This is a genomic window from Cellulomonas cellasea (assembly GCF_006538745.1).
GTDB classification, from domain to species: domain Bacteria; phylum Actinomycetota; class Actinomycetes; order Actinomycetales; family Cellulomonadaceae; genus Cellulomonas_A; species Cellulomonas_A cellasea.
Genome location: NZ_BJLR01000009.1, coordinates 167064 through 282406, shown reverse-complemented (window position 1 = coordinate 282406; position 115343 = coordinate 167064). Strand labels below are relative to the sequence as shown.

Here is a 115343-nt window from a genome sequence, read left to right as displayed (position 1 = left end):
TCACCGCGACCGCGCGCGCCGGGAAGACCACCCCGTCGGACATGAGCGACGGGACGATCACGATCACGAACGTCGGGGTCTTCGGGATCGACACCGGCACCCCGATCCTCAACCCGGGCGAGGCGGCGATACTGGCGTTCGGTGCGATCCGCGAGCAGCCGTGGGTGCACAAGGGCAAGATCCGCGTCCGGCACGTCACGCAGCTCGCCCTGAGCTTCGACCACCGGCTCGTCGACGGCGGGCTCGGTGCGCGCGTGCTCTCGGACGTCGCGAAGGTGCTCGAGGACCCGGCGCAGGGGCTCGTGTGGGGATGAGCACGTGGACGGTCCGCCGGGTGACGCCGGCCGACGAGCAGGCGTGGCGCGCGCTGTACCGCGCGTACCGGGAGTTCTATGAGATGCCCGACGACGAGTCCGCGCTCGACACCGTGTGGTCCTGGGCGCTGGACCCGGCGCACGAGGTCGAGGCCTGGGTCGCCGCCGACACCGACGACCGGCTCGGCGGGCTCGCGCACGTGCGCCGGTTCGCCCGGCCGCTCGCCGCGTCCACCGGGCTCTACCTCGACGACCTCGTCACGCACCCGGACCGCCGGCGCGAGGGCGTCGGCACCGCGATCCTCGAGCACGTGCAGCGGTACGCCGCCGCGGAGGGGCTCACGGTCGTGCGCTGGATCACCGCCGCCGACAACGCACGGGCCCGCGCGCTGTACGACCAGCACGCGACGGCGACGCCGTGGGTCACGTACGACCTGGCGCCTGGCGTCGAAGCCTGAGCGGGGGCGCCCGGCGCCTGCGAGTGGGGGCACCCGGGCCCGCGAGGCGGCGGTGGCTCCGAGCGGGTCGCGCGTCGGAGGCCCGAGGGTCAGCCGGTCCGCCGGGCTGCGCGGCGGGTGTCTCACCGCGCGGCGAGCAGCACCCGCTCCGCGTCGGAGCCGGTCGGCACGGCGACCTCGACGCCCGGCCCGCCGAGCACGAGCGTGAGCGTCACCTGCGTGACGCCGCCGTACACCGGGTGCGGCGCCGCGCGGACGTCGCGGATCGCCGAGCGCGCGATCGTGAGCCGCGAGCGCGAGTGGTCCGGTGCCCGGCCGCGGGTCAGCCACGTGCGCCGCCCGAGGACCTCGAGCCACCGCTCGTCCTGCCCGACGACGGCGCCGTGCAGCGTCGCGGGCGACACCGCGTGCAGCACGTGCGCGACGGCGTCGGACGCCGCCGGGCGCACGCGCCGGCGCGGGTGCAGCGCGAGGAGCCGCAGGTCCGGCAGGCGCCGCGCGACCTCGCGGTAGGAGTGGACGAGCCCGACGTCGTCCAGGCCGAGGGCGGACGGGGCGAGCGGCGGGTCCGCCGGTCGTGCGGACATGCTCGACGCGGGGCTGTATGGCGAGGGTCGGGAGCCGGCCGCGGGCTTCGTGAGCGCGACCGGCGCGGCGCCCGCGCCGTCGGAGGTGCTGCCGTCGTGCCGGCTGCCTCCGTCGTGCGTGGTGCGGATCGCGTCGACCAGGCGCTGCACGCCCTCGGCCGCGGAGCCGTTGTAGCGCACGGTCAGCGCGCGGCCGTCCTGCGTGAGGAGGTCGAGCCGCGCGTCGAGCATGCTCGTGACGTCCCGCAGCGCGACGACGTCGCCCGGCCGTGACGACCAGGTCCGGTACCCGAGCGCCTGGTCGTACACCGACGCGGGCGGCTCGCCGGCGTCGGTCAGGGCGTCGAGGCGGGTCAGCACGGAGAGCTCGTCGTCGGCCAGCACGATCAGGTGGTCGTAGAGGTCCATGTCGGCGGTCGCGTCGCGCCGGGAGATGTTGCGCGGGACCTTGAGCACGAGGTGCACGGCGTCGAGGTCGAGCGGGTGCGCGCGGAACAGCCGGGGGACGTCCTGCGGGGAGCGGACCTCGTCGATCCAGGGACCGAACGCGTCGTACTCGGCGGTGCTGGTCATGGTCGCTCCGGCTGCGGGGTCGTCGGCGGGGTCCGGTCCTGCTGTGCGGTCACGACGGCGGCTTCTCGACGACGGTCTCCGCCGCCGTGGGGCCGCCGCACCCCCGGCCGTGCGGTTGCTCGAGGAGCCGGCGCTCGGGCGTCGGGACGGTGAGCTCCGTCGTCTCCGCCTCGGTGCGGACCGTGACCACGAGCTCGTCGGTGAGGAAGTCGACGTGACCGGACCAGCGCCCAGCCGACCCGCTGCCCTGCAGGTTGCACATGTCGGCGTCGTCGCCGACGCAGGCCACCTCGACCTCGGAGACCGGGCGGTCGGGCCACGACGTGCCGAGAGCGACGGTGAGGGTCGACGGGTAGCCGATCGCCGGGCAGGCGTCGGCGCCTGCGTCGCACGCGGCGACCAGCAGCAGGCCGGGGACCGCCGCCCACCGCAGCGCGCGCGTCACCCGGGGGCCGGCGATGCGGGCGGCCATGCGTCTCCTTGGGTGCTCGGGCGCGACGCCGGGCATCCGACGGCGGTACCTCGTCTCGCAGGATGCCACGCTCGACCCCTCCTCCCGCGCCTTCTCGCGACTGCACCCCCGTATCGGCATCGATGCCCGGACGAGGCCGCTGCGGCAGACTCCCCGCATGGACGCCGCGCTCGTGCCGCTCAGCAAGTTCGTCAGCCTCGTCCTCCGGCACGACCCCGCTCGTGCCGGGCTGCGGCTCGACGAGGCGGGTTGGGCGGACGTCGACGCGCTGCTCGCCGGGGCCGTCGCGGCGGGCGTGCCGCTGACGCGCGAGCGGCTCGACGCCGTCGTCGAGCAGAACGAGAAGCGGCGGTTCGCGTTCAGCGAGGACGGGACGCGGATCCGCGCGAGCCAGGGGCACAGCGTCGCCGTCGACCTCGGGCTCGTGCCGGTGCCCGCACCGGACGTGCTGTTCCACGGAACGGCGGAGCGCACGCTCGACGCGATCCTCGCGACCGGCCTGCAGCCGCGCGGGCGGCAGCACGTGCACCTGTCCGGGGACCGCGACACCGCGGTGGCCGTCGGGCGCCGGCACGGGCGGCCGGTGATCCTCCACGTCGACGCGCGGCGCATGCAGGACGACGGGCTCGCCCTCTACCGCTCGGCGAACGGCGTGTGGCTCGCCGACGCCGTGCCCGCGGCGTACCTGAGCCTCGCGGACGGGCACGCGCCGTCCTGATCGCGCCGCGTCGTCGTACGGGTTGCACCCCGCGCTTCCTCAGCGACAGCGCGCCGCGCCGCACACCGCGGTCCCGCGGCTCAGGCGCTCTTGCCGAGCTTCCAGTAGCCGCAGAACGTGACGTTGACCTTGGGGACGCCGCGCTCGCCGACGAGGTGCCGGCGCACGCCCGTGGCCAGCCCCGCCTCGCCGACCGCGAACGCGTACGGCACGCCCGACGGCCACGACAGCTCACGCACGTGCTCCAGGGCGCGGGCGCTGGGCCGGTCGCCGGGCGCACGCACGACCCAGTGCACCGCCATGCCGTCCGGGGCGTCGACCTCCTGCGCGTCGTCGGCGTCCGGGATCTCGACGAGCGCGTGCCCGACGGCGTCGCGCGGCATGTCCCGCAGGATCCCCGCGACCGCCGGCAGCCCGGTCTCGTCCGCGACGAGGAGCGTCCAGTCGGCCGGGACCGGCGCCCACCCGCAGCCCTGGTCGATGAGCGCGACCTCGTCGCCAGCGAACGTGCCCTGCGCCCACGGGCCCGCGACACCGTCGGTGCCGTGCACCACGAAGTCGATGTCGAGCTCGGGGAGCTCGGGGCGGAAGTCGCGGACGGTGTAGCTGCGGATCACCGGGCGGGTCGCGCGCGGCAGCGTCAGGTACCGGAGGTAGCCGCGGGTGTCGAGGCGCGAGGGCAGGTTGTCGAGGCGCGCATGGTCGTCGACGGGCACCGCGAGGCGGAACCACTGGTCGAACCCGCGGCGCTCGAAGCGGCGCAGGTCCTCCCCGCCGAGGGTCACGCGGATCAGGTGCGGGCTGATCCGCTGCGTGCGCTCGACGTGCGCGGTGACGAGGCCGCTCGGGGCGTGGGTGACGCTGATCGCGGGCACGGGGGTCTCCGGTCGGGGTGCGGGGCGAAGGGGGTCGACGACGGGACGAGTCGTCAGCGGGAGGCGCGTGCTGCCGCGGAGGCTACTGCGGCGTCGGCGGTGAGGAACGCGAGGCGGGCCCGCTTGTCCGGCAGGTCGATCTCGGGGCCGAGCTCGAAGCCCGAGCGCACCATGCGGGCGACGGCGCGCTCGTTGCGGACGTCGGGCTCGACGACGAGGCGCCGCGCGCCCGGCTGACCGAGCAGCAGCGCGACGAGGTACCCGACCAGGTGCGCCGTGAAGCCCGGCGCGGGGGCGCCGCCGCGCGAGCCGACGAGCAGGTGCAGGCCGACGTCGCCCGGCTGCACCGGGTAGCACTCGCCGACGGGGTCGTGGTGCGGGTCGTACGTCTGCAGCAGCGCGAGCGGCTCGTCGCCGAGGCGGACGACGAACGCGTGGTGAGTCTCGAGCGAGTCGACGTACGCGTACAGCTCGCCGAGCTCCTCGCGGCTCAGGTGCCCGAGGCGCCAGAACTCGGTGCCCGGCTGCGTGACCCACGCGTGGATCGTGTCGAGGTCCGCGGCGGGGTCGAGCACGGTCGTGCGCAGGAGGCCCAGGGGTTCGACGACGCGCTCGTCGACCGTCGCGCCGCGCGGGCCGGAGAGCAGGCGGACGTGCTCGGGGGCCGGTACGGGTGCGGGCGGGGGTGCGGTGGTCACACGAGCTCCTCGGGGGTCAGCCGGTCCCAGTCGGTCACGACCTCGACGGTCGCGGCCTGGGCCCACAGCGCGTTCTGGTCGGTGAAGTGCGGGCTGCGCGGGTCGCCGCTCGCGCCGAACGGCACGCCCCAGCGGCTGCGCTCGCGGTCGGCGAGGTCCCAGACCCAGCGCGCGACCGAGCCGCGCCACGCCCGGTCGGTGAGCGACGGCGTCGTGCCGGTGCAGCGCACGCAGTCCGCGTCGCCCGCGAGCGGCACGTCGGGCACGGGCGGGGCGGTGCAGCCGGGGACCTCGTCGAGCAGGTGCGACGCGAGCACGCGGTGACGGTCGCCCCAGGCGTCGTCGACGACCGTGCTCGCCGCGACCTCCTCGAGCGCCGTGCGGACCTCGTGCGCCGCGTCGATGCCGAGCGCGGCGTCGTCGAGCAGGTGGGGCAAGGCGTCGGCGACGCGGGCCGCGACCGAGAACCAGGGGTCGAGCGCCCCGCCGTGCGGGTGCGGGGCGTGCAGCGGCGCGAGCGCCGGGTGCGCGGCGAGCCGCCCGACGAGCGCCGCCCGCCACGCGGCGAACGTCGCGGCCGGCACGCTGCACGCGTCCATGTGCCGGTCCCACGCGAGGAGCCGGGCACGCACCTGCGCGGCGGCGGGGGTGAGGTCGTCGCTGCGCTCGACCCACGCGAGCGGGCCAGCGGCCCCGCCGAGCAGGGTGTCGGCGTGGATCGCGCTCATGTCCTCGGGGCCGAGGCGGTCCCCGCGACGCTCGTGCAGCAGCGCGCGGATGCGGTCCGCGCGGTGCGGGGGCGCGTAGGCGAGGCCCAGGTCGACCTCGGCGCGCCCGGGGCGCTCGTTGGCGTCGACGGCGGCGTCGGCCACCTCGACCGGCGGGAGCGGGCCCAGCCATGGGGCCGGACGTCCGGCGGCCGACCACGCGTCCTGCGGGAGGCGTCGCTCGGTGCGCGGGCGAGCGGGGACGCGCCCCACCGTGGCGCTCAGGACCGTGCCGTCGGAGTCGGCCGCGAGCACGCGGTTGACGGGGTCGACCCAGCCGCGGAGCGCCTCGACGACGTCGTGCGCCGTGCGGGCGCGCAGGAGCGGGAGGAGGCACGCGAAGCCGAGGTCGGCCGTCGCGCGCACCGGGAAGCGGACGCTGTGGACGACCACCTCGGGCGCGGTCTCTGCGTCCGTCGCCGCACTATCGCCCGCCGGACGCGTCGAGGCGTCCGTCGACCCCGTCGCCCCGTCCCTCGTCGCGGCCGGATCGAGCGGCTCCCCGGCGAGCACGACGCCCCGCACGGTCTCGACGACCTCCACCTCGACGTCCGCACCGCCGCGCACCGCGACGCGCTCGACGGTCCGCTCGGCGGGCTCCCAGCCGTCGGGCCCGAGCGCCTCGACGCCATCCCCCCGGAGCCGCATGCGCTCGCGGAACACCTCGACGCCGTGCGCCATCGCGTTGGTGATGCCCCACGCGGCGGTGCCGGTGTGCCCGAAGTGCTGGACGCCCGGGACACCGGGGAACGCGAGCCCGACGACGTCGAGCCCCGGGCACGCGAGCCGGACCTGCTGGTAGACGCCCGGCAGCTCGAGCAGGCGGTGCGGGTCGCCGGCCAGCAGCGGGCGGCCGCTCGCGGTCCGGGAGCCGTGCAGCGCCCACGCGTTGCTGCCCGACGTCGGGACGCCGCCGGCCTCGGTCGGGTCGTCGGGCGGGGTGCCGTCGCCCGAGCCCGGCAGCGCACCCGCGTCCGGCGCCTCTGCGGGGTCCGCCCCGCCCAGCACCGCGAGCCCGGCCGCCCCCAGGGTCCGCTCGACGTGCGCGTTCCACAGCACCCGCGGGAACGTCGAGAACAGCGCGTGCGCGACGAGCATCACGCCGAGCGGCGCCCACGCGGGCCACGGCTCGTGCGGCGTCGTCGACCCGAACCGCTCGTCGAGCGCCGCGAGCTCGACCGGGCGCGGCGCGGCGTCGAGCCCCGCGTTCACGCCCCGCACGTACGCGTCGACCCAGGCGCGCACGTCGTCGTCGAGCGCGTCGTACGCGCGCCGCGCGGTGTCGGCGAGCCGGGCCTGCCGCGCGAACCGGTCCCACGCCAGCCCGGCGGGGCCGATGCGTTCCGCCAGCCGGCCCTCGGCGCGCCACCGGTCGACCTCGATCTGCCAGCCGCGGTCGAGCGCGGTGACCCGGCCCTGCGCCTCGGCGAGCTCGAGGTGGTCGGCGGCGCGCACGTGCGGGACCCCCCACGCGTCGCGGAACAGCTCGGCGGTCATGACGCGGCGACCACCGCGTCGCGCGCGATCGGGTTCGCGAGCGTCCCGGCGTAGATGAGCGACCCCGACTGGTCGGTGAGGTCGACCATCTGCAGCGTGTTCCGGAGCTGGAGCCGGTTGAGGCACGAGTGCGCGAACCGCGGCGCACGCAGGTCGACGCCGCTCGTGAGCCCGGGGTGGTCGGCGGCGTGCCGGTCGACGCACTCGCCGACGAGCGCCCAGAACTCCCCCTCGGGCAGCACGCCGTCGGCGTCGAGGATCGCGGCGAGGTGCCGGAAGAACCCGTCGAACACGTCGGTGAAGATCGCGAGCGCCTTCTCCTCGTCGTCGACCACCGCACGCACGCGCGCCACGTCGTCGGGCAGCGGGCGGTCGCTGAGCACCGCGATCTCCTCGCCGATGTCCTTCATGAACGCGCCGGCGACCGCGTGGCCGTCGAGCACGAGGATGAGGTTCTCCCCGTGCGGCATGAACGCGAGGTCGTGCGCGCGCAGGCAGTGCACGAGCGGGCGCAGGTAGGCGTGCAGGTACCGGCGCACCCACTCGTGGGCGCCCAGGCCCGACGCGCCGACGAGCGCCGTGACGAACGCGTCCCCGGCGGCGTCGCGGTGCAGCAGCGACGCCATGGTCGCCAGGTGCTGACCCGGCTCGACGCGCGGGACCGGGCTCTCCCGCCACAGCGCCGCGAGCATCTTGCGGTGCGCGCTCGGCTTCTCCGTGCGGTGGTAGACGTCGCCGGTGTAGCCGATCGACACGTGCTCGCGCAGCACCCGGAACCCGGCCTCGACGAGCGTCGGGTCGCCCGCGACGAGCTCCGCGACCCAGTCGTTGATCGCCGGGGTCGCGCGCATGTACGCGGGGGACAGGCCGCGCAGGAACCCCATGTTCTGGATCGCGAGCGCGACCTTGACGTAGTCCCGGTCGGGGCGGGAGCGGTTGAGCAGCGTGCGGATCGACTGCTGCGCCTGGTACTCGTCGTCGCCCTCGCCGAGCAGCACGAGGTCGCGGCGCGCGACGTCGGCGGCGAACGTGATCGCGACCCGGTGCTCCCACTGCCACGGGTGCACGGGCAGGTACCGGTAGTCCGCCGCGTCGAGGCCGAGGGTGCGCAGGTGCGCCGCGAACCGGTCGAGCGCGGCGCCGCCGAGCTCCGCGCGGTAGAACGCGTCCTCGTCGACCTCGGCGCCGAGCGCGAGGTGGCTCGACCCGCGCCGCACCGCGAGCCACACGAGTCGCACGGGCGCCGCGGCCTCGGGCGAGTACGCCGCGTGCTCGCCCACCCCGAAGCCGATGCGCCCGTTGTTCGCGACGAAGCCCGGGTGCCCCTCGGTCATCGCGCGCTCGACGGTCGCGAGGTCCGCGCCGAGCAGCTCCGCCACCGCCGGGCCGCCGTGGTGGGCCTTGTACGCGGCGCTCGCGAGCGTCGAGGACAGCTCCTCGAGGTACACCGCGAGCAGCGCGTCGGGGATCCCGAGCAGCGGCTGCAGCTCGAGCACGAGGTCGAGCGCGTCGAGCGGCGCGGGCGTGCCGTCGACGTCCCGCGTGAGGGACGCCTCGTCGACCGCCCAGTGCTCGAGCGCGGTGCGGCGCGCGCGGAAGCGGTAGACGACGCGGCCGCCCTCGAGCGCGACGCGGTACGGCGCGGCCGGCGCGGGCCGCGTGGACGACGACGGACCGGCCGGGTGCGACTCCGGGGCGGCTCCCGGGTGCGCCGCGTCGGGCACCGGGGCGAGCAGCCGCTCGTGGGAGAACTCCGCGAGCGCCTTCGCGACCAGGTGGCGGTGCGCGACGGCCATCGTCTCCGGGCGCAGGTGCGCTGCGGGGTCGAGGCGCTGACCCGGCATCGGTGACGGTGCCGGTGCTGCGGACGGGCGCGCGGCCGTCGGGGCGTCCGGTGCGGGTACGGGCGTGGTCGTGTCCGTGAGGGTCATGCGGCGCTCCGTCCGAGAGGGCTGGCGTCGAAGTCGGCGCGCGTGCACACCGCGAGGTGCGCGCGCTTGCCGGGCAGCCCGAGCTCGCGCAGCACGCGGAAGCCGGCCGCGGCGTTCTTCGCGGCGATGCGGGTGTTGGCGACGTCGGGCTCGACAACGACGCGGGTCGCGCCGAGGCGCTCGAAGCAGAACCGCACGGTCGCGGCCATGACCGCCGACGTGAGCCCGTGCACCGGCGCGTCACCGGGCGGCGCGACGAGCAGGTGCATCCCGAGGTCGCCCGGCTCGATCTCGGGCACGTCGGTGAGCAGCAGGCACGCGGGGTCGTACGTCTCGACGAGGAACGTCGGCACGCCGTCGACGCTCCCGAGCCACGCGTTCTGGTACGGGTCGGCCGAGACGCCCGCAAGGTAGTCCCGCACGTCGTCGAGGGACAGGTCCGTCATCTGCCAGAAGGAGGACGCCGGGTGGGACAGCCACGCGTGCACGACGGCGGCGTCCGCCCGGGCGTCGACGCGGGCCAGGCTCAGGTGCCCGACAGGCGACGGGGGAGCGGTCCACGGTCCGCGGGCGAGGGCGGCACCGGCAGCCCCGGCAGGCGCCGTGGGTGCGGTGCTCGGCGCGGTCGGGTCCGTGCTCGTCGACCCGCCCGCCGTCGCGCGCGACGCGCTCGCCGGCGCGCTCACCGGGCGCCCGCCGCGTGCTCGACCCGGCGCGCGTCGCCCGGCACCCCGAACTCCTGGAACGCGATCCGCCGCTCGACCGGGTAGACCTCGCGCCCGGTGATCGACGCGAGGATCGAGGAGTTGCGCCAGGCCCCGAAGCCGAGGTCCGGCGCCGTGATGCCGTGCGTGTGCTCCTCGGCGTTCTGCACGAACACACGCCCGCGCCCGCCGTCGACCGAGTAGTCGCGCGCGACGGCGAACCTGCCGTCGGGGTCCCAGTCGAGCCGGTCGCGCACGCCGAGCACGAAGTCGGGGACCTGCGCGGCGTACCCGGTCGCGAGCACGAGCGCCGACGTCCGCCGCTCGTGCACCTCGCCGAGCTGCGCGTGCCGCAGGCGCAGCACGTGCTCGCCGGTGGCGTCGTCCCGCTCGGCGGCGAGCAGCTCGGTGTCGGTGAGCAGCGTCGTCGGCACCGGGCCGTAGAGGCTCAGCCGGTAGAGCGTGTCGTAGATCTCGTCGATCAGCGGGCCGCTGATGCCCTTGTACAGCGACCGCTGCTCGCGGCCGAGTGCCCGGCGCTGCTCGTGCGGGAGCCCGTGGAAGTGGTCGGTGTACTCCGGCGAGGTCATCTCGAGCGTGAGCTTGGTGTACTCCATCGGGAAGAACCGCGGGGAGCGCGTGACCCAGTCGAGCCGCGCGTCGCGCCCCGGGAGCGTGCCGAGCAGGTCCCGGTAGACCTCCGCCGCCGACTGCCCGCTGCCGATCACCGTGACCGACGGCGCGGCGGCGAGGCGCTCGCGGTGCGGGAGGTAGTCGGCGCTGTGCACGACGAGGCCGCCCGCGGAGTCGCCGGGCCGGCTCGACCCGCCGACCCCGAGGAGCCCGCGCAGCGCGGCCGGGACGACGGGCGAGGTGCCGGTGCCGAGCACGACGTGGCGCGCGCGGTAGGTCTCGACGGCACCGCCGGCTCCGTCGCGGCTGTCGTCACGGCCGGAGCTGCCCGTGCCGTCGTCGCCCGCCGCGACCGACCCGCCCTGGACCGCCCGCACCGCCCGGACCAGCCACAGGTCGGCGTCGTCGGGGTCGACCTCGAGCGCGACGACCCGACGCCCCCAGCGCAGCGAGTCGAGCTGCGCGGCGGCCCACCGGCAGTACGCGTCGTACTCGGCGCGCAGCGGGTAGAAGCTCTCGCGGATGTAGAACGCGTAGAGCCGGCCCGTGGTCTTGAGGTAGCTGAGGAACGAGTACGGCGAGGTCGGGTCCGCCATCGTCACGAGGTCCGCGAGGAACGGGACCTGGATCGTCGCGCCGTCGATCATCATCCCGGGGTGCCAGCGGAACTCGTCGGCCGCGTCGAGGAACACCGCGTCGAGGTCGAGCGGCGCGCTCAGGCACGCGAGGCCGAGGTTGAACGGCCCGATGCCGATGCCGACGACGTCGTGCACGCGCCCGGCGTCCGCCGCCGCGCTCACCACGCGAGCGCCCCGTCCAGGTCGCCGTCGAGCACGGCGTCGAGCTCGCGGTCCAGCCCCGTCGCGAGGTCGCGCCCCGCGTCGAGCGCCGCGGCGGCGTCGCGCACGGCCCCGAGCACGCGCAGGACGTCCTCGACGGTCGAGTCGGGGTTGAGCAGCGTGAGCTTGAGGCAGGGCCGGCCGTCGACGACGGTCTTGGCGACGATCGTGCGGCCCGAGTCGAACAGCGCGCGGCGCACGAGCGGGACGAGCGCGTCGGCCCGCGCGTCGGGCACACCGGGCGGCTGGTAGCGGAACAGGACGGTGCTGAGCTGCGACCGGCCGACGAGCCGCAGGTCCGGGTCCTGCTCGACGAGGTCGTGCGTGGCGGCGGCGAGGTCGACGACCGCGTCGAACATATCGCCGAGCCGGTCCGCGCCGAGCGCGCGCAGCGTGACCCAGAGCTTGAGCGCGTCGAACCGGCGGGTCGTCTGCAGCGACTTGTCGACCTGGTTGGGCTCGCCGCTGCCCTCGGGGTTGAGGTAGTCCGCGTACCAGGCGACCGGCGCGAGGTCCCGGGCGTGGCGCACGACGAGCGCGCTCGACGAGACCGGCTGGAAGAAGCTCTTGTGGAAGTCGACGGTCACGGACCGGGCCCGCTCGATGCCGTCGAGCAGGTGCCGCCGGGTCGGGGAGACGAGCAGCCCGCACCCGTAGGCGGCGTCGACGTGCAGCCAGACCCCGGCCGCGTCGCACGCGTCGGCGATCGGGCCGAGCGGGTCGATGCAGCCGCGGTCGGTGGTGCCGGCGGTCGCGACGACGCACATGGGCACCCGGCCGGCGGTGCGGGCGGCGTCGAGCGCCGCGGCGAGGACCTCGGGGCGCATCCGGCCGTGGCCGTCCGTCGCGACGCCGAGCACCGCGTCCTCGCCGAGGCCGAGCAGGCGCGCGGACTTCTGCACGCTGAAGTGGCTCGACCCGGTCGCGAGCACGACGAGCCGGTCGAGCGTCGCCCCGCTCGCGGCGAGCGCGTGGTCCCGCGCGATCAGCAGCGCCTGGAGGTTCGACTGCGTGCCGCCCGAGGTGAAGATGCCGTCGCCCGCAGTGAAGCCGATGCGCTCCGCGGTCCACGCGACGAGCCGGCGCTCCATGAGCGTGCCCGCGGTCGACTGGTCGTAGGTGTCGAGCGAGGCGTTCACCGCGGCGACGACGGCCTCGGCGGCGACGGCGGGCACGGCGACCGGGCAGTTGAGGTGCGCCGCGTAGTCGGGGTGGTGGAACCAGACGGCGTTGCGGACGAAGAGCGCGTCGACCTCCCGCAGCGCCTCCGCGGTCCCCCGGCCGGGCCCGTCGAGGTCGACGGCGTCGACGAGCGCGCCGAGCTCCTCACGGCTCGCCCCGGAGAACGGCCGGCGGGTCTCGCGGAAGCGGTCCGCGAGGCGGTCGACCGTCTCGCGCATCGTCGCGGCGTAGTGGTCGGCGGTCGCGGAGGACAGCAGCTCGTGCACGCAGGGGCTCCCGGTGGTAATGGACGGGCTGGTGAGGGCAGGCGGCAGCACGGACGGCCGCAGAGTTGGTGAGGCTCTCCTAAGTAAGGCTCGGCTAAGATAGCGCACGAACGGGTGACGTCAACTCGCGTCTCGTGGCCGCCGGCGGGCGGGGGTGAGGGCGCCCGACGACGGTGCGCACCGCGTCGCGTGCCCGTCGTCGGGCTTCGCGCACGGGGGTGCGGTGCGACACAGTCGACGCGGCTGGGCGCGTCGCCGCCCTCGGCGGAAGGTGCGCGAGAAAAGCCGCGGGAACCCCGTCCGAGCGCGATTCGGCGAGCCGGCGCGGAGCCGCCTCGCAGGCGCGCCGGCCCGCGCCCGACGAGGGCGGTGCCGGGCCGCGGAAACGCCGCATCCTATCCACCGGAAGGGCCCGCGGTCGACCCTAGATATCGCACGAGAAATGCCGCTACGTTCGGCGCGCGGCTTCGTCAGAAGGCGCATCGGGATCAACCGCAGGGGGTTGTGATGGATACTGCTGTGCCCTCGTCGAGAAAACCGCGCCGGGTATTGCCCCGGACGGTGGCGACCCTCGGACTGGCGCTGGCCCTCGGGTCCGCGACCATGACGTCCGCGAGCGCCGACTACTACAGCGGCGGGATGCCGAGCCGTTCCTGGAACGTCAGGGCGGTCGGGATCAACGACACCTGGGTCGGATTTCTCGACACCGGTCGGAGCCACTGGAACAACAGCGGTGCGGGCACGAGCCTCGGCCGCAGCACGTCGGCCGCGTCGACGTTCACGGCGGCCCGCTACGACCAGTCGTGGTTCGGCCTCTACTCGCCGTCCGGTATTCGTGGGATCAATCGCACGTTCGCGATCAAGGTGAATGCGAGGACCCTCTCGGAGCAGTCCGGCTCCAACATGACGGCGTGGAGCATCAGCACCACGACGCACGAGCTCGGGCACGGGCTGAGCCTCGCGGACAACCCGAACACGTCGGCGTCGTCGCTCATGAAGCACAGCCGCAACCGCACGACGGTCCAGCGGCCCCAGTCGTACGACGTGAGCGAAGTCGAGAGGATCTACTGATGCGCGCACGCAGCAGGCTCGCCGCGCTCGGGGCCGCCGCCGTCCTCGCCGGGTCCCTCCTCACGGGGTGCGGCTCCGCGGGGACGACGGCCCAGGAGCAGGAGGCCGCCGTGGTCCACTACGAGGCCGACTACCCGATGTACGCGTCGGCGGCCGAGGTCGTCGGGGCGTCCGACGTGATCGTCCGGGGGACGGTGCTGTCCTCGCGGGTCGAGGAGCTCTGGCCCGAGGTCTCGACCGAGGGCGACCCGGCCGCCAACCCGCAGGCGGGGCTCGGCGCGCAGGAGGCCGCCGCGGTCCAGCCCGTGGTCGTCACGGTCTCGACGCTCCAGGTCACTGAGGTCCTCAAGGGGACGGCGACCGTCGGCAGCACGATCGAGGTCAGCCAGCTCGGCGGCCAGCTCGCCGGGCGCCGGTACGTGGACGCCGGCACGACGCTGCTGTCGAAGGCGGCCGCGTCCGAGTACGTGCTCCTGCTCGCGGACCACGGGGCCGACGCGCCGCTCGACCTCGTGAACCCGGCGCAGGGTCTGTTCCGGGTGGCCGGTGGCACGACCCTCGAGTCCGTCGGCGGACCCGAGGCGAGCCTCGGGCTCGCGAGCGTCGAGGGCCTCAAGGCGGAGGTCGCGCAGCAGCAGTGACGCCGCAGCAGCACGGACGCGACGTCGTCGCACCCTCCGGGCCCTTCCCCGCACCGCCGCGGGGGAGGGCCCGGTCGCTGTGCCCGGCGGCGCGGCGTCGCATCAGAGCCGCAGTGCCGCAGTGCCGCAGTGCCGCAGCGCCGCAGCGCCAGAGCTCCGGCGCCGTCGCGTCAGAGGCCGAGCGCCGCGGTCGTCGCGGGGCTCAGCGTCACGTCGTTGCCCGGGGCCGCCACGAGGCGACCGCCGTCCTCGACCGCGTAGTACCCCTGCACCGAGCTGACGAGATAGCCCGTGCCGTCCTCCGCGACCGAGAGGAGCAGCACGTACTCGCGCCCCTCGACGAGACCGGTCGCGGTCTCGGGCCCGCTCCCGGGCGTCGTGTACGCGACCGTCACGGTGTCCCCGGTGGCCGCGTCCCCGCGCGCGACGTGCGTGACCGCGACGTCGGCGCGCGTCTGCGGGTAGCCCGCGTCCGTGTCCTGGCTCCCGGCACCGAGCGTGCCGCGCACGACCAGGTCGGCGCTCGCCTCGAGCTCGGCGGTCGTCGCGTAGAAGGGCTCGTCGGCCGACGAGGGCGGGGCTGCGCCACCGCCGAGCAGCGCGACGGCGGCCACCCCGACGAGCACGGCCGCGACCCCGGCGACGGCGACGAGCGCGAGCCGCGGCACCCGGCGCGGGCGACCCGCAGGGGCCCCCGCACCGCGACCGTCCGCCCGGGAGGGTGCGGCGCCGGGCTCGCCGACGAGCCCGGCGAGCTCGCCCTGCGCGCGTGCGCCCAGCACGTGCGGGTCCTGCTCGGGGATCGGGTTCGCGCGCATGATCGTTCTCCTCACGCTCATCGGGCACCTCCGGTCGGGTCGTGCGCGTCCTGGAACGCCCGGCGCGCCCGGTGCAGCCGCACCCACACGCTCGACGTCGAGCAGCCGAGCACCGCGGCGACCTCGGGGGTGCTGCACTCGTCCCAGTAGCGCAGCACCAGCACGTCGCGGTGGTGCGGGGCAAGCCCGGCCAGCGTCGTGAGCACCGCGTCCCGTACCGGGTCGTCGTCGCCGTCGACGCCGCGGGGCCCGGCGGTCACGGGGTCGAGCGCGAGCGCGACCCGCTGGCGCAGGCGCAGCGTGCGCGCGGTGCCGCGGTAGTGGTTGGCGAGCACGTGGCGCGCCGTGACGAACAGCCACGGGACCGACAGCTCGGTGCCCTCGACCGCGCGCGACCACGCGATCCGGAACACCTCCGCGGTCAGGTCCTCCGCCTCGCCGCGGTCAGCGGCGCGCCGCTCGACGAAGCGCAGCACGCGCCCGTACGACTCGGTGTACAGGTCGGTGAAGCGCACGCCGACCCCGGCGTCCGTCACCGCGCTCCCGGCTTCCACGTGAGGTACATGTCCGCGTCCCCCCGGTTCCTTGCGCCGCTCCGTCACGACCTTCGGTTCGGCACCTGTCGCCGCCGTCCGGACCGCCGACGTCGTCGCCCCTGCGGTCGTCGCGCGGACCGTCCCGTGGCGCACATCATGGCGTGGGGTGCGGCTCGCGCTGCGCATGTCGGCCCCTGCTGTGATCCTGTCGTGGCCGCGGAGCACCCCCGCGGAGTGCTCACAATGCCCGCGCGGTGCCGATGAGGCCGGGAGGAGTGCGCGTCGTGGAGGAGGTCAGGTGCGTCGGGTCGTCGCCGCGGTGAGGCGCGTGCTCGTCGTGCCCGAGCCCGACCTCGTGCACCGCAGCCGCACGTCGCTCGTCGTCTCCGTCGGCACGGGGCTCGGCGTGCTCGCGCTGCTCCTCACCCCGGTCGTGACCGTGCTCCCGTACGCCGAGGCCACGGTCGTGACGCTGCTCGCCGCCTCGGCGCTCAGCTTCACCGCGGCCGCCGTCGCGCGGCGCGGCCACCTGGGCATCGCGACCGTCATCCTCATCGTGCAGCTGCTGGCCGTGCTCGTCGTGCCGTCGGTCCACGGGCGCGACGGCAGCTACTCGCCCCTGTTCATGGCGGTGTTCGTGACGATCGCCGGGGCGCTCGTGCGCGCGCGCTGGGTCCCGGTCGTGCTCGTCGCCGCGATCGTCGAGGGGGTCGTGCTCGCGCGGGCGCTCGACTGGCGGCTCACGGCCATCACGCCCGACCAGCTCGCGGTGTACTGCGTCGCCATCGCGTGCGTCACCGCGCTCACGGCCGTCGTGCAGCGCGCGGCGATGGACTCGGCGCTGACGTCCGCCGTCGACCAGAAGGTCCGCGCCGAGGAGCTCGCGCGGCACCTCGCGGACGTCAACAAGGACCTCGAGTCGCGCGTCTCGGCGCGCACCGAGGAGCTCGAGGCCGCACTGAGCCGCTCGCACGAGCTCGCCGCCCAGCTCCGGGTGCTGTCCCGCCGCGACCCGCTGACCGGGCTGAACAACCGGCGCGCGCTCGACGAGGCGATGCTGCACCTCGCGGCGACGCCCGAGCCGGCCGGGCTCGCGGTCGCGGTGCTCGACATCGACGACTTCAAGGGCGTCAACGACCGGTTCGGCCACCCCGTCGGCGACCTCGTGCTGCGCGAGGTGGCCCGCACGCTGCAGACCCTCAGCCGGTCCGACGACGTGGTCGCGCGCGTCGGCGGGGAGGAGTTCGTCGTCGCGATGCCGTCCACCTCGGCGGAGGACGCGCTCGCGCTGTGCGAGCGGATCCGCGCCGGGGCCGCCGCGCTCGACGTGGGCAGCCGCGCGCCCGGGCTCGCGGTCACCGTGAGCATCGGCGTGACGCACGTGGACCGGCCCACCGACCCCGAGGAGCTCGTGCGCGTCGCGGACCGGCTGCTCTACCTCGCGAAGGTGAGCGGCAAGAACCGCGTCGTCGCGGACGGCGAGCAGGTCCGGGCGGCCGCGCGGACCTGACGGCCCGGCGCGCACGCACGCGTCAGTGACCGTCGCCCGGCCCGTGATCCTCCGTGCGCGACGCGTCGCTGCCCGACGCGGGCAGCCCGGCCGCAGCCGCGCCCGTCGGCTCGGCGGCACCCGCCGCAGCGGCCGTCGCCGACGCCTCGGCCGCCGCCTTGTCCGCCGCGGCCTCGTCCTCGAGCCGGCCCTGGATGCCCGAGACGTTGCGCAGCGGCAGCTCGGGCAGCAGCACCGTGAGGACGACGCCGAGCACCATGACGGCGGCCGCGATGAGCAGCACGGAGCTGATCGACTCGGCGAAGCCGTCGAGGAACGGGCGGGCGAGCCGTGGGTCGAGCGCATTGATGAAGGACGAGTCGTCGAGCGAGGGCATCGCGCCGCCGCCGCCCTGCGCCATCTCGAGGACCGGGGCGTTCGCCGGGTCCGCGACGACCGCGGGGTCGGCGAGCGCCGCCTGGAAGTCGTCCGTGCCGGCGAGGCGCGCGAACGCGTCGCGGATGTTGTCGCCGACCGTGGTGAACAGGATCGACAGGAACACCGCGGTCCCGAGCGTCCCGCCGACCTGCCGGAAGAACAGCGACGAGGACGTCGCGACGCCCATGTCCTGGACCGGGACGGCGTTCTGCACGGCGAGCACGAGCGGCTGCATCGTGAAGCCGAGCCCGAGGCCGAAGACGATCGAGTCGGCGAAGACCTCGACGAGGGCGGTGTCGGGGGTCAGGCGCGAGAACATCAGGGCGCCGAGGCCCATGAGCACCGTGCCGATGACGGGGAACCACTTGTAGCGGCCGGTCCGCGACGTGAGCTGCCCGGTGATGATCGAGCCGGCCATGATCCCGAACGTGAAGGGGATGAGCGTGAGCCCGGCCTCCGTCGGCGTCATGCCCTTGGCGATCTGCAGGTAGAGCGGCAGCGTCGCGAGCCCGCCGAACATCCCGAGCCCGATGACGACGTTCGCGCCGGCCCCGACCGAGAACGTCTTGTTGCGGAACAGGTGCAGCGGCAGCAGGGCGTCCTTCTTGGCGACGACCTCCGCGACCACGAACAGCCCGAGGCCGACGAGCCCGACGGCGTAGCAGAGCAGCGCGCGCGGCGACGTCCAGCCCCACTCGCGGCCCTGCTCGGCGACGAGCAGCAGCGGCACGAGCCCGACGACGAGCATGAGCGCACCGGGCCAGTCGATCCGGTGCTGGACGCGGCGCACGGGCGGCAGGTGCAGGACGCGTGCGACGACCGCGATCGCGAGCGCGCCGAGCGGGACGTTCACGAGGAAGATCCAGCGCCAGCCGTCGAGCCCGAGGATCGAGTCGGCCCCGGCGAAGAACCCGCCGATGACGGGCCCGATGACCGAGGACGTGCCCCACACGGCGAGGAAGTACGCCTGGTAGCGGGCGCGCTCGCGCGGCGGGACGAGGTCCCCGAGGATGGTGATCGCGAGCGCCATGAGGCCGCCCGCGCCGAGACCCTGGACGCCGCGGTACACCGCGAGCTGGTACATCGAGTCGGCCGTCCCGCACAGCAGCGAGCCGACGACGAACAGGCTGATCGCGAGCAGGTAGAACGGCTTGCGCCCGTAGATGTCGGAGAGCTTGCCGTAGAGCGGCGTCGCAATCGTCGAGGTCATCAGGTAGGCCGTCGTGACCCACGCCTGGAGCGACAGCCCCTGGAGGTCGTCGCCAATCGTGCGGATCGACGTCGCGACGATCGTCTGGTCGAGGGCGCCGAGGAACATGCCGAGCATGAGGCCCGCGAGGATCGTGACGATCTCGCGGTGCGACGGGCCGGCCGTGGAGGCACCCGACGTCGGCGCGCCGGTCGCGGGCGCACCCGGCGTCGGCGGGCCGGACGTGGCGGTGGGCGGCGCGACGCGGGGCGCAGGGGTCGTGGACAACGCGGGCCTCTCGGTGGAGCGGAGGTGGGTGTCCCGGACGGTCGGCCCAGGAGGGTGCGTGGCAGGTGCCCGTGGTGTCGGCGGAGCAGCCCTCGACGCAACTAGTTGCTTCACGACACTATTCCCGACCGCCGACATCGGCCTCCGGGAGGGTGCTGGCTCCCGGTCCCCGCTGTCCAGGCGGAGCCCGGGCGCCGGAGCGGCGCACCTCACGTCCCCCGGGGCTCGCGGGCGCGCCGCCGCGGGCGATGATGGAGGGGTGACCGCGACACGCACCCCGGCGACCGTGCGCCCCGCCGCCGACGCCGCGGCGGGCGGGCGCGGCGCTGCGGTGCGGCTCGGCGGGCTCGCGCTCGCCGGTGTCGTGGCGGTGGTGCTCGGCGTGTGGTTCTCGCGGGCCGCGCTGCCGACGGTCCTGGCAGACCCGGGTGCGCTCGTCCGCTGGGGCCTGCCCGTCACCACGACGCTCACCGAGCTCGCGGGCTCGCTGACCCTGGGTGCGCTGGTCCTCGCGGTCGGCGTGCTCCCGCTCCGCTCCCGCGCCGCCGGCGACGCCCGTGCACCCCGGGCCGGCCGACCCGAGGGCCCCCCACCCGGTCCCGACGACGCGCCCGACGGGTCGCCGGCGGACAGGTCGCGCACAGCCCCCACCGCCTACGCACGGAACCTCACGCTCGCCGCCGTCGCCGCCGGCACGTGGACCGTCCTGTCGGTGCTCGGCCTCGTGCTCCGCTACGCGAGCGTGTCGGGCCGCCCGCTCGGCTCGTCGACGTTCGGCGACGAGCTCGGCGTCTACGTCACGCAGGTCGACCTCGGCCGCACCCAGCTCGGCATCGTCGTCGTCGCGGCGGTCGTCACCGCGCTCGCCCTCGTCGTGCAGACCCCCACGGGAGCCGCCTGGTGCGCCGGGCTCACGGTCGTCGCGCTGTGGCAGCAGGCCCAGGGCGGCCACGCCGCGGGCGCCACGAGCCACGAGCTCGCGACGAGCTCGATGTTCCTGCACCTCGTCGGCGCGGCCGTGTGGATCGGGGCGCTCGCCGCGCTCGCGGTGCTGGCCGGCCGGCTCGGGGACGACCTGCGCCCGAGCGTCGAGCGCTACTCCACCGTCGCCGGCTGGTGCTTCGTCCTCGTCGCCGTCTCCGGCCTGGTGAACGCCCTCATCCGGCTCGGTGGCCTCGACGGGCTCGGCACCCGGTACGGCGTGCTCGTGCTGGTCAAGGCCGCGCTGTTCGTCGTCCTCGGGCTGCTCGGCGCCGCGCACCGCCGGGCCGCGCTGCCCCGGCTCGCCGCCGACCGCCCCGGCCCCGGCGCGGGCTGGCTGTTCTGGCGCGTCGTCGCCGTCGAGATCGCCGTCATGGGTGCCGTCTCGGGAGTCGCCGTCGCGCTGTCGTCGACGGCGCCGCCGGTGCCGCAGGAGCCGCCGACGAGCCCGACACCCGCCGAGATCGTCACGGGCCACGCGCTGCCGCCCGAGCCGACGCCGCTGCGGTGGTTCACCGAGTGGCGCTGGGACCTGCTGTTCGCGGTCGCCGCCGTCGCCGGGATCGTCGTCTACGTGCGGTGGGTCCGGCGCCTGCACCGGCGCGGCGACACGTGGCCGTGGCAGCGCACGGCCCTGTGGATCAGCGGGATGGTCGTGTTCTTCTGGACCACGTCCGGCGGCCCCGCGATGTACGGGCACGTGCTGTTCAGCGCGCACATGGTCCAGCACATGGTGCTCGCGATGGTCGTCCCGCTGCTGCTCACGCTCGCGGCGCCCGTCACCCTCGCGCTCCGCGCCGTCCCCGGCCGCCCGACGACGCTGCGCGGCGACCTCTCCCGCGGCCCGCGCGAGTGGCTGCTCACGCTCGTGCACAGCCGGTTCGGGACGTTCCTGGCGCACCCGCTCGTCGCCGCGGTGAACTTCGCCGGGTCGATGGTGCTCTTCTACTACTCCGGCATCTTCGAGTGGGCGCTGCGCAACCCCGTCGGCCACGTGGCGATGGTCGTGCACTTCTCGCTCGCCGGGTACCTCTTTGCGAACGCGCTCGTCGGGATCGACCCCGGGCCGAGCCGGCCGCCGTACACGCAGCGCATCCTGCTGCTGTTCGCGACCATGGCGTTCCACGCGTTCTTCGGGGTCGCGCTCATGAGCGGCGAGGCGCTCCTCGTGGCCGACTGGTTCGGGCTGCTCGGGCGCGAGTGGGGGCCGACGGCGCTCGCCGACCAGCAGCGCGGCGGCGGCATCGCCTGGGGCATCGGCGAGCTCCCGACCCTCGTGCTCGCGATCGCCGTCATCGTCGCGTGGTCCCGCTCGGAGGAGCGGGTCGCGAAGCGCCGGGACCGCGTCGTCGACCGCGACGGCGACACCGAGATGGACGAGTACAACGCCATGCTCACGCGCCTCGCGGACCGGGACTCCCCGGGTCGCTGAGCGCCGGGCCGACGCCCGCGACGCCCGCGACGACCGCCGACCGGCGTCCGCCGTCTGCGAGGACGGCGACGTCGTCGACCCACTGCTCGACCGAGCCCACCCCGCGGGGGAGCGCGAGGACGTCCGGATCGTGGACCTCCGCGAGGAGCGCGCCCGGAACCTCGGGGTCGACGCACCGGTACGGCCGGTCGAAGAACGCGCGCGTCGCGTGGGCGGGCGACGGCAGTCCCGCCCCGCGCTGCACGTCGAGAAGGACGGCCAGGGCCTCGCAGAGCGCCTGTTCCCGGGCTCGCCAGTCGTCCGCGGCCAGTGCGGCGTTCAGCGCGGCCCACGCCGCCGACGCCCGCGGGAGGCCGCGGAACACCGAGCCGGTCCACTTGGGGTACGGCGCCCAGCGGCGCTCGAGCAGGAACCCGAGGTGCAGCGCGGACCGGACGAGGCGACCGGCGACAACGCGTGAGCCGAGGTCGTCCCCGCGCTCGGCGCACCGGCCGACGAACGGCAGCTCCTGGTCGATGCGCTGCCAGTCGCACGCGACGACGTGGCGCCACACGTCGTCGGGGTACCACGCGAGGCGGGTGCGCACCGCGTCGAGGCGACCGGCGGTGTCGACGAAGACCGGTCCGGCGGTGACCTCGAGCACCGCCTGACCGGTCAGCGTGAGCCAGTCGTGCACGTCCCAGGCCCGCGTCACGTCGACGCTCAGCCGCGCACCGGCGAAGTCGTCCGGATCGGCGACCTCGACCCGGTGCCGGACGCGGGCGTCCCAGCTCGTCGCGAACCGCGTCGGCCGGCCCCGGAACGTGTCGGGCAGGTCCGCCTCCAGCCCGTCCCGCACGGCGTCGACGTGCTCGCGCGGCACGAGCAGCGTCAGGCGCAGGCCCCAGTCGTGGTCCCGCGACATCGCGTCGTCGAGCCCGAGCACGTCGGAGCCGCCGCCCAGCCGGCCGGCGGCGAGCGGCAGGCCCGGTCGGTGGCGCTGGACCAGCGGCTCGACGACCGCGTCCCAGTACGAGCGGGCCAGGTCGAGCGCGTCGGTGTGCACCGGCCCATGCTGGCGCACCGCCGCCGCACGGGCCTCGCCAGGCACCGGGCGCAGGGCACGCCGCCCCGGTTGCCGACACCGAGCGGCGCCCGGGTGGTAGACCACTGTGGGTGACCACCGACACCACCTCCGGCGGCCCCGCGCCCGACGCGACACCCGCGCCCGACGCCCGGCCCGCACCCGCCACCCCGTTCCACGACCTCGACGCCTACGTCGCGCTCCCGCGCGTCTCGGGCCTCGCCCTCTCGCGCGACGGCTCCCGCCTCGTGACGTCGGTCGCGACGCTCGACCCGAAGAGGACCGCGTACCTGACCGCCCTGTGGGAGGTCGACCCGGAGGGCCGCGAGCCCGCGCGGCGGCTGACGCGCAGCGCCAAGGGCGAGTCCGGCGCGGCGTTCACGCCGTCCGGCGACCTGCTGTTCACGAGCGCGCGCCCCGACCCGGACCCGCAGGAGGGGGCGGACGACGAGCCGGCGCCCGCGCTGTGGCTGCTGCCCGCGCGCGGCGGCGAGGCGCGGGTCGTCGCGGCGCGGGGTGCCGGGCTCGGCGGGATCAAGGTCGCCGCCGAGGCGTCGGTCGTGCTCGTCGCGTCGGACGTCCTGCCGCGTGCGGTCGACGGCGCGGAGGACGACCGGCTGCGCAAGGCGCGCAAGGAGAAGAAGGTCGCGGCGATCCTGCACTCGACCTACCCGGTCCGGTACTGGGACCACGACCTCGGCCCGGCGACCCCGCACCTGTTCGCCGCGACGCTGCCCGCGGCGGCGACGAGCGACGTGGGCGCCGACGACGTCTCGGGCCTCGAGCACCTGCACGCGGGCGTGCCCGACGAGCGCCCCGAGCTGCGCGACCTCACGCCGGGTGCCGCGGCGGCGCTCGTCGAGCAGGGGTACGCGCTCACGCCCGACGGCCGCACGGTCGTCACCGGCTGGTCGGTGCCGCAGGCCCGCGGGGCGGTCCACAGCCGGCTCGTCGCGATCGACGTCGCGACGGGCGAGCGGCGGGTCCTCGTGGACGACGACGCCGCCGACCTGGGCTCCCCGGTCGTCTCGCCCGACGGGCGCTGGGTCGCCTACGAGCGCGAGACGATCTCGACGCCGCACCGCGCGCCCGCCGTGTCGCTCCAGGTGGTGGCGCTCGACGGCTCGGGGGAGCCGCGCACGCTCGCCGCGGACTGGGACCGCTGGCCGCACGGTGCGACGTGGCTCCCGGACTCGACCGGCCTGCTCGTGGTGGCCGACGACGACGGGCGTGCGCCGGTCTTCCACGTCGACGTCGCGTCCGGCGCGGTCACGCGCGTGACGAGCGACGACGCCGCGTTCACGGACCTCCAGGTGAGCCCCGACGGCGCGACGCTCTACGCGCTGCGGGCGTCCTACCTCGCCCCGGCGCACCCGGTGCGGGTCGACCTCGCCGCGGCGCTCGCGTCGGGCAGCCCCGTCGCGGCGACCGCGCTGCGCAGCCCGGCGGCGACCCCCGCCCTGCCCGGGACGCTCGAGGACGTCGAGGCCACCGCGGCCGACGGCGTGCGCGTCCGGTCGTGGCTCGCGCTGCCCGAGGGCGCGTCGGCCGAGAACCCCGCGCCGCTGCTGCTGTGGATCCACGGCGGCCCGCTCGGCTCGTGGAACGCGTGGTCGTGGCGCTGGAACCCGTGGCTGCTCGTCGCGCAGGGGTACGCCGTCCTGCTGCCCGACCCGGCGCTGTCCACCGGGTACGGCCAGGACTTCGTGCAGCGCGGCTGGGGCTCGTGGGGCGCGGCGCCCTACACCGACCTCATGGCGGCGACCGACGCGGCCGAGGCCCGGCCCGACGTCGACGAGACGCGCACCGCGGCGATGGGCGGCTCGTTCGGCGGCTACATGGCCAACTGGGTCGCGGGGCACACCGACCGGTTCCGGGCGGTCGTCACGCACGCGAGCCTGTGGGCGCTCGACCAGTTCGGCCCGACGACCGACGCGGCGTACTACTGGGCGCGCGAGATGACCGACGAGATGGCGCTCGAGAACTCCCCGCACCGCTTCGTCGAGCAGATCGTCACCCCGATGCTCGTGGTCCACGGCGACAAGGACTACCGGGTGCCGATCGGCGAGGGGCTGCGGCTCTGGTACGAGCTCGTCGCGCACTCGGGCCTGGCCGCGGACGAGGACGGCGTGACGCCGCACCGGTTCCTGTACTACCCCGACGAGAACCACTGGATCCTCACGCCGCAGCACGCCGTCGTCTGGTACCAGGTCGTCGAGGCGTTCCTCGCGCAGCACGTCCTCGGGCTGACCGAGGACGACGCGCCCGCGCTGCCGGAGCTGCTGGGCTGACGCGTGCGGCGACCGCGGGGGCGTGCTCAGCTGCGCGCGAGCACGCCCCCGCGGTGCCGCAGCGCCGTCCCGAGCGCGAGCCCCGCGAGCACGCCGAGCGAGATCGCGACCATCGTGGTCGCGGCCGTGACGACCGTCGTGAGCGCGCGCGTGTCGTCGCCGAGGACCGACGTGACGCCGACGAGCCCGAGCGCCCCGGGCACGAGGAGCCAGAAGCCGGGCAGGAACCCGACGAGCGTCGGCGGCCCCGTCGGGCGGGTCGAGGCGTACATCGCGACGAGCGTCATGAGCAGCGCGCCGACGAACGCGGAGAACACGCCGCCGAAGACCAGCCCGCCGACCACCTGACCGGCATAGGCGACGGTGAGCACGAGCAGGATCCAGGGCAGCGCCGAGCGCCGCGCGCTGTGGTGCAGCACGACGCCGACCCCGTAGACCGCGACCCCCAGCCACGGCCCCGCCCAGCCCAGCGGGTGGTACGGCGCAGACCCGACGTCGGACGCCGGGACCCCCACGAGCGCCGCGGCCGTCGTCACGCCGAGCGCGAGCAGCACGAGCTGCATCCCGCCCGCGGCGAGCCGGGCCGAGCCGGCGACCATCTGCCGCGTCGCGAGGTCGATCGCGGCGGTCGTGAGCAGCGCGCCGGGCAGGAAGCTCACGAGCGGTGCGACGAGCGGCGCGAGCATCCCCACGTCGGCCCCGGTGCGGGAGAGCAGGAACACCGCGACGGACACCACGAACGCGCAGCCCAGCACGAGCAGCGCCTGGTAGGCCCCCGCGACGCGCGTGCCCGCCACGAGCGCCCCGGCGATCACGGTCCCGAGCGCGGCCGCGGCGAGGACGTCGACCAGGCTCCCGCCGAGGATCATCGCGAGGCCGGCCGACACCCCCATGTACCCGAGCACCCGCAGCGGCCCGCTGTAGAGGGGCGGAGCGTCCACGGCGGCGCGCACGCGCGCCGTCCCTTCGGCGGGCGTGAGGCCGCCCCGCTCGGCGAGCTCGGCGACCTCGAGCACGTCCTGGACCTGGTGCAGCCGCAGCTGCCGCACGCCCGTGGACGACGCCGCGGTCTGCGGGTGCGCCCCGCCGGGCAGGGACACGAGCAGCGCCGTGGGCAGCGCGACGATCTCGACGTCCGCCGCGTCGTTGACCGCCGCGACCCGCTCGAGGGTCTGCGTGACCTGGGCCACCGGGACGCTCGAGTCGATCATCGCCTCGCCCAGGACCATGAGGAAGCGCACCGTCTCGGCACGACGGCCGGCGTCGTCCGCCGCGACGTGCGTGGGGACCGGGGCGACCACCGGGGTCGGGTCGGCCGCCGCGAGCGCGTCCCCGGGCGGCGCGACCGCGGGCCGGCGGCGCCTGCCGAGGATCGCGAGCGTGATCGCCGCGAGCACGACGACGAGCACGAGGACGGCGGTCACGAGGGCACCCGTCGGGATGGTGGACGCCGCGACCGCGGGCTGGTCCGTCCAGACGGGGGCGATGGACGTCGGCACGGGCACCGGGGCCTCGGCGGGCGCCTCGGTCGGGGTCGCGGTGGGCGTCGGCGACGGCACGGGGTCCGCGGGCACGGTCGTCGCGGGCCCGGTCGGGGAGGCGGACGCCGTCGGCTCCGGGGCCGGTGCCGTGGCGCCCTCGTCGGGCGTCGCGGTCGGCTCGGGGGACGGCTCGGCGGTCTGCGTGACGTCGCCGGTCGAGGGGCGCGTGGACGGTTCCGGGGTGGTGGCCGGCTCGACGGGCCCGGCAGCGGTCCCGACGGTCGTGACGCCCGGGAGGTCGGTCGGTGACGCGGTCATCGTCGCCTCTCACCGGCGTGTCGTCGGCCCGCAGCCGTGCCGAGGTGTCGTGCGGCTGCCGTGCGCATCCGCGGCTGGGAACCTAGCACCGCGTGGGCCGTCCCCCAGATGGACGACGGCCGTCCGGGTGACGGCAGGGCGGTAGCCTGCGACCCGACCGCCGCCGGTGCGGCGTGCACGCCGCCGTGCACGCACCCGCTCGGGGGTCGTGCGGCGCCACAGGTGTGCCTCAGGGGGATTCGTGCTGTCCACATCCGGCCCGTTCACGGGTCGGCAGGATCGGCGCGCACCGAGGGTGCCGCAAATGAGAGGTTACTCACTTTTGCGCGTTCTGTCACATCCGCCGGCTCGGCGTGGCACGACCCGCCCGTCCTGACAGAGGTCTCGATGCCCGTCCGTCGCCCACCCTCCACCCCCGCGCTCGCCGTCGCGCTCGCGAGCGCAGCCCTGCTCCTGTCCGCCTGCACGGCCGACGAGCCGTCCGCCAGCACCGCCGCCGTGTCCGCGCGGCCCGAGGTCGTGACCGCCGACGTCCCGATGCGGACGGTCCTGGACGACGTCGCGCGCGGCGTCACGCTCCCCGCAGAGCCGCAGCGCGTCATGGTCCTCAACGAGGAGCTGCTCGACGCGACCCTCATGCTCGGGGTCGAGCCCGTCGGCATCAGCCTCGGCCGCGACCAGCCGACCGCGGCGGCGTACCTCCAGGACCGCAAGCCCGACCTGACGTACCTCGTGAACGCGGGCCTGCCCGACGCCCCGGACGTCGGCGCCGTGCTCACCGCCGAGCCCGACCTCGTCCTCGCCGGGGACGCGACGACACCCGAGGTGCTCGCCGGCCTCGAGGCCATCGCCCCGACGTACGTGGCGCGCGTCGACGGCACCGAGTGGACCGCGACGCTCCACAGCGTCGCGGAGGCCCTGGGCCGCGAGGACCGCGCCGCGACGTGGCTCGGCGGCTACGACTGGCGGACGCAGCAGGTGCGGCAGCAGATCGCCGACGCCGGCAACGCGGGCCGGTCGGTGGCGCTCGTGCTGTGGACCGCGGAGGGGCCCGTGGTGCTCGACGAGACGTCGTTCGCGGCGCGCGTCGCGGCGTCGGTCGGGCTGACGCCCACCGGGCGGACCGGTGGCGCGCCGGGGCCCGTGGTCCCGGTGTCGGCGATCCCGGCGTCCGACCGGCTGTTCGTGTTCGTGCGCGACGCGCTCGGGGTCGACGGCGACGCGCTCGAGGCCGCGATGGCGTCGGCCGAGGTGCGCGCGCTGCCCGCCGTCGCGGCAGGGAACGTCGCCGTGGTCGACGGCTCCGCGTGGGCGACCCGGGGTGGCCCCGCCGCCGCGCACCTGGTCCTCGACGACCTCCTCGCGGCGTTCGGCGCGTGACCGCGCCACGCACGGGTGACGCCGTCTCACCCGTTCTCGCCGCGCGCGGGGGGCCGGTCCGCGCCATAGTCAGGGTCAAGACCCGGGCGGACCAGCCCGGTGCGACCGGAGGAGTGACCATGGGAATCGGTGGTGGCATCACCCTGATCGTGCTCGGCGCGATCCTCGCTTTCGCCGTCCAGGACAGCATCTCGGGGATCGACCTGACCATGATCGGGTACATCTGCCTCGGTGCGGGCATCCTCGCGCTCATCCTCACGCTCGCCCTGAACGCGCAGCGTCAGAAGACGACGAACCACACGGTCGTCGAGCGTCACGACGGCACCGCCCCGCCGCCGCCCACCTACTGAGCGGCAGACGGGCGGACCGCACCGCCTGACGAGCCGGCCCGCGCGGGGAAGCGCGAGGAGCCCGGCCCACGTACGACCACGACGGCGCGCGTCCCACCTCGACGGGTGGGACGCGCGCCGTCGTCGTGCACGCCGTGCGCCGTCGGGCTGCGGGCCCGTGGCGTGCGCCGTCGTCGTGCAAGCCTGGCCCCCGCCGCGACACTCCCAAGGTATGAGGACCTCCCCGCGACGCGCGGCACCCGCCGCCGGTCTCGCCGCGCTCGTCGGCGTCGTGACGGGGCGCGCGGGGTCGGTCGCGAGCAGCAGCGCTCCGGCCGACGTGCCGGCCGACGCCGCCACCTACCGCTGCCTCGACCTCGCCTTCCCCGCCGCCGCGCTCGCCGCGGGCCGCACCGCCGACACCCTCGACGTCGGGCGCCCGGCCCTGGAGGGGGACGAGGTGCCGGCGGTCGACGCCGCCGGCACGGTGCGCGACGTCGGGCTCGTGCCGACCCGGGACCTCACGACGCCGTAGGGCGGGGCCGCAGCGGCGCGCGCTGAAGCGCTGCGCGCCCGGACTCGCGCCGGTACGCCGTGCCGGAGCAACGTTTCACCCGGTCCGCGAGCCCTCCGTGTCCGGATTGCGTTGACATGTCCGTTCCCCTCCCACGAAACTTCAGTCACCGGTGAGAGCGCTCTCTCACCGGCCTGACGACGTCGACGCGCTTCCCGACGACACCCGCCCCCTGCTGCCCGCAGGGACGGGTACGCCGGAACGGGGTGGAGCGCCTCGCGCACGGCGCCCACGCGTCGTCGCGCCTCCGACCGCCACCACACGACCAGCCGCACGCCGACGGCCGACACGACCGACCGGCGCCGCGCATCCCGCACCTCCCGGACCGACCGACCCTCCCGCTCCCGCCCTGCGCGCCGCGGCGAGGGCCTCGGACGTGCCCCACCACCGGAACCGGCGCCACACGCCGGCCACCCGCCCGCTCCGACGAAACGGATCCACCCGGATGCACCAGAGCCAGGCGCCGCAGCCCACCGCCGGACTGCCGCCTCAGCACCACCGACCGCGCACCGCCCTCGCGACCCTGACCGGACTCGTCCTCGCGCTCGCCGCGGCGGCCCCGGCTGCGGCGGGGACGGACGCCGCCGCGCCACCGCCGAGCACGGTCGTCGGGACCTACGAGATCCGCCAGGTCGACCCGCTCGTGGACCCGGCCGACCGGCCGGCACCCGGCGCACGCGCCGCGACCCCGCACGCCGCGCACGCCGCGGCGCTGCCCGAGGACGCGACCCAGGAGTTCGTGCGCCTGGCCGACGGCGACCGCGTGCGCGTCGAGGCCGACCCGGCGCTGCTCGACGACGTCGTCCCCGGCCAGCGCGTCGCGGTCACCGGGACCGTGACGGCGGCGCCGCCGGACGCGACGGAGGACTCGCCGACGATCGACGCCACCGCCGTGCGGGAGCTGACCGCCGCCGCTGCGCCGCTCATGTCGGAGGAGGACACCGTGGCCGTCGTCCTGCTGCGCCTCGGGGACGCGGGGCCCGCGCCGATGTCCGTCGACGAGGTCCGCGACCTCGTCTTCACCGGCCCCGGCTCCGTCGCGAGCTTCTTCCGCGAGAGCTCGTGGGGCCAGCTCGAGCTGCGCGGGCGCGACCGGACCGACGGCGACGTCTACGACTACCTGACCGTTCCCGCCGACACCCCGTGCGCCGCGGAGGAGCAGGCCGGGTTCGCCGCCGCGCAGGCCGCCGGCCTCGACCTGACCGGGTACGACCGCGTCGCGTTCCTGCTCGACTCCGCGGACCGCGCCTGCTGGTTCGGCGGCTGGGCGTACATCGGCGGCCAGGTGTCGGTGAACCTGATCACCGGCCCCGACGCCACGCGCGCCGTCCTCCAGCACGAGCTCGGGCACAACCTCGGCCTCGGGCACGCGTCCGCGCTCGAGTGCACCACTCCGGCCGGCCTCGCGAGCGCGATCGAGGAGGACGGCGGCTCGTGCTGGGTCGAGGAGTACGGGGACCCGTACGACACGATGGGCAACGCCTTCAACCAGATGGAGTTCTCGGCCCACCACAAGGCCTGGCTCGGCTGGATCCCCGCGGCGAACGTGACGACCGTGACCGCGTCGGGCACGTACACGCTCGCACCGTCCGAGGTGCAGACCGACCAGCCGCAGCTCCTGCGCATCCCGCTCGCGTCGGGCCTGTCCTACGACGTCGACGTCCGGCGCCCGCACGGGCTCTGGGACGCGAAGGTCGCGGACTACCCGGCGCTCATGGACGGGGTGACGATCCGCCGCGGCGACAGCTGGGGAGCCTCGCTCCTCGACACGACGCCCGGCGGCGAGGTCGACGACGCACCGCTGCGCACCGGCCAGACGTTCACCGACCGCGCGTCGGGCGTCCGGATCCGCACCGAGCAGTCCGGGCCCGAGGGGGCGGTCGTGCACGTCGAGCTGGGCGCGCGGACGCAGACCCCGCACCTGATCGGCACCCACAACGCCTGGACGTCGGCGCCGATGACCGAGGTCCCCGGCGCACCCGGCACCTGGACCGCGCAGGCGCAGTTCGGCGAGGAGCCGGACAGGCGCTTCCGGATCCTGGTCCTGCCGGACGGCGGGGTCTACGGCGACGCCGAGCCGGACGGCGTCGCCGACGCGGGCGGGGCGGACATCCAGGTGCCCGGGGCCGGCACGTACACGGTGACGTTCGACCTCGCGTCGCTCCGGTACACCGTGGTCCGGGACGGGGGCGGCGGTGGTGGTGGCTTCGTCAGCACGTACCCCGCGATGACGCTCCGGGGGATCAGCACCGGGTGGGCAGCGGTCCCGATGGAGCTCGTCGCCGACCACACGTGGCGGGTCACCACCGCGTTCGGCGCGCACCCGGTGGAGGACTTCCTCTTCGACGTGGACGGCACCGGGGCGACCGTCTTCGGCGACGCCGGGAACGACGGTGTCGCCGAGCCGGGGGCGCCGAACGCCCTGATGACGCAGGGCCCCGCGCTCTACCAGGTGACGTTCCGGGACGACACGCTGGCCTACGGCGTGGTCCGGGAGTGGTGAGGCGGTCGCGCTGACCGCTCGGGCGCCCGGGGAGCCGCTCGTCGGCTCCCCGGTGCGCCGGCCCTGGGTGGAGGACGGCGCACCGGCTGACCCCCTCGTCCGCTTCGGAGACCCCTGGCCCCTTCCGACGGCGCGTGGGTGACACCGCCTTGAAAGCCTCTCGTAGGGTCTGACCATGCCGGTTCTCGTCCGAGACGGACTGCGCCTGGCCTACGAGATCACAGGCGGTGGTGCGCCCCTCCTGCTACCCCTGTGCAACTTCCGGTGGACAGACGCCGTCGTCGAGCGGCTCGCTCGCTCCTTCACCGTCGTCATCGCGTCACCGCGCGGCTTCGCCGGCAGCGACAGGCTCAGCCTCGCGCGCGCGAGCGGCGGCTCGGTGGCGGCACGCCTTGACAACGTCCTGCCTGGGCGGGACGCCGCGCTGCGGCCCGGCGGCCCGGCGCCGCGGTGAGCGCGCGGCTGCCGTGGTCAGACATCGAGCCTGTGCTCGCCGCGCCCGCGCAGTGGTCGGCGCGGGTCGATCACACGGGTGGTGGAATCCCGTTCGTCGGGGACGGCGGCCCCGGCGTGTGAGGCGCGCCGTGCCGGCCCTGGTCCGGGACAGAGCCGAGGCGCGCATGTACTCGAACGATCGGTCAGTGCGCCCCGGGGAGAGCCTCCCCGAACCGACTCCGCGGGCGACGTGACCATCGAAGGTCCGACCCTGGCGGCCCATGCCCTGCGGGCGGGGCTCGTGGACGGGGTGCACCGGGTCGTGGTGCCCGTCCTCGTCGGGGGCGGGACCCCGCTGTATCCCGCCGGAGTGCACCTGGACCTCGAGCTCGTCGACGAGCGGCGCTTCGACCGCGGGTTCGTGCTGCTCCGCTGCACCGCGCGCCGAGCCGACGGCGCTGCTCCGTCATCGCCCGCGCCCGACGTGTGCCTCCGGCGACCGGAGGGCACGGGACCCTACGACGGGTGCGTCCCACCAGCGGGCGCAGGGTGCAGGCCGGTGAGGAGCAGGTCGAGTGCTTGGTCGAGCTCGACGGCGCCGTCGTAGCCGGCGAGCAGGTCAGGGGCGACGCTGCGGAGCCGGGGGAACTCCCGGGGCGGGAGCCGGTGCAGCCCCAGGCGCAGGAGCGCGTCGGTCTCCTCGGGATCGACGACGACCTCCTGCAGCTCGTTCAGGACGTGACCGTAGAGCAGGCCGAAGAACGTGCGGTAGACGTGCAGCGCGCGGGCAGGGGCGAAGCCGGCCGAGATCAGCAGGTCGAGGACCTGTTCGAGCGGGCGCAGGGTGCCGGGCGGTCGGAGGCCGAGCGGTGTGGCCAGCGGCCGGGTCGCGAGCAGCGGCACGACGTTCGGGTGGGCCAGGGCCAGGGCGCGGAAGTCGTGCGCGGCACGGCGCAGCGGCTCGCGCCAGTCCGCCCCGCTGGTCGCGATCACGAGCTGTCCCATCACGAGCTCGGCGATGCCGTCGAGCAGCGCGGCGCGGTTGGCGGCGTACCGGTACAGGGCCATCGGGTCCCGGTCGAGCTCCTGCCCCAGGCGGCGCATCGTGAGCGCGTCCACGCCCTCGGTGTCGACGACGTGGAGCGCGGCGCTCATGACCCGTTCCGTGGTCAACCGCGACCTCCGGGGGCGAGCACTGCCGACGACGCCGGCGGGAACCGGGCCGTCTGCTGCGGTCCCGCCCTCGGCGCTGTCGGGGCGTGCAGCCCGTGCGGCGCGCGTCGACACCGGGGCATCACTCCTCTATCGCTCCCTGCAATCTACGAGTAAAGTCTACAACGTAGACATGCGAGTGGGCGACCCCCACGCCCGGTACCCGGGCGCGGCTCGTAGGTACCAGGGCCAACCGCAGGAGACGCTCATGTCGACCCGAGCCGCATCACCCCTCATCCCGGTCACGCACCCGTCCTCGCCCGCCCCGACGGTGTTCCAGGAGCAGATCGTCACCCGGCGCAGCGTGCGCCAGATCCTGGCGGTCGCCCGCCTGGTGATCGGCTTCACGTTCCTGTGGGCGTTCGTCGACAAGCTGTTCGGTCTCGGGTTCGCCACACCGGTCGAGCGTGCCTGGGTCAACGGCGGCACACCGGCGCAGGGCTTCATCGGCGGGATCGAGGGCCCGTTCGCGGGCGTGTTCGCCGTGTTCGCCAACCCGTTCGGTGACGCGCTGTTCATGGCGGGTCTGCTCGGGATCGGCATCGCCGTGATGGCCGGCGCCGGCCTGCGGATCGCGGCGGTCACCGGGACGCTGCTGATGGCGTTCATGTACCTGGCCGAGCTGCCCGCCGCCCTCGGCGGCACCAACCCGATCGTGGACTCGCACTGGCACGAGGCCCTGCTCCTGATCATCGCCGCGGCCACGCTGTCCGGGGACACCTGGGGCGTCGGGCGGACCTGGGGCCGCATCGTCGGCAACAGCTGGCTCCGCTGACCGCGCAGCGGTCCGCCCGTCCACCCCGACGGTCGAGGGTGATCCCGCGTGCGGACGATGCGGGGCCGGCGGGGCCCGACCGGGCGTCCTCGTCCCGAGGTGCGCACGCCGGGCGGATCCCCCTCCAGCCCACGCTGCATCACGCCCGACCTCCCGCCGTGGATCCGGTGCGGCGCGTCCACCGGGTGGACCGCCCTGTCGGGGGACCTTGGACTCTCGTCCCGGCGGGCGGCGGGCGGTTCGATGGTCCTGCACGGACGAATCGATGATGTGGAGGACCGGTGCGAGCAGCTCCTCACGGTCCCCACGAGCGGGCGGCGGTTCGGCGGCTGCCTGGCGACCCGGTCGTCCCGATAACACTGCGCATCGACCGGGTTGCTGCGCTGCTCAACGCGGAGCTCGCGGACGACCCCGTCTACGACGGCGTGGAGCTGCAGTGGTTCGACGACGAGGCGCACGGGACCGGCATGCTGGCGTTCTTGTCCAGGCGCGAGGACCGGACGGTCGACTACTACCTCCAGCCTGGTCTGCGGCTCGACCCTCGCGGCTATGAGATCGGTGGCGGCACGCGGTCGTGGAGCGTGACGAAGTTCGCGGCTGCGCGCCTGGCAGTCGCCGAGGACGGCGTCGACGCCGAGGTCCGCTTCACCGACGTCGACGGCCGCCTCATCGAGCTCCGAGTCGACGACCGCGACGGGGCGCTCCGGCACCGCGCCCGCCTCCTGGCGCCGGTCAGCGCGGGGATCGTGCGGCCGACGTCGCTCCTGCTGGTCTGGATGAACGCCTTCGACCTCGTGCGTGCCACCGCGACACCGCCCTGTGTCCGGATAGACGGACGGACCGCCGAGATCGGGCGGCTCCCCGGCGCGCGGCTGCACCGCCGGCACCTGATCAAGTACGCGGCGTCGGTCGTGGTGGTCGAGCTCAACCCCGACGGTGACGAGCAGTCGGCAGTCGACGGTTCGATCGGGGTCTCCACCGGCGTCTCGATCGGCACCGGCGGAGCGGTCACGGCCGTACGCGGCGACCACCGCGCCGAGGTCACGCTGGTGCCCTGCGTGGACCTCCGCACGATGGCCGACGGGGCCTGTGCCGAGGGTCGCTGGCGCGTGACGGTCGACGGCGCCCGCATCACGGGCGGCAGATGGGCCGCAGCCCGGACCCGCGACGAGGTCTGCGTCGAGCTGGACGACCTCGAGCGCTGGCAGCCCGGCCGACTGCCCTGGCTCCTCCGACTCGTGACGGCCGTGGTGCCGGTGTTCCGCCGGTGGCCGACGACCTACACCTGGCGCGGGACCGCCCTGCTGGGGGCCGCGCCGTCGGTCAGCGGCTGCTGGCGCCGCACCGGCGGGCACGACGGGGACTCCTACAGACGCGCGACCGGCTCCTGAGCGGGCACCGGGGGAGCCACCGAACCGGTCCGCGTGCGGAGCAGAGGAAGGGAACGACTGTCGTGCCACGCACGCGAAAGATCCTCACGGCGATCCTGGTGTTCAACGCGTTGTCAGCGATCGGAGGCGGCACAGCCCTGGTGACGGGGACGCTGCCCGTCCCGGTCGCGTTGCTTCACAACACCCCGTTCGACTCCTACGTCGTCCCGGGCCTGTTCCTGGGCGTCGTCATCGGCGGAAGCTCAGCGATCGGGGCCGTGGCCGCCCGCAGGCAGGGCCCGAGGATGCACCCGCTCAGCGCCGGAGCCGGATTCATCATGATCGGTTGGATCGTGGGCGAGGCGATCCTGATCGAAGGCTTCAGCGTGCTCCAAGGCATCTACCTGCTCACAGGGGTCCTGGTCGTCGCCGCCTCGGCAACGCTCCACCACCGAGCCGTGATCGCTCAGAGCGAGGGTCGAGCGCGCGGCGCCGGTGCGCGTCGGCCGGTGAAGCGGAGCCCCCCGGGAGATGCTGGTCGGTGACCTCGACACCCGACCGACGGCAGTGAGGCGAACGGGGGTCAGGCGTCCGGTGACCAGCGGCCGCGGTGGACGACGTCCTCGACGCCGCGGCGCGGACGGCGGGCCGCGGAGCCGGGCAGGTGCTCGACGGGCGCGGGGTGGCCCACCGTGATCGCCCCGACCGGCTCGAGGTGCCCGGGGACCCCGAACGCCTCGCGGTACGCCGCGGTGCGCTCGGCGGGGATGCCGAAGAAGCACGCGCCGAGCCCCTCGTCGACCGCGGTCTGCAGCACCAGGAGGGCCGCCATGCCCGCGTCGACGTACCAGTACGGGACGGCCCACGGGACGCCGCCGGCCGTGGGGTCCGCCGCCGCGGCGCGGAGCGCGTCCACCGGGAGCGCGTCGACCGCCCCGTCCCGGCGCTTGTCCGGCTGGGCGTAGCGCGCCCGGTACGCCGCGGGGTCCGCGTGCGGCACCACGACGACCGGCGCGACCCGCATGGACCGCAGCCACCGGCTCGCCGGCCCCGCGGGCGCGGTGACGTCCCAGAAGCGCGCGACGTCGACCGGGGTGTCGAGCACCAGGAAGCCCCAGCCCTGGCTGAACCCGGCGCTGGGCGCCCGCGCGGCGTTCGCGAGCATCCGGTCGACCGTCGCGCGCTCGACGGGGGCGTCCGTGTAGGTCCGCACCATGCGCCGGCGCCGCACGACGTCCTGGAAGTCCATGCCCCCGATCATCGCGTGCGCGGCGGGGGAGCGCCGGGGCCCGCCGTAGCGCCGGCGCACGGCGGCGCCCGCGCACGGCAGAGCCCCCACCGGAGTGCGCCGGTGGGGGCTCTGCCGCTGCGGTGGCGGCGCGGTGCCGCCGGGTGCGGCCGTCGGTCGGCCGCGGTCAGGTCAGCTCAGCGTGCAGCTCGCGCCGTTGAGCGTGACCGCGCTCGGGGTCTTCGGGGCTCCCGAGCCGTTGAACCCGAACTGCACCGACCCCTTCGCGGGGAGGGTGGTGTTCCACGAGGCGCCCTTCGCGCTCACGGTGGCGCCGGTCTGGGTCGCCGTGCTGCTCCAGGCCTGCGTGACCTTCTCGCCGTTCGTGAACGTCCAGCGCAGCTCCCACGCGGGGATCGCGGCGCCGTCGTTGCGGACGGTCACCTGCCCGGTGAAGCCGCTGTTCCACGCGTTCGAGGTGTCGAACTTCACCGAGCAGCCGCCCGGCGCGGTGGTGGGCGTCGCGGTCGCGGTGGGCGTCGCCGTCGGCGTCGGGGTGGCGGTCGGCGTGACCGTCGGGGTCGGCGTCGGGGTGGGGGTCGGCGTGGGCGTCGGGGTCGGCGTCGGGTTGACCGTGCCGCCCTGGAAGATCACGTCCGCGCAGTTGTAGAACGCCTCGGGGCTGTCCGAGCGCGTCCAGACCGAGTAGATGATGTGGCGGCCGCTCTTGTTGGGCAGCGTCGCGTCCCAGTAGTACTCGGCGCCCTGCGGGCCGCCCTCGCGCAGCGGCGGGTTCGTGACCTCGTTGAACGGCGCCGGCTCGAGGTCGCTCCACTTGAGCGGGCTGTTGGGGTTCCAGCCGTCCTTCGTCACGTACTGCGACCACGTGCCGGGGTGCCGGGCCCACGCGTTGTACTGCATCGTGATCCTCGACCCGGCCTGCAGGGTCGTCGTCGGCCAGTCGGTGCGGGCCGCGCGGGCGCCGCTGAAGGTCGCGAGCGGGCCGCACAAGTTGCCGTCGGGCACGACGCTGCGGTGCTGCCCCGCGGCGTTGCTCAGCAGGTTCCCGAACCAGTTGTAGAACGGGTAGTTGCCGTTCTCGGCGAGCAGGTTCTGGCACGCGGGGTTCGTCGGGTTCAGGCCGCCTCCGGCACCGTTCTCGACACCGTTGACGTAGCAGGCGTACGTGCGCGTCGCCGGGTACGTGAGCCCGCCGTGGGCGGCGGCCGGCGACGCCGGGAGCCCGACGAGCAGCGCGGCTCCGACCGCGGCGGCGGAGGCGACCGCGAGGCGTCGCAACGTGTGTCTTCCGAGGGACATGACTCTCCTTGTGCGGGACGGCGGCGCCGGGTCGGGCGCCGTGGGGGGCGCGCGGGCCGGCGGCCGGTCGGGGCGGACGCGGCGACGGTGCGGCGTCGGCGGGCCGGACGCGCGGCACGCGCGCGAGGGGGTGCCGGTGAGGGTCGGGCTGCTGAGAGGCGTGCGTGGCGGGCGGGCGGGGGCGTGCGTGGTGAGGGGACCAGGCTCGGCGGGGCCGTCGGGGGCGTCAACGCACCTAAACGGTTCGTCGACGCGGGCGGCGGGGCGCTGCGGACGTGGCTCGTCGGGTGCGCGTCGGTGGCGGCGGGCACACTGGGAACACGTCGCGAACTGCGGGACTGCCCGAACGTGCAGCCGGGGTCGCGCGTCGGGCGGCGTCCTGCAGGGGGACCGCCGCCGGAAGGGGGCACACCATCATGGACAGGGACGAGGCGCGCGAGATCAAGTCGCAGCTCGCGGACTACGTGCACGAGCTCGTGCAGCGCGAGGTGCACGCCTCCGGCGTCGCGACGGACACCGTCCCGGCGCTCGGGCTCGGGCTGGCCCCGGTCGGCGAGGGTCGCTACGCGGTGGCCGTGCGCTACCGGCTCGGGTCGCCGCGCGTGCGGGCCATCGCGCGCCGCGTCGCCGAGCAGATCGGGCCGGTCGGCGCGGACGTGCGCCGGACCGGTCGCATCCGCCCGCTCGCCCAGCCGGTCGCCGCATCCGGCGGCTCGACGGACGGTGTCGCGTCGCCCGACGGGCTGGCCCCGCTCCGCACCGGCCCCCGGCCGCCCGTGATCACCGCGCTCGCCGCGGGCGAGACGGCGCGCGTGCGTCCGCTGCGCCCCGGCGTCTCGATCGCGCACGTCGACGTCTCGGCCGGGACGCTGGGAGCGTTCGTGCGGGTCGACGGCGTCCTCCACGCACTGTCGAACTACCACGTGCTCGCCGGCTCGCCCTCGGCCGAGGTGGGCGACGTCGTCGTGCAGCCCGGCCCCGCCGACGGCGGGCGTGCGCCGCGCGACCGCGTCGGCACCCTCGCGGCGACCGTCCCGCTCGCACCCGGGCGCACCGCGACGGTCGACGCCGCGCTCGCGCTGCTCGACGAGCAGGACGTCGACCTCGACTATCCCGTGGGCCGCGTCACCCGAACGGCTGTCGCCCTCGGCGGTGAGGACGTCGTCAAGATCGGGCGAACGACGGCCGTCACGACCGGTCGCGTCACGGCGATCGAGCTCGACGACATCGTCGTCGGCTACGGCGAGGACCTCGGTGACCTGCGATTCGACGACCAGATCGAGGTCGAGTCCACGGGCCCCGGGCCGTTCTCCCGCGGTGGGGACTCGGGCTCCCTCGTCTGCACACGTGACGGGATCGCTCTGGGTCTGCTCTTTGCGGGGAGCGAGACGGGGGGCGACAATGGCACCGGGCTGACGTACCTCAACCCGATCGACACCGTCCTCGCCGCACTCGGGGCCGAGCTCGCGCAGTAGTCCCCCCGCGCCGCTCGCCCCCGGCCCCCTCCCTGGCGGGGCGGTCACGCGAGAGGCGGTATCCCCGGTGACGGATCTCGAGCACGCGCGCGCAGCGAAGGACCGGCTACGACAGACGCTCGCGGGGCGTGACGGGATCACCGGGATCGGGATCTCGCGGGGAGCGGACGGCTACGGCGTGCAGGTGAACGTGGCCCAGGCCGCGCACCGTGCCGCGGTGCCGGACCACGTCGACGGCGTGGGCGTCCGCGTGCGCGTCACCGGACCCGTGCACCCGCAGCCGGCGCGCGGCAGCCGCCACACGGGCTGAAGCGAGATGGCTGACTCGGCGTAGAAGCCCGTCCTCGGCACGGGCGCCGTCAAGCGCAGGCCCTGTGGATGCGCAATTCAGTCAGTCAGTCTTGCGGGACAGAGCGACCCAGGGTGGGCGCCCGTTCGCTAGCACCTTCCCCGTGCCCGGCTCCTGGCAAGAGCTGCCGCTGGTCAGGGTGGCGCACCGTCGTCGAGCGCCGGCGCCCTCCGACGCTGAGGGCACGTGTTCGGCCAATGGGCAGGAGATGTGGAACCGGAGCGCGCGTCCACCAGGGCTGGGGGTGGCTCATGAACTGGAACCCTCCACTGATCGTGGGCTTATCTCGTTAGGATGAAGACACGCACCCCGGAGCGGCGCGCCTCCCAGCGTTGCGGCGACGTGTGCGCGATGGTGTCCCGACACGAAAGAGGAGGCGCATGTGGCTTCGACGTTGACAGGTCTGTCCGTTGACCAGATCCGCAAGCAGGCCTCTGATATCGCAGTGGCGGTTCTCGAAAATTACTGGGACGAAGCGGCGTTCCCTGTCGATCCCGTGCAAATTGCACGGCGCATCGGCGTTGAGGTGTTCTCGGCCGAGCTCGGCAATGAAGTATCCGGGTTGCTCCTTGGGAACGAGGAAGGCGCCGCGATATACATCGACCAGGATCAGCCGCCGAATCGCTACCGATTCACCGTGGCGCACGAGCTCGGTCATTACGTTGAGCGCGGCTCTCGCCTGGACGCGGAGATTGCGTACATCGACCGAAGGTCCGACGATAATCGCGGTGACCCAGACGAAATTTACGCGAATCAGTTCGCCGGTGAATTGTTGATGCCGAAAGCAGTGCTTGAGGAGTTGGCGTCCCAGAACTTCAATGACGTCCAGATCGCAAGCTACATGGGCGTATCCCTGAGCGCCCTTCAGTACCGCAAACAACTCCTGAGTCTTTAGGTGGGAGAAGCCATGCCTGGTTTGCCGCATCGCCGATTCAGTCCTGATGCCTGACGGCGCCGAGGTGTCGGCGCCGTCAGGCAACCCCGGAGTTAATCAGGCAAGAGAGATTCTTGGCCGTGCGGGCGACACCATTAAGCCGGTCGACCGTGTTCCGAGCGCAGTGGGAGACGTCGCGTTCGAGGAGTCGGGAAGTTCCCAGTTTCTTGTTTCATTCCTGTCAAGGTCGATCTTCTTTGACTACTTTTGCCTCGTTGCAGATCGGCAGTTTCGTGGCCGCAGCCTGGAGCCAAAGGTGAGGAAGTTGCGCGAGTCTAGTCCGCGCTTCTTCAAAATCTGTATTGTAGCGGACTTGATGCTTAAAGTGCTAGTAGGGGGAGTTCTGTTGTGCGCAGCCGCAGCCGTGCTGTATAAGACGGTTATGCCTCTTCCCCTGCCGCCTTGGAAAGCGTGACTTGATGCTAGCGCTATGGCTTTGGTGAACGAGCGCGCGCTTTTTTTGACATCTTCATGTGGACAGCGTCTTCGGCGAGATGTCGCCGTTCACAGTTATGCATATTAGGCCGGTCTGACAGCACCACGCGGTCTGCTCGATGTCTAGCGCCGGGTGGACCGACGTTCGTGCCCGACGCCGCGCTTCCCCGCCCCCGCCCGTCAGGGGGCGGACGGCGGCCCGTCCGGTGCACCACCGGACGGACCGCTGCCCCTGCCCGGTCACGCGCCCGTGGGGCCGTGACCCCGTGGTGCCGGGCCGGACGGGGGGAACCGGCTCGGTCCACGAGCCCGGGCGTCGCAGTCGGGGTGCGGAGGGGCAGCCCGCCGGCGCGACCTTCCCAGGCTCGCGGCGGCCCGTCGGGCCGGTCAACGCGCCGAATCGATTCGCGGACGGGTTCCGCGGACCGCCACGGCGTCAGGTTCACTAGGACCATGACGCAGAGCACCACCCGACTTCCCCGAGTCCGCGCCTCGGAGCTCACCGGCCGCGGCTGGCTCAACACGGGGGGTCGCGACGTCACGCTCGCGGAGCTCCGCGGCAAGATCGTGATCCTCGACTTCTGGACGTTCTGCTGCATCAACTGCCTGCACGTCCTCGACGAGCTGCGCGCGCTCGAGGAGCAGCACCGCGACGTGCTGGTGATCGTCGGCGTGCACTCCCCGAAGTTCGTGCACGAGGCGGACCCGGTCGCGCTGGCGGCGGCGGTCGAGCGCTACGAGGTGCACCACCCCGTTCTGGACGACCCGGATCTCACCACGTGGTCGGCGTACACGGCGCGCGCGTGGCCGACGCTCGTCGTCATCGACCCCGAGGGCTACATCGTCGCGCAGATGGCCGGCGAGGGGCACCAGCACAACGTCGAGGTGCTCGTCCGCGACCTCGTCGCCGAGCACGAGGCCAAGGGGACGCTGCACCGGGGGAGCGGCCCGTACGTCCCGCCCGAGCCGACGTCGGGCACGCTGCGCTTCCCCGCGAAGGCCCTGACGCTCCCGGGCGGGAACCTGCTCGTGGCCGACGCGGGCCACCACGGGCTCGCCGAGCTCGCGCCGGACGGCGAGACGCTCGTGCGCCGCATCGGCTCGGGGGAGCGCGGGCTGGTCGACGGCGGGCCCGACGAGGCCCGGTTCAGCGAGCCCAACGGCCTGTGCCTGGTGCCCGACGAGCTGCGCGACCGCGTCGGCTACGACGTGCTCGTCGCCGACACCGTCAACCACGCGCTGCGCGGGGTGCGGCTCGCGGACGGCCGGGTCACGACGGTGGCCGGGACCGGTGACCAGTACATGGTCGGCGCGGTCGACAACGTGCTCGACGCCGCCGCCGCCGCTGACGCCGCCGACGCCGCCGACGCTGCCGACGCCGCCCTCGCCGCCGGTGGCTCCGACGCCCGCGTCGACGGGGCCGCCGGTGCGCTGCCCGACGCGCGGCGCCACAAGCTGTCCTCCCCGTGGGACGTCGCCTGGTACGCGCCGCTGGGTGCGTTCGTCGTCGCGATGGCCGGCAACCACACGCTGTGGACGTTCGACGCGGAGCGCGGCTCGGTCGAGCACGTCGCCGGGACGATGAACGAGGGTTTGCTCGACGGCCCGCTGCCCGACGCGTGGTTCGCGCAGCCGTCGGGCCTCGCGGTGGGCCCCGACGGGCGGCTGTGGCTCGCCGACGCCGAGACGTCCGCGCTGCGCTGGGTCGAGCCGGGCGCCGGCGACGCCGAGGGCAGCGACGACGCCGAGGGCGCCGGCGGCGCTGACGGGACCGACGGCGTCCGCGGTGCTGCGCCGACCGTGCACAGCGCGATCGGCGCGGGGCTGTTCGACTTCGGGCACCGCGACGGCGCCGCCGACCAGGCGCTGCTGCAGCACCCGCTCGGCGCGGCCGTGCTGCCCGACGGCTCGGTCGCCGTCGCGGACACCTACAACGGCGCGGTCCGCCGGTACGTGCCGCCGGCGTCCGGCGCGGCGGAGGGCACGGTCGGCGAGGTCACGACGCTCGCGACCGGGCTCGCGGAGCCGAGCGGGATCGTCGTGCTCGGCCCCGAGGACGGCGGCGCGGGGCTCTCGCTGCTCGTCGTCGAGTCCGCGGCGCACCGCCTCACGCGGGTCGCGCTGCCGGCGGCGCTCGCGGGCGAGATCCTCGACTCGGGGGCGCACCGCACGCAGCGCCCGGTGACCGAGCTCGCGGCGGGCGAGGTCCGGCTCGACGTCGTGTTCACGCCCGCGGCCGGGCAGAAGTACGACGACCGCTACGGCCCGTCGACGCGGCTCAAGGTCGCCTCGACGCCGCCCGAGCTGCTGCTCGACGGGGCCGGCGACGACGTCCCGCTCGAGCGCGTCCTGCGGCTCAACCCCGAGGTCACCGAGGGCGTGCTGCACGTGACCGCGCACGCGGCGAGCTGCGACGCCGACCCGGCGATCGAGTACCCCGCGTGCCACCTCAACGCGCAGGACTGGGGCGTCCCGGTCCGGCTCGTCGAGGGCGGCCCGGCGACGCTGACGCTCCCGCTGCACGGCTGACCGGGCGCCCGCGCCGCTGACCACCCGGGCGGTCGGCTTTCGGCACCCGGAGCGTCGGCACGCGGAGCAGTCGGTTCGGGCTGCGTGGAGCAGTCGCCGCACGCTGCGGGGAGGGCTCGGCGCACGGCGCGTGGGGCGGTCGGCTCACGCTGCGTGGAGCAGTCGCCTCACGCCGCCCGAGGCCACCGGCTCACGCTGCGTGGAGCAGTCGCCTCACGCCGCCCGGAGCCGCCGGCTCACGACGCGGCCGCGCACTGGCCCGACCGTGTCCCCGCCACCGAGACGCGGTCGAGCCCGGTGATGCCCCGGGGGCCGGTGTTGCCCTCGCACACGAGGTCGCCCCGGATGTCGAGGTCGCCGAGGTCGAGGCTGTGCGGGTTGCTCAGCAGCAGGGCCGAGCCGGCGACGTACGTGCGACAGGCGATCTGGTCCAGGACGCCGAGGCGGGCGTAGTTCCGCTGCTCGGTCACGGTCAGGTCACCGGCGATCGAGGCCCCGCACAGGATGACCTCCCAGGTCCCGGCCAGGAGGACCTGGTCCCCGAACTCCGACCAGTGGACCACCACGCGGCCGCCCCGTGCGGAGAACGCACCGCTGACCATGCTGGACACGATCCTCGCCGTGGCCGTCGTCTCGTAGCGGCCCGCGACCGTGGACCACCGGAGGGACACGGAGGCCCCGTCGCCGAGCACGTCGTCGGCGACGTGGCTCGACTTGAGGTCGACGTTGGTACCGGGCGCCGTGAGGACCACCGAGCCGAGCACGGTGGTCTCCTCCAGCGCCGTGTCGCCGGCCGCGCGCACGTCCCCGAGGAGCGTGGAGCTGTGCGTGTCGAACGTCGCGCCCTCCAGCACCTCGACGTCGCCGACGACGGTCGTGAAGACCAGGTAGCACCACGGGATGTCCGCGACGAGGTCGCCCTCGATCCGCTGGTAGTAGACGTAGCCCGGTCTGCCCTCGGTGACGAAGTCGCTGCACAGGAACGTCGTCTGCGCAGCGGCCGGGACGGCCGCGAGCGGCACCAGGCCGAGGACCACGGCCGCGACGACGGCGAGCCTGGCCACGCCCCGCCGGCGCGCGTGCGAATGACGACGTCCAGCCATGACGACCCCCCCGAGTCCTGCGGCGCTGCCGCCCTGCCAGTGTCGGTCGTCGGGCCGTGCCGCGCGCGTCGAGGCGCCGGCGCGCGCGGGGTCGGGGTCGGGGCCGGCAGCAGACCCGGCAGCGGCGTCCGGCTCCCGACGCCCGCGCCACGACGGGCGGGGAGCCGGGCGCCGGACGCCGCGGTGCTGGAGTACTGGAGTGCTGCGTTGCTGGGGTGCTGCGGCGCCGGGGCGCTGGGTCAGGCGTCGCAGCCGATCTGCTGCGTGCCGAACGCGACGTCGTCGAGCCACAGGTCGAACTCCGCGGGCGTCGTCCCGCCCTGGTAGAGCTGCCAGCCGACCCTGACCTCGCCGAAGTCCGGGAAGACGAACGGCACGTCGGCGCCGCCCGCGGTCTCGGTGTCGACCGTGAGCTCCTCCTGCAGGTCGCCGTCGATCCAGACCTGCACGCGGTTGTCCGACGCGTCGAGCTGCCACTCGACGCACTGCCAGCGGTCGGCCACGGACGGCGACGACTCCTGCCAGCTCGTCCAGTCGCCGGTCGGCCCGCCGTCGGACCCGACGCCCCAGAACACACCGGGGACGGTCGGCGCGTACTGCCCGCCGATCGGCCGCACGACCCCGGCACCCTCGCCGGACGCCTCGACGAGCGTGTAGTGCGCCCAGTCGGGCGCGGTGGGGAACTCCTCGACCTTGACCCGGATGCGCCCGTAGAAGCTGTTCTCGGGCGGGTCGACAGGGATGACCATGAACGCCCGGCCGTTGTCGGCGGTGTGCACGCGCAGGGCTCGTGCGTGCCGGCCGTGCCGCCCGGGCCGCTCGGTCCGCACCTTCTCGACGGTCAGCGTGCCGGCCCGCGTGTCGATGCCCCAGCGCATGCTGGCCGCGCCGCCGAGGGGCAGCCGCTCGAAGTCCTCGCAGAACAGCAGGCTCTCGTCGGCGCACACGGTCCGCTGGCCGCCGCGCCCGGGGCGGTCGGTCTCGTCGGTGCCGCCGCCGGCGCTGGCCCCGGACGCCCCGAGGGTCAGCGCCGAGGCGGCGAGGGCCGCTGCGGCGGCCACGGCGACGGCGGCCCGTCCGCGTCCTGGGCCGGTGCCCGCTCCCTGCTCGTCCGTCGCTGCCGTCTGCTGTCGGGTCGGCTTCCTCATCGATGCTCCCCTGCTCGCGCGAAACCCTGGCTGGTGGTTACGCCCGGCGGCGTCGGTGGACGACCCCGGGCCCGCGCAGCGTAGGGAGGCCCCGGTGCGCTCCGGAACGCGGCGCGGGGACCCGGCGGGTACTTGTTCGATTAAGCAGGTCGGGGGACGGGCCCGCCCGGCGCCGGCGGCCACCCGCGAGGCCCGTCAGCTCCAGCGGCCGAGGTGGTCGACCAGCGCCGCGACGGTGGCGTCGTCGGTCGTGCCGCGCTCGATGGTGGCCCGGTAGTACAGCGGCCCGACGGCGAGCGCGGCTGCGTCGCGGGGAGCGGCGTGCAGCTCGACCTCCCCGCGTGCCTGGGCCGCCTCGAGCGCCTCGGTCAGCCGTGCGGTGAGGAGGTCGGCGAAGCCGGCGCGGCGTGCGTCCATGTGCTCCTCCCACAGCGCGGCGTTGGCCAGCGTGGTGGCGACGACGCGCACGTCGTGGAGGTCGAGCTGCCGGGCGAGGGCGGTCAGCTCGCGGACCAGCCAGTCGCGGGTCGGCGTGCCCGGCGCGTCGAAGAACGGCATCGGCACGGTGGCCATCGCCTCGGCCAGCAGCTGGTCGGTGCGCGGCCAGTGCCGGTAGACCGTCGCGCGGGCGATCCCCGCGTGCTCGGCGACCCGGGCATGGGTGATCGCGCCGGGCCCGTGGGCCAGCAGCAGCGCGCGGGCGGCGCCGCCGATCGCCTCCCGGCTGCGCAGGAAGCGTGGGTCGTCTCGGGGGGTCTCCATGCGACGGAGTCTATGAGACAAGTTGACTCAGAGGCGACTCGGTGTCACCCTTCCCCTATGAGACAACATGTCACACAGAAGCAGGTCGCGGTGCTCGGGGCGACCGGAGCGACCGGGCGTCTCGTGGTGTCGACCGCGCTCCGCCGCGGTCACCACGTCACCGCCCTCGTGCGCCGGACGGGGTCGCTCGAGCCCGCACCCGGGCTGCGCGAGGTCGGGTGGACGGACCTGGGCGACGCGGAGACCCTGTCGTCGGCCCTGGCGGGAACCGACGCCGTCGTCAGCGCCCTGGGCGGGGCGGCGTCGGGCCCGACCTCGGTGTGCACCGACGCGATGGCGGTCACCGTCCCCGCGATGCAGCACGCCGGGGTCTCCCGGCTCGTCGTCCTCAGCGCCCACGGGGTCGCCGAGAGCCGCGACCGGTCGCTGTACTCGCGCGCCGTGTGGGCCGGCGTCGCCGAGAGGCTGCGCGACAAGGAGGCCATGGAGACCCTCGTGACCGCCTCCGGCCTGCGCTGGACGATCGTCCGCCCCCCGAAGCTCACGCACGCCCGCGCCACCGGGCGCTACCGGGTCGCCCCGGACCTCCCGGTGCGCCTGTGGACGTCCGTCGGCCGCGCCGACCTCGCGGAGTTCGTCGTCCGCGAGGTCGAGGACCCCCGCCACGTGCACGCCTTCCCGCGGGTCGCCCGGTGAGCGCCCGACGCCCCGCCGGCACCGGACCCGTGCCCGCGTACCCCCGCGAGCCGCTCGTCGGCGTGGACCTCGAGGGGAGGGTCGCGGTCGTCACGGGCGCCGGCGGCGGGATGGGACGCGTCATCGCTGCGGAGCTGGTCCGCGCCGGCGCGCACGTGGTGACCGTCGCCCGGGACGCCCGCCGCACCGAGAGCCTGCTGCGCGAGACCGTCGCGGGGACCGTCGGGCAGGGTGGCCGGGGCGGGTTCGAGGTCGTCGAGGCCGACCTGTCGCTGCGTGCGGGCGTGCTCGGCGCCGCGGCCGCGATCGCCCGACGCCACGAGCGCGTGCACGTCCTGGTCAACAACGCCGGCGCGCACGTCCCGGACCGGCGGCTGACCGCCGACGGCATCGAGATGCACGTCGCGGTGGACTATCTCGCCGCTTTCGGGCTCACCCACCTCCTGCGGGACGCCCTCGTCCGGGGAGCGGGACGGGTCGTCCACGTCGCCTCCGACACCGTCAACGACACCCGCAAGGTCAAGCTGCTCGGGCGCGCCCGCCCGGCCGCCCTCGACCCCGCGCACCTCGACGACCTCGCCGCCCTGAACCCGGCGAGCGGCTTCGTCCCCTTCGAGGCCTATGCGCGGGCCAAGCTCCTCACCGTGACCAGCGGGTACCACGCGGCGCGCACCCTGCGGCCCCACGGGGTCACCGTGAGCTCCGCGCACCCCGGCATCGTGGGCACCGCCCTCGTCGACGGCCTCGTCCCCGCGGCGCTGCGGCCCCTGCGCGGGCTCGTCCGGCGGGCGGTGCTGACGCCGCGCGAGGGGGCGTCGACCGCGCTGCGGCTGGCCACGGACCCGGCGCTCGCGGGGGTCACCGGCCGCTACTACGTCCGCGGGGAAGAGGCGACGACCCCCGCCGTCTCGCACGACGCCGCGGTCCAGCAGCGGCTGCACGACGTGAGCAGCCGGTGGTTCGCGGGCTAGCGCGCCCCGTGCACCGCGACGTCGACGAGGGCCTGGAGCGCGTCGGCGATGGCCTCGTCGGTCGGGCCGTCGGCGCTGGTCTCGACCTCGACCGACCACGGCGAGTGCTCGACGTTCACGCTGCGCACGTTCGTCGAGTCCGCCGAGGGCGTGCCGCCGCGCGCGATCGCCGCGGGGACGCCGTCGCCCGCGTCGCGCAGGACGGTCCACGTCGCGCCGCCCAGCGCGCTCGTGGCGGCGGCGGCGAGCGCGCACAGCCGCGTGACCGCGCCGGTCTGCGCGCCGACGATCGCCGCGACGCCCGCGGTGATGAGCCGGTCGACCGTCACGGCGTTCTCCGCGAGCTCGCGGCGTTTCGCCAGGGCCGCCCGGGCCCGGCTGCGCTTCGCCTGGTACTGCGCGGCGTCGGCCCGGCGGAACAGCGTGCGGGGCTGCTCGACGCGCCCGCCCGCGCTCGACGCGATGCCCCACGAGATCGCCGCGCCGTGCGCGAGGGGGAAGCCCTTGACGGTCGCGGAGATGACCTGGCTGACCTGCGAGCGGGGGATGCCGGCGGTGACGACGCAGAACTCGTCGCCGCCGAGCCGCGCCGCGGTCGAGCGGGGGAGCTGGTCCTGTACACGGCGCAGGACGTCCCCGACCGAGCGGAGCAGGTCGTCGCCGGCGTCGTGCCCGAGCTCGTCATTGACGCGCTTGAGGCCGTCGACGTCGCACATGACGATGCACGTCTCGAGCCCGGTCTGGAGCGCCTGGTCGGCGGCGTGGTCCGCGACGCGGCGGTTGCCGAGCCCGGTGAGCGGGTCGTCGGCGATGAGGTGGCGGACCTGGTCCTCGAGGTCGACGCGCGCGACGGCACCGGCGGCGAGCGCGCACAGCACCTCGGCGGCGGCGAGGTCGTCGACGCCGAACAGCTCGCCGCTCGTGTCGCGGCTCGCGTAGACCTGCCCCCACACCTGGCCGTTGACGACGACCGGGCTGGCCAGCGCGCTGATCCGGTCGAGCTCGCGCAGGCTGGCGACCTCGACGGGGTCGCCCGTGAGCTCGACGTCGTCGACGTCGTCGCGCACGTGCGCGACCCAGCTGCGGCGGTCCCGGATGAGCCCGCGCAGCGCGGGGCGCTCCTCGGCGCGGAACGCGGTGCGGGCCAGCACGGACTCGCGGTCGTCGGGCTCCAGCGCCTCGACGGCGAGCACCGTGCAGGTCTCCTGCTCGATGCGGCAGAACGCGGCGGAGCGGGCGTCGAGCAGCGACCGGGCCATCGCGGCGGCGACCTCGGCGACCTCGGCGAGGGTCTGGCAGCGCTCGAGCCGGTGCGCGGCGAGCCCCAGGCCGCGCACCCCGGTGGTCGCGGGTGCGGCGGGGGCTCCGGCGGCTCGTCCTCGTGCAGGCGTCACGTCGCCATCATCCGGCACGCGGACCCGTCCGCAAGGCCGCGCGAGCCGTTCGGGTGAAAGATCCCGGTCCGGCGTCCAGGTTCGAGGGCGGGCCGGACGGCGGGTCGGGACAGCGCGCGGCGGCGTGCCCGCGCACCGGGGTCCTGCGGACGGGTCGTCGCAGGTCAGCGGCGGTCGAGCAGGTAGATCCGCGGGTGGTGGCCCTTGGCGAACACGCGCACCGCGGCCCGCTCCTGCCACAGGCCCGACGCGACGCGCAGGCACCGCTCCATGACCGTGATCTCGTGCGTGAGGACGACGAGCCGCCCGCCCGGTGCGCACACCGCGTGCGCGGCCTCAAGCAGCCGGGCGTGCACCGCGGCGCTCGTCGCGTGCGACCCGTGCGTCGTGCCCCACGGCGGGTCGACGAGCACGAGGTCGAACGGTCCGGCGTCGCGCCACGTCCCGCCCGGCTCGAGGACGTCCGCGACGTCGAGGCGCACCCGCTCGGTGAGCCCGGCGGCGGCGACGTTCTCGCGGGTCGCGTCGACCGCCTCCGCGGACATGTCGACGCCGACCGCGACGGCCGCCGGCCCGGCGAGCAGGCGCTCGACGAGCAGCGTGCCCGAGCCGCACATGAGGTTCGCGACACGGTCGCCCGCGCGGACGCCGGCGAGGCGGGCGATCGCCGCCGCGATGGTCGCGTTGACGGCACCGGGGTAGTCGGCGACGCGCCACGTGCGCGCGGACAGCGGCGGGCCGCCGAGCCGGACGAGCACGTCCCACCCGGCGTCACCACCCCCGGCACCTGCCCGGTCGACGCCTCCGGCACCACCCGTGCGGTCCGCGCCTCGCGCGCCACCGGTGCCGCCCGCGCGGGACCCGGGTGTGCGGCGGAACCGCACGAGGATCTCGCCGTCGTCGGCGTGGTGGTCCATGCGGCTGGCCTCGGAGAGCAGCGTCGCGAGGCGCTGGAACACGCTCGACTCGCGCCCGGCCGCCTCGAACCGGAAGGTGCGGCGGGCGCCGAGCCGGGCGGACGCGTCGAGCGCGGCGGCGATCCGCGGCAGGTGCTCCCCGCTCGTGAGCGACTTCGGCCGCGGCACGTCGAACGTGAGGACCGCGAACACCGCGACCGCGGTGCGGAGCCCGAGCAGGCGCGGGTCGTCGAGCGGGCCGCGGTGCGCGAACGTGAGGGTGTCGTCGCGCCCCGGCACGGGGACCGGCGGGCTCGCCGGCGCGAGCAGCTCGGTGACCTCGGCCGCGACGACGTCCGCGAGGCCGGGCAGGAACGTGACCTCGACGCGGTGCGTGGCCGGCGTGCGGGCGGGTGCGGGGCGGCGGTCGGGGCGCCGGTCGCCGCGCTGCGGGGTCGTCGCGCGGGCGTCACGACCGCGGGGCGGGCGGCTCCTGCGTGGCTGGGGCTCGGGGCGGTCGGCGCGGGCCGGACGCGGGCGCGGGGACACTCAGGCGTGGACGGGCAGGCGGGCGCCGACGGCGCGCAGCACGAACGTCACGGTCGCCTCGACGGCGTGGTCGCGCTCGGGCCCGTCGTCGGGCACCCCCCGGCTCGACAGGCACGCGTTGACGAGGGGGACGGTCGTGTCGACGTCCTGGAGCGGGAACGCGCCCGACTCGATGCCCTGGCTGAGGATGCGGCGCAGGATCTGCTCGACGAGGTGCACGTGCTCACGGACCCGCTGCTGGGTCGCGCGCGAGAGCACCGAGCGCAGGTCCGGCCCGGGGGCCAGGTGGTAGACGCGTTTGAGCTGCGCCTGCGCGCGCACGTACGTGCGGAGCTGCTCGACGGGGTCCTCGACGTCCCGCAGCGAGCGCTCGAGCGTCGCGACGTACTGCTCGGTCTCGTGCGTGATGAACCCGACGAGCAGGGACTCCTTGTCGGGGAAGTGGTTGTAGACGGCGGTCCGCCCGATGCCGGCGGCCGACGCGATGTCGGCGAGCGTGATCGCGTCGAACCCGCGGTCCGCCATGAGGCTCGAGAGCGCGGCGAACAGCTTCTGGCGGGTCTGCGCGCGGTGCTCGTGGAGGGAGCCTCCGATGATCTTCGGCATGCTGACATCCTCCCACGATCTGTCAGTTCGCGACTCCACTACCCGGCTTGGGTGCTCGCACCTAGACTCAGCCGCATCTGCTCGACGGCGCGGTCGGGAGGTCACCGCATGCACGGCAACGGGCCGGCGTGGCCGGCGGGCTCCGACCCGGCGGCGCTCACCGCGAGCCTGCGCACCGCGCACGAGACGTTCGTGACGACCGGGACGCTGCCGCGAGGCATCCGCACCGTCGTCGCCGACTCGTGGGTACGCAGCGCGCGCAGCGGCGTCGACCCCGAGTCCCCGGCCCCGACCGTCGACCTGACCGACGCCGAGCTCGTCGCCTACCGCCGCAACCACCCGCTCGGCGCCGCGCTCCCGATCGTCCGCCGCCTGCTCGTCGAGGGCGGCGTGGGCGAGGGCATCGTCGCGGCGCTGACCGACGAGAACGGCCGGCTGCTGTGGGTCGACGGGGACCCCGCGGTGCGCCGCCAGCTCGACGGAGTGGGGTTCGTCGAGGGCGCGTCGTGGGGCGAGGAGCAGACCGGCACCAACGCCCCCGGCACCGCGCTCGCGACCCGCACCCCCGTCCAGGTCTTCGCCGCCGAGCACTTCACGCGGTCGGTGCACCCGTGGAGCTGCACGGCGGCTCCGGTCCGCGACCCGAGCACCGGACGCGTGCTCGGCGTGCTCGACGTGACCGGGCGCGACCACCTCGCCTCGCCGCTCGTGCTGCGTCTCGTCACCGCGACCGTCATGGCCGTCGAGCTCGAGATCGCCGCGGCCCGTGCCGCCGAGGGCGCGCCGCCCCGACGGTTCCGCGAGCGCGGCTCGACGAGCGTGCGGCCGCCCGAGCTCGCCCGCCTCGACGTGCTCGGCACCGCGGGCGGCGTGCTGCGGCTCGGCGTCGAGGCGGCGGCGCTCGGGGTCGACGGCGCGGGCGACGGCGTGGGCGCCGGCGGGGTGCGGCTCGACGCGGCGGGTGACTGGGTCGCGGTGCGCGGGCACCGCGCGGCCGACGGCGGGCACCAGCTGAGCCTGCGGCACGCCGAGATGCTCCTGCTGCTCGCGACGCACCCGCGGGGGCTGTCGGTCGACGAGCTCGCGGTCCTGCTGCACCCCGGCGACCTCAGCGACGTGACCGTCCGCGCCGAGGTCTCGCGCCTGCGCCGCGTCGTCGGGCCGCTGCTCGGGCCGTCGCGGCCCTACCGGCTCGCCGCGCCGGTGACGACCGACGTGCACGACGTGCGGCGCGCGCTGGCCCGCGGCGACCTGCTCGGCGCGCTCGCGCAGTACGCCGGGCCGGTGCTGCCGCGGTCGGTGGCGCCGGGCGTCGAGCAGCTGCGCGACGAGCTCTGCGCAGAGCTACGGTCGGCGGTCCTCGCGAGCGCCGACGCCGTCGCGGTCGAGCGCTGGGTCGCGACCGACGAGGGCACCGAGGACTGGCACGCCTGGCAGCACCTCATGTCGCTGTGCACCACGGGGTCGCCGCCGTGGGTGCGTGCGCGCGGGCGGCTCGAGCGGCTGGGCCGGTCGTTCGGGTCGGGCCTGCGCCGTCCGGGGCGCTGACCGACCCACCGGGGACGCGGGTCGGGACCCACCCACCCACAGGTCCGGAACTGACCCACCCACAGTGTGGACGGCTGCAACGCCCCTGCAACGTCGGGCTCCCTACGGTGAGCGCACTCCCGGAAGGGGTCGCAGCGCGGGAGGGGCGCGGTGCGGACCAGCCCGGGAGGCCAGACCTGGCACGGGGGACCGAGCAGGGGGTCGTGCGCCGGGGTGGAGCCATGGGGGGCTCCGCCCCGGCGGACGACGGGCCGGTCCCGGGCAGCGTCGCCCGACCGCCCCGGCGTCCCGCCCGGGCAGGGCAGAGATCCGGCCAACGAGCGAGCACCGCGCGCCGACGCGGTGGAACCGGGAGCGGACGCGCGCGCCGCATCGCCAGGTGTCGCTAGGTTGCGTCGCATGACGACACCCATCGAGCCCGACACCAAGGACTGGACCTGGGTCCTCGAGCGCCCCTGCCCGGAGTGCGGCTTCCTCGCCGCCGACGTGGAGCCCGCCGGGATCCCCGCGGCGCTGCGCGCGTCCGTCCCCCGCTGGACCGACGCCCTCGCCCGGCCGGACGCCCGCGAGCGCCCCGAGCCGTCGACGTGGTCGGTCGTGGAGTACGCGGCGCACACGCGCGACGTCCACCGCATCTTCGGGGAGCGGCTGCGGCTGATCCTCGAGGAGGACGACCCGCTGTTCGCGAACTGGGACCAGGACGCCACGGCGGTCGAGGAGCGGTACGACCTCCAGGACCCGGCGGTCGTCGCCGTCGAGCTCGCGCAGGCGGCGGAGGAGGCGGCGGCGCGGTTCGCGGCGGTCCCGGACGACGCCTGGGAGCGCCCCGGCCGGCGCTCGAACGGCTCGAGGTTCACGGCCCGGACCCTCGGCGAGTACTACCTGCACGACGTCGTCCACCACCTGCACGACGTGCACGCCTGACCGACGGCACGGACCCGCGGCGTCGCACCGGGCGAGGTGCGGCGCCGCGTGTCCGTTTCTCCCCACAGGCTGTATCCACACCCGTGTGCACAGGACACGAGTTGTGCCTCACCCTGTGGACCTTCCTGTGGACAGAGCCTGTGGACAGACGGTGCGCTGCAAGCGAGCGGGTGCCCCGTCGGTGCCGACCCGGTGAGACCTCCGTGAGAACCGCGGCGCGTCCGCCCGGACCCGCCGGACCTCTCACGTGGGGGAAACATCACCGCAGCATTCACCCGCTACGGTCCGCCGCCATGAGCCCGCTGCCGCTCGCTGTGGACGGCCACCACGTTCTCGCGGTCCCCGACACCACCGACCTGCTGACCCTCGCCTCGGCGTGGTTCGCGCAGGCGGACTGGCTCACCGCCCCGGTCACGGCGTCGCAGGCCCGCTCCCGGGCGCGCCCGATGTCCGGCGCCCGCTTCCGCGGCATGGTCGCCGACCCCGAGCCGCAGCCGGGCGAGCTCCGGCTCACGTGGGAGGTGTCCGCCCGGGGCCCGTACCCGCTCCCGCCCGACGCGGCGCACGCCCTGGGGCTGCCCGCGCGGAGCTACGACCTGTACGCGGTCGTGCCGCACGAGGACCCGTCCCGGCCGGTCGCCGACCCCGGGGTGCTCGCGTGGATGAGCGCGGCGGCGCGGCGCTCCGCGGGCGCGATCCTGCCGGCCGACCGGGCGCAGATCGTCGTTCCCGACCCCCGATCGAGCGTGGACCTGACCCTGTGGTCGGCAGTCGCGCTCGCCCCCGAGGCCGCGGTCCCGCTCGTGCGGCCCCTGCTCAGCGGCGCCCGGGTGGCCGTGGCGACCGGGCTGCCCGCGCAGCACGGCGAGCCCGGTGGGCCGGGTGACCGGGGCGGTCCGGCGGCGCCCGCCCCGTACGAGCTCGTGGCGACCTACCCCTACGACGGCGAGGTCCGACTGCGCTTCTCCCGGTCGAGCGAGGTCCCGGTCGTGCTGACCGCGCTCGACTGGCGCGAGTACGGTCCGTTCGCCTACCGGGTCGCGTGGCTGCCGCCCGAGGACGCCGAGTACCGCACCGACTCCGTGACGCCGCTGCACGCGATCGCGCGCGGGCGGATCGCCCCGTACGTGGCCCGCGCGGTCTCGGCGCTCGCGCGTGCGGCGGGCGGAGCGGTGGTCGACAGCGACGGGTACCTGGTCGACGACGCGGAGCTCACGGCACGGGCGGCGAGCACGTCGCGCTGAGGTCCACCGCCGTCCACAGATGTTGTCCACAGGGCTGTGCTCCGCGCGTGATCGCGCTCCTCAGCCTGTGGACAGAACTGTGGACCGGAACCCCGCACGATTTGCCCCTTGAGGGTGCGGTGCCCGATCCGATACGGCCCGCGCGGCACGTCGGGCACCCCGCCGAGGGCCCGCCGACACGGTGCCCCGGGGTCAGGGGAGCGGAGCCGAGCCGGCCGGGACGAGGTCGACCGACACCGTGAGCCGTGAGCCCGAGCCCTCGGTGAAGATGACCCCGCGCAGGGGCGGCACGTCGGCGTAGTCGCGCCCCCAGCCGAGCACCACGTAGCGGTCGTCGATGAACTTGTCGTTGGTCGGGTCGACCTCGACCCAACCCGCCCCCGGGACCCACGCGGACACCCAGGCGTGCGACGCGTCCGCCCCGCGGAGCTTCTCCCGGCCGGGTGGCGGCATCGTCTCGAGGTAGCCGCTCGCGTACCGCGCGGGCAGCCCGTGCAGGCGCAGCGCGGCGACCATGAGGTGCGCGAAGTCCTGGCACACGCCCGTGCGCTGCGCGAGCAGCTGGGTCTGCGTCGTGCCGACCGTCGTCGAGCCGGAGCGGTACGTCAGCTCGGTGCGGATGCGGTGCGCGAGGTCGGCGAGGATCTCGGCGATGCCCCGACCGGGCGTGAAGGACGGCGCCGCCCACTCCCGGACGTCCTCGGTCAGCGCGACGTGCCGGGACGGCAGCAGCGCCTCGCGGAGCGCGACGATCCCGATGCCGTCGGTCGCCGCGGCACTCGGGTCGCCCGGGCCGTCGGGCCCCTCCGGCTCCGTCGGGAGCTCGGCGACGTCGTCGTGCACCACGCCGTCCCACTCCGCCTCGTCGGGCGCGGCGGTGGGTTCGAGGCCGCGCCCGCTCCGCACCGCCGCGGCGACGTCCTCCCACGCGACGACGGGCAGGCCGGTGACGGTCGCGGCCTCGCGCGCGACGGTCACCGTGGAGCGCGACGTCACCACGAGCCGGCGGTGCTCGTCCGTGACCGCGAAGTACGTGGACCGGTTGCCGAAGTAGTCGACGTGCGCGGCCGTGTCGGCGGGCGCCGGCTGGATGTCGAGCGTCGAGGTGTGGCACCGCTGGTCGGGCAGGTCCCGCGGCGTGAGGACGGTGCGGCCGTACGACGTCGTGACGGGGTGGTCGTACGCGTACGTCGTGCGGTGCACGAGGTCGTAGGTGCGCCCGGTCGCGGGCGTCGTCGCGGCGGTCGTCGTCACGCGGGCCCCCGGTCGTCGTCGGCGACGGCGTCGGCCCCGCGGGTGCCGTCCTCCGCCGCGGCGGCCGCCGACGGGTCCGTCCCGGGCGCGTCGTCGGCGTCGGGCGCGTGCGTGTTCTCGGCACCCCACGCGTCGTCGAGCGACCGGCTCGGTGCGGGGTGGACGAAGTGCACGCGCGCGATCTCGTCGCCGACCGCGCGCAGCCGCCAGCGCATCGAGTCGAGCACCTCGGCGAGCCGGTCGCGGCGGCCGTCCTCGGTGACCGCCGCCGCGACCGTCGCGGTGTCGAGCTCGGTGAGCAGGTCGGCGACGTCCTGCAGCAGGCGGTCGCGGGTCTCGGGCGAGCGCACGTGACCGGCCGGGCCCACGGGTACAGGAACGCCCGCGAGGTCCTCGCGCAGCCGGTCGAGCTGGTAGCCGAGCGAGCGGGGGTTGGTGCGGTCGAGCAGCAGCAGGTCGAGCACGGTCGCGACGGTCGCCCCGGCCTGGTTGCGGCGGCGGTAGGTGATGACCGACTCGTGCTCGATGAGCAGCGACTCGAGCACGAGGGAGTCGACGTCCTCGGAGCGCTGGGTCGTGAGCGTCGCGGCGAGCGTGTCGACGAGGAACTGCGCGCGCTCGAGCCGCCGGCCGCCGTCGAGGAAGCGCCAGCCGAGGTCCCGCACCATGCTCTCGGCGCCGATCCCGGCCACGGCGAGGAGCGCCTCGAGCATCCGGTCGAGCACCGCGCGCATCCCGACCGTCTCGGCGGGACCGGTGCGCGGGGACACCTGCCGGGCGGCGTCGAGCCGGTCGCGGGCCGCGACGAGCCGGCGCTCGTCGGCCAGGGCCCGGTCCAGGCTCGCGAGCGGGAGCCACGTGTCGTTCGAGAGCTGGTCGCGGACCGCGGCGGAGGCCTCCGCGAGGCGGCGCACCGAGCTCGCGACCGACCCGGGGCGCGCCCGGTCCAGCAGGAGCGCGCGCAGGTCGGTCCCGGTGCCCTCGGTGCGCCACGACGCGGGCTCGTCCGCGCCGACGGCCGCGAGCAGCGCCGCGAGGGCACGGCCGCCCGCCGAGCGCGGGCTGCGGTGGTAGTCGTCCCAGCGGTCGACGACCGCGCGCAGCACCCGCACCTTGTCGCCCGCGCGCTCGGCGTAGCGGCCCATCCAGAACATGTTCTCGGCGGTCCGCGGCGAGATGCCGGTCAGGACGCGCTGCGCGGGCTGCTCCGCGTGCAGCCACGGGTCGCGCACGGCGTCCGGCTCGGACGACAGGACCCACACGTCCTTGGCGTACGCGCGTGGCCCGGCGTCGGGCGCGGCGTCGCTCCCGGCGGGGCGCTCGTCGGCGTCGTCGAGGAACACGCGGGCGAGCCCGCCGCTCATGACCTGGTACGACCCGCGTCGCGCGACGGCGAACGTGCGCAGCACCGCGGCGGTCGGCGCGGGCGGGTGGCCCGGCCGCCGAACCGCCTCCGCGGCTGTCCCGGCACCCGCGCCCGCCCCGGCACCCGCGCCCGCCGTCGCGACCGGCTCCTGACCAACCCACGACAGCGGGTCGGCCGCGATCCGCGCCGCGAGCTCCGCGCGCTCGGCCGCGCTGAGCGTCCAGCCGTGCACCGTCCCCGAGCGCAGCCCGCGGTACGTCGGCGCGAGCACGAGCTCGTCGAGGTGCGCGAGGACGTGCCGCAGCGCGACCGGGTCCCCGCACCAGAACGTCTCGGGCGACCGCAGCGCGAGGTCGGTGCCGAGCACCGTGCGCGCGAGCCGCGGCAGGTACGCGTGCAGCGCCCGGTTCTCGAGCACCGAGCTGCCGAGCGGGTTCACGACGCTCACGGTGCCCGCCCGCAGCGCGCGCACGAGCCCGGGGACCCCGAGGCGCGAGTCGGACCGCAGCTCGAGCGGGTCGCAGAAGTCGGCGTCGACCCGGCGCAGGACGACGTCGACCGGCTCGAGCTCGTCGAGCCCGCGCATCCACACCCGCCCCTCGCGCACGACGAGGTCGCTGCCCTCGACGAGCGGGAGGCCGAGCATCGAGGACAGGTACGCCTGGTCGAACGCCGTCTCGCTCTGCGGCCCCGCGGTGAGCAGCACGATCCGGGGCGACTCCGTGCCCGGCGGCGCGACCTGCGCGAGCGCGAGCCGCAGCGCGTGGAAGAACGGGCCGATGCGCTGGATGGACGCCTGGCGGTACACGCCCGCGAGCACCTGCGCGACGACGCGGCGGTCCTCCATCGCGTAGCCGGCACCCGACGGCGCCTGCGTCCGGTCGGCGACGACGGTCCACGCCCCCGACGCGTCGCGCGTCACGTCGGTCGCGGTGAGCACGAGCTCGTGCGCCCCCGGCAGCCGCAGCCCGTGCACCGCGCGCAGGTAGCCGGGGTGCGCGAGGACGAGCTCGGGCGGCAGCAGCGCGTCGCCGAGCAGGCGGCGCGGGCCGTAGACGTCCTGCAGGACGGCGTCGAGGAGCTCGGTGCGCTGCACGAGCGCGCGCTCGAGGACCGACCACTCGTGCTCGTCGACGATCACCGGCACCGGGTCGAGCCGCCAGCTGTGCGGCTCGGGCTCGGCCACCCCGGCCGTCGGTGCGCCGTCCGCCGTCACGGGCGGCGTGCCGCCGTACGTCACGCCGTGGTCGGCGAGCAGCCGGTCCGTCGCGTCGCGGTACCGGGCGAGGTCCGCCTCGGTCGGGGCGTCCGCGGTGTCGGGGAGCCAGGACCAGTCGGGGCGGCGGTCGGCTCCGGCCTCGTCGGGCGACGCGGGCGCGGGGGCGTCCGGTGCGGGCGCGCGCACGGACGACAGCAGGTCGGTCATGCTCTGCTGCCTCCCGGTGCGTCGGCGCCCGCCTCGACGGTCGAAGGGCTACCCCATCATGTCCCGCGCCCGCGGCGCACGGTGGTCCGGCCCCGGGCGGGCCCGGCCACCGGGGTGAGGGGGTCGGCAGCGCGGGCGAGCGGGCCGGCGGCCGACGTCGTCGTGCGCTCCCGGGACGGCCGTCGCATCCTGGGACGACGCGGCGAACCGGCGTCGCGTGGTCGCGAGGAGGCCCCGGTGCCGAAGACGCTGAAGAACGCCGCCGTCGCCGCGTCGAGCAGCTGGACCGACCCGGACGGCGTGCGGCTGCCCGCCGGGGAGGTCCACGCGTGGGAGCGCGGGACCAACCAGACCGTCTGCGGGCTGCCGCTGCACCGCTCCGCGCTCGGGCGGTTCTCGCACGTCACGTGGGCGGACGTGCAGCCCGCGACCGGGCGCGACGCCGACGAGGTGGCGCGCGTGTGCCCGCGGTGCGCGGCCGGCATGGGCGCGCGGCGCGACGAGCGCCCGTGGACCCGCACGAACCCGCGGCCGTGAGCGCCGCGCGCGGGACCGAGCGTCCCGGTGCCCAGCAGTGGGTCCCGCCCGTCGACGCGTGCCGTCCCTGGCTCGCGGAGCTCGCCGCGGTCCGGCCGGAGGTCGCGTGGCGGACCTGCGGGTCGCGGCGGTCGCGGGGGAGCCGCTGATCGGGGCGGTCAGCGACCGATGCCGACGGCGTAGCCGACGAGCATCACGACGACGAGCGCCGCGAACCCCAGGATCACGCCGTAGACGAGCTTCTGGCTGCGGCCCGACGGCAGGCCGGGCTCCTGGTGCGAGACGCCGGACGTGCTCGCCTCGCCGGGCGGGGTGTCGCCGGGGTTCACACCGCCGCCGGGTTCGAGGCCGGGCGTGTTCTCGGGGTCCGGGTCGGTCGGCATGGCTGTCATCCGTCCACGCTAACCGCGGGGTGGAGGGCCGCAACCGGGGGCCGGTGCGGCGGGGCGTGCCCGGTCCCGGTGCCGCGCCGCCGAGCTCGCCGCGCCGCCCGGGCTGCGCTCAGTCCTCCAGGAACATCGCCGCGAGCCGCGGGTAGCGAATGCGCATCTCGGCCTCGTCGTCGAAGTCCCAGAACGGCTCGGCGGCGGGCTCGTCGTCCGCGTCGTCGTCCCCGTCCTCGTCCGCCTCCTCGTCCTCGGGGAACTCCTCGCCTGTGAGCTCCTCGTAGGCGTCCCACGCGGCGGCGAGCATGTCCTCGCACTCGGCCTCGGTGTCCTCGTCGACCACGTCCGCCAGCGAGTCCGGGTCCTGCGCCGCGCGCTCGAAGACCTCGCGGCCCTGCGCGACGAGCCAGCCGAGGAAGTAGTCGAACCCGTCGTCCGAGCACCCGCCGCCGATCAGGTACGCCGCGCCCCACAGCCGGGGGCCGTGCACGGTCGCGACGAGCTCGTCGTACGCGGCGTCCGCCGCGCGCGCCGCCTCGACGCCGCGCTCGACGAGCACCGCACGCAGGGAGTCCGCGACGTCGTCGGCGTCGGGCGCCGCGTCCGGGCCCTTCCGCGTGCGGGTGCGTGCCTCGTCGACGAGCTGCCAGTACGCCTCGGTGTCCATGCGCCGCATCGTGGCAGGTCCCGCCGACACCCGCGCGCACGACCGGCACGACGCGCCCGCCCCCGCGCGACCCGCGCGACGCCCCTCGTCCCCACGACCGCGCCGGACCGCCCGGCCGGTTGCCCCGCCCCGGGCCGGGTGCGAGCGTGGACGCACCCACGACACCCAGGAGGACGCGTGATCGCACGCACGGTGGACGCCGTCGTCATCGGGGCCGGGCCCAACGGGCTCGTCGCCGCGAACGCCCTGGTCGACGCGGGGTGGGACGTGCTCGTGCTCGAGGCGCAGGACTCCGTCGGCGGCGCGGTGCGGACCGCGGAGGTCACGGCGCCCGGGTTCCGGACCGACCTGTTCAGCGCCTTCTACCCGCTCGCGGCGGGCTCGCCGCTCATCCGCGGCCTGCACCTCGAGGACCACGGGCTGCGCTGGGTCAAGGCGCCCGACGTGCTCGCGCACGCGCTGGACGACGGCCGCGCGGCGGTGCTCCGCCACGGCGCGCAGGACACCGCGGCGGGCCTCGAGGAGTTCGCGCCCGGGGACGGCGACGCCTGGCTGCGGATGGTCGAGTCCTGGCGCACGATCCGGGACCCGCTGCTCGACGCGCTGTTCACGCCGTTCCCGCCGGTGGTCTCGGTCGCACGGCTGCTGCGCCGGGTCGGGGTGGCCGGGGGCATCGACCTCGCCCGGCTCGCGGTGCTGCCCGTGCGGCGGCTCGGGTCCGAGCACTTCCGCGGCGAGGGCGGGCGTCTGCTGCTGACCGGCAACGCGATGCACTCCGACGTGCCGCCGGACGCCGCGGGGAGCGGGGTGTTCGGGTACCTGCTCGCGATGCTCGGCCAGGACGTCGGCTTCCCCGTGCCCGAGGGCGGTGCGGGGGCGCTCGCGGACGCGCTCGCGGCGCGGGTCGTCGCGGGCGGCGGCCACATCGAGACCGGTGAGCGGGTCGCGAGCATCGACGTGTCGGGCGGCCGCGCCGTCGGGGTCCGCACGCAGGACGGCTCGGTGGTCCGCGCCCGGCACGCCGTCGTCGCGGACGTCACCGCACCGGCGCTGTACCGGGACCTCGTCGGGCTGCAGCACCTGCCCCCACGCATGCGGCGCGACCTCGACCGCTTCCAGTGGGACCACCCGACGTTCAAGGTCAACTGGGCCGTCGACCGCCCGATCCCGTGGACCGCGCCCGGTGCGCACGGCGCCGGCACGGTGCACCTCGGGGTCGACTCCGACGGGTTCGTCGACATGGCTGCGGACCTGTCGACCGGGCGCATCCCGGAGCGGCCGTTCCTGCTGTTCGGGCAGATGACCACGTCGGACCCGACGCGCTCCCCGGCCGGCACCGAGTCCGCGTGGGCGTACACGCACGTGCCGCACGGCGTGCGGTGGACGCCCGACGAGGTCGCCGCGGAGGTCGAGCGCGTCGAGGCCGCCGTCGAGCGGGTCGCGCCCGGGTTCCGGGACGCGGTGCTCGCCCGGCACGTGCAGTCCCCGGCCGACCTGGAGGCCGCGAACGAGAACCTCGTCGGCGGCGCGGTCAACGGCGGGACGTCGGCCGTGCACCAGCAGCTCTTCTTCCGCCCGACCCCCGGGCTCGGGCGCCCCGAGACGCCCGTCGACGGGCTCTTCCTCGCGAGCGCCTCGGCGCACCCCGGCGGCGGCGTGCACGGTGCGCCGGGCTGGAACGCGGCGCGTGCGGCGCTCGGGGCGGCGAGCCGGACCGGGAAGGTGCGGCGGCTGCTGACGCGCACGGTGTGGGCGCGCGTGCTGCACGAGCGTTGACGGCCGGGCCGCCCGTGCGCCGGGCCCGCACGCCGACCGGGAGCGAGCGAGCGGCGGTGGGTGAGCCGGGTCAGGCGGTTCCGGGGCCGCGCACGAACCGCCGCTCCCGCACGTCGGGCCCCGCCTTGCTGTGTCCGTCGGGCGTGAAGCCGTGCTTGCCGTAGAAGGCCTGTGCGCGCGGGTTGGGGTCCGCGACCCACACGGCCGCCGCCTCGTGCGCGTGCAGGACGGTGTTCAGAAGGGCGGCTCCTGCGCCTGAGCCGTGATGAGCGGCATCGACGTAGAGCAGGAACAGCTGCCAGCCCCAGGTGGCGTCCGGGTCCTGGCTCGGGCCGGACATCGCGATGCCGATCACGGCACCGTCGACCTCCGCCACGGCGACCCGGTTGCTGCTGTGGCGCTCGTCGGTGAGGACGCCGGTCCAGAAGCGTTCGCGCGCGGGGAGGAGCTCCGGGTCGTCCAGGACGGAGTCCGACATCAGGCCACGGTAGGTCTGACGCCAGGAGTCGACGTGCACGCGAGCCATGTGCGGGGTGTCCGCGACCACGGCACGTCGGACGGCAACCTCAGGCGTCATCCGGTGAGCGTAGAGGGGCGACGACGCGCCTCGACGCGTCGGGTCGCGCCGGTCACGCCCCGGGCGTCCCGCACCCGCTCACCCGAGCGGTCCTGCCGCGACCGGGTCGGCGCCCACGACACTCGGGGCGTGCCCCGCACCCCCCAGCCGGCCGACCCCGGAGCGGGGGAGCCGGCTCCGTCGTCGGCCACCCTCGTCGTGGCTCCCGCGCGTCGGCGCATGCGCACCGGCTGGCGCCTCTTCTCCGGCGGGCTCGGCGCGACGTGGCTCCTGCTCGTGGCGTCCGCGGTGTCCAGCGCGGTCGTGCACCGCGACGAGCCCGGGCTCGCGCGCGTCGGGGAGTACGCGTTCCTGTACTTCTGGGGTCCGGCGTTCGCGTACCTCATGGCAGCGGCGGTCGGCGCGTACGTGATCGGCGGGCGCTTCCCGTGGGTGCGGCGCGCGCTGGCGATCCTGGTCCTCGTGGTGCTGCTGGCGCTCGCGGCGCTGGCGCTCGTCGACGCCGTCGCGGGCTGAGCCGGGCAGGTCGGCGGGCCGGCACACGTGGCCCGGCTCGGTGCGGACCGGCGCGGACCTGCGTCCGGTCACCGCCGACCACGTCCCGTCAGCGCCGGGCGAGCACCTGCCGGACGCCCACAGCCCCCGCAGCGACGGCGACGAGCCCGACCCCGCGCAGCCAGTGCCGGCCCCACTTCCCGGTGACGGCCTCGCCGTCGGGCAGCGGCGCGAAGACGTTGCCGGCGTGCGGCTCACGGGACCGGGTCGACAGCCCCAGGCGGGACATCCCCGGCCCGACGAGCACGTCGTACACCGCGGGCAGGAGCCGGAACCCGGCGGTCCACGTCGCGTTCGCGAGCCCGACCGAGCGCTCGCGCGCGGGCTTGTCGAGCGTCTTCACGATGGCCCGGGCGAGGGTCTCGGGGCGGTCCACGGGCGGCGGCGGACGCCCCTCGCGGCTCACGTAGTTCGCGGCCTGCGCGTAGATCGGGGTGTCGACGCCGCCGGGGCTGACGAGCGAGACCTCGACCCCCGGGAGCTCGCGCGCCTCGACCTGCAGCGTGCGCGCGAGCCCGTGCACCGCCCACTTGCTCGTGACGTACGGGCTCATCCACGGCGTCGCGATCTTGCCGAGCAGCGAGCCGACGAGCAGCAGGTGGCCGCCGCCCGCCTCGCGGAAGAGCTGCAGCGCGACCCGCGCGACGTTGGCCGTGCCGGTGAGGTTCACCGCGATGACCTGGTCGAACACCTCCGCGGGGATCTCCTCGAAGCGCCCGTACCCGACGACGGCGGGCGCGTGCACGACGGCGTCGACCCGCCCGTAGCGTGCGACCGCGCGCTCGAAGAGGGTCTCCACGGACGCGCGAACGCTCACGTCGGTGGGGACGACGAGCACCGGGGACCCGCCGGCGTCGGCCTCGTGGGGGCGCTTGCGGGAGCCCGGCGCGGCGGCGAGGCACTCGCGCTCGACCTCCGCGAGCGCGTCGGCGGACCGCGACGCGAGCACCAGGGTGTCCCCGCGCCGGGCGAGCGCCTGCGCGGTCGCCCGGCCGATGCCGCTCGACGCGCCGATGACGACGACGACCCTGCTGCTGTCGGTGCCTCGTGCCATGCGTGCGCCTCCGGGCGTGGGGGAGCCGCGCGGGGGTGCGCGGCGCGGACGTGCGGTGGTGGTGTGCGGGACGCGTGCCCGGTGCCGAGCCACCCGTCGCCTCGATGCTCGCACCGGGTCCGGTGGGCCGCGACCGGGGACCGCCGCGGACGTGGCGTCCGGCGTCCGCCGTCCGACCCCGCCGTCCGGCGTCAGGACGGTGCGTCGCCCCGCGACGGCCGGAGGAGCTGGCCGAGCCGCTGCGTCACCGAGACCACGGGCACGGGTGCCGGCGGCGGGAGGTCCGGCAGACGGCCCGCGTCGAGCCAGTCCGCGAGCAGCCCGTCGACGCGGGCCACGAGCGCGTCGCCTCCCGACCGCCGGGCGTGCTCGGCGGCGGCGGCGCGGAAGTCGTCGGTGCTCGCGCTGCCGCCGGCGTGCCGGGCGGTCCAGCCGCGGACGAGGCCCCAGAACGCGGCGTCGCCCAGCACGAGCCGCAGCGCGTGCAGCGTGAGGGCCCCGCGCTTGTAGACGCGGTCGTCGAAGATCGTCGCGGGCCCGGGGTCGGCCAGCACGAGGTCCTGGGGGAGCGCCGCGAGCCGGGCGTGGTGGCGGCGCGCGAGGGTGTCCGCGGTGGGGCCGCCGGACTCGTGCGACCACAGCCACTCGGCGTAGCAGGCGAAGCCCTCGTTGAGCCAGATGTGCCGCCACCCGGCGACGGACACCGCGTTCCCGAACCACTGGTGCGCGAGCTCGTGCGGCACGAGGCGCCGGCCCTCGTCGCCGGCCGCCGGGTCGCCGCCGAGGCCGCCGAGGTGGTTCGAGCCGAACACCGACATGCCCTGCGCCTCGACGGGGATCTCGAGCGCGTCGTCGGTCACCACGAGCGTGTACGTCGCGAACGGGTAGGGCCCGAAGAGCCGGGTGAACAGCCGCATGATGTCGCCGTGGTGCGCGAGCCGGGTCCGCGCGGCGGCCGCGAGGCGGGGCGGGACGAGGGCCTGCTGCGGCACGGGGTCGGAGGCGAGCTCCACGACCGAGTACCGACCGATCTGCACGGTCGCGAGGTAGGGCGACGTCGGGCGGCTCTCCTCGAACACCCAGGTCGTCGCCCCGGACCGCCCCGTGCGCCGCACGAGGGTGCCGTGCGCGTGCGGGCGGTACGGGTTCTCGACCGTCACGGACGTGCGGTAGGTGGCCTTGTCGTCGGGCCGGTCGTTGCACGGGAACCACGACGGCGCGCCGGTGGGCTGGCTCGCGACGAGCACGCCGTCCTCGAGCTCCTCCCAGCCGACCTCGCCCCACGGGCTGCGCACGGGCCGCGGCGTCCCGGCGTACCGGACCAGCACGTCGAGCTGCGTGCCCGCCGGGACCTCCGCGACGAGGCGCACGACGAGCCGGCCGGCGCGGTGCCGGTGCCGGGCGGGCGGGGCACCCGCGACGGTGACCTGCTGGACGACGAGCGGCCCGAGGTCGAGCGCGAGCTCGTGCAGTGGCTCGATCGCGCGGACCCGCAGCCGGGCCACCCCAGCGAGCCGGTTGGTGCGCACCCGGTAGTCGAGCTCCAGGTCGTAGTGCTCGACGTTGAACGCGCGCGAGCCGTGCCCGTAGGCGTACGGGTCGCCGGCGGTCGGGGACGGCTCCCTCACGAGGCCCCGACGGGCGCGCGCCACGGCCCGATCGGGTTGCCGACCCAGCGCGAGCCGGCCGGGACGGTCTCGCCGCGCAGCACGAGCGACGCGGGGCCGACGGTCGCGCCCGCGTCGAGCAGCGCCGCGGGCAGGACGACGCCGTGCGGGCCGAGCGTCGCGCCGTCGCGCAACGTCACGGTGTCGAGGCTCATGACCCGGTCGTGGAAGAGGTGGGTCTGAACGACGCAGCCGGGGCCGACGCTCGCGCCGTCGCCGAGCCGGACCAGGTCGGCCTCGGGCAGCCAGTAGGTCTCGCACCAGACGCCGCGCCCGATGCGCGCGCCCATGCTCCTCAGCCACCACACCAGCGCGACACTACCGGTGACGGGGTTGGCGAGCAGCGGCGCGGCGACGACCTCCGTGAAGGTGTCCGCGAGCTCGCCGCGCCACACCGGTGCGCTCCACAGCGGGTGCTCGGCGTCGCGGAACCGCCCGGCGAGCGCCCACTTCGCTGCGACCGCGACGGCGGCCCCGAGCACCCCGACGGCGAGCAGCACGAGGCCGCCCGACGCCGCGGCGAGCACCCAGCCCCCGGCCACGGCGAGCGCCTGGAACGCGAGCCCGGCGCCGACCCACAGCAGCCCGAGGACGAGCAGCGGGACGACGCGGCACGCCTCGACCGCGCCCCGCGCCCGGCGCAGCGCCGGGGTGGACGTGTAGGTGCGCTCGCCGTCGTCGACCGCGGCCGCGCGGGCGAGCAGCACCGGCGGGCTGCCGAGGTAGCTCGACCCGGCGCGCGTGCGGCTCGGCGTCGCCGAGAGGACCGCGACGAGCCCGTTCTTGGGCACGGTGCGGCCGGGCGCCGTCATGCCGGAGTTGCCGAGGAACGCGCGCCGGCCGACCTTCGCGGTCGCGACGCGCAGCCAGCCGCCGCCGAGCTCGTAGGGCGCGACCATCGTGTCGTCCGCGAGGAAGGCGCCGTCCTTGACCTGCATCATCGACGGCAGCCCGACGACCGTGGAGATCTCGGTCTCGCGGCCCACGCGGGCGCCGAGCAGCCGCAGCCACGCCGGGGTGAGCAGCGACGAGTAGAGCGGGAACAGCGCCGTGCGGGCCGCGTCCATGAGCCGGGAGACGGCCCACGCGCGCACCCCGGCGCCGGACCGGACGGGGTGGCAGCCCTCGCGCAGCCCGTGGGCCAGCAGGCGGACGCCGAGGAGCACCAGGAGGGCGTAGGTCAGGTAGGCGAGCGGGACGGCGACGAGCGTCCACGCGAGCGCGGGGCCGACGGCGGCCGCGAGCGACGGCGTCGGGGCCAGCGCGGTGCCGAGGACCGCGAGCGCGGGCAGCGCGGCGAGCGACGGCAGCGCGCTGACGGCCGCCCCCGTGACGCCGAAGACCGCGGTCCAGCCGGTGCGCGACGCCGGGGGCCGGGTCGTCGGCCACGGGTGGCGGGCCTCGTGCTGGCGGACCGCGGGCGAGCCGGACCAGAACTCGTCGGACCCCGTCGTGCCGTGCACCGCGGAGCCCGCGGCGACGTCGGTCCCGCCGCGGACGCGGGAGCCGGGGAGCAGGACGCTGCGCGCCCCGACCGTTGCGCCGGGTCCGACGCGGATGCGCCCGACGTGCAGCACGTCGCCGTCGACCCAGTGGCCGGACAGGTCGACCTCGGGCTCGATCGCGCAGCCGTGGCCGAGGCTCAGGAAGCCCGTGACCGGCGGCACGGAGTGCAGGTCGACGTCGCGGCCGACCTCCGCGCCGAGCGCGCGGGCGTAGAGCGAGATCCAGGGGGCGCTCGCGGGCGTCACGGCGCCGAAGCCGTCGACGAGCCGCTCGGCCGCCCACAGCCGCAGGTGCACGTGACCGCCGCGCGGGTAGGAGCCCGGGCGCACGCCCGCGAGCAGCAGCCGCGCGCCGAGCGCGCACACCCCGAGCCGCCCGAGCGGGCTCACCGTGAGCAGCCAGCCCGCGGCGAGCCACCACCACGGCACCGCGAGCGCCCACGCGACGCCCCACACCGTGTGCAGCACCGTCCCGACCGCGGCGACGACCGTGAGCCAGCGGAGCGCGACGAGCCCCCGCAGCGGCAGCAGCGCGAGGAGCTGGACCACCTGGCTCGCGACGGGCACGGGGGCGACGGCGCGCGTCCGGGCGGGGGCCGCGGCGCCCGACGCCCCGGCGCCGTCGTCGTCCGACGGCCAGGTCGCGGCGAGGTGCTCCGCGAGCCCGCCGACGCTCGGGTGGTCGTAGACCTCCGCGACGGTGATCTCCGGGTAGCGCGCGCGCAGCGCGGACACGAGCTGCGCCGCGGTGAGCGAGCTGCCGCCGTGGGCGAAGAAGTCGTCGTCCTCGTGCTGCGGGCGCACGCCGACCACGGCGGCCCACTGCTCGCCGACCCACCCCGCGAGGCCCTCGAGCGGCGCGGCGTCGTCGTCCCCGGCGTCCGCGAGCGGCCAGGGCAGCGCGTCGCGGTCGACCTTGCCGGACGTGCGCGTGGGGATGTGCTCGACGACCGCGAGCAGCGGGACCATCGAGCCCGGCAGCGTCTCGCGCAGGCGGCGCAGCAGGTCGTGCAGGTCGAGCCGCTCGCCGTCGCGGGGCGCGAGGTAGCCGACGAGCACGGTGCCGCCCGCCGTCGAGCGCCGGACGGCCGCCGCGGCGCCCGCGACGCCGGGCAGCGCCTGCAGCGCGGTGTCGACCTCGGCGAGCTCGATGCGGTGGCCGTTGACCTTGACCTGGTCGTCGGCCCGCCCCACGAACAGCAGCCCCTCGGGGTCCGCGACGACGAGGTCGCCGGTCCGGTAGGCCCGGTCCCAGCCGAGGCCCTCGTGCGGGCCGAACCGCACCGCGTCGAGCTCCGGGTCGAGGTACCGCGCGACGCCGACGCCGCCGATGAGCAGCTCCCCGGTGCCGCCCTCCGGCACCTCGCGCCCCTCGGCGTCGACGACGGCGAGGTCCCAGCCGTCGAGCGGCAGCCCGATCCGCACCGGCTCGTCGGGCAGCAGCAGCGCGGCGCACGCCACGACCGTCGCCTCCGTCGGGCCGTACGTGTTCCACAGCTCCCGGCCGGGCGCCCACAGCCGCGTCGCGAGCTCGGGCGGCACGGCCTCGCCGCCGAAGATCAGCAGGCGCACCGCCGCGAGCGCGTCGACCGGCCACAGCCCCGCGAGCGTCGGCACGGTCGAGACCACCGTGATGTCCCGGTCGACGAGCCACGGACCGAGCTCGCTGCCGGTCCGCACGAGCGCACGCGGCGCGGGCACGAGCGTCGCCCCGTGCCGCCACGCGAGCCACATCTCCTCGCACGACGCGTCGAACGCGACCGACAGGCCCGCGAGCACCCGGTCGCCCGGGCCGATCGGCGCGTCCCGCAGGAACAGCCGGGCCTCCGCGTCGACGAACGCCGCCGCGCTCCGGTGGCTCACCGCGACGCCCTTGGGCCGGCCCGTCGAGCCGGACGTGAAGATGACCCACGCGCCGTCGTCGAGCGTCGGCACCTCCGCGTGCCGGGCCCCCACGCGCGGCGCCGGGGTGCCGTCGGCCCGCAGCGGCTCGGCGCCGTCGCCGAGCACCGCGACGACGCCCGCGTCCGTGAACACGCGGTGCGCGCGCTCGTCGGGGTCGTCCGCGTCGACCGGGACGTACGCCGCCCCGGCGTGCAGCACCGCGAGCACCGACACGTACAGCCCGACCGTGCCCGACGCCGCGCGCACGCCCACCCGGTCGCCGCGCCGGACCCCGACGGCGGCGAGCCGGGCCGCCCGCACCTCGACGGCCCGCGCGAGCGCCCGGTACGTCAGCACCTCGTCGCCGTCGTCGATCGCGGGGGCGTCGGGGAAGCGCGAGACGGTGCTCGCGAAGACGTCGACGAGGGTCCGGGGCGTCGGGGTGCGGTCACCGGCCCGGAGGGTGCGCGCGGCCGAGGACAGCGGGGTGCTCACGACGGGGACGGCTCCTGCCTCGCGGTCGACGGGGTCGTGCGGCGTGCGCGGGCCGCGACCGTGACGGCCCACCGGCGCCCGACCGTAACGAGCGCCGGTGAACGGGACCCGACGGGACGGCGAACGCGGGGTGCCGCACGCCTCGGGAGGAGCGAGACCTGCGCCACTCCCGAGGCTAGGGTCACCGCGCGTGAACCGCGTGCCGTGGCGAGCAACCTCCGGGCCGTGACGGGTCGGCGGTGACGGGCAGGGCGGTCCCCGCGGAGGGCGCCCCCGCGGGCCTTCACCGGCGGGAGGGCGGACGGTAGGGTCGCGGACCAGCGTCGCGTGCCGGTGGCGGTCTGCGTCAGGCATGGAGGCGCCGACCGTGAAGGACGACCCCCCATCACCGAGATCGTGCACGACCCCCCCGACCGGGCCCGCCCGAGCCCCGCGCCCGCGCCTCGACCGAGTCCGAGCCCACGACCGAGCCCCAGCCCGCGACCGAGTCCCCGCCCCGACCCCCGCCGTGACGCAGCCCCGGACCCGGCGACGCACGCGGGAACCCGCGTCCGCGCGTGGGCCGACGAGATGCGCCAGGTGCACGCGCGCCTGCGCGCGGCCCTCGACCTCGCGCGCGACCAGCTCGAGGACGCCGACGCCCCCGGCGCCCCAAACGCGCCCGCGACCGACCCGCTGCTCTACTGCTGGGGCTTCTGCGCCGCGCTGAGCGGTCACCACCGCAGCGAGGACACCGCGCTCTTCCCGCGCCTGACCGAGCAGCACCCCGAGCTCGCGCCCGTCGTCGCGCAGCTCGTCCAGGACCACCACATGATCGAGCACCCTGCTCGGCGCGCTCTCGGAGGCGATCCGCCTCGGCGCGAGCACCGAGGAGAAGCTGCGGCACCTCGACGGCGTCGAGGCAGTGATGACGACGCACTTCCGCTACGAGGAGCGCCGCCTGCTCGACGTGCTCGACGGGGTGCTCGACGACGCGGTCACGCCGAGCGAGGTGTTCGGGCCTCTGGTCTGAGCGGTCCAGCGCGCGCAGCTGTCGCGGTCGGCGCCGTGAGGTGCGCCCTCAGGCGCGGCGCCGGCACCGGTCGCCGCCGCCGCCGTGACGTGACGCCCACCGCAGCCCGCACCCGGCCGAGCGGGGTGTCTCGGGACCGGCTCGCGGTACCTCCCCTTCGGGCGGGACGCCGTCGCGCACGCACCGATCCGCTGACGCGCGCGGCAGCCGGTGCCGATCATGGTCCGACCGCGACGGCGCGGGAACCTGCGGAGGAGGCGGTCGGCATGGAGCTCTCGGACCGGGCACGAGCGGCAGGCGACGCGATCGAGCCCGTCACCTCGTTCTTCCTGTCGCTGCGCGCGATGGACGGCCGGCCGGACGTCGTCGACCTCACGTTCGGGGACCCGCACGAGATGCCGCTGCCGGCGCTCGTCGACGCGATCCGGGCGAATCTCGAACCGCGCAGCGAGGACTGGTTCGCCTACAAGACGAGCCTCGCACCGGCCCAGGATGCGGTCGCCGCGGGGCTGCGCGCCGAGCTCGGGCTCGACTTCGCCGCGGCCGACATCACGATGACGCAGGGCGCGTTCGGCGCGATCGCGCTGGCGTTCCGGCTCGTCGCCGACGTGGGCGACGAGGTCGTCGTCCCCGAGCCCGGCTGGTTCTACGCCCCGATGCTGCGCGCGGCGGACATGGTCCCCGTGCGGGCGTCCCTCGCCGAGGGCACCTTCGACCTCGACGTCGAGGCCGTCGCGCGGGCGATCACCCCGCGCACGCGGATCGTCGTCGTGAACTCCCCGGCGAACCCGACCGGCCGGGTCTACGGGCGCCAGCGCCTCGCGGAGCTGGCGATGGTCCTCGACGAGGCGTCGGCGCGCCACGGCCGGCGGATCTGGCTGCTGTCCGACGAGCCCTACCGGCGCATCCGGTTCGACGGCGTCGGCTTCACGAGCCCCGCCGAGCTCTACCCGTGGACGCTCGTCGACTACTCCTACGGCAAGGTCCTGCTCGCGCCGGGCCAGCGCCTCGGCTACCTCGCGCTGTCCCCGCTGATCCCGGCCGCGGTGCGCGACGAGCTGCGCGACGCGATCCTGCCGCTGCAGCTCGCGCTCGGCTGGGGGTTCCCCGACGCGCTCATGCAGTACGCGGTGCCTGCGCTGGAGACGGTGTCGATCGACGTCGCCGCGCTGCAGGGCCGGCGCGACCGGGCGGTCGGGGTGCTGCGGGACGCCGGGTACGTGCTCACCGTCCCCGAGGGGACGTTCTACCTCTGGGGCGAGGCGCCCGGAGGGGACGCGGTCGCGTTCACCGCCGCGCTCGCCGAACGCGGCGTCCACGTCCTGCCGGGCACGGTGTTCGGTCGGCCGCAGCACTTCCGGATCAGCCTCACGGCGACGTCGGACATGCTCGAGCGTGCGCTGCCGGTGCTGCGGGAGGTCGGCGCCCGGGTCGGCTGAGCCGCTGCGCTGCGCTGCGCTGCATCGCGCCGCACCGCGCCCTGCCCGACCGCGGTCAGTCCCGGAGCTCCGGGAAGCACCAGTCCGCCATGTGCCGCAGCGACGCCCCCGTGCCGAACGGGGTGCTCGTCGGGGCGGGCCGGTCGTCGGGCGGTGCGGGGACGTCGCGCGCGAGCCGCCGCACGCGCGGGGTCGTCGAGAGCTGCGACGTGAGCTGCTGCCACCGGCCGTCGGGCCGCCCGCGAAACCCCCGCCCGGCGACCACATCGGCACCGGGCCGGGCGTCGAACACCCCGTCGAGGTACTCGACGCGCCCGTACCGGCGCCCGCCGTGCTCCTCGACGCCGTGGCAGTACGCGAGCACCCAGGCGTCCTCGCGGCAGCCGACTGCGTACACGTCGCCCGCCGCCGGGTCGCCGCGCAGGTGCGGGGCGAGCGGCTCGGCGCGGGCGGTGCGCGGCGCCCGGACCGACGGTGACGCGGGAGGGGCTCCTGCGGGCCGGGTCGACGAGACCGGGAGATGCCCGAACAGCCGCTCGACGACGGCCGCGTCGACGCCGTGCTCCGCGGTCCAGAACCCGAGCGGCGCGGACACCTCGACCCGGACCGACGGACGGCGGTCGCGCTCGCGGGCCGTCGTGAACCGGGTCAGCAGCCCCGGGTGCTCGGGGGTCTGCAGCACGCCGAGCAGTGCGAGGTCCTCCAGGAGCGACGTGACCGCGTGCTGCGGTCGCCCCGGCAGGAGCCGTTCCCGGTGCACGGCCTTCGCCGCCGCGCCGGGCCGTGTCCCCGGCGGCAGCTCCCGCAGGGTGCGGAACACCTCGTGCAGGGTCCACACGTCGTGCGGGGTCGGACGGGGCCACGGGGCGGGCGCGTCCCGCAGCGCGAGCACGTACCCCACGACGTCGCCGGGCAGCGGCGAGCCGCTCGTCCGACGGCTGCGCCACGCGTCGGTGGTGTCGACCGTGACTGTGGGGTCGACGAAGCAGACGTCGCACGTCCGGTCGGCGCGGCCGTCGTGCGCGTGCCCGGGGAGCGTCGAGCCGAGCACCGTCGCGGGCAGCAGCGCCCGCCAGCGCACCGGCGCCGAGCCCAGGCTCGCCACGAAGGCGTCGGCCGCCGCGTGCTCGTCGACCGCGCGGGCACGGGTCCGCAGCTCGGTGACCGCCTCGTCGTGCGTGAGCGTGACGCACGCGTTCGGGGCCAGGCCGCGCGCCGCGAGGGCGGCGAGGTCGCCTGCGTCGGCCGTGGTCGGGATGCGCACCTCGTGCCGGCCCTGCCGGTAGACGCGGTTCTCGGGCGCGTACAGCCGGGTCAGCAGGGCGAGGGCCCGGTCGTCGTCCACCGCACGAGGCTAGGCGAGAGGTGTACCCGCAGGGTCTCCCTCCGCCGCACGGCCCGACCTAGCCTGACCGCATGGACAACCGATCCGAGGTCCGCGAGTTCCTCGTCTCGCGGCGCGCGAAGGTGACGCCGGAGCAGGCCGGGATCGTGGGCGGCGGGAACCGGCGGGTCGCCGGGCTGCGGCGCACGGAGGTCGCGGCGCTGGCCGGTGTGAGCGTCGAGTACTACGCGAAGCTCGAGCGCGGCGCGATCGCCGGTGCGTCGGCGTCGGTGCTCGACGCGGTCGCCCGCGCGCTCCAGCTCGACGACACCGAGCGCGCCCACCTGCTCGACCTCGCCCGGACCGCCGACGGGATCCCGACGTCGGGACGGCCGCGACGGCGCCCCACGAAGCAGGCCGGCACGCGCACGAGCCTGCAGTGGGCGCTCGACGCGATCACCGACGGCGTGGCGTTCGTCCGCAACCCCCGGCAGGACCTGCTGGCGACGAACGCCCTCGGGCGAGCCTTCTACTCCCCGGTGATCGGGGACGGCGGGCGCACCCCCAACCTCGCGCGGTTCCAGTTCCTCGACCCCGCGTCGCGCGACTTCTACCCGGACTGGGACCTGTTCGCGCAGATGTGCGTCGGCGTCATGCGCTCCGAGGCGGGGCGCGACCCGCACGACCGCGGCCTGCAGGACCTCGTCGGCGAGCTGTCGACCCGCAGCGAGACGTTCCGCCGGCTGTGGGCGGCGCACGACGTGCGGACGCACGGCGCGGGCACCAAGCACTTCACGCACCCGGTGGTGGGCGAGCTCGTGCTCGCCTACGAGGAGCTCGCGATCACCGCGGAGCCCGGGCACGTGATGCTCGTCTACACGGCCGAGCCGGGGTCCGCCTCGGCGGAGCGCCTGCGCCTGCTGGCCTCGTGGGGGCGCACCGAGCAGCTCGCGAGCCTCGGGCTCGACGCGCGCCAGGACACCTGAGCCGCCGACCACGCCGCGGCGTCGACCACGGACGCGTGCGCCGCGTCGCGCGCCGCGGCGTCGGTCCGCGAACGGTGCCCTCGCAGTACACCCCACGGCAGGGACTCCCGCCGGGCCGGTCGCCGGGATGTCATGAAGACTCGTCCCGAACCCCACCCGAACCGAAGGACACACCCATGCGCGTGCACGCCTACGCCGCCCCGGCCGCCTCCGAGCCGCTCGAGCCCACGACGATCGAGCGCCGGGCCGTCGGACCGAACGACGTCCTCATCGAGGTCGCGTACGCCGGCATCTGCCACTCCGACATCCACACCGTCCGCGGCGACTGGGGCCCGCAGCAGTACCCGCTCGTCCCCGGCCACGAGATCGTCGGGACCGTCGCCGAGGTCGGCGCCGACGTGACGCGCCACCGGGTCGGCGACCGCGTCGGCGTCGGCTGCATGGTCAACTCGTGCGGCGCGTGCGTGAACTGCCGCAAGGGCGAGGAGCAGTACTGCGTCGAGGGCATGGTCGGCACGTACGGTGCGACCGACCGCGACGGCACCGTGACCCAGGGCGGGTACTCGACGCACGTCGTCGTCGACGCGGACTACGTGCTGAGCGTGCCCGAGGGCATCGACCTCGCCGCCGCCGCGCCGCTCCTGTGCGCGGGCATCACGACGTACTCGCCGCTGCGGCACTGGGGTGCCGGCCCGGGCACGAAGGTCGCGGTCGTCGGCCTCGGCGGGCTCGGGCACATGGCCGTCAAGCTCGCGCACGCCATGGGCGCCGAGGTCACCGTGCTGTCCCAGTCGCTGAAGAAGCAGGAGGACGGCCTGCGCCTCGGTGCCGACCGCTACTACGCGACGAGCGACGCGGCGACGTTCGAGGACCTCGCCGGCGAGTTCGACCTCATCGTCAACACCGTCAGCGCGCGCATCGACGTCAACGCCTACCTCGGGCTGCTCGCGGTCGACGGGACCCTCGTCAACGTCGGCGCCCCCGCCGAGCCGATGAGCGTCAACGTGTTCTCGCTCCTGGCGAACCGGCGCTCGTACGCCGGGTCGATGATCGGCGGCATCCGCCAGACGCAGGAGATGCTCGACTTCTGCGCCGAGCACGGCCTGGGCGCGGACATCGAGCTCATCTCGGCCGACCAGATCAACGAGGCGTACGAGCGGGTCCTCGCGTCGGACGTGCGCTACCGCTTCGTGATCGACACCGCGACGCTGGCCTGACCGGGGCCGTGGCCGACGCTGCGACGCCGGCCTGACCGGGCGTCATCGCCCGCGCCGCGCGATGAGCGCGACGAGCTCCCGGCTGCAGCCCAGCACCGCGGCGATCGTGGTGTAGGTCCACCGCTCGGGGTCCTCGGCGCGGAGCTGGAGGATCAGCCGGTCGCGCTCGGCGCGGTGGCGCGCGGCGACCTCGTCGGCCTCGGCGGCCTTGCGGTGCAGCTCGCGCGCACGGCTCGCCCGCGCGTCCGAGGCGCCCGCTGCCCGGGCGTGCCGAGGGGCGGCACCGTCACCGGTGCCGCCCCTGGCCGCCCTGGCGGGCGGGTGCGGTCCCTCAGAGCCCACGCGCGAACTCCGTGATGAGCGAGGGCACCGCGCCGTCGAACCCGACGACGTCGAGCATCCCCGGGTCGCTCGGGTCCGCGATCGAGAACCCGGTCGCCGTCATCCCGACGACGACGAGCCTCGCCGGGATGCCCGACGCGCGCCGGTACTCGGCGAGCGCCTGGTGCGGGTGCACCTTTCCCGCCCACGTCTCGTTGTCCGTGTAGACGACGAACGTGTCGACCTCGAGCCCCTGCTCGCGCGCCCAGACCATCGGCAGCGCGCAGTCGGTGCCCGACATCGGCATCGCGTCGACCACGCGCAGGGCGTCGTCGAGGCGCTGCCGCGGCGAGATCGCGAGCGGGCGCAGCGCGGAGTCGTGCCAGTCCCGGCGACCCCACGACGCGTCCGACCCGTCCGCCGTCGTGAACCCGACCGCCGTGGCGGACGGCTCCGTCGCGAGCTGCACGAGCGCGAGCGCCGCCGAGGCCTCCCGGGCGGTGACCGGCATGCCCGAGATCGGCACGCCCATCGACCCGGACACGTCGACCGCGAGGAGCGTCCGCGTGCCCGACGGCTCGACCGCACCGAAGGCGCGGTAGAACGCGGTGTCGAGCGCGTCGACGACCGCCTGCGTCGGCGTCCACTCCCCGCCGCCGCGCGCCGAGCGCCCGGACGCGTACGTCCGCTGCGCGACGAGCACGTTGACGGGGTGCACCCGCGACTTCCGCAGCCGGTCGGGGTCGACGAGCTGCGCGACGACCTCGCCGGTGCGCCCGCCGAGGTCCGGCAGCATCCCGAGCCGGGTCAGCCGCGGGAGCTGACGCATGAGCGCCGTCTGGGGCACGCCCACGTCGAGCAGCGCGTCCCACACCGCCGTCTCGCCGAGCGCGGCGTCGGGCAGCATCTCCCACGAGAGCCGGTGCCGGCGGACCAGCGCGGCCCACGCGGCGGCGTCCGTGGCCGACTGCGCCGCGACGAACCCCTCGACCAGCGCGGGCGTCGCCTCGCCGACCGTGCCCCGCACGACCCACTCGAACGTCGCCCGCAGCTCCGGCGTGACCGCCTGCGGGTGCGCCAGGCGCAGCAGGTCGCGGTGCGACCAGCCCTCGCGCTGCCGGTACTTGACGAGCTGGTAGGCCAGGGCGTCGACGTCCTTCGCCGTGTACCAGGACCCCACCGCGCGCCGCAGACTCCGGCCCCACCCGCGGAACGTCTCGACGTAGCCCGCGAACAGGAACAGGTGCGTGCCCGTGCGCGCGACCTGCGGCAGCGCCGCGAGCGCGAGCTGGGCCGACTCCGGCACCGACGCCGCGTACGCGAGCGCGAACAGCGCCGCGTTCTGCTTCGGGGCCGCGCCGCGCGTCGACACGTCGACGATCGTCCGCACGAGCGTCTCCGGGTCGTCGTGCGCCATCCGGCCGACGACCTCGGCGTTCTCGCGGGCGAGCTCGCGCGGGGCGGCGTAGTACGAGCCGCCGTCGACGCCGAGCGTCAGGAAGCGGCGCAGGCGTGCGGCGTCGTCGAGCACGAAGGTGTGGCCGCCGGCGCTGTTGGGCACCTGGCGGGGGTCGGCGCGCTCGCTCTGCGGCGTGCGCCGCAGGCCGAGCGTGCGCAGGACGTCCATGGGTGGTTCCTCTTCTCGGTGGCCGACGGCGGTGGCGGGCGTGGTGTGCGGGCCGGGTCTGACCCGGCGTGCCGGGGTCATCCGTGAGAGGGATAACCGACCCGCTCCGGCCCGCCACCGTCGTCGTGGTGGGTGAGCGGACGTGGGGGTGGTCCCCGGGACGGCGGCTCGCGCCGCCGGGCAGGTGCCCCGAGGGGCCGGGAGTCGAACCCGTACTGCCGTCTACCAGGTGACCGAGGACCGTTCGGCCCGCTCGTCGGGAGGTTCGGGTGGGCGTGTGATGACGCCGGAGTCCTGCTCTGCCGATTGAGCTACGCCACCGCGAGGGGTGGCGACGGGACTCGAACCCGCAACCTGGCCATTTCGAGTGGTAACCGACTGTCGCCGGCCCACCCGAACCTTCCCGTGTTCTGTTGTCGTGCATGACGGTAGGGGTCTACACAGCACGTGACCAGCGAATATCCGTCGGCCTCGTGGTGCGCTCCCGACGGGAGAGGCCGAGGCGGCCCGCCGGAACGGGAGGCGCGGGGTGTGAAGCTGGTGGCCCGGGCGGGCGTGGTGGTGGTCGCCGGAGTCCGGTGCTCTGCCACTGAGCCACGACGCCGCAGCGTCGGAGGGACTCGAACCCTCGACCTCCGGAACCAGGTAACCGACGGCCGTCGGCCCGCCCGGGCCGGGGACCAGTGTCACGAGGTGGGCCGGGCCGTTCAAGGGATTTGCGCCAGCCCGCCAGCCCGCCGTGCCCGTCCCGCCCCGCCCGCCCGGTGACGATCCCGACTGCGCCCGACGAGGACGACGCACCGACGTATCCCCGCGCCCTCGTCGCGCTCTGCTCGAGGAGAGGTCTCCGGGGAGGTCCCATCGTGCGAACGCACCGTGCCGAAGCGCCACGAGAACCCGTCGACGACCGTCCGCCCACGCGCGGGGCCCGTCGACAGCCCCCCGCTGCACCGGAGCATGCGCACCTCACGCGGGAGTCGGTGCTCGCCGTCCAGCAGGTCGCTGGGAACGGCGCCGCCCTCCGGCTGCTGGGCGCGCGGACGCCCGCGGCCCCGTCCGCCGTCCAGCGGGCCCCGTCGACGGCGACCACGACCGCGCCCGTCGTCCAGCGCGCCCCGTACGGCCTCGACCGGCCGACGAGCCAGGGCCCGTACGTCGACGTCGCTTACCGGCTCTGGACGTCGAACAAGCGCATGACCCTCAAGGCGTTCGCCGACGCGCTGCTGACGGCGATCGAGGCCGGGCTTCCGGCGCCGAAGATCCCGTACTTCGAGTGGACCTTCGTCACCGGCGCCGGTGCGCACGGCGTGTTCGACTCGCGGAGCTGGAAGATCAAGGTCAACACCTCGAAGTTCAGCACGCGCACGCCGGCCCCGACGCTGCTCGGCCAGCTGACGGTGGACGAGGTCACCGAGGTCGTCGGCACGATCTACCACGAGGCGCGTCACGCCGACCAGGACGTGCTGATCATCCGCGACCTGCTCGCTCAGAAGAAGAAGGTCTCGGCGATCGTCGCGGCGACGAAGATGCCCCGGCGCGTCGTCGCGGCGGTCGCGAAGGCCCGGTACCCGAGCGTGCCGGACGCGGACCAGACGGCGCACGCCCGGCGCATGTACGACGTCATGTACGGGACCCACAAGCAGTTCCTGACGTTCCTCGTCGACCACTCCGACGCGATCGACGTCCTCGGCAAGGTCGCCGAGAAGAAGGCTCCTCTGCGTACCCTCGCGCCCCACGTCGCGACCCTCGCGAGGTGGCAGTCCAGGGACGTGAAACCGCACATCGCCCGGATCACGCGCCTGGCCGCACCGACGGCCGTCGAGACCGCGCTGCGCACGCGGCTCGAGCGGCTGGACGGCGCGCTCACGGCGTTCACGGCCGTGTGGAAGACGGCCTCGGGTGCGAAGAAGCCCTCGACGGCAGTCGTGGAGGCCGTCCGGGAGAAGGCCACCGCTGCGATGGCCGTCATCGGTGAGACGTACCTCGAGCTCGAGGGCGAGGGCGACGCGTTCCGGGTCGAGGAGGACGTGAAGGACGCGTTCGACCGGAAGCTGAACCCGTAGCTCCGGGCCTGGTGCTGCCGACGCCTACGCTCGGCGGCGTGCAGCCGCTCACCACCCATCGCTCCGGCGACCGCACCACTCCGCCGTCGTGCTCGTGCACGGGCTGACGGAGGCCGGGGCCTCGTGGCCCGACCTGGTGCAGCACGGGGGTGCCCACTGGGACACTGGCTCGACCCGGCAGCGCACGACAGCGTCCAGACCCTATGCCTGCTCGTTCAGGGCGCGGTCAGGTCACGACCTGCAGGGCGGCTCCGGCGCGTTCGTCGACGAGCGCCGCTACCTTCTCGACGTCGATGCCGTCGGCCGTGCACGCAGGCAGGGCGTCACGCACCCGTGTCGCGACCGATGCGATCGTCTCTGCGATCACCTCCTCGCTCAGCCTCCAGGTGCCGGCCTCGTCGCGCAGGTGCGTCGCGGTCAGGTACCGCAGGCGCCCTTGTCCGTCGAGGTTGTGCCCGAAGTTCTGGAAGACCGGGTTCAGCAGGAAGACCGGCGCGACGTCGTACAGCGGCGACATGGAGTACGTCGCGGCCCGGCTGATCGACAGGGAGTAGTTCTTGGAGTGAGCGTCCCCGTTGCCGACGAGGAGGTTGAACGCCACCTGGGCGAGCAGGTCCCGTGCAAGCTCGTCGGGCTCGACCGCTTCCGCGCCGGCTGCTCGCGCGATGCTTGCCAAGCGCTGCTCGGAAGTCGTCGTCTCGTACTTGTCGCGCACTGAGACCCCCAGCGCCTGCGTGAAGTCCTCCTGGTGGGTGCGCTCGCCCTCGTGCCGGTCGAACCGCTCGACGATCAACGCGAGGCGCCCGTCGAAGTCGGCGAGCTCGGCGCGCGCGGCGGGCAGGGCGGCCGTCCGAGCGAGCCGCAGCGCCCACTCCTCCCACCGGACGAGGTCGGGCACGGCGATGTCCGAGGTCGGCTCAGGCTTGATGATGTGGGTGGACACAGCCCCGTCCGCCGGCCACGCCCAGCCGGTCGCCGTCCGGGTGAGGAGCACCTTGGCCTGGATGCCACCGAGGGAGGCGCTGACGACCTGTCCGGGTGGGGGATCCAGTGTGGGGAGCTGGGCGACGACCCGGTTGACCTCGTCCTCGCTGAGCTCGATCAGGCGCCCGGGACCCGGCGGTTCGGGGTCCACCGTGAACTGGATCGCACCGGCGCACTCGCGACCGATGTGGGTGAGCAGCCCGAAGGTGTCTCCGGGGCGCAGCCGGTGCTCGCGCTCGAGGGCGCCTCGCGCGCTTCCCTCAGGCAGGAGGTTGTCGAGGAACCGCTCGAGCTGGTCACCCTGGACGCGCTTGTCCGTCAGAGGCAGTGACAGGCTCAGTGGTCGCGCGCCGGCGCCGTAGGTGTCGAGGATCTCGGCGGAGTACCGCATGCGCAGCCGTCCGTTGCGGAGCTTGGCGAGCTCGGCGAGCGACTGTCCGCGCAGCCAGACGTGCAGGGTGGAGGTCACGCGGGTACCACGGTGACCAGGGAGCCACGGGGGACCACGACGAGCTCGTACCCACATGCGGTGAGCGCGTCGATGACGGTGTCGGTGGCGATCGGCTGCCCGCGTTCCATCCGCGAGATGGTCGGGCGGGAGGAGCCGATCAGCTCAGCGAGGTCGGTCTGGCTCTTCCCGCTGGCGGCCCGTACCGCTTGGACGGCGTCCGCGAGGGCTCGGGTGGTGCGTGCGCGGTAGTACCGGCGGCGCATCGTTTCTGAGTCATCTCGGGCGTCGATCATGAATGCATCGTATCCGATTCATCGCGCCATCGGTGTGGGATGACTCAGATGTGATTCAGCACTCGCTCGACAGCGCCGTCCACGCGCGGGAGCCCTGCTGGTAGCCGAACCGGCGCGATGCCGAGGTCGGCGGCCGACTCCGGATTCCTGTGCGACCGTCGCCGATCGGTACCCGCAGGCGCGGTGTGAGTGGCCTGGAGGGGGAGCGCTTGTCGTACTGACTGCGGTGATACTGGGAGCGGGTGACGAGAATCGAACTCGCGCTATCAGCTTGGGAAGCTGAAGTTCTACCACTGAACTACACCCGCACTGCGCCGGATGGCTCCTCCGAGGAGGTCCCTGCGCCAGCGCGCGCACCATCATACCGACGCAGCCCGTTCCGTCGAATCCCCGGTCCGGCCCGCGCGCGGCACCCGTCGGTCAGACCCGCCCGACCGACACCGTGAACGTCCCGGACCGCGACTCGCCCGGCTCGAGGACGAAGACCCCGGTGCCCTCGACCCCGGCGTCGTGCAGCGCGAAGCCGTCGTTGACGTTCGTCACGGGCTCGACCGCGAAGTGCGTGCGCCGCCGCGGCAGGTACACGACGAGGTGGGAGTAGACGTCGTCCAGGTCGAGCCGGACGTCGACGCCGTGGTCGGGGTACGTCCAGCGCACGGGCTCGCCCGGACGCAGCCCGGTCAGGACGTCGTCGACGAACGCGGTGCCGAGCGGGCGCGGCTCCCGGTAGTCGGCGCGGGCCCGCACGGCCCCGGCGGACGTGACCGCCATCGCCGACTCGAGCGCGTAGCCGCGATCGGCGGGCACGTGCAGCACGGCGTCGGAGCCGGGGAGCGTGCCCGACGACGCTCCCGGCGAGGACGACGGCGTGGAGGCGGGCGCATCGCCCTCGTCGGCGGCGTCACCGGTGACCGCCGAGGGCGCCGTGAACGCGGCGGACGTGAGGCGGCGCTGGAAGTACGGGTGGTGCCGAAGCCCGCGGGGAACGGCTCGGTGTCGACGTTCTCGACCGTCGTCGTGACGCGCAGGTCCGCGCCGTCGAGCTCGTAGACGAGGCGCGACCGGAACTGCCACGGGAAGTTGACGCCGACGAGCCCGCGGGTGTCGAGCTCGAGCTCGACGCGCGCAGCGGTCCGGTCGACGACGCGCCACGTGTAGTACGCGACGGCCCCGTGCATCGCGGTGCCGTCGGCGGCGTTGTGCGCGAGCGTCCAGGTGCGGCCGCGGAAGCGCAGGACGCCGTCGCGGATGCGGTTCGACCAGGGCACGAGCGGGAAGCTCGCGCACTTCTCGGGCGCGCCGTACACCGTGGGGCGCGTCGGGCGCAGCAGGTCGAGCCACTCGCCGTCGACGAGCACCCGCCCGAAGGCCAGCGAGCCGCCGGTGGCGGGCAGGACGCCGAGCTCCCACGAGCCGGAGCGCAGCGTCACGACGCGCGGGTCGACCGGCACGTCCGCCGGGTCGGGCGCCGTCAGCGCGGTCAGCAGCTCCGGGACGGACGCCGCCGCCGGCGGTGCCGCGCCCGGCGTGCGCGTGCTGGTCTCGGTGGTCACGTCGGCCCCCCGGCTCGTCGTCGGCGACGGGACGGTCCCCGTCGTCGTCCCTCCCCGTGCCCCCGCCCGGGACCGGTCCGTGGTGACGCTCATCCGAGCACCACGTCGACGACCGACCCGTCCTGCAGCAGGCACTCGGGCGCCACGTCGCCCTCGACCGGCGTCCCGTCGACCGTGAGGCGGGCGACGCCGCTGCACACGTGGTCCGGGTTCGTGACGCGCACGGTGACGTCGCGCCCGCGGAACCGGCGCCGCACCTCGAAGCCGTCCCACGCGGACGGGATCGACGGGTCGACGCGCAGCCCGGCGACGGTCGGCCGGACGCCGAGCAGGTGCTGCGTCACGGCCACGTACGTCCAGCTCGCGGTGCCGGTGAGCCACGGGTTGCGGGACTGCCCGAAGCGCGGCGACGCGGGGCCGTGCGTGAACTGGCTGTAGACGTACGGCTCGACCTGGCGCGTCTCGGCGTCGTCCTCGTACCGGGCCGGCAGGTACGCGCGGTAGTACTCGTACGCCCGGTCGCCGCGGCCGAGCATCGCCTCGGCGACGACGGCCCAGGAGTTCGCGTGGCAGAAGATGCCGCCGTTCTCCTTGTGCCCGGGCGGGAAGACGAGCAGCGACAGGCCGATGCCCTCGATGGGCTTGGTGTGCGGCGGGTCGCACAGCGCGATCCCGTGCTCGGACGCGAGGTGCTCGTGCACCGAGTCCATCGCCTGGCGCGCCCGCCCCGGGTTGGCGACGCCCGAGATGACGGCCCAGACGTTCGGCTCGAGGTAGATCCGGCCCTCGTCGGCGGTCGCGGTGCCCAGCGGCGCCCCGACTGCGGAGATCCCGCGGATGTACCAGTCGCCGTCCCAGGCCTTCTCGGCGTCCTCGAGCAGGAGCGCGAGCTGCTCGGCGCACCACGCGACGACCTCGGTGCGCTCGAGCAGCGAGGCGAGCTCGCCTACCTGGCGCAGGCCGTTGGCCAGCAGGAACGTCGAGAACATCGACTCGCCCTCGGTGCCGAACTGGATGCAGTCGTTCCAGTCGGCGTCGAGGCCCTGGACCAGCCCGTGCGCGCCGCGGTGCTCGAGCGAGAACCGCAGGGCCTGCACGAGGTGGCCGAGCACGGTGTCCTCGCCGGCGTCGGCGTAGGGGAGCACCGTGTCGAGGTAGGTCGCGTCGCCGGTCTCGTCGACGAGCGCCGCGACCGAGAGCGGGAGCCACAGGGCGTCGTCGCTGCGGTAGTCCTCGAGCGCCGGCGTCGGCTCCTTGCCGGGGGTGTGCGTGAGCGGCTTGATCAGCGGGAGCGCGCCGCCCTCGGCCGTCTGGCCGGTGAGCAGCAGGTCGAGGCGCTCGCGGGCGGCCTCGGGGATCGAGTGGACGACCGAGAGGATGTCCTGCGCGGTGTCGCGGTAGCCGAGGCCGTCGCGCCCGCCGGTCTCGATGAGCGACACCCCGCGCGACCAGTTGAACGTCATGTGCGTCTGGTAGGCGTGCCAGACGTTGACCATCGAGTCCAGCTGCGGGTCGGGCGTGCTGACCTGCAGCGGCGCGAGGTGCCCGGCCCACTCCGAGCGGATCGCGGCGAGCTCGGTGGCGATCCGCTCGGGCGTCGCGAACTCTGCCACCGAGTCGCGCCCGGGCCGCACCGTCACCGTGCCGTCGCCCCACTCGGCGTCGGGCGAGCCGACGCCGAGGGTGTAGACGACGTGGCGGGTCTCGCCCGGCGCGAGCTCGACGCGCACGTGCAGCGAGGCGCACGCGTTGTCCCCGACCGTCTCGCTGCCCGAGCACGTGCCCCGCTCGACCGCGACCGGGTCCCGCGGCGTCCGGTACGGGCCCAGGAACAGGTCGCGGTCGGTGTCGAACGACACGACGTCCGCGCCCGTGACCGTGAACCAGCACTCGCTGAACACGTCGCGCGTCGAGTTCAGGCGGTGGATGAAGCCGTCGGAGTACGACGCGCGCACGACGTACTGGCTGTACTGGAGGTTCAGCAGGTCCTGCTGGTGGCTCCACTCGTTCGCCAGCTCGGCGTACGAGAACAGCGAGATCGTGCGCGGCGTTGTCCCCGTGTTCGTCACCTCGACGGACCAGTGCTCGAACGCCTGGCCCTGCGGGACGAACGTCGTCATCTCGGTGTGGATGTCGCGGTGGTCGGACTCGAACACCGAGTACCCGAGCCCGTGCCGCACGCGGGCGACGTACGGCTCGGGCCCCTCGAGCGGCGTGCCGACCGGCTGCCACGACGCCGACCAGAAGGCCCCGTCGGCGTCGTCGCGCAGGTACACGAAGCGGCCCGGCTCGTCCTGCGGCACGCCGTTGAAGCGCATCCGCAGGAGCCGGCCCGTCCCTCCCGACCGGAAGAACGAGAAGCCGCCCGCGTTCTGCGTGACGATGCCCCCGTAGAGCCGCGACCCCAGGTAGTTGCTCCAGGACCGCGGCGTGTCGGGGCGCGTGAGGACGTACTCGCACGCGTCGTCGTCGAAGTAGCCGTACCGCATCGTCGCAGTGTCCTCCAGAAGCACCGTCGAGCGACCCCGGGGGGTCAGACGGTGACCTCGACCCGGACGGTGGACCCGGCCGGGGCGTAGGGGACGGTGTTGCCCTCGACGGGCGTGCCGTCCACGACGAGCGTGCCGCGGGCGCCGGGCGTGCCGGAGTTCGTCACGTGGATCTCGTACGTCGCGCCGCGCGCCGAGCGGGTCACGGTGAACTCCGGGACGTCGGGCCCGATCTGCGGGTCGACGACGAGCCCGTCGTAGCCGGGGCGGACCCCGAGCAGGTACTGGCTCACCGCCACGAAGTTCCACGCGGCGGTGCCGGTGAGCCACGAGTTCTTGGCCTCACCGTGGCGGACGGCCTCCTTGCCCGCGATCATCTGCGCGTACACGTACGGCTCGAGCTTGTGCACGTCGGAGATGTCCTCGCGGTACGCCGGCGTGATCCGCTTGTAGTAGTCGAACGCCTGCGCGCCGCGACCCACGACCGTCTCGCCGATGATGACCCACGGGTTGTTGTGGCAGAAGATGCCACCGTTCTCCTTGTACCCGGGCGGGTACGTGGAGACCTCGCCCAGCTCGATCTGGTAGCTCGTGTACGCGGGGTGCTGCAGGACCATGCCGTGGTCGGTCGCGAGGTGCTCGTTGACCGCGTCGAGCGCCTTGATCGCCGGGCTGCCCTTGGCCTCGGGCGTGGTGGGGTCCGTGCCCTCGACGCCGATGCCCGCCATGACGGCGAAGCCCTGCGGCTCGATCCAGATCTTGCCCTCGGGCTTGGAGTCCGTGCCGATCTTGTTGCCGTAGAAGTCGTACGCGCGCAGGAACCACTCGCCGTCCCAGCCGTGGGACAGGACCGCGGCCCGCATCTCCTCGACCGCGGCACGCGCCTCGGCGGCGACGTCGGTCAGGCCGCGGCGCTCGGCGAGCTCGGCGTACTCGGCGCCGTAGAGGACGAACTGGGCGGCGATGAACACGGACTCCGCGACGCCGCCGGCCTGGTTCTCCGTCGTCTGGAACGACTCGCCCGGCTCGGTAGAGAAGCAGTTGAGGTTGAGGCAGTCGTTCCAGTCGGCGCGCCCGATGAGCGGCAGGCCGTGCGGGCCGCGGTTGTCGACCGTGAACCGGAACGAGCGCGTCAGGTGCTCGAACAGCGACTCGGCGAGCGACTCGTCGTTGTCGAACGGGACCTGCTCGTCGAGGATCGAGAAGTCGCCCGACTCCTTGATGTACGCGGCCACGCCGGCGATGAGCCACAGCGGGTCGTCGTTGAAGCCCGAGCCGATGTCGTTGTTCCCGCGCTTCGTGAGCGGCTGGTACTGGTGGTACGCCGACCCGTCGGGGAACTGCGTCGCGGCGATGTCGAGGATGCGCTCGCGGGCGCGCTCGGGGATGAGGTGCACGAACCCGAGGAGGTCCTGGTTGGAGTCGCGGAAGCCCATCCCGCGGCCGATCCCGGTCTCGAAGTACGACGCCGAGCGCGACATGTTGAACGTGACCATGCACTGGTACTGGTTCCACACGTTGACCATGCGGTCGAGCTTCTCGTCGGGGCTGGACACCGAGTAGCCGGACAGCAGCGTCGTCCAGTGCGCGCGGAGCGCCTCGAACGCGGCGTCCGTCTGCTCCTCGGTCGCGAACCGGGCGAGCAGCTCGTGCGCGCCCGTCTTGTTGACGACCTGCAGGTCGTCGTCGGCCCACTTCTCGTCCTGCGGGTTCTCGAGGTACCCGAGCACGAACGTGTAGGACGTCGAGGCGCCCGGCTCGAGCGTGACCTCGAGCGAGTGCGAGCCGATCGGGTACCAGCCCGAGGCCACCGAGTTCTCGGACTTCCCGGCGAACGGCACGGCCGCCTCGCCGAGCCCGTTGTAGGCGCCGACGAAGGTGTCGCGGTCGGTGTCGAAGCCCGTGGCCCGCGCGTTGACGCCGTACACGGCGTAGTGGTCGCGGCGCTCGCGGTACTCGGTCTTGTGGTAGATCGCGGTGCCCGTCGGGCCGTCGGCCTCGACCTCGACCTCGCCGATCGACAGGTTGCGCTGGTAGTTCGTCTGGTCGTCCTGGGCGTTCCACAGGCAGAACTCGACGAACGAGAACAGCGAGACGGTCTTGGCGGCGCCCGAGGTGTTGGTCAGCGTGACCTTCTGGACCTCGGCGTTCTCGCCCAGGGGCACGAAGAACAGCGTCTTGACCGACAGGCCGTTGCGCTCACCCGTGATGGTCGAGTAGCCCAGGCCGTGGCGGGCCTCGAAGTGGTCGAGCTCGGCCTTGACCGGCATCCACGACGGGGTCCACACGTCGCCGCCGTCGTTGACGTAGAAGTAGCGGCCGCCGGCGTCCGTGGGGATGTTGTTGTAGCGGTAGCGCGTGAGGCGCCGCATCTTGGCGTCGCGGTAGAACGAGTACCCGCCCGACTGGTGCGACAGGAGCGAGAAGAACTGCTCCGACCCGAGGTAGTTGATCCACGGGTAGGGCGTGTGCGGGGTCGTGATGACGTACTCACGGGACTCGTCGTCGAAGTGGCCGTAACGCATGCAGGCGCCTCTCGGGTGCTGGGTGTGTCACGCCGTCCCCGGGTGCTCGCCGCGGCTTCGCGGTGGTCGGTCGGGACCGGTGGGACGTCGGTGCGAGAGCGCTCCCATGCGACCTCACGGGAGGAAGCATAGCCGCAGCCCCTGCGCGGGGGAACGGCCGGGTGAGCGCGTTCCCGGGTGACGTCGCGGTGGCCTCCCGCGGGCTGCTGGACGCGCGTCCGGGCGATCACCGGTGCGGGGGGCCGCCGGACGGTGGTCGGTCCCGGCACGGGGCCTCGCGCGACCGTTACCGTGACCCCGTGCTGCTCTCCGATCGTGACATCCGCGCCGAGCTCGAGTCGGGCCGGGTCGTGCTCGACCCGTACGAGCCCGCGATGATCCAGCCGTCGAGCATCGACGTGCGGCTCGACCGGTTCTTCCGGCTCTTCGACAACCACAAGTACCCGTTCATCGACCCCGCGGCCGACCAGCCGGACCTCACGCGCCTCGTCGAGGTCGAGGGGTCCGAGCCGTTCGTGCTGCACCCCGGCGAGTTCGTGCTCGGCTCGACGTACGAGGCCGTGACGCTGCCCGACGACGTCGCGGCCCGCCTCGAGGGCAAGTCCTCGCTCGGCCGCCTCGGCCTGCTCACGCACTCGACCGCCGGGTTCATCGACCCCGGGTTCTCGGGGCACGTCACGCTCGAGCTCTCGAACGTCGCGACCCTGCCGATCCTGCTGTGGCCCGGCATGAAGATCGGTCAGCTGTGCTTCTTCCGGCTGTCCTCGGCGTCGGAGTTCCCGTACGGTTCCGAGCGCTACGGCTCCCGGTACCAGGGGCAGCGCGGCCCGACGGCGTCGCGGTCCTGGCAGAGCTTCCACCGCACGGACGTCTGACGTGGCCGGCGTGGACCCGGCGCTCCCGCGCCTGCCGCTCGACGACCCCGGGCTGCGGACCCGGCACCTGCTCGCCCTGCCCGCGGGCATCGGGCCCGACGAGGTCGAGGTCCTCGCGGTGTCCCGGTTCCCGGCCGCGCGGTGGGAGACCCGGCCGGGCGTCCTGCAGCAGCGTGCTCCGGGGGCCCGCGGCGCGCGGGGGACCGGGCCGACACCTGGCGTGCTGCGCGTCTCGCGGCTCTCGACCCTCACCGGCCCCTACGCGGTCCAGCCCGGCGAGGCGCTGAGCCTCGGGCTGCCCGCGGCGACCGCCGTGGTCTACGACGCCGCGTGCCCGCGCGAGCGCGGCGAGCGCCCGTACCCCGGCGGCGACCGCGAGGGGCTCAAGCGCGCGTTCCCGGACGCGGTGCCGGTCCGCGAGGAGGAGCGCGTGCTGCTCTGGCTCGTGGCCGTCGCCCGGCGTCTCGGCGGCGCGGTCCGCACCGGGGAGCGCGGCACGGTGCTCACGCCCGACATCGACGCCGCGATCGACCTGACCGTCTACACGCGCGGGTGGCTCGAGCCCGACGAGACCCTCGCCGTCGTCCAGCAGGTCCTGCCCCGGGCGCGGCTCGCGATGGACGGCGTGCCGTGGACCGGGCCCGCGCCCGACGCCGGGCGCCACGCACGCCCCGGGCTCGCGGCGCTCGGCGTCCCCGAGCGGGGTGGTGCCGGGCTGCGCGACGCGCTCGAGCGCCACGGCATCGAGGACGAGGACCTGCGCCGCCGCCTGCACGCCGAGGCCGAGGCCTACGACCGCGCGATGCTCGCCGAGCCCCCGCCGCAGACCGGGTACGGCGCGCTCGTCGACCTCGGCGTCGACGGGCTGCTCGCGATCGAGGTGCACGGCGAGGAGGTCCTGCCGCCCCTGCTGCGCGAGCTGCCGTGGGCGAAGGCCGGCGCCGTGGCCTACCGCGTGCGGTGGGAGCCGACCGACATCGAGGAGCTCGAGCTCGAGCGGCCGTCGTTCGAGCACCGCGTCGCGCGCGGGCGGGCGATGCCGCAGGTCCAGGCCGTCGCGCGGGCGCTGCACGCGGCCGTCGGCGGGGAGATCGCGGACGCCGCCGACTTCCTGGTGAACCCCGCGGACCTCTGACGCGCGGATAAACGGTTGTCGCCCGGGACGTGCGGGCGCGACGTTGGACAGGTGACTCCCGACACCGGCGCCGGCGTGCGCACCCGGACGAGCACCGCGCAGGACGACGACAGGGCGAGCGTCCCCGGGCAGGACGGCGATGCGTTCGGCCCCGGGCAGGGCGACGGGACGGCCGCCCCCGGGCAGGACGACGCGGCGACCGTCCATGGGCCGGACCGGCGGCTCGTCGACGTGGACGTCGTGCGGCGGCTCGTCGCCCGGCAGCTCCCGCAGTGGGCCGACCTGCCCGTGCGGCCCGTCGAGACCGGCGGCTGGGACAACCAGACCTTCCGGCTCGGGGACCGCATGACCGTGCGGCTGCCCACCGCCGCGGAGTACGCGCGCGCCGTCGACAAGGAGCACCGGTGGCTCCCGGTGCTCGCGCCGCAGCTCCCGCTGCCGATTCCCGTGCCGCTGGCGAAGGGCGAGCCCGGCGAGGGGTTCCGCTTCCCGTGGTCGGTGTACGGGTGGATCGAGGGGGAGCGCGCCGGCCTCGACACCGTGGGCGACCTCACCGCGTTCGCCGAGGACCTGGCCAACTTCCTGGTCGCGCTGCGCGGGGCCGACGCCGCGGGTGGGCCGGCGCCCGGGCTGCACAACTGGTTCCGCGGCGGCCCGCTCCTGACGTACGACGAGCAGACCCGGCAGATGATCGAGGTGCTGGGCGACCGCGTCCCGGGCGACCTCGCGACGCAGGTGTGGGAGACGGCGCTGCGCGCGACGTGGGACGGCCCGCCGGTGTGGTTCCACGGGGACGTCGCGGTCGGCAACCTGCTCGTGCGCGACGGGGCGCTCTCGGCCGTCATCGGCTTCGGCACGTGCGGCGTCGGGGACCCCGCGTGCGACCTGGCGATCGCGTGGACGCTGTTCACCGGCGAGAGCCGCGACGCGTACCGGGAGCGGCTCGGCGTCGACCCCGGCACCTGGGCCCGTGGGCGCGGGTGGGCGCTGTGGAAGGCGCTGCTCGTGTACGCGGACGAGCTCGAGACCGACGCCGCCGCGGCGGCGCTGACCCGTGCGGTGATCGAGGAGATCCTCACGGAGTACACGGCGTCCCGCTGAGCGTCGACCGCGGGCGCACGTGTCGGACCGGCGTGCCACGGTAGGGCGCACGTCGATGAGCGGAGCGCGCCGTGCAGTGTGCCGTGAGCATCCCCAACTTCGGCGTCGGGCTGTCCGCGCTCGCCGTCGGCGACCTCGCGGCGAGCGCCGAGGCCGCCGGGTGGGACGGGTTCTTCCTCTGGGACCACCTGTTCGCGTTCCCGCCCGGGCCCGTCGACGTCGTGGACCCGTGGATCGCGCTCGCGGTCGCGGCGACCCGGACGAGCCGCATCCGGCTCGGCACGGCGGTGACCCCGTTGCCGCGGCGCCGGCCCGTCAAGGTCGCGCGCGAGGTCACGACCCTGGACCACCTGGCGTCGGGCCGGTTCACGCTCGGAGTGGGCACCGGGGCGATGCCGTTCGAGTGGGACCACTGCGGCGAGGAGCCCGACGCGGTCGTGCGCGGCGACATGCTCGACGAGCACCTCGAGCTGCTGACCCGGCTGTGGACGGGCGAGGTCGTGCGGCACGAGGGCGCGCACTACCGGGTCGCCGGCGACGACTGGGGCGGGCTGGCGCACCCGCCGCCGGTGCAGCGCCCGCGCGTCCCGGTGTGGGTCGGCGGCACGTGGCCGGGCGGGCGGCCGTTCCGGCGCGCGGCCCGGTGGGACGGGGTCCTGCCGATGCGGGTCGACGCGGGGTGGACCGTGACCGACACCGCGGACGTGACCGCGTTCGTCGCCCGGCACCGGGTCGTCGACGCGCCGTTCGACGTGGCGGTGCCCGGCGAGACCGACCCTGGCGACCCGGCGGCGGGCGACGAGGTCCGGGCGCACGCCGCGGCGGGTGCGACGTGGTGGGTCGAGGCCGTGCACCCGTGGCGGTTCGGGTATCGGGACGGCGGCGCGTGGCCTGCGCGGGAGATGGCGGCGCGGGTCGCGGCCGGTCCACCCGTCCGCCGGTGAGCGTGCGCGACGACGGTGCCCGTCCGGCCTCTCGTCGTCGGGCACCGCGCGAGGTAGCGTGCGGAGAACAGGTCCCGCGCACCGACCGGTCCCCCCTCGGCCGGGCGCGCATCGCCGGCCCCGTGCAGCCCCGAGCCGCACGGGGCCGGTGCTCTGTCGGGGAGAAGCCGGCGCGCCCCCCTCGCCCGACGGCGACGCCCGCGCCCACGTCCGCTGGACATCGACGTCCGCCAGGCGCGCGCACGTACCGCGGCGCCCCGCGCTGCCCCTCCGGGCAGCCCCCGGGTACAGGTCAGGACCTGGCCGCTGCTCTCCCTAGCACGAACCATGACGACCGACGAGAGCATCCGCCCGTTCCGCATCGACGTGCCGCAGGCCGATCTGGACGACCTGCACGAGCGCCTCGCGCGCACCCGCTGGCCCCACGAGCTGCCCGACGTCGGGTGGACGTACGGCGTCCCGACCGACTACGTCCGCGAGCTCGCCGAGCACTGGCGCACCGGGTACGACTGGCGCAAGCAGGAGGCCCGGCTCAACGCGTACCCGCAGCACGTGACGGACGTCGACGGGCAGCCCGTGCACTTCCTGCACGTGCGCTCGCCCGAGCCCGACGCGCTGCCGCTCGTCCTCGTGCACGGCTGGCCCGGCTCGGTCGTCGAGTTCCTCGACGTCATCGGGCCGCTCAGCGACCCGCGCGCGCACGGCGGCGACCCCACCGACGCGTTCCACCTCGTGATCCCGTCGCTGCCCGGGTTCGCGTTCTCGGGGCCGACGCCCGCCGCGGGGAAGGGCTCGACGGACCGGTACGCCGAGGTGGTCGCGGAGCTCATGCGCCGGCTCGGGTACGACCGGTACGGCACGCAGGGCGGCGACGTCGGGTCGGTCGTCGGCCCGCAGGTCGGACGCATCGCCACCGAGCACGTCGTCGGCGTGCACGTGAACGCGCTCATGACGCTGCCCGGGTGGGACGTCGACAGCAGCGGCTGGTCCGAGGGCGACCAGGCGCGGCTCGCGGGGCTCGGCGGGTGGGAGGCCCACGGCGGGTACGCCGCGATCCAGAGCACCCGGCCGCAGACCCTCGCGCCGGCGCTGACGGACTCGCCCGCGGGCCTGCTCGCGTGGCTCGTCGACGTGTTCGCGACCTACACCAACCCCGGCATCGAGCGGCCCGACGACGCCGTCGACCGCGACGCGCTACTCACCGACGTGAGCGTGTACTGGTTCACCGGGACGATCGGCTCGTCCGCGCGGCTGTACCGCGAGTCGGAGAGCTGGGGCGCCGAGCTGACGAGCTCCGGGGTGCCGACCGCGGTCGCGCTGTTCCCGGGCGACCTCACGCTGCGCCCGATCGCCGAGCAGCAGAACCACGTCGTGCGGTGGACGGAGCTGGACCGCGGCGGGCACTTCGCGGCGATGGAGGCGCCGGACCTGCTGGTCGACGACGTCCGGGCGTTCTTCCGGGACCTGCGCCCGGGCTCCTGAGCGGCGGCACCGCCCCGGCGTCAGGTCGCCGAGCGGACCACGCACCACTCGTTGCCCTCGGGGTCCAGCAGCACCTGGAAGGACCCGGCGACGTCGTGGTGCACGTCGCCCTGGCGCGTGGCGCCGAGCGCCTCGGCCTGGGCGGTCGCCGCCTCGATGTCGTCGACCAGCACGTCGAGGTGCAGGCGGTTCTTGACCGTCTTGCCCTCGGGGACCCGCTGGAACGCGAGGTCCGGCGAGCCGGGGGAGCGCAGGGTGTGCCAGTCCTCGTCGCGCACCCGGTGCTCTCCGCCGAGCACCTCGGCCCAGAACCGTGCGAGCGGCCCGGGGTCCGCACAGTCGATGACGACCTCGTCGACGCGTCCGATCATCCGGCGAGCGTAGCGGCGCGCGTCGGTGCTGCGGTCCGGCGGCGGCGATCCGGCGGCGGCGGTGCGGCGGGTGCGGTCAGCTGTCGGCCGGTGCGTCCCAGTCCGTCAGCGCGACCGCCGCCGCGAGCAGCGCCGCGGAGCCGAGCCAGAGCGCCCGCGCCCGCGGCTCCTTCGCGATGCCGGTCAGCAGCGGCAGCGCGAGGTACAGCGGGTCGGCGGCGAGGTCGATCGCGCGGTGCGTGCGGAACGACAGCAGCCGGCGCACCGCGATCGGGCTGTCGGTGACGGCGTTGACCGCGACGGTGACGGCGCCGAACGCGCCGAAGAAGACCCGGGCACGGGTGCTGAGCCCGAGCAGGTGCGGGGCGGTGAGGAGGGTCGCGCCGAGCGTGTGGTCGAGCGCGACGTGGGCGGTGCGGCGGATCGGCTTCGTCATCCTCCCGAGGCTAGGCACCGGCCGGTCGACGCTCCACCGCAGCGGTGTCGGACGTCCGTCCAGGTTCTGCCGCGGCCGAAGGCGATTGCCGTGGTGGTGGTGACCGATAGGGAGGCGGAGGCCGTCCCGCTCGGGGCGGTCCGTATCGGAAGGCGCTCGTATGTCTGCACGCTTGTCTGCTCCCCGAGCCCGGCGACTCGTCGCTGCGGGCGTCGTCGCGACCGTCCTGACCGCAGGGAGCGTCGGCGCGGCCGTCGCTGCGCCCGTCGACGGTCCGGTCGAGTCAGGCGTCGAGGCGCCCGCGGCTCCCGACGCGCCGGCCGAGGAGACGCCCGTCACGGACAGCCCCGTCGCGGAGGTGCCGAGCGAGGAGGCCCCCACGGACCAGGCTCCCGCGGACGAGGCACCCGTCGTGGACGCCCCGGTGGACGAGCCCGTCGTGGACGCCCCGGTGGACGAGCCCGTCGTGGACGCCCCCACGGAGGAGCCCGTCGTCGAGGCGCCCGTGGACGAGGTCCCCGTCGAGGAGGCGCCCGCGGACGTCGAGGTCGTCGCACCGACCGCCGTCGACGCGACCGTCGAGCTGACCGCCGGCGAGACCGTCGAGGTCGACCTCGACGACCACGTGCTCCCGGGCACCGGCGCGATCGAGTCCATCGACGCGTGGGGCTGGCCCCTCGAGCTCGAGGCCGACTACGACGAGACCACGCACGTCCTGACGATGTCGCCCTGGCAGGGCGGCACGCACACCGTCGAGTTCCAGGCCTCCGCGCTGACGCCCGGCGCGAACGGCCAGGACGAGCGTTCCGGCATCGGCACGCTCACGGTCGTCGTCGCCGACGCCGTGGACCCCGTCATCTCGTGGCTCGAGACGCCGGCCGCGTCGACCACCTCGACGACCGCGCGGTTCTCCGTCGCGGTCGACCCGGGCGAGTTCGTGCTCGGGTACGTCGTCGACCTGCACCCCGAGGCCCAGTCGGCGTCGCCTGTCATGGTCGAGGGCAGCACGTTCGAGGTCACCGGCCTGTCGGTGGGTCGCCACACGATCCGCGTCGTCGTCGAGCGCGGTGCCGGCTGGAGTGCCCTGGACTACGCCTGGGACGTCGTCGCGACCGGCGCCCCGGCCGCCCCTGCCGCCCCGCCGGCCGCCGCCCCCGCCGCACCGGTCCTGTCCCCGGACGCCATCCCGGCCTCCGTCGTCCGCGCCGGCCTGCGTCGCGGTGCGGTCGGCGAGTCGGTCGCGATCATCCAGCGCGTCGTCGGCGTCGAGGCGGACGGCCGCTTCGGTGCCGCGACCCGCGCCGCGGTGATCGCGTTCCAGCGTGCCCACGGCCTCGTGCCCGACGGCATCGTCGGCCCGCTCACGTGGGCCGCGATCGTCGACGTCGCCAACGGCGGGACGGGTTCCGCCCCGGCGGCTGCGACGTCGATCCCGGCGGCGCAGATCGCCCGTGGCATCTCGCGCGGTGCGGTCGGCTCCTCCGTCTCCGTGATCCAGCGGATCGTCGGCGCGAACCCGGACGGGCGCTTCGGTCCCCGCACGCAGGCCGCGGTCCGCGCGTGGCAGAAGGCGCACGGCCTGGTCGCCGACGGCATCGTCGGGCGCCTGACCTGGGCGGCGATGGTCGCCCGCTGACCTCGTCAGCACCCCCCGCAGCACCCGCTGCCCGTCGTACCCGCAGCCGCTCCCGCCGTCACCGGCGGGGGCGGCTGCGTGCGTCGCGGCGCCCGGCACCCCGCAAAAATGCTGCGGCCGCGAACCGCCGGCGCCGCTACCGTCGCCGCGTGCGCCAGCTCCCCGACACCTTCGCCCCCGACGCCGTCGTGCGCGTCGACGCGCTGCTCGACGCCATGGTCGCGCGGCACGGTGTGGCGATCCCGCTCGCGGTCGAGAGCGGGAGCCGCGCGTGGGGCTTCCCGTCGCCCGACAGCGACTACGACTGCCGGTTCGTCTACGTCCGCAGCGACGAGGACTACCTGAGCCCGTGGGACGTCCGCGACGTGCTGGAGTCCGCGCCCGACGGCGTGCTCGACGTCAACGGGTGGGACCTGCGCAAGGCCGTCCAGCTGCTCGTGCGCGGGAACGCGACCGTGCCCGAGTGGGCGGGGTCCCCGCTCGTCTACCGCGGCGACGAGGCGTTCCGGACGGACCTGCTGGCGCTGTGCGACCGGGTCGCGGACCGGGCGCGCGTCGCGACGCACTACGCGCACCTCGGGCAGACGCAGTGGGCGCGGTTCCTGACCGACGACGGGCGCATCCCGCTCAAGAAGCTGTTCTACGCGCTGCGGCCCGCGCTCGCGGTGCTGTGGCTGCGCGAGCACCCGGCGTCCGCCGTACCGCCGATGCGCCTGCAGGACCTCGTCGCGCAGGTGCGGCTCGCGTCACCCGTCGTGCGCGCGGTCGAGGACCTCGTGGCGCTCAAGGCGACGACGCGCGAGCTGGGCGTCGGGGCGGTCCCGGGGCCGATCCGCACGCTCGTCGAGCGCGAGCTGCGGCACGAGGACTGGATGTCGGTGCGGCGCGAGCCCGCTGCGGTCGCGGCCGCGCGGGAGGACGCCGCGGCGTTCTTCCGGGACGCCGTGCGGACGTACGGGTCGCGGCGGCCGCTCGCGACGGCGGGTCGGTGACCGCGGCGGCGGCCGCACCGGGGCCGGTGCTGGTCGGGCGAGCATGACGACGGGCGCACCTCGCCGGAGGTGCGCCCGTCGTCGGCCGGTCGTCGGCCGGGTCAGCGGCCCGGGAGCCCGAGCGCGCGCCAGTCGACGTACTTGAAGTTCGCGTTCGGCCGCGCCTCGCCGTCGGCGTCGAGCTCGGCGGGACCGTTCTCGCCGTCGTGCACCACGAGCAGGCCCTGCGGGTAGCCGGGCAGGGACGCGTTCACCGCAGCGGCGCCGTCCGAGTGCTCGGCGCCGTCGACCGTCGGGCCGTCCCCGACGACGAAGCTGCCGACCGGCTCGGTCGTGCGGCGGTCGTAGGCGTAGAACCGGTTGTCGCCCTGGCTCGACACGAGCAGGTACCCGTCGCGCCGGCCCGTCGGGTAGATCGTCAGCCCTTCGACGTCGGCGCGGATGCGGCCCCCGAAGCCGGGGTCCTCGTCGCCGACGACGCACTCCTCCGTCGCGGGGTCGAAGGTCGCCGGCACCCCGTACTCAGCGACGGTCTCGACCAGCCGCTGGTCGCGCGGGCCGGTGCGGAACTCCTCGCGGTCCACGTCGAGCCGCAGCGCCCAGAGCCCGACGTCCTCCTGCGCGGCGTACAGGACGCGGGCGGCCGTGTCGACCACCATGCCCTCGACCTGCGGGCCCTCGCCGGGCTCGACGCACGGGCTCCACGACGTCTCGTCGGGCAGCGTGAACGTCGACGGCAGCGTGAGCGTGTCCTCGACCGCGTAGCTCAGCCGCCCCCGCGCGGAGTGGAGCTGGACCAGGCCGAGGTCGCTCGTGCTGCGCCGGCTCACGACGGCGTAGTGGCGGCCGTCGTCGGAGTACGTCGCGAGGCCGTAACCGGTCGCCTGCTCGTCGACCGCGGCCTCGTCGGCGGAGAACAGCAGCGGCACGTCGGCCGCGGTGACGTCGCGCAGGGGCGCCCGGCCGGCGGCGACGGCCGTGGGGTCGATCGCGTAGAACCGCAGGCGGTCGCGGCCCCGGTCGGTGACGACCGCGACGTCGACCTTCCGGCCGTCGAGCTTCATGCCGAGCACGACGTCGACGTTGTTGAACCGCCCGGGCGCGGCGTCCGGCCCGGGCGCGGGCGGGGCGGCGACCGACTGGAGCTCGCGGCCCGCGAGGTCGTAGACGCGCAGGCCCCCGGTCTTGGCGGTGCCGATCACGAGGCTCGCCGCCGCGTCGCGCGGGTCGACCCAGATCGCCGGGTCGTCGGCGTCTGCCTCGCCGCCGGCCTCGTCGTCGAACAGCGCGGGGGTCTCGGTCGTCGCGGTGACGACGCGCGGGACGTCGGTCGACGGCGTCGTCGGGCCGGGTGCGCCCCGCTCGGCGGACGCCGCGGTCGCGGAGGTGAGGACGAGGGCGGCGGCGGTGAGGGCCACGAGGTGGGGGCGCATGGTCGGCGAGCGTGGCCGACGCGGGTGGAGACCGCGTGACGCCGGGCGGTCCGGGGTGCGAACAGCCGTCGGCGGGTCGGGTGACCGGGCGGGAGGAGCGGCCGCACCGCGGTGTGGGCGCCGGCCGCGATGATGGACCGTGCCCTTCGTCCTGCTGACCGACGACCCGGTGCGCCGGGGAGCGCTCGTGCTGCACGAGGTCACGGACGACGGCGAACCTGGCGCAACGGTCCCGGTCGCCGCAGCCGACGTCCCCGCCGCCGTCGCGGAGCGCGAGCGTGCCGCGCAGCCGCCGCGCTGGGTGTGGGACGACACGTCACGCCGCTACCCGCCGCTGCTCGACGCGGGGGTCCGGGTCGAGCGCTGCCACGACCTGCGGCTCTGCCACGCGATCCTGCGCGGCAGCGTGCTGAGCGCCGGCTCGGCCCTCGCGCTCGCGCCGCCCGGACCGTGGGACGGCCTCCCGCAGGCGAGCCCGCGGGCCCCGCGGGCCGTCGAGGTGAGCCTGTTCGACGACCCCCGGGCGCACGACGACGAGCCGCTCGACGTGCTCGACGAGCTGCGCCGCCAGCTCGCGGCCGTCGCGGGCGCCGACGAGCCCGGCCGGCTGCGGCTGCTCCTCGCCGCCGAGTCGACGGGGGCGCTCATCGCCGCCGAGATGCGCCACGACGGCATGCCGTGGGACGTCCGCGAGCACGACGCGCTGCTCACCCGGCTGCTCGGGGAGCGACCGTCCGGCGGCGGACGGCCGGCCCGGGTCGAGGCGCTCGCCGCCGAGGTGCGCGGGTTGCTCGGGCAGCCGTCGCTCAACCTCGACTCGCAGCCGGACCTGCTGCGCGGGCTGCGCTCCGCGGGGCTCGACGTGACGTCGACCCGCACGTACGAGATCCGCGCCCTCGACCACCCGGTCACGGCGCCGCTGCTCGAGTACAAGAAGCTCGCGCGGCTCCTCAGCGCGAACGGCTGGGCGTGGATGGACGCCTGGGTGCACGACGGCCGGTTCCGCCCCGACTACGTGCCCGGCGGCGTCGTGACCGGGCGCTGGGCGACGAGCGGCGGGGGCGCGCTGCAGCTCCCCGCGGTGATCCGGGGAGCGGTGCGCGCCGACCCCGGTTGGCGGCTCGTGGTCGCCGACGCGGCCCAGCTCGAGCCCCGCGTGCTCGCGGCGATGTCGGGCGACGCGGCGATGGCGGCGGCCGGGCGCCAGTCGGACCTCTACCGCGGCATCGTCGACGCGGGCATCGTGGAGACCCGGGAGCAGGCGAAGTACGCGATGCTCGGCGCGATCTACGGCGCGACGACCGGGGCCAGCGCGGTCGTGATGCCGCAGCTCACGCGCGCGTACCCGCGGGCCGTCGGGCTCGTCGAGGCGGCGGCGCGGGCGGGCGAGCGCGGCGAGGTCGTCTCGACGTGGCTCGGGCGCTCGTCGCCGCGACCGGACGCCGCGCGCCAGGCGGAGCTCCAGGCCGCCGCGGCCGAGGGCGCCGACGCCGAGGACGTGCGGGTGGCGCGCCGTCGCGGGCGCGACTGGGGGAGGTTCACGCGCAACTTCGTGGTCCAGGGCACGGCCGCCGAGTGGGCGCTGTGCTGGATGGCCGCGCTGCGCCGGCGGCTGCGCGCGGTCGAGGGGCGCCCGCACCTCGTGTTCTTCCTGCACGACGAGGTGATGGTGCACAGCCCGGCCGACGTGGCCGACGAGGTCGCCGCCGCGGTGCGGGACTCCGCGGCCGAGGCGGGCCGGCTGCTGTTCGGGGACACCCCGGTCGACTTCGCGCTGCAGGTCGCGGTCGTCGAGAGCTACGCCGAGGCGAAGTAGGGGGAGCCGCCCGCGCCGCTGAAACGGTCCGCTGCCGATCCCGTCCCGTCCAGGCGTTGCTGCGGGTGCCCCGTGCGTGCATGCTCGGAGCCTCGGAGGGCGTCGACGAAGACGAGGGGGCCTCGATGAACCGCATGCGGCGCGTCGTGCCGGTCGTGGTGGGAGCACTGGTTGCGGCGGGGCTGACGGCCCTGGCGGGGCCACCGGCGAGCGCGGCCACGGTGCCCGCAGGGTTCACGGACGCGCTCGTCGCGGACGTCGACAACCCGACGGCGATCGCCTTCACCGCGGACGGGCGGATGCTCGTGACGCAGCAGGCCGGGCGGCTGCGGGTGCGCACCGCGGCGGGCCAGCTGCTCACGACCCCGGCGCTCGACCTGGCGGGCCGCATCTGCACGAACAGCGAGCGCGGGCTGCTCGGCGTCGCGGTCGACCCGGACCCGGCGACGCGCGCGATCTACCTGTACTACACGGCCCGCACGAGCTCGACGTGCCCGTCGAGCCAGGGTGCGAACCCGGCCGGGGCGCCGGTGAACCGGGTCTCGCGCTTCGTGCTCCGGGACGACAACACGGTGGACCCCGCGAGCGAGCGGATCCTGCTCGACGGCATCTACTCGCCGGCGGGCAACCACAACGCCGGCGACGTGCACGTCGGCAAGGACGGCTTCCTGTACGTCTCGGTCGGCGACGGCGGGTGCGACTACAAGGGCGACAGCGGCTGCGGCGGCAACAACGACGCGTCGCGGGACCGCAACGTGCTGCTCGGCAAGATCGTGCGCGTCGACCGCACGACCGGCGCCCCCGCGCCCGGCAACCCGTTCCTGGGGGCGGGGACCGCGAGCTGCCGCCTCGGCCCGGCGCCCGCGGGGAGCATCTGCCAGGAGACGTTCGCGTGGGGCCTGCGCAACCCGTTCCGCTTCGCGTTCGACCCCGACGCGGCGGGGACCGTCTTCCACGTCAACGACGTCGGCCAGAACGCGTGGGAGGAGATCGACCTCGGGACCGCGGGGGCCGACTACGGGTGGCCGGTGCGCGAGGGGCACTGCGCGCAGACGGGCTCGACGACGAACTGCGGCGGGCCGCTCCCCGCGGGGATGACGAACCCGATCCACGACTACGGGCGTCCGACGGGCTGCGGCTCGATCACCGGCGGGGCGTTCGTGCCGAACGGTGCGTGGCCGGCCGCGTACGACTCGGCGTACCTGTTCGCCGACTACGTGTGCGGCAAGATCATGATGCTCGTCGGCGGGACACGCACGGACCTCGCGACGGGGCTCGGCGGCGCGGTGCACCTCGAGTTCGGGCCGCACGCCGGCAGCCAGGCGCTGTACTACACGACGTATGCGAACGGCGGCGAGATCCGCCGGATCGCGTACACCGGCACCGCGAACCGGGTGCCGACGGCGGTCGTCTCGGCGTCCCCGGCGACCGGCGCGGCGCCCCTCGTGACGACGCTCGACGGCTCGCGCAGCAGCGACCCCGACGGCGGCGCGCTCACATACCTGTGGGCGTTCGGCGACGGCACGCCCGACGCGACGACGACGAGCCCGACGGTCCAGCACACGTACGCGGCGGGCACGTGGACGGCGACGCTGCGGGTCCGGGACGCCGCGGGGGCGACGTCCACGCCCGTGACGGTGCGGATCAGCTCCGGCAACACCGCACCCACGGTGACGATGACCTCCCCAGCGGCGGGCGCGACGTTCGCGGTCGGCAGCACCGTGCGGCTCAGCGGCTCGGCGACCGACGCCCAGGACGGCTCGCTGCCCGGGACGCGCCTGAGCTGGTCGGTGGTGCGGGTGCACGACCAGCACACGCACCCGTTCCTCGCGCCCGCGCCGGGCAACGAGCTCACGTTCGTCGCCCCCGGGCCGGAGGACCTCGCGGCGGCCGCCACGAGCTACCTGCGGGTCAGCCTGACCGCGACGGACTCGCAGGGCGTGACGACGACCGTCACGCGCGACCTGCAGCCGCGGAAGGTCGCCGTGACGCTCGCGACGTCGCCGGCCGGGCGGACGCTCACTGTCAACGGCCAGACCGTGACGGGCCCGACGACCCTGACGTCGTGGGCGGGCTTCGACCTGCGGCTCGGGGTGCCCGCGCAGACCGACGCGCAGGGCGTGCCGTACGTGCTCGACCGCTGGTCGGACGGCTCGACCGCGGCCGACCGCGTGTGGACCACGCCCGCGACGGCGGCGACCCTGACGGCGACGCTCCGGGCCACGACGGAGCAGACCGGGCTGCTCGGGACGTACTTCGACAACGCCGACCTCACGGGCGCCACGGTCACGCGCGTCGACCCGGGCGTCGACTTCCGCTGGCTCGCCGCCGCGCCGGTCGCCGGCATCGGCGCGGACACGTTCTCGGTGCGGTGGACCGGGTCGGTCGTGCCGCGCTACACGCAGACGTACACGTTCGCGACGACGAGCGACGACGGCGTGCGGCTGTGGGTCGACGGCCGGCTGATCATCGACCAATGGAACCGGCACGCCCCGCGCATCGACACCGGCACGATCGCGCTGACCGCGGGGAGGGCCGTGCCGATCCGGCTCGAGTTCTTCGACGACCGGCTCGACGCGACGATCCAGCTGCGCTGGTCGAGCCCGTCGCAGCCGTCGGAGATCGTGCCCGCGAGCCGGCTGCGCACGCGCTGAGGACTCGGCGCCGGGCCGCCCCGGGAAGGGGGCTGCCCGGCGTCGGCCGTGACGCGCGGCCGGGGTGCGGGGCCGACCGGCGAGACGAGCCCTGCCGGAGGGGCCGGCGCGACCGGCCCTACCGGTGAGGCCGGCATGACCGGCCGGCCGCCGTGGCGCGACCCCGCCCGCTCAGCGCGGCGTCGTGAACGAGCGCACCGGTCCGTACAGCGTGCCCAGCGCGTTCTTCGCGACGACCCGGTAGTAGTAGGTCGTGCGGGGGACGAGGCCGGTGACGAGGTTGCTCGCGACCGTCTTCTCGTAGGTCAGCCCCGGCACCGTCGTGACCGGCGAGGACGTGCCGAGCGCCGTCGTCGGGCCCCACTCGATCCACGCCGTGGTGGTGAGCCGGTGCGGGTGCACCTGCGCCTTGAACGTCGTCGACGTGGACGTCGAGCCGGCCGTGAACTGGTTCGAGGACGTCGGGGGACCCGCGGTCTCGAACGAGCGGGTCAGCACCGTCGTGCCCGCGGGCGAGGTGATCGTCGCACGCCAGTGGTACGCCGACCCGACGGGGATCCCGACGACCGGCTGGCTCACGGTCTTGACGTACGCGACGGCCGGCACGGCGACGGTCGAGCTGCCGCCGAGGTACTCGGTCGTGCGACCCCAGTCGAAGCGCACGGTGCCCGCGTACCCGTGCAGGTCGACCCACGCGTAGAGCGTCGCGGACGTGTCCGTGACGTCCTTCTGGTCGAGCGTCCCGGTCGGGAGCTTCGCGGCCGTGATCGCGACCGAGTCCGTGCTCGTGACGCCCGCGGTGTCGGTCACGGTGAGCCGCGCGGTGTGGTCGCCCGGCGTGAACACGTGCGCGAGCGCCGCCGGCGGTGCGCCGGTGCCGCCGTCGGTGGTCCCGTCGCCGTAGGTCAGCGACCAGCTCGCGACGTTCTCGCCGGCGCCGCCGCCCGTGCCCGACGAGCGCGACGCGTCGAACGTCACCGCGAGCGGGGCCGTCCCGTGCGTCGTCGACGCCTGCAGGAACGCCGACGGGCGGGTGTGCGCCGTGGGCGCGTCGGCGATGTCCGCGAACGCCTCGAGCGAGCTCGGCGTCGAGTCGACGAACCACGAGCAGCTGCCGTGGTGGTGGAAGTACAGGACCGCCGTGACCTCGGGCCACGACGCGAGCGTCGCCATCGACTCGCGCAGCCACGCGGCCTTGCGGCCCGGCACCGCGGGGTCCTCGACCGAGCCCCACTCGGCGATGATCAGCTCCTTGCCGTGCGCCTGCCCGAAGGCCCGGAACGCCGACGCCGTGCGGGACATCGACGACCACGCCGTCTGGCCGTTCGCGGCGCACCCGAACCAGTTGTAGGCGTCGAGCGCGATCTGGTCGACGACGTCGTCGCCGGGGTACAGCGCGTCGGCCGTGACCGTCGCGTACGGCGCGAACGGGGTCGGCGTGACGATCCACGTCCACACGGCGTTGGTCACGCCCTGTGCACGGAACACCTCGACGTAGTGCCGGAACGCGGCGCGGTAGGCCGTGGCGTCACCGAAGCCGGGGGAGTAGTCGGGCTCGTGCTGGAACGAGACGTACATCGGCACCCGCAGGGCCTTGACGGCCGCGGCGTGCTGGACGATCTGCGCGTCGTGCGCACCGCTCGCGACGGCGGACCAGGAGATCTTGGTGCCGTCGATCTTCTTCGAGGACACCGAGAGCAGCGGTGTGCGGCCGCGCTGCACGGTCGTGGTGAGCGGCGTCGACGGAAGCTCGTCCCACAGGCTGTACCAGCGGTGCACGTCGAGCTTGCGCCCGACCGAGGCCTCGAACGCGGAGACGGCGGCGTCGACGCTCGTGTGGGTGCCCCGCGCCACCGACGCGCCGAACAGCAGGCCGTCGTCGGGGGTCAGGGCGGCCTCGGCCCAGTCGTTCGCGGCGCCCGGAGCGGGCGGGGGCGTCGCGTCGGGGGTGGGCTCGGCGGTCGGCGCGATCGTCGGGTCGACCGTGGGGCTCGGGGTGGGGCTGACGGTGGGCGTCGGGGTCGGCGTCGGCGTGGGTGCGACGGTGGGCGACGCCGTGGGCGCCGGCGTCGGCTCGACGACGAGGCGCGTGGCGGCGGTCGACGGCGGCACGACCACGGCCGTCAGCAGGCCGGCGAGCGCAGCGGCGGCCAGGAGGGCGCGGGCGGGGCCGCGGGCGCCGACGGGGCGCCGGCGGTGCGGACCGGCCGGGTGGGCGTCCACCGGCGACGGCGCAGCCGTGGGCCGGGGAGCGGGAGCGGAGCTGGTGGGCGCAGGCACGTGGGTCTGCGCAGGGAGGCGGCGTTGCACGGGGATCCCCTGTCGTTCGGCAGCCTGGCGGACCTCGGGGGCCCCATGGCTTTGCGTCCCTGCCTCGCAGCAGGTTTGCCTTTTCGTGGACTCACCGAGCGTAAGTCACCTGTCCGTGTTAAGCCAGACCCAGAATTCGGACGTACCGGACCGGCGTGCTCCCGGGCAATGACTCGCGTGCACCCGGGCAATTCGGATATACGACCGTGTTCCGTGCAGGGTGGTTGCTCTTTCGAGTGATTCCTGTGCACCATGAGGACCTACCGCACAGGGCTTCCGGGGGGAACCGAGTTCGGCGCGCCGGTACGGCGCCGAGGTTGGGCCGTCTGGCGCGGTCGCCGCCGATGGATACGGCAGGGCGACCCGGCAGGGGATCTTCCCCCCAGGGCCCGGTGACCCGCGGCGACGCTGTCTCTCACCCATCGTCGCAGGTCAGCACGGCTTGTCGCCGTGCTGGAGCAGGACACACGCACCGCGACACGGACGTCGCGCTCCGGCACGACCGGGGCTCCTCCGGGGCCCTCCGTCATGTCGAACGCGACGGCCGCACACCCGTGCGTCTGCGCTCACGCCCGACGAGCACCCGTGCTCACGACCCGCACGCAGTCCGGGACCGCATTCCCCGGCGCGCCGTGAAGACCATCGCCGTGGAGGCACCCGCAGATGTTTTCCGACTATCCGTTCAAGTTCACGCGCCGGCACCGCGTGCTCGCTTCTGTGATCACCGTCTCACTTCTTGCGGTCGGCGCCATCGCGCTCCTGTCGCCGCAGGGTCAGTACGTGTGGAACGGGCCGAGCGCGACCGAGGTCGCCCTCCAGACCGAGCAGGCGCGCTCGCGTGACCTCAGCGCTCAGCTCGAGGAGATGGAGGCGAAGCTCACCGCGCCGCGGCCCCAGGTCGGCGACAAGGTCCAGCTCGCCCGCGCGGAGGACCTGAAGACGCAGATCACCGAGCTCGAGGCGAAGCTCGTGCAGACGCAGCAGGAGCTCGGCCGCGCCGAGGCCGAGGCCGCGAAGCAGAAGGACGCCGCGAACCTGGTCAACGGGACGCTCAAGGCCACGCGCGAGCGCCAGAACGCCGCCACCAAGGTCACGACCGCGCAGATCGCCGACCTCAAGAAGCAGCTGGGCGAGCTCACCTACAAGGTGCAGAACCCCAAGGGCCACGAGGCGCCGCCGGTCACCGCGTCGATGACGAAGGCGGACATCGTCGCCGCGAGCCAGCTCTTCGGCCTCTACACGACGCAGAGCCCGTTCGACTACGGCGAGTTCAACGGCGTGCAGGCCGGCGTCGCCCGCAACGCCGACGTCAGCGGCTACTTCCAGTCGTGGGACACCGACTTCCGTCCGGACGCCGTCCAGGAGGCGTGGAGCCGCGGCCAGATCCCGCTGCTCACGTGGGAGAGCCAGAGCCAGGTCGGCGCGATCTCCGCGGAGGCGCCCGAGTACTCGCTCGGCTCGATCATCACCGGCAAGCACGACGAGTACCTGCGCAAGTACGCCCGTGACATCGCCGCGACCGGCCTGCCGCTCGTCCTGCGCTTCAACCACGAGATGAACGGCACCTGGTACCCGTGGTCCGAGGTGCGCGGGTGGGACGGCAAGTCGATCAACGGGAACAAGAAGGGCGAGTACGTGCAGATGTGGCGGCACGTGCACGACATCTTCACGCAGGAGGGCGCCAACGAGTACGTCGCGTGGCTCTGGGCCCCGAACCGCGTCAACAAGATCCCGAGCCAGCCGGACCCGGCGAACTTCTACCCCGGTGACGAGTACGTCGACTGGATCGGCATGTCGGGCTACTACCGCCCGGGCGACCCGGAGCCGACGTTCGACAACACCTACGGCCAGACGCTCCCGCTGCTGCGCGAGGCGACCTCGACCAAGCCGATCTTCCTCGCGGAGATCGGGGCGACCGAGGAGGGTGGCAACAAGGTTCAGTGGATCAACAGCCTCTTCGAGGGTCTCGCGAGGCCCGAGAACGCCGACATCAACGGCTTCGGCTGGTTCAGCCTCGCCGTGACGTCCGGTGGCGAGGGCGAGGGGCGCACGACGAACGACTGGCGGCTGGACTCCTCGGCCCCGTCGCTGCGTGCCGCCGCCGCAGGCCTCGCGGCCACCGGGTTCGGCAAGCCGCGCGAGTGACGCCGTGCGCTCCCGCCGGTCCGGCCGGCAGGAGCGCACGAGCACGACCCAGGGCCGCCCGGTCCGGCACGCGAGCTGCGTGCCGGACCGGGCGGTCCGTCGTCGTCCCGGGGTGGTCCGACGCCGGCCCGACGGGTGGCGGGGACGGTCCGCTGACCCGGCGCCCCTCGGGCCGCCTGCTCAACGCGGTACCGGCTCCTGGTCCGTCGGCGGACCGGCCCGCTGCGCCCGCCCCCGGCGCGACGTAGCGTCGGCCCATGAGCGTCGGCGGCGGCCACCAGCCCGGCGCCGCCGAGCGCCTGCAGCTCGCGCTCGACCGCGACGGCGGGCGCTGCGTGTGGTGCGGGCGGCCGTTCGCAAGGCTCGTCACGCCGACCCGCGAGCACCTCGTGCCGCGCGCCAAGGGCGGGCCGTCGTGGCTCGAGAACGAGGTCGCGGCGTGCCGGCGGTGCAACGCCGAGCGGGGGCACCGGTCGGCGGTCGAGTGGCTCGAGGAGTGCGAGCGGCGCGGCTGGGCCCCGGACGTGGCGACGGTCGAGCGCTCGCTGACCGCGCTGCTCGACGCGATCGAGCGCCGCGGGGGGAACCGCCGGGCGCGGCTGTACGCGGACGCGCAGCGCCGCCGGCTCCGCCGACGGTGAGCCGAGCCGCTCACGCCGGCGCTGCCCTCAGCAGCCGGCGCACCGCGATCATCGCGCCGGCGAGCACGGCCGGGATGCCACCGCCCGGGTGGACGGACGCGCCGACGCGCCACAGCCAGGGCCGCCAGGGGTCGGAGTAGGACGGCCGGTGCAGCGGCCCGCTCAGCCACGGCGGGCGCGCGGTGCCGTACAGCGCGCCGTGCGGCTCGCCGAAGGAGCCGTAGTGCCGCGGGTCGAGCACGACGTGCTCGTCGAGCTGGTCGGTGAGCGGGGAGCCGAGCCCGAGGACGGCCGAGATCCGCCCGACCTCGCGGCGCACGAACGGGTGGTCCAGGGTGTAGCTCCCGCCGTCCGCGGGAGCGGTGAGCAGGAGCCCGACGGTGGAGCGCCCGTTCGGGTGCACCGCGCCCGGGCGGCCCAGGTTGACGAACGCCATCGTGTCGGCCGGCTCGTCGCCGGCCTCGAGGCTGCGGTACAGGGCGTCGGGCCTCGTGGGCAGCACGACGCTGTGCGCCGCGACCCGGTCGGGCAGGTCCTCGCGCAGCACGCCGTACACGGCGACGGCCGAGCACGACAGCGTCCGAGGACGCACTCGCGCACGCGACGGGGCGAGCAGGGGCGTGAGGCGGCCGCCGTCCAGCGCGCTCACGACGACGTCGGCCGGGTGCACCGCGACGGCTGTGGTGACCCTCCCGCGCTCGATGCGGGTCACGGGCTCCCCGCGTCGCACCTCCACGCCGGCCGCCTCGGCCAGCCGGGCGAGCGCCAGCACGATCTCGTGGACCCCGCCCCGCGGCGCCCAGACGCCGGACTCGGCCATGATCGCCGGCATGCTCGCGTACAGGGCGGGGGTGCGCGACGGCGCGACGCCCGCGTTGAGGGTGTGGATGGCCAGGATGTCGCGCAGCCCGTCGGGCAGCCAGGCGAGGCCGTCGAGGTAGGCGCGTGTCGTCAACCGCGACCCGTACACGGCGAGCAGCCGGCGCAGCGCCGGGAGCGTCGCGAGCTCGAGCGGGTCCGCGAGCAGCAGTGCGGACACGTCGTCCGCGAGCGGCGCGTGCAGGTCGCAGAAGCGGCGCCATGCCGGGTACCAGGGGTGGTCCGGCGCGACGGGGAGGGCCGTCTCCTCGCCCCGGTGGTAGTAGCGGCCGACCTCGGGCATCCGCACCAGGTCGAGGCCGCCGACGCCGGGGTCCGAGCGCGGGCCGTCGAGCCGGCGCAGCAGCTCCTCCCAGACCGCGGGGAACGTCACCAGAGACGGCCCGGTGTCGATCCGCTCGCCGCCCAGCACCAGCCGGCGGCTCTTGCCACCCAGCTCGCTCGACGCCTCGAGCAGCGTGACCCGGTGCCCGGCCCCGGCGAGCAGCGCGGCGGCCGCCAGCCCGCCGAGCCCACCGCCGACGACCACGACGCGCTGAACGACCGTGCGGGCGTCGCGGCCGCCGCGGCGGGCCGTCACGGGAAGCGTCCGAGGTAGATGCCGACGGTGAGCAGCACGCCGGTGAACGACCCCGCGACGTACGGGAACGCGACCGACAGCCGGTAGAGGCGGTGCCCCGTCGCGGGCGTCGGGTCACGCAGCAGCCGCGCGACGAGGATGCCGGCGATCACGAGGTTCACCGCCGCCACGGGCAGGCTGACCAGCGCGAACAGCACGGACGACAGCACCCACCAGGCGCCGCTCCACGCGGCCACGCCCGCCGGCCCGAGCCGCACCGCCGTCGTCGCGATGCCGGCCGCGCGGTCCTCGACGATGTCCTGCACCGCGTCGAAGGGGTGCTTCGCGACACTCCACGCCATGAGCCCGGCGGCCACGGGCCACACCGGCGCGACACCGAGCGCGAGCGGCACGATGACGAGCGGCAGCGCATAGGCGGCGTTGCTCAGCGCGTCGAGGAAGGGCCGGGCCTTGAACCGCAGCGGCGGCGCGGAGTAGAAGACGAACACCCCCGCGTACAGCAGCATCGCCGCGATCGCGGCCGGTGGCAGCGCCAGCGCGAACCAGACGAGGAACGGGAGGTTGGTGACCGCGACCGCCCAGGCGATGAGCCGCGCCTCCGAGGGCACGATCCTCGCGCCCTCGATCGAGCCCTTGCGCGGGTTCGCCGCGTCCGTCTCCTGGTCGTAGATGTCGTTGACGCCGTAGATCAGCAGGTTGAACGGCAGCGTGAGCCACAGGATCACGGGGAGCGCACGCACGTCCAGGAGGGTGCCGGTGAGCCACATCCCCACGACCCCGGTGCCGATGGTGTTGATCCACAGGACGGGACGGGAGATGTGTACGAGCCGCCCCAGGACCGCGGAGATCCCGACGCGCGAGGTCAGCGTCGGCGGCACGGCCGGATCAGCGACGGGAGTGCCCGCCGTACGACGAGCGCGGGCTCGTGCCGGGCTCGCACATGCGGACCGCTCCTCCAGATCGATGACACCCCAGCCGCGTCCGGCGGATCGTCGGACGGGGGGCCTGAACGTAACCGGGCCCGCCGTGCCCCGCCAGCCGACTGGACAGGCCGACCTCGGCCGCGTGGTCGACGGTGGAGCCGGGCGAGCCGTGGACCGTCCGGGGCAGCAGACTGGGCCGGTGCGGATGATGCTGCTGACGGCCGGGTCCCGCGGCGACATCGAGCCGTTCCTCGCGCTGGCCCGCCATGCCGCCGCTCAGGGGCACGAGGTGCGGCTGGGGCTGCCCGAGGACGTCGACGTGCCGACCGGGGTGGACGCCGTCGGCCTCGACGTGGACTTCCGCCGGGTGCTCGAGGCGCCGGGCCGCACGCCCTGGGCGATCGGGCGGCACCTCGGCCGGGAGGTGCGTCCGGGGATGCGCCGGATGCTCGCGGCCGCGGTGCGCGAGACCGTGTCGTTCGCCCCGGACGTCGTGGTGCACCACCCGCTGATCCTCAGCGCGCCGATGGCGGCGCACGCGCTCGGCGTCCCGCGGGTGCTCGTGGAGCTCGCGCCCGTCGCGACGCCGTCCGCCGAGTTCCCGGCGGCGGGAGGGCCGACCGCCACGCGCGATCTCGGGCGCCACAACCGTGCCACGTACGCCGTCCCGCGCGCCGCCGCGCGCCTGTTCGACGCCGACGTCGCCCGGGCCGCGACGCACCTGCCGGGTGGTCGGCGTCCCGGCGGACGCACGGCGTCGCGGGCGACGCTCATGGCCGTGAGCCCGGAGCTGCTGCCGAGACCGCGCGACTGGCCGGCGCGCGTGCACCTCACCGGCTCGTGGCACGACCCTGCGCCGAGCACGCCCGTCGACGCGGTGGTGGCGGAGTTCGTGCGTGGCGGCCCGTACCTCGTCGCGTCCTTCGGCTCGATGGCGGCCGGCGGCGCGCAGGCTCGCGCTCGGACGATCGTGACGTGCGCGCGAGCCCACGGCCTGCGCGTGCTGCTCCTCACCGGCTGGGGCGGGCTGGTGCTGCCCGACGACTGCCGTGGCCCCGACGTGCTGACGGTGCCGGCGGCTCCGTTCGACGCCGTCATCCCGGGGGCCGCGCTGGCCGTCCACCACGGCGGGGCCGGCACGGCGCACACCGTCGCCCGGGCGGGCGTCCCCGCCGTGGTCGTGCCCGTCACCGCCGACCAGCCGTTCTGGGGAGCGCAGCTGCACCGTCGAGGCGTCGCCGCGGCACCGATCCCGGTGCGCCGCCTCACCGCCGCCGTCCTGGCGCCTGCGATCGCCGACGCCCTGACCCGCCGCGAGCGGGCCGCCGCAGTCGGCCGGGCGATGCGGCGGGAGGACGGTGTGCAGGCAGCGCTCGACGTGCTGACCGCGCTGTGACCGGCGCCGGCGGCGGGTGGCGCCGCTCCCCGCGCGGGAACGCACGTCCCGGGCGATCCTGGGGAGCGCGAGCACGAGGCGTCGACGCCTCGTCCGTGCCGACGGAGGGAGAGTCATGACGACGGTCGTGGAGAAGTCGGTCGTGGTGGACGTGCCGGTCAGCGTCGCCTACGCCCAGTGGACGCAGTTCGAGGAGTTCCCGAACTTCATGAGCGGGGTCAAGTCGATCACCCAGCTCACCGACGAGCGCCTGCAGTGGGTCGCGGAGATCGCCGGGGTCCGGCGCGAGTGGGAGGCGCGGATCCTCGAGCAGGTGCCCGACCGCAAGGTCGCGTGGACCGCGACCGAGGGCGCGACGAACGCCGGCTCGGTGACGTTCGAGCCCGCGAGCGCGACGAGCACGCACGTGCACCTGCACCTGGAGTACGAGCCCGAAGGTCTCGTCGAGAAGGTCGGCGACAAGCTCGACATCGTCGAGAAGCAGGCCGAGGGGGACCTCGAGCGCTTCAAGACGTTCATCGAGTCCGAGGGGCACGCGACCGGTGCGTGGCGCGGGTCCGTCAACGAGGGGGCCGACGTGCGACCGACGACCGCGGACGCGGCGATGACCGGGAGCGACTCCGGCAAGGCCGGGGTGTCCGGCAAGGTCGCCGCCGCCGTGGGTCTCGGGGTCGCCGCCGCCGCGGCCGGCGTGATCGCCGCCGCGCGCAAGGACGACTCGCCCGAGCTCCCGCCCGAGCCGGCGCCGACGACCGCGGACGTGCCGATCATCGACACCGTCCCGGTGGTCAGCGACGTCGAGCCGGTGTCGCCCGCCGTCGACCAGCAGCCGCCGGCGTTCGCGCCCGTCGCGCTCGGGACCGAGGCCGGCGAGACGCCCACCTGGACGGGCCCGGAGACGCCCGCGTGGGACCCGGTCGGGTCGCCGGCCGCGACGGACGACGTCCTCCTGGACGCGGACGACGCCAACCCGGAGGTCGAGGACCCGACCCCGCCGCCCGGCAGCGGGCTCGAGGGCGACCCGCTGGTCGTCCGGGACGACACCCCCGGGGACCACGGGGCGCGGATCTGACCTGACGCGACGCGCGCGCCGTGCGCCGGCCTGAGTCGGCGCACGGCAGCGTGGTCACGATCCCGCGTCCGGGTGCCGATGCACGGGCGTGGGCAGCTCCTCGTGGCACGACAAACTCCAGGCGCGCTGGGCGGCACGGCTCTCCGATCCGCCGGGCGCCCCGGCGGCTGCGCTCCAGCTCCGCCAGGTCCCCACGTTCGCCGAACGCGTCGTCCGAGCTCCGCGCCCTGAGGTGTGGTCGGCGTGGACGGCCGTGCAGAGCGAACCCAGCCAGGCGTCCCGGCGCGCGATCGAGGGGGCGCCGACCTCCGGGCTCGGCGCCGCGACCGTGACCGTCGGGCCCCCGCTGCCGCCGTTCGGGCTGCGGACGGTGATGTACTCCGAGGTCACCGCGGTCGAGCCCGGTTGGTGGTCGACCGTGCAGACGAGCGGAGGAACGTTCGAGCACACGGAGACGCTGCTGCTCGAGGAGGCCGCCGACGGCACCACGCTGGTGCGGCTCACCGGACGTTTCCTCCAGCCCGCGCTGCCCAGCGCGGACGTCACGGCCCTGCAGAAGGGCCTCAACCGGCTCGCTGCCGAGCTGCTCGAGGAGATCGCCGCTCGGGCCGAGGGCGGATCTGCGGCGTCACCCGGCTGACCGTCGGCTCGTGCTCCGGCAGCCCTCCTACGACTGCGGCGCCCGCACCCGGTCGAGCAGCAGCGTCGCGATGTCGACGACCTCCGGGACGCCGACCTGAGTCGCCGCGCCCCCCTCGCCCCCCGGCGCTCCCTCGCCCGGCCCGGCCGACGCCGCGTGCGCCGCGACGCCGTCGGACAGCATCACCGTGCAGAACGGGCAGGCCGTCGCGACGACGTCCGCGCCGGTGCCGATCGCTTCGCCCGCGCGCTCGACGTTGATGCGGGTGCCGATCTTCTCCTCCATCCACATGCGCGCGCCGCCCGCGCCGCAGCAGAACGACCGCTCCTGGTTGCGGGGCATCTCGGCGAGCGCGACGCCGGGGAGCGCGCCGAGCAGCTCCCGCGGCGGGGCGTAGACCTTGTTGTGCCGGCCCAGGTAGCAGGGGTCGTGGTACGTGACCTTCTGGTCCGCGGACGCGGAGTCACCCGGTGCAGCCACCGGCGTCAGCCGCCCGTCGGCCACGAGCGTGTTGAGCAGCTCGGTGTGGTGCAGCACCTCGTACCGGCCACCGAGCTGCGGGTACTCGCGCGAGATCGTGTTGAAGCAGTGCGCGCACGTCACGACGATGCGCTGGGCGCCGACCTCGTTGAGCGTCTCCACGTTCTGCGACGCGAGCATCTGGAACAGCATCTCGTTGCCGGCGCGGCGGGCCGGGTCGCCCGTGCAGGTCTCGCCGTCGCCCAGAACCGCGAACGTGACACCCGCCGTGTCGAGCAGCTCCGCGACCGCGCGCGTCGTCTTCTTCGCCCGGTCCTCGTAGGCGCCCGCGCAGCCGACCCAGAACAGGTAGTCGACGTCGGCCGCGGACTCGACGTCGACGCCGACCTGCGGGACGTCGAAGGGGAGGTCCTTGGCCCACGCGAACCGGTTGCGCGCGGGCAGGCCCCACGGGTTGCCCTGGCGCTCGAGCTTCGTGAACGCGCCGCCGAGCTCCTTGGGGAACGCCGACTCCATGAGCACCTGGTAGCGGCGCATGTCGACGATCGCGTCGACGTGCTCGATGTCGACGGGGCACTGCTGGACGCACGCGCCGCACGTCGTGCACGCCCACAGGACGTCGGGGTCGATGACGCCCGAGCCGACGAGGTCGACGTTGGCGTGCGTCGTGTCGACCGGGGCGTCGGCCGCGCGGCCCTCGGACGCGATCGAGCCCTCGCCCTGCGCGGCG

At 75.2% G+C, this 115343-nt stretch carries 94 protein-coding genes, 1 tRNA gene, 1 pseudogene and 1 riboswitch (2 of these 97 cut by a window edge); of the genes and pseudogenes, 48 read left to right on the top strand and 48 right to left on the bottom strand.

Features of this window, described 5'->3' with window-relative positions; all coding sequences use genetic code 11:
• Positions 1-314, top strand: partial view of a dihydrolipoamide acetyltransferase family protein gene (locus tag CCE01nite_RS04565; RefSeq protein WP_141372012.1) — the end only. The gene continues 1270 nt to the left of window position 1, outside the view; 314 of the gene's 1584 nt are visible here — the last part of the coding sequence; its start codon lies beyond the left edge, outside the window; the stop codon is at positions 312-314.
• Positions 311-772, top strand: a complete 462-nt coding sequence (locus CCE01nite_RS04560) for a GNAT family N-acetyltransferase (RefSeq protein ID WP_034624788.1) — start codon at positions 311-313, stop codon at positions 770-772. The genes CCE01nite_RS04565 and CCE01nite_RS04560 overlap by 4 nt, the downstream gene beginning before the upstream one ends.
• A 122-nt stretch (positions 773-894) precedes the next feature.
• Here the strand turns inward: CCE01nite_RS04560 and CCE01nite_RS04555 are convergent, their stop codons facing one another.
• Both CCE01nite_RS04555 and CCE01nite_RS04550 read right to left on the bottom strand, forming a co-directional pair.
• The gene (locus tag CCE01nite_RS04555) at positions 895-1932 is read right to left on the bottom strand and encodes a hypothetical protein (protein WP_141372011.1); all 1038 of its coding nucleotides are present in this window, start codon (positions 1930-1932) and stop codon (positions 895-897) included.
• 49 nt (positions 1933-1981) lie between these two features.
• Positions 1982-2404 (bottom strand): hypothetical protein, encoded by a 423-nt coding sequence (locus tag CCE01nite_RS04550; protein WP_034624773.1) that lies wholly within the window; start codon positions 2402-2404, stop codon positions 1982-1984.
• A gap of 157 nt (positions 2405-2561) precedes the next feature.
• Between CCE01nite_RS04550 and CCE01nite_RS04545 the strand changes: the two genes are divergently transcribed.
• Positions 2562-3122, top strand: a complete 561-nt coding sequence (locus CCE01nite_RS04545; RefSeq protein WP_034624771.1) for an RNA 2'-phosphotransferase — start codon at positions 2562-2564, stop codon at positions 3120-3122.
• Between the two features lie 80 nt (positions 3123-3202).
• Here the strand turns inward: CCE01nite_RS04545 and CCE01nite_RS04540 are convergent, their stop codons facing one another.
• Genes CCE01nite_RS04540 through CCE01nite_RS04515 form a run of 7 tightly spaced genes read right to left on the bottom strand, consistent with a single transcriptional unit; the run spans position 3203 to position 12514 of the window.
• On the bottom strand, positions 3203-3997 hold the full coding sequence (locus tag CCE01nite_RS04540; RefSeq protein ID WP_034624770.1) for a siderophore-interacting protein: 795 nt from the start codon (positions 3995-3997) through the stop codon (positions 3203-3205).
• A gap of 53 nt (positions 3998-4050) precedes the next feature.
• Positions 4051-4695, bottom strand: coding sequence for a GNAT family N-acetyltransferase (locus CCE01nite_RS21720; RefSeq protein ID WP_246056325.1), 645 nt, complete (start codon positions 4693-4695; stop codon positions 4051-4053).
• On the bottom strand, positions 4692-6959 hold the full coding sequence (locus CCE01nite_RS21715) for a penicillin acylase family protein (RefSeq protein WP_034624769.1): 2268 nt from the start codon (positions 6957-6959) through the stop codon (positions 4692-4694). The genes CCE01nite_RS21720 and CCE01nite_RS21715 overlap by 4 nt, the downstream gene beginning before the upstream one ends.
• On the bottom strand, positions 6956-8890 hold the full coding sequence (locus CCE01nite_RS04530; RefSeq protein ID WP_084142434.1) for an IucA/IucC family protein: 1935 nt from the start codon (positions 8888-8890) through the stop codon (positions 6956-6958). The genes CCE01nite_RS21715 and CCE01nite_RS04530 overlap by 4 nt, the downstream gene beginning before the upstream one ends.
• On the bottom strand, positions 8887-9576 hold the full coding sequence (locus tag CCE01nite_RS22490; protein WP_246056324.1) for a GNAT family N-acetyltransferase: 690 nt from the start codon (positions 9574-9576) through the stop codon (positions 8887-8889). The genes CCE01nite_RS04530 and CCE01nite_RS22490 overlap by 4 nt, the downstream gene beginning before the upstream one ends.
• A complete protein-coding gene (locus tag CCE01nite_RS04520; protein ID WP_371861013.1) occupies positions 9573-11030 on the bottom strand; it encodes a lysine N(6)-hydroxylase/L-ornithine N(5)-oxygenase family protein in 1458 nt (485 codons plus the stop codon). Before CCE01nite_RS04520 ends, CCE01nite_RS22490 begins: the two co-directional genes overlap by 4 nt.
• A complete protein-coding gene (locus tag CCE01nite_RS04515; RefSeq protein ID WP_052103419.1) occupies positions 11024-12514 on the bottom strand; it encodes a pyridoxal phosphate-dependent decarboxylase family protein in 1491 nt (496 codons plus the stop codon). Before CCE01nite_RS04515 ends, CCE01nite_RS04520 begins: the two co-directional genes overlap by 7 nt.
• Positions 12515-13075: 561 nt before the next feature.
• Here CCE01nite_RS04515 and CCE01nite_RS04510 point away from each other — a divergent pair.
• The gene (locus CCE01nite_RS04510) at positions 13076-13585 is read left to right on the top strand and encodes a zinc metalloprotease (protein ID WP_246056323.1); all 510 of its coding nucleotides are present in this window, start codon (positions 13076-13078) and stop codon (positions 13583-13585) included.
• The gene (locus CCE01nite_RS04505) at positions 13585-14226 is read left to right on the top strand and encodes a hypothetical protein (protein ID WP_052103417.1); all 642 of its coding nucleotides are present in this window, start codon (positions 13585-13587) and stop codon (positions 14224-14226) included. The genes CCE01nite_RS04510 and CCE01nite_RS04505 overlap by 1 nt, the downstream gene beginning before the upstream one ends.
• A gap of 170 nt (positions 14227-14396) precedes the next feature.
• Here the strand turns inward: CCE01nite_RS04505 and CCE01nite_RS04500 are convergent, their stop codons facing one another.
• Positions 14397-15065, bottom strand: a complete 669-nt coding sequence (locus tag CCE01nite_RS04500) for a hypothetical protein (protein ID WP_034624768.1) — start codon at positions 15063-15065, stop codon at positions 14397-14399.
• Positions 15062-15580: an RNA polymerase sigma factor gene (locus CCE01nite_RS04495; RefSeq protein ID WP_034624767.1), complete on the bottom strand. Its 519-nt coding sequence runs from the start codon at positions 15578-15580 to the stop codon at positions 15062-15064. The genes CCE01nite_RS04500 and CCE01nite_RS04495 overlap by 4 nt, the downstream gene beginning before the upstream one ends.
• Positions 15581-15878: 298 nt before the next feature.
• Between CCE01nite_RS04495 and CCE01nite_RS04490 the strand changes: the two genes are divergently transcribed.
• Positions 15879-17090 carry a GGDEF domain-containing protein gene (locus CCE01nite_RS04490; protein ID WP_052103409.1) on the top strand — a complete coding sequence of 404 codons (1212 nt, stop codon included), beginning with the start codon at positions 15879-15881 and terminating at the stop codon, positions 17088-17090.
• A gap of 22 nt (positions 17091-17112) precedes the next feature.
• Here CCE01nite_RS04490 and CCE01nite_RS04485 read toward each other — a convergent pair whose 3' ends face one another.
• Positions 17113-18984, bottom strand: coding sequence for an MDR family MFS transporter (locus CCE01nite_RS04485; RefSeq protein ID WP_307722717.1), 1872 nt, complete (start codon positions 18982-18984; stop codon positions 17113-17115).
• Between the two features lie 259 nt (positions 18985-19243).
• On the opposite strand from CCE01nite_RS04485, the gene CCE01nite_RS04480 reads away from it, so the two are divergent.
• Positions 19244-21397, top strand: a complete 2154-nt coding sequence (locus CCE01nite_RS04480; protein WP_246056322.1) for a bifunctional copper resistance protein CopD/cytochrome c oxidase assembly protein — start codon at positions 19244-19246, stop codon at positions 21395-21397.
• Here the strand turns inward: CCE01nite_RS04480 and CCE01nite_RS04475 are convergent.
• A complete protein-coding gene (locus CCE01nite_RS04475; RefSeq protein WP_052103404.1) occupies positions 21360-22442 on the bottom strand; it encodes a DUF4037 domain-containing protein in 1083 nt (360 codons plus the stop codon). The genes CCE01nite_RS04480 and CCE01nite_RS04475 overlap by 38 nt on opposite strands.
• Before the next feature lie 110 nt (positions 22443-22552).
• Here CCE01nite_RS04475 and CCE01nite_RS04470 point away from each other — a divergent pair, with 110 nt between their 5' ends.
• Positions 22553-24751 carry a S9 family peptidase gene (locus tag CCE01nite_RS04470; RefSeq protein WP_034624755.1) on the top strand — a complete coding sequence of 733 codons (2199 nt, stop codon included), beginning with the start codon at positions 22553-22555 and terminating at the stop codon, positions 24749-24751.
• 26 nt (positions 24752-24777) lie between these two features.
• On the opposite strand, the gene CCE01nite_RS04465 is transcribed toward CCE01nite_RS04470, so the two are convergent.
• The gene (locus CCE01nite_RS04465; RefSeq protein ID WP_052103401.1) at positions 24778-26550 is read right to left on the bottom strand and encodes a threonine/serine exporter family protein; all 1773 of its coding nucleotides are present in this window, start codon (positions 26548-26550) and stop codon (positions 24778-24780) included.
• 387 nt (positions 26551-26937) lie between these two features.
• On the opposite strand from CCE01nite_RS04465, the gene CCE01nite_RS04460 reads away from it, so the two are divergent.
• From CCE01nite_RS04460 to CCE01nite_RS22485, 6 genes are all read left to right on the top strand, one after another.
• Positions 26938-27930 carry an ABC transporter substrate-binding protein gene (locus CCE01nite_RS04460; RefSeq protein ID WP_034624754.1) on the top strand — a complete coding sequence of 331 codons (993 nt, stop codon included), beginning with the start codon at positions 26938-26940 and terminating at the stop codon, positions 27928-27930.
• A 119-nt stretch (positions 27931-28049) separates the two neighbouring features.
• Positions 28050-28280 carry a DUF6458 family protein gene (locus CCE01nite_RS04455; protein WP_034624753.1) on the top strand — a complete coding sequence of 77 codons (231 nt, stop codon included), beginning with the start codon at positions 28050-28052 and terminating at the stop codon, positions 28278-28280.
• A gap of 211 nt (positions 28281-28491) precedes the next feature.
• Positions 28492-28794, top strand: coding sequence for a hypothetical protein (locus tag CCE01nite_RS04450; protein ID WP_034624752.1), 303 nt, complete (start codon positions 28492-28494; stop codon positions 28792-28794).
• 484 nt (positions 28795-29278) lie between these two features.
• Positions 29279-31336: a hypothetical protein gene (locus tag CCE01nite_RS04445; RefSeq protein WP_034624751.1), complete on the top strand. Its 2058-nt coding sequence runs from the start codon at positions 29279-29281 to the stop codon at positions 31334-31336.
• 175 nt (positions 31337-31511) lie between these two features.
• Positions 31512-31790, top strand: a complete 279-nt coding sequence (locus CCE01nite_RS04440; protein ID WP_034624750.1) for an alpha/beta fold hydrolase — start codon at positions 31512-31514, stop codon at positions 31788-31790.
• Positions 31791-31868: 78 nt separating this feature from the next.
• On the top strand, positions 31869-32378 hold the full coding sequence (locus tag CCE01nite_RS22485) for a dihydrofolate reductase family protein (RefSeq protein ID WP_307722716.1): 510 nt from the start codon (positions 31869-31871) through the stop codon (positions 32376-32378).
• Here the strand turns inward: CCE01nite_RS22485 and CCE01nite_RS04430 are convergent.
• Positions 32288-32926, bottom strand: a complete 639-nt coding sequence (locus tag CCE01nite_RS04430) for a TetR/AcrR family transcriptional regulator C-terminal domain-containing protein (protein ID WP_084142426.1) — start codon at positions 32924-32926, stop codon at positions 32288-32290. The genes CCE01nite_RS22485 and CCE01nite_RS04430 overlap by 91 nt on opposite strands.
• Before the next feature lie 265 nt (positions 32927-33191).
• Here CCE01nite_RS04430 and CCE01nite_RS04425 point away from each other — a divergent pair, with 265 nt between their 5' ends.
• From CCE01nite_RS04425 to CCE01nite_RS04415, 3 genes are all read left to right on the top strand, one after another.
• Positions 33192-33758: a DoxX family protein gene (locus tag CCE01nite_RS04425; RefSeq protein ID WP_246056321.1), complete on the top strand. Its 567-nt coding sequence runs from the start codon at positions 33192-33194 to the stop codon at positions 33756-33758.
• Positions 33759-34039: 281 nt separating this feature from the next.
• Positions 34040-35149 (top strand): hypothetical protein, encoded by a 1110-nt coding sequence (locus CCE01nite_RS04420; RefSeq protein ID WP_141372009.1) that lies wholly within the window; start codon positions 34040-34042, stop codon positions 35147-35149.
• A gap of 62 nt (positions 35150-35211) precedes the next feature.
• Complete coding sequence (locus tag CCE01nite_RS04415; protein ID WP_034624747.1) at positions 35212-35673, top strand: hypothetical protein; 462 nt, start codon at positions 35212-35214, stop codon at positions 35671-35673.
• Positions 35674-35711: 38 nt separating this feature from the next.
• Here CCE01nite_RS04415 and CCE01nite_RS04410 read toward each other — a convergent pair whose 3' ends face one another.
• The gene (locus CCE01nite_RS04410; RefSeq protein WP_034624760.1) at positions 35712-36377 is read right to left on the bottom strand and encodes a nitroreductase family protein; all 666 of its coding nucleotides are present in this window, start codon (positions 36375-36377) and stop codon (positions 35712-35714) included.
• 171 nt (positions 36378-36548) lie between these two features.
• Positions 36549-37676, bottom strand: coding sequence for a lytic polysaccharide monooxygenase auxiliary activity family 9 protein (locus CCE01nite_RS04405; protein ID WP_084142425.1), 1128 nt, complete (start codon positions 37674-37676; stop codon positions 36549-36551).
• A 416-nt stretch (positions 37677-38092) separates the two neighbouring features.
• Between CCE01nite_RS04405 and CCE01nite_RS04400 the strand changes: the two genes are divergently transcribed.
• The 4 genes from CCE01nite_RS04400 to CCE01nite_RS04385 all read left to right on the top strand — a co-directional run bounded on the left by CCE01nite_RS04400 (position 38093) and on the right by CCE01nite_RS04385 (position 43398).
• Positions 38093-39151 carry a chymotrypsin family serine protease gene (locus CCE01nite_RS04400; RefSeq protein WP_034624744.1) on the top strand — a complete coding sequence of 353 codons (1059 nt, stop codon included), beginning with the start codon at positions 38093-38095 and terminating at the stop codon, positions 39149-39151.
• A 67-nt stretch (positions 39152-39218) separates the two neighbouring features.
• On the top strand, positions 39219-39461 hold the full coding sequence (locus CCE01nite_RS04395) for a hypothetical protein (protein ID WP_034624743.1): 243 nt from the start codon (positions 39219-39221) through the stop codon (positions 39459-39461).
• Positions 39462-39882: 421 nt separating this feature from the next.
• A complete protein-coding gene (locus CCE01nite_RS04390; protein WP_052103398.1) occupies positions 39883-40395 on the top strand; it encodes an ImmA/IrrE family metallo-endopeptidase in 513 nt (170 codons plus the stop codon).
• A gap of 927 nt (positions 40396-41322) precedes the next feature.
• Positions 41323-43398 carry an NHL domain-containing thioredoxin family protein gene (locus CCE01nite_RS04385; protein WP_034624742.1) on the top strand — a complete coding sequence of 692 codons (2076 nt, stop codon included), beginning with the start codon at positions 41323-41325 and terminating at the stop codon, positions 43396-43398.
• Positions 43399-43634: 236 nt separating this feature from the next.
• Here the strand turns inward: CCE01nite_RS04385 and CCE01nite_RS04380 are convergent, their stop codons facing one another.
• The 3 genes from CCE01nite_RS04380 to CCE01nite_RS04370 all read right to left on the bottom strand — a co-directional run bounded on the left by CCE01nite_RS04380 (position 43635) and on the right by CCE01nite_RS04370 (position 46411).
• Positions 43635-44462, bottom strand: a complete 828-nt coding sequence (locus CCE01nite_RS04380) for a hypothetical protein (RefSeq protein WP_034624741.1) — start codon at positions 44460-44462, stop codon at positions 43635-43637.
• Positions 44463-44740: 278 nt separating this feature from the next.
• Entirely contained in the window at positions 44741-45649 is a 909-nt protein-coding gene (locus tag CCE01nite_RS04375) for a hypothetical protein (protein WP_211254502.1), read from the bottom strand.
• Between the two features lie 195 nt (positions 45650-45844).
• Positions 45845-46411: a TetR/AcrR family transcriptional regulator gene (locus tag CCE01nite_RS04370; RefSeq protein WP_052103394.1), complete on the bottom strand. Its 567-nt coding sequence runs from the start codon at positions 46409-46411 to the stop codon at positions 45845-45847.
• A gap of 57 nt (positions 46412-46468) precedes the next feature.
• Here CCE01nite_RS04370 and CCE01nite_RS04365 point away from each other — a divergent pair, with 57 nt between their 5' ends.
• Positions 46469-47107 carry an NAD(P)-dependent oxidoreductase gene (locus CCE01nite_RS04365; protein WP_034624739.1) on the top strand — a complete coding sequence of 213 codons (639 nt, stop codon included), beginning with the start codon at positions 46469-46471 and terminating at the stop codon, positions 47105-47107.
• On the top strand, positions 47104-48078 hold the full coding sequence (locus tag CCE01nite_RS04360) for an SDR family NAD(P)-dependent oxidoreductase (protein ID WP_034624738.1): 975 nt from the start codon (positions 47104-47106) through the stop codon (positions 48076-48078). Before CCE01nite_RS04365 ends, CCE01nite_RS04360 begins: the two co-directional genes overlap by 4 nt.
• Here CCE01nite_RS04360 and CCE01nite_RS04355 read toward each other — a convergent pair.
• From CCE01nite_RS04355 to CCE01nite_RS04345, 3 genes are all read right to left on the bottom strand, one after another.
• On the bottom strand, positions 48075-49472 hold the full coding sequence (locus CCE01nite_RS04355; protein ID WP_034624737.1) for a GGDEF domain-containing protein: 1398 nt from the start codon (positions 49470-49472) through the stop codon (positions 48075-48077). The genes CCE01nite_RS04360 and CCE01nite_RS04355 overlap by 4 nt on opposite strands.
• 164 nt (positions 49473-49636) lie before the next feature.
• Positions 49637-50917 (bottom strand): methyltransferase, encoded by a 1281-nt coding sequence (locus CCE01nite_RS04350; RefSeq protein WP_246056320.1) that lies wholly within the window; start codon positions 50915-50917, stop codon positions 49637-49639.
• Positions 50918-51523 carry a TetR/AcrR family transcriptional regulator gene (locus tag CCE01nite_RS04345; protein WP_034624736.1) on the bottom strand — a complete coding sequence of 202 codons (606 nt, stop codon included), beginning with the start codon at positions 51521-51523 and terminating at the stop codon, positions 50918-50920. It lies immediately after the preceding gene.
• 108 nt (positions 51524-51631) lie between these two features.
• Here CCE01nite_RS04345 and CCE01nite_RS04340 point away from each other — a divergent pair, with 108 nt between their 5' ends.
• The 3 genes from CCE01nite_RS04340 (at position 51632) to CCE01nite_RS04330 (ending at position 55239) form a co-directional block, all read left to right on the top strand.
• A complete protein-coding gene (locus CCE01nite_RS04340) occupies positions 51632-53071 on the top strand; it encodes a helix-turn-helix domain-containing protein (protein WP_141372008.1) in 1440 nt (479 codons plus the stop codon).
• A gap of 399 nt (positions 53072-53470) precedes the next feature.
• Positions 53471-53995 (top strand): DinB family protein, encoded by a 525-nt coding sequence (locus CCE01nite_RS04335; RefSeq protein ID WP_034624692.1) that lies wholly within the window; start codon positions 53471-53473, stop codon positions 53993-53995.
• A gap of 293 nt (positions 53996-54288) precedes the next feature.
• On the top strand, positions 54289-55239 hold the full coding sequence (locus tag CCE01nite_RS04330) for a hypothetical protein (protein WP_034624693.1): 951 nt from the start codon (positions 54289-54291) through the stop codon (positions 55237-55239).
• A gap of 192 nt (positions 55240-55431) precedes the next feature.
• Here the strand turns inward: CCE01nite_RS04330 and CCE01nite_RS04325 are convergent, their stop codons facing one another.
• Together CCE01nite_RS04325 and CCE01nite_RS04320 are read right to left on the bottom strand one after the other, a co-directional pair.
• The gene (locus CCE01nite_RS04325; RefSeq protein ID WP_034624694.1) at positions 55432-56493 is read right to left on the bottom strand and encodes a transglutaminase family protein; all 1062 of its coding nucleotides are present in this window, start codon (positions 56491-56493) and stop codon (positions 55432-55434) included.
• Positions 56490-59285: a circularly permuted type 2 ATP-grasp protein gene (locus tag CCE01nite_RS04320; RefSeq protein ID WP_084142417.1), complete on the bottom strand. Its 2796-nt coding sequence runs from the start codon at positions 59283-59285 to the stop codon at positions 56490-56492. Before CCE01nite_RS04320 ends, CCE01nite_RS04325 begins: the two co-directional genes overlap by 4 nt.
• Positions 59286-59522: 237 nt before the next feature.
• Here CCE01nite_RS04320 and CCE01nite_RS04315 point away from each other — a divergent pair, with 237 nt between their 5' ends.
• Entirely contained in the window at positions 59523-59822 is a 300-nt protein-coding gene (locus CCE01nite_RS04315) for a hypothetical protein (protein WP_034624695.1), read from the top strand.
• A gap of 158 nt (positions 59823-59980) precedes the next feature.
• On the opposite strand, the gene CCE01nite_RS04310 is transcribed toward CCE01nite_RS04315, so the two are convergent.
• Together CCE01nite_RS04310 and CCE01nite_RS04305 are read right to left on the bottom strand one after the other, a co-directional pair.
• Entirely contained in the window at positions 59981-60214 is a 234-nt protein-coding gene (locus tag CCE01nite_RS04310; protein WP_034624696.1) for a DUF6480 family protein, read from the bottom strand.
• A gap of 109 nt (positions 60215-60323) precedes the next feature.
• Complete coding sequence (locus CCE01nite_RS04305; protein ID WP_034624697.1) at positions 60324-60875, bottom strand: DUF4240 domain-containing protein; 552 nt, start codon at positions 60873-60875, stop codon at positions 60324-60326.
• 177 nt (positions 60876-61052) lie between these two features.
• Between CCE01nite_RS04305 and CCE01nite_RS04300 the strand changes: the two genes are divergently transcribed.
• Entirely contained in the window at positions 61053-62651 is a 1599-nt protein-coding gene (locus CCE01nite_RS04300; RefSeq protein ID WP_034624698.1) for a phytoene desaturase family protein, read from the top strand.
• A gap of 70 nt (positions 62652-62721) precedes the next feature.
• On the opposite strand, the gene CCE01nite_RS04295 is transcribed toward CCE01nite_RS04300, so the two are convergent.
• Complete coding sequence (locus CCE01nite_RS04295; RefSeq protein ID WP_246056319.1) at positions 62722-63129, bottom strand: GNAT family N-acetyltransferase; 408 nt, start codon at positions 63127-63129, stop codon at positions 62722-62724.
• 228 nt (positions 63130-63357) lie between these two features.
• On the opposite strand from CCE01nite_RS04295, the gene CCE01nite_RS04290 reads away from it, so the two are divergent.
• Positions 63358-63744, top strand: a complete 387-nt coding sequence (locus CCE01nite_RS04290) for a hypothetical protein (protein WP_141372007.1) — start codon at positions 63358-63360, stop codon at positions 63742-63744.
• Between the two features lie 88 nt (positions 63745-63832).
• On the opposite strand, the gene CCE01nite_RS04285 is transcribed toward CCE01nite_RS04290, so the two are convergent.
• From CCE01nite_RS04285 to CCE01nite_RS04275, 3 genes are all read right to left on the bottom strand, one after another.
• Entirely contained in the window at positions 63833-64837 is a 1005-nt protein-coding gene (locus tag CCE01nite_RS04285; protein ID WP_034624701.1) for an SDR family NAD(P)-dependent oxidoreductase, read from the bottom strand.
• A gap of 191 nt (positions 64838-65028) precedes the next feature.
• On the bottom strand, positions 65029-66465 hold the full coding sequence (locus CCE01nite_RS04280; RefSeq protein WP_084142422.1) for a M1 family metallopeptidase: 1437 nt from the start codon (positions 66463-66465) through the stop codon (positions 65029-65031).
• Positions 66462-70388, bottom strand: a complete 3927-nt coding sequence (locus CCE01nite_RS04275) for a Pls/PosA family non-ribosomal peptide synthetase (RefSeq protein ID WP_034624725.1) — start codon at positions 70386-70388, stop codon at positions 66462-66464. Before CCE01nite_RS04275 ends, CCE01nite_RS04280 begins: the two co-directional genes overlap by 4 nt.
• A gap of 570 nt (positions 70389-70958) precedes the next feature.
• Between CCE01nite_RS04275 and CCE01nite_RS22005 the strand changes: the two are divergent.
• A pseudogene (locus tag CCE01nite_RS22005) lies at positions 70959-71147 on the top strand (hemerythrin domain-containing protein); the annotation flags it as partial.
• A gap of 519 nt (positions 71148-71666) precedes the next feature.
• Entirely contained in the window at positions 71667-72839 is a 1173-nt protein-coding gene (locus CCE01nite_RS04260) for an aminotransferase class I/II-fold pyridoxal phosphate-dependent enzyme (protein WP_034624703.1), read from the top strand.
• A 55-nt stretch (positions 72840-72894) separates the two neighbouring features.
• Here the strand turns inward: CCE01nite_RS04260 and CCE01nite_RS04255 are convergent, their stop codons facing one another.
• The gene (locus CCE01nite_RS04255; protein ID WP_034624704.1) at positions 72895-74184 is read right to left on the bottom strand and encodes a hypothetical protein; all 1290 of its coding nucleotides are present in this window, start codon (positions 74182-74184) and stop codon (positions 72895-72897) included.
• Between the two features lie 71 nt (positions 74185-74255).
• On the opposite strand from CCE01nite_RS04255, the gene CCE01nite_RS04250 reads away from it, so the two are divergent.
• Positions 74256-75149 carry a helix-turn-helix transcriptional regulator gene (locus CCE01nite_RS04250; protein WP_034624705.1) on the top strand — a complete coding sequence of 298 codons (894 nt, stop codon included), beginning with the start codon at positions 74256-74258 and terminating at the stop codon, positions 75147-75149.
• Between the two features lie 176 nt (positions 75150-75325).
• Positions 75326-76366, top strand: coding sequence for an NAD(P)-dependent alcohol dehydrogenase (locus tag CCE01nite_RS04245; protein WP_034624706.1), 1041 nt, complete (start codon positions 75326-75328; stop codon positions 76364-76366).
• A gap of 42 nt (positions 76367-76408) precedes the next feature.
• Here CCE01nite_RS04245 and CCE01nite_RS04240 read toward each other — a convergent pair whose 3' ends face one another.
• Positions 76409-76708, bottom strand: coding sequence for a hypothetical protein (locus tag CCE01nite_RS04240; RefSeq protein WP_034624707.1), 300 nt, complete (start codon positions 76706-76708; stop codon positions 76409-76411).
• Positions 76698-78314: a TROVE domain-containing protein gene (locus CCE01nite_RS04235; RefSeq protein ID WP_034624708.1), complete on the bottom strand. Its 1617-nt coding sequence runs from the start codon at positions 78312-78314 to the stop codon at positions 76698-76700. The genes CCE01nite_RS04240 and CCE01nite_RS04235 overlap by 11 nt, the downstream gene beginning before the upstream one ends.
• 980 nt (positions 78315-79294) lie before the next feature.
• On the opposite strand from CCE01nite_RS04235, the gene CCE01nite_RS04230 reads away from it, so the two are divergent.
• Positions 79295-80377, top strand: coding sequence for a hypothetical protein (locus CCE01nite_RS04230; RefSeq protein WP_034624709.1), 1083 nt, complete (start codon positions 79295-79297; stop codon positions 80375-80377).
• 226 nt (positions 80378-80603) lie between these two features.
• On the opposite strand, the gene CCE01nite_RS04225 is transcribed toward CCE01nite_RS04230, so the two are convergent.
• The 7 genes from CCE01nite_RS04225 to CCE01nite_RS04200 form a co-directional block, all read right to left on the bottom strand.
• Complete coding sequence (locus CCE01nite_RS04225) at positions 80604-81830, bottom strand: type II toxin-antitoxin system HipA family toxin (RefSeq protein WP_052103379.1); 1227 nt, start codon at positions 81828-81830, stop codon at positions 80604-80606.
• Complete coding sequence (locus CCE01nite_RS04220) at positions 81827-82105, bottom strand: helix-turn-helix domain-containing protein (protein WP_052103380.1); 279 nt, start codon at positions 82103-82105, stop codon at positions 81827-81829. The genes CCE01nite_RS04225 and CCE01nite_RS04220 overlap by 4 nt, the downstream gene beginning before the upstream one ends.
• A 237-nt stretch (positions 82106-82342) precedes the next feature.
• Positions 82343-82413, bottom strand: a tRNA-Gly gene (locus CCE01nite_RS04215).
• Between the two features lie 112 nt (positions 82414-82525).
• On the bottom strand, positions 82526-82852 hold the full coding sequence (locus CCE01nite_RS22000) for an aldose epimerase family protein (protein ID WP_246056318.1): 327 nt from the start codon (positions 82850-82852) through the stop codon (positions 82526-82528).
• The gene (locus tag CCE01nite_RS04210; RefSeq protein WP_246056317.1) at positions 82786-83658 is read right to left on the bottom strand and encodes an aldose epimerase family protein; all 873 of its coding nucleotides are present in this window, start codon (positions 83656-83658) and stop codon (positions 82786-82788) included. Before CCE01nite_RS04210 ends, CCE01nite_RS22000 begins: the two co-directional genes overlap by 67 nt.
• 89 nt (positions 83659-83747) lie before the next feature.
• On the bottom strand, positions 83748-86147 hold the full coding sequence (locus CCE01nite_RS04205) for a glycoside hydrolase family 94 protein (RefSeq protein ID WP_034624710.1): 2400 nt from the start codon (positions 86145-86147) through the stop codon (positions 83748-83750).
• Between the two features lie 44 nt (positions 86148-86191).
• Entirely contained in the window at positions 86192-88672 is a 2481-nt protein-coding gene (locus tag CCE01nite_RS04200) for a glycoside hydrolase family 94 protein (protein WP_034624711.1), read from the bottom strand.
• Positions 88673-88971: 299 nt separating this feature from the next.
• Here CCE01nite_RS04200 and dcd point away from each other — a divergent pair, with 299 nt between their 5' ends.
• The 5 genes from dcd (at position 88972) to CCE01nite_RS04175 (ending at position 94209) form a co-directional block, all read left to right on the top strand.
• Positions 88972-89547 (top strand): dCTP deaminase, encoded by a 576-nt coding sequence (gene dcd / locus CCE01nite_RS04195; RefSeq protein WP_034624712.1) that lies wholly within the window; start codon positions 88972-88974, stop codon positions 89545-89547.
• A 1-nt stretch (position 89548) separates the two neighbouring features.
• Positions 89549-90682, top strand: coding sequence for a molybdopterin-binding protein (locus CCE01nite_RS04190; protein WP_307722715.1), 1134 nt, complete (start codon positions 89549-89551; stop codon positions 90680-90682).
• 51 nt (positions 90683-90733) lie between these two features.
• Positions 90734-91783, top strand: a complete 1050-nt coding sequence (locus CCE01nite_RS04185) for an aminoglycoside phosphotransferase family protein (protein WP_246056316.1) — start codon at positions 90734-90736, stop codon at positions 91781-91783.
• A gap of 83 nt (positions 91784-91866) precedes the next feature.
• Positions 91867-92727 carry an LLM class flavin-dependent oxidoreductase gene (locus CCE01nite_RS04180; RefSeq protein WP_052103382.1) on the top strand — a complete coding sequence of 287 codons (861 nt, stop codon included), beginning with the start codon at positions 91867-91869 and terminating at the stop codon, positions 92725-92727.
• Positions 92728-93054: 327 nt separating this feature from the next.
• Positions 93055-94209 (top strand): epoxide hydrolase family protein, encoded by a 1155-nt coding sequence (locus CCE01nite_RS04175; RefSeq protein WP_034624714.1) that lies wholly within the window; start codon positions 93055-93057, stop codon positions 94207-94209.
• A gap of 20 nt (positions 94210-94229) precedes the next feature.
• On the opposite strand, the gene CCE01nite_RS04170 is transcribed toward CCE01nite_RS04175, so the two are convergent.
• Positions 94230-94580: a VOC family protein gene (locus CCE01nite_RS04170; RefSeq protein WP_034624715.1), complete on the bottom strand. Its 351-nt coding sequence runs from the start codon at positions 94578-94580 to the stop codon at positions 94230-94232.
• 76 nt (positions 94581-94656) lie between these two features.
• A complete protein-coding gene (locus CCE01nite_RS04165; RefSeq protein ID WP_034624716.1) occupies positions 94657-95016 on the bottom strand; it encodes a hypothetical protein in 360 nt (119 codons plus the stop codon).
• 172 nt (positions 95017-95188) lie between these two features.
• Here CCE01nite_RS04165 and CCE01nite_RS04160 point away from each other — a divergent pair, with 172 nt between their 5' ends.
• Both CCE01nite_RS04160 and CCE01nite_RS04155 read left to right on the top strand, forming a co-directional pair.
• Positions 95189-96652 carry a peptidoglycan-binding domain-containing protein gene (locus CCE01nite_RS04160; protein ID WP_052103385.1) on the top strand — a complete coding sequence of 488 codons (1464 nt, stop codon included), beginning with the start codon at positions 95189-95191 and terminating at the stop codon, positions 96650-96652.
• Positions 96653-96801: 149 nt separating this feature from the next.
• Positions 96802-97644, top strand: a complete 843-nt coding sequence (locus tag CCE01nite_RS04155; protein WP_246056315.1) for a nucleotidyltransferase domain-containing protein — start codon at positions 96802-96804, stop codon at positions 97642-97644.
• Between the two features lie 101 nt (positions 97645-97745).
• Here CCE01nite_RS04155 and CCE01nite_RS04150 read toward each other — a convergent pair whose 3' ends face one another.
• Positions 97746-99077: a phytase gene (locus CCE01nite_RS04150; RefSeq protein ID WP_034624719.1), complete on the bottom strand. Its 1332-nt coding sequence runs from the start codon at positions 99075-99077 to the stop codon at positions 97746-97748.
• A 139-nt stretch (positions 99078-99216) separates the two neighbouring features.
• Here CCE01nite_RS04150 and CCE01nite_RS04145 point away from each other — a divergent pair, with 139 nt between their 5' ends.
• Both CCE01nite_RS04145 and CCE01nite_RS04140 read left to right on the top strand, forming a co-directional pair.
• Entirely contained in the window at positions 99217-100893 is a 1677-nt protein-coding gene (locus tag CCE01nite_RS04145; RefSeq protein WP_034624720.1) for a bifunctional 3'-5' exonuclease/DNA polymerase, read from the top strand.
• A gap of 125 nt (positions 100894-101018) precedes the next feature.
• Complete coding sequence (locus tag CCE01nite_RS04140) at positions 101019-103547, top strand: PQQ-dependent sugar dehydrogenase (protein WP_034624732.1); 2529 nt, start codon at positions 101019-101021, stop codon at positions 103545-103547.
• Between the two features lie 171 nt (positions 103548-103718).
• On the opposite strand, the gene CCE01nite_RS04135 is transcribed toward CCE01nite_RS04140, so the two are convergent.
• Positions 103719-105770, bottom strand: a complete 2052-nt coding sequence (locus CCE01nite_RS04135) for a PKD domain-containing protein (protein WP_141372005.1) — start codon at positions 105768-105770, stop codon at positions 103719-103721.
• Between the two features lie 102 nt (positions 105771-105872).
• A riboswitch (cyclic di-GMP riboswitch) is annotated at positions 105873-105947 on the bottom strand.
• Between the two features lie 573 nt (positions 105948-106520).
• Between CCE01nite_RS04135 and CCE01nite_RS04130 the strand changes: the two genes are divergently transcribed.
• Both CCE01nite_RS04130 and CCE01nite_RS04125 read left to right on the top strand, forming a co-directional pair.
• A complete protein-coding gene (locus tag CCE01nite_RS04130) occupies positions 106521-108002 on the top strand; it encodes a glycoside hydrolase family 26 protein (protein WP_141372004.1) in 1482 nt (493 codons plus the stop codon).
• A gap of 257 nt (positions 108003-108259) precedes the next feature.
• On the top strand, positions 108260-108643 hold the full coding sequence (locus CCE01nite_RS04125) for an HNH endonuclease (protein ID WP_052104375.1): 384 nt from the start codon (positions 108260-108262) through the stop codon (positions 108641-108643).
• Between the two features lie 10 nt (positions 108644-108653).
• Here CCE01nite_RS04125 and CCE01nite_RS04120 read toward each other — a convergent pair whose 3' ends face one another.
• Positions 108654-110102, bottom strand: coding sequence for a phytoene desaturase family protein (locus tag CCE01nite_RS04120; protein ID WP_052104374.1), 1449 nt, complete (start codon positions 110100-110102; stop codon positions 108654-108656).
• A complete protein-coding gene (locus CCE01nite_RS04115; protein WP_246056314.1) occupies positions 110099-110980 on the bottom strand; it encodes a UbiA family prenyltransferase in 882 nt (293 codons plus the stop codon). The genes CCE01nite_RS04120 and CCE01nite_RS04115 overlap by 4 nt, the downstream gene beginning before the upstream one ends.
• Before the next feature lie 250 nt (positions 110981-111230).
• Between CCE01nite_RS04115 and CCE01nite_RS04110 the strand changes: the two genes are divergently transcribed.
• The 3 genes from CCE01nite_RS04110 (at position 111231) to CCE01nite_RS04100 (ending at position 114133) form a co-directional block, all read left to right on the top strand.
• Complete coding sequence (locus CCE01nite_RS04110) at positions 111231-112421, top strand: glycosyltransferase (RefSeq protein ID WP_034633725.1); 1191 nt, start codon at positions 111231-111233, stop codon at positions 112419-112421.
• A gap of 115 nt (positions 112422-112536) precedes the next feature.
• Positions 112537-113493, top strand: a complete 957-nt coding sequence (locus tag CCE01nite_RS04105) for an SRPBCC family protein (protein ID WP_084142887.1) — start codon at positions 112537-112539, stop codon at positions 113491-113493.
• A gap of 253 nt (positions 113494-113746) precedes the next feature.
• Positions 113747-114133 carry a hypothetical protein gene (locus tag CCE01nite_RS04100; RefSeq protein ID WP_141372003.1) on the top strand — a complete coding sequence of 129 codons (387 nt, stop codon included), beginning with the start codon at positions 113747-113749 and terminating at the stop codon, positions 114131-114133.
• Positions 114134-114160: 27 nt separating this feature from the next.
• On the opposite strand, the gene CCE01nite_RS04095 is transcribed toward CCE01nite_RS04100, so the two are convergent.
• Positions 114161-115343, bottom strand: the 3' portion of a protein-coding gene (locus tag CCE01nite_RS04095; protein WP_034633721.1) for a (Fe-S)-binding protein. It continues 1085 nt past the right edge of the window; the window shows 1183 of its 2268 coding nt (coding positions 1086-2268); its start codon lies beyond the right edge, outside the window; the stop codon is at positions 114161-114163.

What these genes read in the sequence shown, in the direction of transcription:
- CCE01nite_RS04345 (WP_034624736.1), bottom strand. Translation starts at nt 51,523, where the DNA reads ATGCCGAAGATCATCGGAGGCTCCCTCCACGAGCACCGCGCGCAGACC.
- CCE01nite_RS04385 (WP_034624742.1), top strand. Translation starts at nt 41,323, where the DNA reads ATGACGCAGAGCACCACCCGACTTCCCCGAGTCCGCGCCTCGGAGCTC.
- CCE01nite_RS04220 (WP_052103380.1), bottom strand. Translation starts at nt 82,105, where the DNA reads ATGATCGACGCCCGAGATGACTCAGAAACGATGCGCCGCCGGTACTAC.
- CCE01nite_RS04530 (WP_084142434.1), bottom strand. Translation starts at nt 8,890, where the DNA reads ATGACCCTCACGGACACGACCACGCCCGTACCCGCACCGGACGCCCCG.
- CCE01nite_RS04340 (WP_141372008.1), top strand. Translation starts at nt 51,632, where the DNA reads ATGCACGGCAACGGGCCGGCGTGGCCGGCGGGCTCCGACCCGGCGGCG.
- CCE01nite_RS04320 (WP_084142417.1), bottom strand. Translation starts at nt 59,285, where the DNA reads ATGACCGACCTGCTGTCGTCCGTGCGCGCGCCCGCACCGGACGCCCCC.
- CCE01nite_RS21715 (WP_034624769.1), bottom strand. Translation starts at nt 6,959, where the DNA reads ATGACCGCCGAGCTGTTCCGCGACGCGTGGGGGGTCCCGCACGTGCGC.
- CCE01nite_RS04130 (WP_141372004.1), top strand. Translation starts at nt 106,521, where the DNA reads ATGTTTTCCGACTATCCGTTCAAGTTCACGCGCCGGCACCGCGTGCTC.
- CCE01nite_RS04555 (WP_141372011.1), bottom strand. Translation starts at nt 1,932, where the DNA reads ATGACCAGCACCGCCGAGTACGACGCGTTCGGTCCCTGGATCGACGAG.
- CCE01nite_RS04375 (WP_211254502.1), bottom strand. Translation starts at nt 45,649, where the DNA reads ATGAGGAAGCCGACCCGACAGCAGACGGCAGCGACGGACGAGCAGGGA.
- CCE01nite_RS04335 (WP_034624692.1), top strand. Translation starts at nt 53,471, where the DNA reads ATGACGACACCCATCGAGCCCGACACCAAGGACTGGACCTGGGTCCTC.
- CCE01nite_RS04460 (WP_034624754.1), top strand. Translation starts at nt 26,938, where the DNA reads ATGCCCGTCCGTCGCCCACCCTCCACCCCCGCGCTCGCCGTCGCGCTC.
- CCE01nite_RS04295 (WP_246056319.1), bottom strand. Translation starts at nt 63,129, where the DNA reads ATGTCGGACTCCGTCCTGGACGACCCGGAGCTCCTCCCCGCGCGCGAA.
- CCE01nite_RS04140 (WP_034624732.1), top strand. Translation starts at nt 101,019, where the DNA reads ATGAACCGCATGCGGCGCGTCGTGCCGGTCGTGGTGGGAGCACTGGTT.
- CCE01nite_RS04150 (WP_034624719.1), bottom strand. Translation starts at nt 99,077, where the DNA reads ATGCGCCCCCACCTCGTGGCCCTCACCGCCGCCGCCCTCGTCCTCACC.
- CCE01nite_RS04245 (WP_034624706.1), top strand. Translation starts at nt 75,326, where the DNA reads ATGCGCGTGCACGCCTACGCCGCCCCGGCCGCCTCCGAGCCGCTCGAG.
- CCE01nite_RS04310 (WP_034624696.1), bottom strand. Translation starts at nt 60,214, where the DNA reads ATGACAGCCATGCCGACCGACCCGGACCCCGAGAACACGCCCGGCCTC.
- CCE01nite_RS04455 (WP_034624753.1), top strand. Translation starts at nt 28,050, where the DNA reads ATGGGAATCGGTGGTGGCATCACCCTGATCGTGCTCGGCGCGATCCTC.
- CCE01nite_RS04500 (WP_034624768.1), bottom strand. Translation starts at nt 15,065, where the DNA reads ATGAGCGTGAGGAGAACGATCATGCGCGCGAACCCGATCCCCGAGCAG.
- CCE01nite_RS04465 (WP_052103401.1), bottom strand. Translation starts at nt 26,550, where the DNA reads ATGACCGCGTCACCGACCGACCTCCCGGGCGTCACGACCGTCGGGACC.
- CCE01nite_RS04110 (WP_034633725.1), top strand. Translation starts at nt 111,231, where the DNA reads ATGATGCTGCTGACGGCCGGGTCCCGCGGCGACATCGAGCCGTTCCTC.
- CCE01nite_RS04250 (WP_034624705.1), top strand. Translation starts at nt 74,256, where the DNA reads ATGGACAACCGATCCGAGGTCCGCGAGTTCCTCGTCTCGCGGCGCGCG.
- CCE01nite_RS04235 (WP_034624708.1), bottom strand. Translation starts at nt 78,314, where the DNA reads ATGGACGTCCTGCGCACGCTCGGCCTGCGGCGCACGCCGCAGAGCGAG.
- CCE01nite_RS04330 (WP_034624693.1), top strand. Translation starts at nt 54,289, where the DNA reads ATGAGCCCGCTGCCGCTCGCTGTGGACGGCCACCACGTTCTCGCGGTC.
- CCE01nite_RS04425 (WP_246056321.1), top strand. Translation starts at nt 33,192, where the DNA reads ATGTCGACCCGAGCCGCATCACCCCTCATCCCGGTCACGCACCCGTCC.
- CCE01nite_RS04200 (WP_034624711.1), bottom strand. Translation starts at nt 88,672, where the DNA reads ATGCGTTACGGCCACTTCGACGACGAGTCCCGTGAGTACGTCATCACG.
- CCE01nite_RS04545 (WP_034624771.1), top strand. Translation starts at nt 2,562, where the DNA reads ATGGACGCCGCGCTCGTGCCGCTCAGCAAGTTCGTCAGCCTCGTCCTC.
- CCE01nite_RS04550 (WP_034624773.1), bottom strand. Translation starts at nt 2,404, where the DNA reads ATGGCCGCCCGCATCGCCGGCCCCCGGGTGACGCGCGCGCTGCGGTGG.
- CCE01nite_RS04440 (WP_034624750.1), top strand. Translation starts at nt 31,512, where the DNA reads ATGCCGGTTCTCGTCCGAGACGGACTGCGCCTGGCCTACGAGATCACA.
- CCE01nite_RS04370 (WP_052103394.1), bottom strand. Translation starts at nt 46,411, where the DNA reads ATGGAGACCCCCCGAGACGACCCACGCTTCCTGCGCAGCCGGGAGGCG.
- CCE01nite_RS04175 (WP_034624714.1), top strand. Translation starts at nt 93,055, where the DNA reads ATGACGACCGACGAGAGCATCCGCCCGTTCCGCATCGACGTGCCGCAG.
- CCE01nite_RS04505 (WP_052103417.1), top strand. Translation starts at nt 13,585, where the DNA reads ATGCGCGCACGCAGCAGGCTCGCCGCGCTCGGGGCCGCCGCCGTCCTC.
- CCE01nite_RS04400 (WP_034624744.1), top strand. Translation starts at nt 38,093, where the DNA reads ATGGACAGGGACGAGGCGCGCGAGATCAAGTCGCAGCTCGCGGACTAC.
- CCE01nite_RS04410 (WP_034624760.1), bottom strand. Translation starts at nt 36,377, where the DNA reads ATGGACTTCCAGGACGTCGTGCGGCGCCGGCGCATGGTGCGGACCTAC.
- CCE01nite_RS04450 (WP_034624752.1), top strand. Translation starts at nt 28,492, where the DNA reads ATGAGGACCTCCCCGCGACGCGCGGCACCCGCCGCCGGTCTCGCCGCG.
- CCE01nite_RS04105 (WP_084142887.1), top strand. Translation starts at nt 112,537, where the DNA reads ATGACGACGGTCGTGGAGAAGTCGGTCGTGGTGGACGTGCCGGTCAGC.
- CCE01nite_RS04365 (WP_034624739.1), top strand. Translation starts at nt 46,469, where the DNA reads ATGAGACAACATGTCACACAGAAGCAGGTCGCGGTGCTCGGGGCGACC.
- CCE01nite_RS04560 (WP_034624788.1), top strand. Translation starts at nt 311, where the DNA reads ATGAGCACGTGGACGGTCCGCCGGGTGACGCCGGCCGACGAGCAGGCG.
- CCE01nite_RS04445 (WP_034624751.1), top strand. Translation starts at nt 29,279, where the DNA reads ATGCACCAGAGCCAGGCGCCGCAGCCCACCGCCGGACTGCCGCCTCAG.
- CCE01nite_RS04405 (WP_084142425.1), bottom strand. Translation starts at nt 37,676, where the DNA reads ATGTCCCTCGGAAGACACACGTTGCGACGCCTCGCGGTCGCCTCCGCC.
- CCE01nite_RS04125 (WP_052104375.1), top strand. Translation starts at nt 108,260, where the DNA reads ATGAGCGTCGGCGGCGGCCACCAGCCCGGCGCCGCCGAGCGCCTGCAG.
- CCE01nite_RS04305 (WP_034624697.1), bottom strand. Translation starts at nt 60,875, where the DNA reads ATGGACACCGAGGCGTACTGGCAGCTCGTCGACGAGGCACGCACCCGC.
- CCE01nite_RS04165 (WP_034624716.1), bottom strand. Translation starts at nt 95,016, where the DNA reads ATGACGAAGCCGATCCGCCGCACCGCCCACGTCGCGCTCGACCACACG.
- CCE01nite_RS04285 (WP_034624701.1), bottom strand. Translation starts at nt 64,837, where the DNA reads ATGGCACGAGGCACCGACAGCAGCAGGGTCGTCGTCGTCATCGGCGCG.
- CCE01nite_RS04205 (WP_034624710.1), bottom strand. Translation starts at nt 86,147, where the DNA reads ATGCGGTACGGCTACTTCGACGACGACGCGTGCGAGTACGTCCTCACG.
- CCE01nite_RS04170 (WP_034624715.1), bottom strand. Translation starts at nt 94,580, where the DNA reads ATGATCGGACGCGTCGACGAGGTCGTCATCGACTGTGCGGACCCCGGG.
- CCE01nite_RS04430 (WP_084142426.1), bottom strand. Translation starts at nt 32,926, where the DNA reads ATGAGCGCCGCGCTCCACGTCGTCGACACCGAGGGCGTGGACGCGCTC.
- CCE01nite_RS04260 (WP_034624703.1), top strand. Translation starts at nt 71,667, where the DNA reads ATGGAGCTCTCGGACCGGGCACGAGCGGCAGGCGACGCGATCGAGCCC.